Below are 115,343 nucleotides of genomic sequence, written 5' to 3'. Positions count from 1 at the left end.
GCTTAGATATCAAAGTAACCTAAATATCAAAGTAATTTAAATGCTTGGATTCAAATAATAAGTAAACCTATTTTTTAAAAAATAATATTTAACAAAACGACCTAATTGAAAATGAAAATAAATAAACGTTTATTAAGCCTGTCTGAAATGGTGGATAGCCATTATGACCTAGTCTGGGATTGTTGTTGTGACCATGGCTTATTGGGGATTAAAATATTAACCAACAATGTCATCAAAGAAGTTAATTTTGTTGATGTTGTTCCAGATATTATTAATCAATTACACGATAAATTAATAACTTACGGCCATCATTTACCCATGGATGCTAAGTGGCAAACACGTTGCGAAGATGTCGCTCAATTACCATTATTTGATCGTTATAAAGAAAATCAACTTCAAGCTAATCAATTGGTTATTATTAGCGGTGTTGGTGGCGAATTAATGGTTGAAATGTTAACCCGTTTAATGAGTCGTTATGCGGGGTTGAATATCGACTTTCTTTTATGCCCAGTACACCATACTTATAAATTGCGTCGTGCATTGATTGAGTTAAATTTCAAATTAAAGCAAGAGCAGCTAGTGATCGAAAATAAGCGTGGTTATGAGTTAATGTTAATCAATCAAGTAGAAGGTGGGGAACTTACTTTAATAGGGGACCAGTTGTGGCAACTTCATTATGAGCATCAGCAATATCTTGCTAAGTTGATTACACACTATCAACGTATTGTTAGCGCTAATGTAGATGCTGAACCATTAGTTCAATCTGCATTGTCTGACTATCAAGCTTTATATCATAAGTTATTTTAGGAGTGAAATAGGTTAGTTAATTAGCCTAAAATGTGAGTAACTAAAATCTAGTGTGATTCGTTTATTATATTTTCGAAGGCATTTAAAATAATAAAAAAGCCACATAATCAATTATGTGGCTTTTTTATTTTGCATTAAAACTTATTATGACAAATAAATTTTAACGCTTATAGGTTGTCTACATTAACTGTATCGACTAAATACCTAGAGCTTGTCCGCCACCGATTTGAATCGTTTCAGCTGTGATGAATGCAGCGTCTTTACTTACTAAGAAAGAGATAACACCAGAAACGTCTTCAGGTTGACCTAAACGACCCAACATAATGCTGTCTTTCCAAGAAGCGAAAACTTCTGGTTTAGTATCTTTAATTTGTTGGTGGAAAGGTGTATCAATTGTACCTGGAGATACAGCATTTACACGAATACCAGCGGGTGCTAGTTCTTTAGCTAATGCACGAGTTAAAGTATGGACCGCAGCTTTAGATGTACCGTAGATACCAGCACCTGGACCACCAGCATTCCATGCAGCGTTTGAAGTGTAGTTGATTATTGAACCACCTTCAGTTTTCTTCAAGAATGGAATCGCAGCACGTGAAACAAAGAACGCACTGTCAAGGTTAAGCGCCATTACAAAACGGAAGAATTCAGTTGTCATTTCTTCGATTGGACTACGACCACCTAAACCACCAGCGTTATTGATAACAACATCGATTTGACCGTATTTATTACCGATTGCATTAACGTTTTCAGTTACTGCAACATCGTTTGTTACGTCAAAACCGTAGTATTCAGCTTCAATACCTTCCGCTTTAAGTTCAGCAACACGTTGTGCGCCAATTTCATCTTCGATACCGTTTAGAACAACTGTGTAACCATCTTGACCAAGACGTTTAGCAACTGCAAAACCGATTCCACCAGTAGCACCAGTGATTAAAGCAATTTTTTTAGACATGTTTATATTCTCATTGACTAGTTAATAGATAGTTATGCCATGGGCATTAAGGAGGCAGTCAAATATTGCAAAGATAAGCTGACATAAATGTTGGTATTAAAGAAGAAATTGCGATTCTATGTGCACAATGTCTGTCTTGCCATTTTATCAACAAAGGTGACTACCTTTTATTTGATTGATATTCACTGTCATATAGTTCGAATAAATATCAATCTTAGACTCAGTAGTATTGTATTACAAATAATGCATTTGTAAAATTGTATTCTTCTAATCTTCACTACCATTCAGGTAACTTTTTTATAGTTAACTTAATAAAAAAACGGTTGAAAACTAAACAGTAAAGTTGATTTACATTATTGTTAAACGTTTGTTTATTATATTTTATTTATTAATTAAGTTATTGTATTTAAATGATTTATATTGAGTTTTAAAAGTTGTTAATTATAATGTACAAGAGCGAGTATGATGAGTTGTGTCATTTAATTAAAATGCATAATTGCTTGTTTTATAAACAATTAAAATTAGTTAAATGCTTTATTTTCATCTGTGAATTGTGATCTAAGCCTCAAGAATTAAGACTCTATTTGTTCAACATAAAGGCATGTTAAAGGAAATGACAATTATTAATTTGAATTCGATTATTGAGTAAGTGATAGAGAACTTAACATTAATGGTGTTGTTTATTCGTTTATTTATCACTAGATAAATAAAAAGATAACGTGATGGATTAACTCATAAATTATCAAATAGAAAAATAGAAAAATAGAAAAATACATTTGCTGCTTTGCTTAGTCTTTCTTATGGCCTAATGTCTTTAGCTTTTTTGGTAAGCAATTAATCTCATTAACACAACCCTGTTTTATCTATTAGTAATTGCGTAGTATGCGCAGTCTTTTTCCTAAATTGCTTAACGCCATTAACTTGGTAAGCAATTTACTTTATTTAGAGAATGTTATGCGTTTATTAAAACGGGTGGTTCACCCAGCGATTACTGAAATTGATTTAACCCCAGATCATCCTGATAGTTTTACCCGTATTGCTACTCGCGCCATTGTCATTAAAAATAATAGAATTTTGTTAATGTACACTCAGCGTTATAACGACTACTCACTTCCTGGTGGAGGTGTTGATGAAGGGGAGGAGTTGATTGAAGGACTAAAGAGGGAGTTAAGTGAAGAAACTGGGGCGCTTGATATAAACAATATCAATGAGTTTGGGTTATATGAAGAGTATCGCCCACACAAAAGTGACAAACATTATCCTGAATATTCAATGATGCATATGCTTTCTTACTGCTTTACCTGTGAAATTGCTGATCAACTTGGTGATAGTAAGCTAGAAGATTATGAAATCAATAATGGCATGAAGGTTTGTTGGGTAGATATTGATGATGCTATTAATCATAATTTAAATACTATTAAAAATGATACAAAGCAGGGGTTATCCATTAAACGAGAAACATATTTAATGGAGCAGATTAAAGATGCATTGTTATAAGCTTACCTATAAATAATGATAGGAATAAGACACTTTAACAGTTTGAGTGGTTTTTAATGACTTTATTACTGCATTTATTATCTGAACCTATTATCTTAATCTAAGTGTTCTAAATCGATGCTATAAATGCAGTAATAAACAGTTAATAACCTTCTATAAATTATCTAAATTCTCTAATAGTGAACTGGCTTTTTCTCTAATTTCTATTTTTTGATTTGGGTCTAGCTTACCCCAATTACGGATAGGGAAACTCATTCGGTGATTTGAGGCAAGCTGCTCATAATTCTGATCAATAAAATTCCAATACAAACTGTTTAATGGGCAAGCATCTTCGCCTAGTTTTTGTTTGACGTTATAACGACAGCTTTTACAGTAATCACTCATTTTATTGACATAGTTACCGCTTGCCGCATAGGGTTTAGTTGCAATCCAGCCACCATCTGCAAACAGGGCCATACTGCGCGTGTTAGGTAGTTCTACCCACTCGATAGCATCAATATAGATGCCTAAATACCAGTCATCAACTTGGTTAGGGTCTATGCCTGCTAATAAAGCAAAGTTACCCGTGATCATAAGGCGCTGAATGTGGTGCGCATAAGCATGTTCAAGCGACTGTGAAATAGCACTTTTCAAACATTGCATTTTTGTATCTGCATTCCAAAAGAAGGTCGGTAAGTCTCGATTTGCGGATAATGCATTTTGTTGTGCGTAGTTCGGCATGTTCATCCAGTACATACCTCTGACATATTCCCGCCAGCCTAATATCTGTCTGATAAATCCTTCAATCTGGGAAATCGTAATCTTACCCTCTGACGCTTGATAAGCCGTTAAAGCGGATTGAATGACTTCCATGGGATTGATCATTTTACAGTTCAATGAAAAACTGAGACGCGAGTGATATAAGCTCCAAGCGTATGGAGAGGCGACGGTCATTGCATCTTGAAAGTTACCGAAATTAGGCAACTGATATTGGCAAAAATAGTCGAGTAATTGTAAAGATTGTTGACGATTTATTGGGTAATCAACATTGGTTGATTCATATCCTATCGTCTTGATCTTGTGATGCTTAATACGCCGTAAATAGGCTTCAGCGGGGTTAGTGAATATTAATGGTTTAGGGATAACCTTCAGATCTGCTTTTTTAAATGTTTGTCGATTATTTGAATCAAAGTTCCATGCACCGCCAACGGGTTTTGTTCCCTCCATTAAAATAGAGAACTCTTTACGCATAAAACGGTAAAAATTCTCCATTCTGACATGTGTTGCTACTTGAAAATGTTGTGGTAATTGGTCAAAAGGTAACAGGAAGTGTTCACTGTCCGCTTCATAAACCGTTAATCCATCTTGAGCGGGAAGATTGCCTAGTTGTGACCATAAACGATACTCATCAGGTCGTTGAAAAGTAAAACTTTCACATTGGTAGTGAGTGACTAATGACTTTATTAAATGTGGAAGGTCTTGATATTGGCTCGACTCATCTAACGTTAGGTAACAGACACGATGGCCTTTGCTTTCAAGCATTTGAGCAAAATCAGCCATTGCTGCAAAAAATGAAGTTATCTTTTTGATGTGGTGCTTAGTATAACTGGCTTCTTGGTGAAGCTCTGCAATGACATAGATGACATCATCATCGATTTGCTTGAACCAACTGTGCATAGCATTAAGCTGATCACCTAATATCAGTCTGAGGTGTTTGGCTTGCATGGTATTTCCTTATTTTATTACGCTTTAAAACTAGAATGAAGGTCGCATTAATTACCGCTAGGTTCACTGTTTAGCTTATTTTTAGTTTGTTAGGTTTTACGTTACTTAATGTTTTTTTGTTTCTACGACAACGTTCTGAGCAATACAGAACACTATCCCAACATGTTTTCCATTTTTTACGCCAGGAAAAGTCTTTTTCACACGTAACACACGTTTTATGTGGTAGTAATAATTTTTTATGCATTGCATTCGTCTATTTTATTGTTTTGTTTTATGGTTTTACTCTAAGGTCGGTGCTTTATAGTTGTTATTTTAGGTTTTTTTAATGGTTTTCTTTTTACGAACATGTTTTGCAACGATACGCGCACCTTCATTTTTACTATCAGTTCGTTTTTGAAAACCCCACAATAAATCTCGAGCAATTTTACCTGTCTCATCAATATCGACCATGGGTAAAGGGTAGGTTTCATCGAGTTTAAATTGATAGAGTTGTTCTTCCATTGATGTTAACAACCAAGGTGTATGAACAATTTCTTTGGGCAACTCTGATAATTTCGGTAACCATTTTTTGATGAATATCCCGTCTTTATCTTTGTCTAAAGATTGTTTGACAGGGTTATAAACGCGAATAATGTTGGTACCGGTGACGCCTGACTGCATTTGAAACTGCGGATAATGAATGCCCGGTTCAAAATCGAGAAACAGGGCGGCTAGATGGGTTACACCTAAACGCCAGTCAACTAATAAGTGGTGACATAAAAAACTCACTAACATCGCGCGCATACGAAAATTTATATAACCGGTTTTGATTAAACAAAGCATGGAAGCATCGACAAGTGGGTAACCTGTTTGCGCTGCCTTCCATTTGTTTAATCGCGTTTCAATACTTAGACCACAATGATCTTCTGGGTAACTGAAACCTATGTAGGCTCTATTAACTGGACGCCATTGCATTTCATGTTCACTTTCAAATTTCTGTATAAAGTGACAATGCCAATGAAGTCGAGAGGCAAGAGCATCAATTGGTCGTTTCCACCCAGTTTCAGATCTTTTTATTAATATGACCTGATAAAGTTGTCTTAAACTGATATTTCCCCACGCTAAATAAGGCGATAATCGAGAGCAACTTTTTCGACTTGCTTGTGGTTTAGAAATATTAAAATGATAGTTTTTACCTCGATCTTTTAGAAAGGATTGTAATATTTTCTGCGCCCAACGTTCTCCACCTGTCAGCATATGTTGATCTTCTGCGTACCATTCAGCAGGCAATATTGATTGAGGAAGTTGATCTAATGGTTGATGACTAACAAGCGTTGTATCAGATAACTGAGGTTTAGATAAAGCATCTCTCATGATCATGCGCCAATCATTATCCCAGCCTACTCTATTTTCTTTGCCGCGTGTTACGGCGCCGGATTTACTTTCCTTCCATGGAATATGTTGTATTTTACACCATTGTTTAACTGCTTTGTCTCGCTCGAACGTTGACAATAAGCCAGTTTCTTGGTGACTGAATAACCCTGTGATAGTAAATAATTGTTGGATGTGACTGAGGCCATCGATAGCATGACCATGGTGAACATAGACTTGAGAGTTAAATTGATTAAGTTGATCATTGATATCTTGTATTGATTGCAACACAAAACGCCAATGACGTAGATCGTAATGAGGGTCGTTAATTAAAAAAGGTTCAAATACGTAATATAAAATTGTTAAACCAGATTCAATAGAATGATTCAGAGGTTGATGGTCCGTTAATCTGAGATCACGCTTTAACCATACCACGTTGACCGATGGTTTCTTGGCGAGTTGCTCGTCCATTCTATTCATTGTTTCACTAGCGATGTCATTAATAATTTAACGTTGTTTCTGCTAACTGGACTTGCTGTTGTTAAGCTTGCTGCTACTGAGCTTACTGTTGCCGAATCTGAGGAAATAGGCCAATCAGAGGCATCTACAGAGTCTAGTATTTGATCTAAATAAGCTGTGTTACTACTTTTATCTAGCCACTTAGCTTGATAATCACCATTAAGATCATGCGTGTTGGTTTGTTTTTTAATATTAAAATGACGTCCTCCACGTGGATCAACACCAACGCCTGCAATATATTGCCAATTACCCCAATTAATAGCCGCATCATAATCAATTAGATGTTCTTCAAACCATGCTGCACCATATCGCCAATCGATACTGAGTTCGTTAACTAAGCAACTTGCAACAATCTGTCTTCCTCTATTACTCAAATACCCTGAGTGCCTTAGTTCATTCATACAAGCATTAACCAAAGGATATGGTGTTTTACCTAAACACCATTTTTTAAATCGTTCTGGATAAAATGTTGTAAGGGGAGGTGACTTAACAAGTCCTTTAAATTGATACATCTTTTCATTAACTTTAAAGTGAACCCATTGAAAATACTCTCGCCATAATAGTTCAAGGTATAAAGTTTCGGTTGATTTATTACTTTCTACTGTCTGCTCATAGTGCTTAATATGATGCATTATTAGTCGCGTAGAAAGGCAGCCGTGGTTAATCCATGGTGATAATTTACTGCTATTTCCCCAACCCGCTAGGTTATTTCTAACTTCTTTATAAATGCTTGGATTTTCTGATGTAAAGTATTGTTTCAGATGTTTTAATCCTTGCTGTTCACCACCTTTGAAAATATGGCCTTGTTTAGGTCTACCTATTATTGAAGCTGGCGAAGACTCAAGTTCATAAAGTGTCACTGAAGGTGTTGATTGGAACATACAAGGTAATGCGTTCACGGTTGAGCTAGGTTGTTGAATAGTGATATCGGACATAACCTTTCTAAACTTTGAATAACTTGCTGGTAGATTGTTAATTTCAAACGGTAAGGCATTTTCTGTAAACAAAGTGAATTGATCTACTTGGTTAATTGTTAACTCAGGGTTAAGTGTATGGAGTTTAGATAGTAATCTGTTTTCATCGGTACCTGGGACTTTGGTGGTAACGAGATCCGTTATTTGAAATTGTTCACAGACTTTATTCAAATTCGAAAGGGTATCGCCATAAACGATATAAAGTTTTTGTCCGAGTGCTAATAAACGTTGATTAAAGTCATTTAGACTGGCTTGAAGAAACTGCCATCTTTTTTCACCTAAGGGTCTAGATTGAAACTTGTTTATTTGAAACCATTTTTTATCAATGGTGTAAACGCAAATCAACTCATTACTTTGACTAGCCAATTGAAGCGCTGCATTATCAGCGATTCGAAGATCTTGGGTTACCCAATATAATGTACGTTTCATTTTTACAATTCCATTTCAAAAAATTCAAAAAATATCAAAAATAATATGCAATCAAAAATTATACGAATAAAGAATGTGATGAGATCAACCTTAGAGACGGATTGGCATTTTTCAGGTTCTGTTTTGAGGTTCTGTGCTCTAGCGTTAACAATTAAAAAATGACGAAGATTTTATTGAAGAAAATCAATAGTAACTGTTTAAAGTGACTATTGATTGTTAACTATTGTCGGTGTCGTGACAGCTTGAGAGGCTATTACTCATTTATTCTATTATAGAAATGGTACTAATATGATCTGGATAAGTAAATGGTCTGTTTAGGCGTTAAGGAAAATGAATGATAGCAAGGCGTTGATTGCAGTAACTAATTATTCTCATTACAAAATCAACAACGAAGCTAGGATTCATTTTAACAAGCATAAATGACTTGATAATTACTTAGATTGGTAGAAGTTCGCTTGATTGTATGGCTTTATTACGCCCCGTCGTTTTAGCTTGGTATAAAGCGATATCTGCGCGTTTTAATATTTCATCAATTTCTTCATCATAAGCAATGCGTTGTGCTGTACCAATTGATAATGTGATATTAATATCTGCTTTATTATTAACAGAAATAGGGGTGTTCTCCATCACAATACAAATCTTTTGAGAAAGTTTGAATGCTTTTTCAGCACTTAGATCTGACGCTAAGATGACAAATTCTTCACCGCCTAAACGCGCTAAAATAACCTCTTTGGGTAATATCGACCTTAAGGTTGATGCAATCATTTTTAATACGTCATCTCCAACATCATGTCCGTACACATCATTGACTCTTTTAAAGTGATCCGCATCTAGCATTAGTACAGAAATTTCTGTGTCTTTTTTTAAACGTTCATTAGCTTGAAGGAAGAAATGACGACGGTTACTGATACCGGTTAATACATCGGTATTTGCGATATAAGCAAGACGTTCTTCCAGTTTAATTCTATCGGTAATATCAAAAGTAGACGTTCGTGCGATAGCAAAATGCCCTTTTTCAAGTATTGAAGTCGCAGAAGTTGATACAAAGAAGGTATGACCATTTTTACATTGGATTTCAAGTACAACACCTTCGACACTTTTATCATGTTGAAGTTGTGCGAGAAAAGCGTCAAATACCCCTGTACTTTTTGCAGTTAAGAAATCAGAAAAATGTTTACCTATCACCTCTTGGCGAGAATAACCTAACCAATTTAATTCAGTTTGATTGATTTTAAGCACGATACCGTGTTTATCTAAACTATGATAACCACATGGAGAGTTTTCATACAAATCACTTAACTCATTTTTGATCAATAAATCTTGACGTTGTTGACGACGCTTTTGTTCAGATGAAAGTAGTATTAAAAATAAGATCGCAGCAGAACCAAGGAATATAAAAGTAACCGTGAACTGTCCAAAGGTAGTAAAAAAGAATGACTGTTCTCGGATAGTTTCGTTTGGTAAGAAAATAACTAATTTCCAATCATTATTTGCAATTGATTGTTGTGTTACTGACAAATTGATATCTTGCTCAGCTACATATTTACCAATACTGTTTAAACTAAAAGGCTTAATTGAAACGTAGCGAAATATGCCTTTCTTAGACTTTAGGATACCTTCTTCATTACTGTCTATCATTGGCCAAGCAGAAGGGTATAAATTTTCAAATTTTTGGTCGATATCTTCTAAACTACCACCCCATTCATTACTTCTATCATGATTGCTCATCCAGTGTCCATCAGGATCAATAAGCATGCCTTGCCCGCTAATTCGAAGTTCCATTTGATCTCGGAAGTTCTGTAATAACTCAGTGGACAAATAGTTCATCACCATTAAGCCTAACTTCTCCCCTTTATCATTTATTATAGGGGTTACAAAGCGAACAACAGGTTTATAGGGAATTTCTATCTCACCATATTCAACATTTAATTCCATCGGTGAAACATAGACTTGACCTTTAGAAAGTTTGATACCTTCTTGGAAATATTTTGAGTAATGTTTATTTTGTAGATTTTTTGTCGCTACTATATGCGCGTCATCAGTATGGTAATTCATGCGTATTGCTTCGTTACCTTGCATATCGATCAATCTTATTTGGTCATATCGATGAAAAGTAATGGCTAAATTAATGAATAACTTTTCTAACCCTTGTTGACTAGTTGGATCGCCATTTTCCATAAAACTGCTTAATGCTTTTGAACGAGTCACCATTTGCAATATTTTTAATTGGGTTTGCATTTCTTGTTGTAATGCTTGAGTGGTTGAAGAAACAAACGCTTGTTCTTGCGACAGCATTTTATCTTCTAAATTTTGAGTGTATTGCTGATATGCATAGCCAATTATTAATGCTAAAAGAATCGCAGTAATCGCATACATCCAAGCGAAACGTTTAAAAATATTGTCCCAAAAGACTTCTTTTTTAGGCTGAAGTTCGGCAGAGAGTTGTGTTAATGTCATATTTGAGTCTTATTATTTTTATTATGTTATTAACTATAAAGTCATCTATTAATAATATAAACATTATTATTATTATTATTTTTATGGGAATAAACTTTAAACGTAAGATATTGAATTAATTAAGTAGTTCGTTGATCAATAATAAACTCAATGCCATATAGTGAGAGAGCATTCACGCTTACACTATTATATTCCATGGCAATACCTAACCTAATATTTTGCTGACGAGCTTCTTCAATGAAGTCTAATAAATATTGAGAGGGTGTATCGAGTAGCTCTGTTGCCAGTGCCTTACTCAATATTATATCCGAAATAGGTAGAAACATTAACATATCAATGGAGAAATTTTGTGCTTCTTCAACCAACCAGTAAACACGAGATTGGTTTAATCTAGCCATGACAATTAATGAAAACATAGATGAGGGTTTAACAATCGATTGAGGATACTTTAAATACAAATCGATTTGGCTATCACTACAACCTAGTTCATTAATTAATATCAGTGCATGATCGCGATTAAACCCATCTGGAAACCAATCAAATATACTTTGTACATTGATGATCTTTCGTACATGAGCTGCACTTTTCAGGTTTAACATCTGATTTTTATTTAAACCATAAGGGCAAAAAATAGATTTGATGTCTTTTTCATTAATCCCATTAATATTATCCAAAACAAAAAGTGGTTGTTCAGATAAGTTTTCAATTTGTTTTTGAACGAGATGCTTAAGATAAATCTTAGAAAACAATGTGATCAATATATGGCGTAATTGTTGTGTCGTCGGCGTCTTTCTTAAACTTGCTAACACAGGAAAACCGAGACTATTAGTTAAATCATATAAGGCATGGCTTAAGTTGGCCTGTATATCACCGTATAATAATAAAAAGGGGCGTTGATTAAGACTAATTAAATTATTTAATACTTCCATTAAACGTAGTTGAGGTGTGTTTAAATTGATCATTAATAATTGTAAATTACCCATTTCATTAAGTGACTGTTGAGTGCTATAAAAGGTAATATTATTTAAGCCATTTAATTGCTCAGCTTGAAGGCAATAAGGTGTTTCACAGATGAGCCCAACACGATAACTGTTTAACCAGTCTTCAAATAACCTGTTACTGAAAATCTTCCAGTATTCAACACTTTCTATTAACTTTTCATCTTCTTGACAATAATCGAAATGCGGTAAGTCAATTGCCATGCTGGGCAACTCACCTAACCAAAATATATGTATGTCGGCACGCTCTTTCAATAATTGTAATAGGGAGTGACAGTGGGGGCTCTGTTCAATAAGCTCAGTTAAAATGACTCCGCTACCTAATGGACAAGTACTTAATAGCAGCGTGAGCGTTTCAACATCTGGGATAGTATGGTAAGTAATATCAACAAATACAGCGTTTTCAATCATACTATAAAGTGGAAACACAGAACTTTCTTGAGTTTGCTTGTCATTCAACAATAGTTGTAATTCTTGCTCACTCAATAAAGCACTTTGTTGACCTTTAAGCATTTAGATTTCTAATAGCTCAGGTAAAAAGTCACCGTTATTATTTGGATAAATGATGTATTCCCCATGATATTTTACTTTAGATTTGTAATCAGTGACTTTGTATAATAAAAGAGATTGATCAAAAGCGGATTGCAGAGCTTCAGTAACATCCCCACGAATATATAAACTGATTGGTTTAACTAATATACCCTCTTCAAAATGAGACTCAAATTCAGCACTACATATGATCATTGAAGCTTGACCGCCACTATGGCGATTCAACTTTTCACCCACTTCTAAGTCTGTATTAACCATCCATTGTTGTTCAGTTAATTTGTCACAAAGCGCGATAACTTGATCTTTGTTAACGATCTTTGGGGTTAACGCTTCATTAAAAACATGTTCATAGCTTTGTTTAATGGCAGTAAATGTTTCAACTAACGCTGCATTTTTACCTAAGCTACGTGCTTTACGTTGCCATATTGTTAAAGTCGGTACCACATCACTTTCAAAACGTTTTTTCTTAATGGCATTAGTCGTCCAAGCGGCTAGGAAATGCGTTTCACTAAGCGGATTTTTTGGTATTTTACCTTTTAACTGTGCTTCATTTAAGTCTGCTAGTGCACTGGTAACGACGTGATGAATTGATGTTGAAAAACTAGTCATGATGATCCTACTAATGAAAAAATTATAAGGTTAAAAGTATGACAGGGTAACAACATAGGGACAAGTAAAGAAAAGCTAATTACTACTATTTGATGATAAACGGACAGCGATGATCAAAAGAGTACGGAAGATCCGTTAAAATCCAAGCTATATAGGGTATTGCTTTCATTAAAGTCACTTAAAAACTTCATAATAGCGGTAAATTTCTTTAAACTAATTACACTTCATTATTCTAAGGCTTTTTATGCATATCGATATAACGGGAACGACTTCTACGTCTAATAAAAACATATCACTAGTACTGGGTAGTGGAGGTGCTAGAGGCATGGCTCATATCGGTATTATAAGATGGTTAGTAGATAATGATTATCAAATTAAATCTATTTCAGGCTGTTCAATTGGCGCACTTATTGGTGGTGTTTTTGCCGCAGGGAAGTTAGATGAATTCGAACAGTGGGTATGTGGCTTAGATAAACTATCGATTGTTTCATTGTTAGATATTTCGTGGACGTCGAGTGGTTTATTACGTGGTGATAAAATAATTGATACGCTAAGAGAATTATTGGGTGATCAGTTAATAGAAGAATTACCGCTTAAATTCACTGCCGTCGCTGCTGATATTGAAAATGAAAAAGAAGTTTGGATAAACTCAGGTTGTTTATTTGATGCGATTCGAGCTTCTATATCATTACCATTGTTTTTTACACCTGTTTTAAGAAAAGGGGTGCAACTTATTGATGGCGGAGTCTTAAACCCTGTACCTATTGCCCCTACTTTTAGTGATCACACTGACCGTACTATTGCCGTCAATTTAGGTGGTGAAATGAATCATAATTGTCCTGACCCGGACACGCTTAGTGAAGTAATCACCAGTGTTGACGAATTATCTTTTCAGCAGAAGATTGGACATTATATAAAACAGTTGAGTGATAATTTAGGTGGCATAGTGCCTAAACCTTCAAGCTTAGAAGCTTACGATATTGCAGATCAAGCCTTTGATGCAATGCAAAGTACGATTGCACGTTTAAAGCTAGCCGCTTATCCAGCGGATTATAATATTGTTATTGCACGTAATGCTTGTGGCACACTAGAGTTCGACCGAGCAAGAGAGATGATCGACCTTGGCTATAAGAGCGCAGAAAAGATTTTGAATAATAATCAGCAGTTAGTCAGTAAATAAATGTTGTTGATAAGTCTTTCGTTTTAAATAGACAGCATTAAACAAGTTATTAAGTAGTTAAGTAGCTAAGTAAGTTGATAAGTAACTAATTAACTAAGTAAGCAATCTAAAAGCTTGCTGTTAGTAAGAATAAGGGAACATTGTGGACGTAGTAAGTAGTACTCAAGCGTGGGTTAATAAAGTGATTGTGAAATACAATATTTGTCCTTTTGCTAAAAAAGAAGTGGATCGCGGTAGCATTCGTTATTGTGAAGAAAATAGTACTGAAATAGAAGGCGTATTAGAGCGTTTAACAGAAGAGTGTGTTTTTTTGGATAATAATGAACAGACTGAAACTACCTTATTGATTTTGAGTGAAGCCTGTAGCGGTTTTGATAGTTTTCTGGATCTTGTGTATTTATCAAATCATCTGTTACAAATGAGTCACTACGAAGGAGTTTACCAGTTAGCACATTTTCATCCTGATTATTGCTTTGAAGGTGATCCGGAAGAAGCCGCATCAAATTACAGTAACCGTTCACCTTATCCAACTTTACATATTATTCGAGAAAGTAGCATGGAAAAAGCAATTGCAGCGCATCCTGATGTTGATGCTATTCCTGACAGAAATATCGAGTTTCTAAACAAGAAGGGCAGCCCATTTTTTGCTGATTTATTAGCGAGTTGTCTATTGGTTAAAAGTTAATTGTCAACCATTAACATTTTATTTAGTACTGTTTATTATTGAGTCTAGATTCTGGATAACCATCCTATCTCGTTTTACTTATCCGTTATTGAGGTTACTTAGTCCTAATCGTCAACTTACGATGGTATTGAGTTTGATATCAATTAGAATCTAGCTTTATATTTGAATTTATAGTGTTGTTTGTATTTGAGTTTTAAAAGGATTGATTAGATAACCTGCAATTAATCAAATTAACGCAATGTCTGACCGAAAACTGGTCGACAAAATTGATTAAGAACGATAAATTGACGAGTTTTTTGCGTCGAATTTTTATACTGCCAAAACAATGCAGTATTTTTCTCTTTTCTTTCACATATTTTAGTTAACAAGGAACTTCCATGGCACAACAAGCTTATCAATTATTACGTATTATTATTATCGATAGCTTTTGGAAAGGACAAGTTAACGAGTTAGATTTATCTGGTCATACTCAACTTGAAGGGACTAATGGTGCGGGTAAAACGTCCTTAATGCGTTTGTTACCTTTATTCTATGGAATGCGCCCGAGTGATATCGTTAGTAAGGTCGATCAAGCTAAGAATTTTGCCGATTACTATCTTCCAAGAGACTCAAGTATGTTGGTTTATGAATACCAACGTCCGGGTGGTCAGATTTGTATGGCGTTAGCGAGTTCAGATGGACGTGGCGTACAGTTTAAATTTATCGATAGTGGTTTTGATAGTCATCTGTTTATTGGCGATAACCAAGTGCCTCTAACCGTATCTGAAGTAGAAAGAGTTTATCGTAACTTAGGTGTTGAATGTTCAGTTTATTTAGGGGTCGATAAATACCGACAAGTTATTCAAAACCTACGCAGTGGCCGTAAAGTTAAAGAAGTCAGACAACTGCAAAATAGATTCGCTTTCAGTGATTTAGCAACACCACATTTAGATAAAGTGGTTAACGGCACCATCGAAAAGAACCTTGATTTTGATGCGGTAAAACAAATGCTGGTAGCTATTGCTAGTGATCATATCGCAAGGTCAGTAGGTGAAGAAAAAGAACAAATAACCCTTAATAAGCAAGATATAAGCTTGTGGTTAGCGGATATTCAAGCCAGTCGTTCTATTCAAAAAGTAAGTGATAAAATTGCACTTTGGCAAACTGACTTTACGCAGTTAGATAATTTATTAGTGAAATTACAGCATTTACATGCGGAAATGTTAGATCATCAACAAACGATTTCTTCATTACAAACACAGCGTAGTGAGCAAAAGTCTCAATTCAAAGATGAAATCACTACATTGGATAGGCAGTTAAAAGAGCAGAGTAGTTTACTACAAACTGACATCAGTAAACTGGCTGCTAAAATAGAAGCGGATCAAAGTCGTATCGATTTATTAGATGACGATAAATTAAAATTCGACGATAACGATGCCGCAAGTTTCCAACTTCAAGCTGATAACGCACCTCGTTACCAACAACAACTGAACGATGTAAATGAAATCATTGAAGCTTTTGAAGGTAACTTAAATAAAGTCCAATCTAAATTCGAATCATTGTTACAAGCGTTAACCTTACAGAAAGTAAAAGATGAAGCGCGTAATAATGAGCAAGTCGCTAAGGTAAAAGATCAAGCCAGTGTTCAGCTGTCTATTATCTCTGAAACTTACCAAGGTCAGTTAAGTAAATTAAATGAGCAATTAAACGAAAGCTATTTAAAACTTAATATGGATCTGCAGACCTTACAAAACCAGTTAAAAATGCTGGAGATGGAACAACAAAGCATTAAAGTCGATCCTGAGTTACAAACTGAGATTGAGCTTAACCAACGTAATATGTCTGAAGTGAAAGATAACTTAAGCGATCTATTACAAGTACTTAGCAGTGACAACGAACAATTAAATACACTCGATAAACAGCGTCTTTTATTACTAGAACAACATACTAAAAACAATCGCCAACTCGACAGTACTAAAAAATCTCGTCAACAATTACAACTGCAATTATTACCTGAAGTAGATTCACTTCAGCACTTCTTAACCAATGAAAGCCAAGCTGCCGGCTGGAAAGATAATATTGGGCGAGTCTTGTCTGCAGAGCAATTAGCACGCAAAGATTTAACACCTCAATGGTTAGTGCAAGACTCTCCTCTTAGTTTATTTGGATTACAAATCGACTTGGACCAACTACAAGATAATGACTTGCAGCTGAATGAAAACGAGTTACGTGAGAAATTAAATGAAATCGAAGTAAAAATTACCACCTTGAATCAGCAGGGTGAAGCGTTAAGCACACAGTTAAGTGAACTTAATAAACAGATTAATAATCAACAACTGCTGATCAGTGAACGTAAGCAAAGCTTACAAAAAGCAGAATTGAAACGTGAGCAGTTTAAAACGCAACAAGAAAACCTCGACATTAAAAAGCAACGTTATTTAAAACAGGCTGCGTTAGCGTTTGAAGATAATATTAAAAAACTCAATACTAAAATTAAACAACAACAAGTTAAATTAGAAGAGTTTAAAGCGTTACAACAAGAACAACGTTTTGATCTTAACAATCAAATGCTAGATCAACGTATGGTGATTGAGTCGGATCGTGATAGCCAATTAGAACAATTAGAAGAGCAGTTAGCGTCCATTCAAGAGAGTGCTAAAACACGTCAAAAAGATTATAAACAACAACGCGATCAAGCCTTAGACAAGTTAGATCCCGATGGTGAAGTGGATAAACGTATTAAACAACGAGTTGAATTAACTGAACAGCTTGAAGCTTGTGCTGTTTGGGCGCGTAAAGCGCGTGAATACCAACAATTCATGAATGAGCGTTATATTCATCGTGATCAACTGGTTGAACAGAATCAAAACCGTGAAGTGCAAAAGCGTGGTCTTGAAAACAACTTATCTGATGTCACCATTGAAAAAACTCATTTAATTAGCGAAAAGCAGAAGTTACATAAAAAAGTATCACAACAATTAAATGATGATGCTGATTTGTTGCTACAACTTGGTTTAGCACAGCGAGAGTGTGAGCAATATGGTATTGAGGCAATATTATCTGATACTGAACCTCATAATAATGCTGATTTAACCGTCACGTTCTGTGGTGATTGGATCAAACAATTCAAAGTGATCGACAAACGCTTACAAAGCCAAATTACGCAATTTAATACCGCTTTTGGTAAAAACAACGGTAATAGTGAGCTGTATGAAAACTGGGTTAAGCTAGTGGCGGATAACGATATTTATAAAGGGGCGCGTAGCTTATTTAAATACCAACATCCCATTGCAGACTTATTGAGTAGCGCCGTTCAAAAACAGAAAAACACGTATCAATTAGTGACGGTTAACGCCAATATGATCAATGAGTTTTATCAACACATTGAACACTTTGCACGTCGTATTAAAAGCATTGGTAAACAATTATCAAGTAATGTCACCAAACTTGCACATTTTGAAGCATTAGCAGATATCAATGTGAATACCGTCATGAAACAAGAAGAACTTGATTACTGGGGACCGTTACAACAGTTTGCGAAGTTATTTGATAAGTATCGTGATGATTTACGCGAAGGTGTTGGTGAAATTCCGGATGATTTAATCGTTGCGATGCAAAAGCTGTCTGCTTATTTACCAAGTGATGGCTTTGCATTAGCACATCATCAGTTGTTTGATATTGAGTTTACTATCTCTGAGAAAGGGCAGTTAAAGCATGCTCGTAATGCTAGACAGCTTAAAAAAATCAGTTCGACTGGGTTATCTTATTTAGCGATGCTGTCTCTATATGCTGGCATATTAGGTATGTTAAGAGGCGAAAGTGATACACAAACACAAATTATTCTACCTGTAGATGAATTAGGTGAGTTAGCTGCAGAGAATATCGACCTGCTATTAACGATGTTTAATGATAATGCGATTACCATGTTATCTGCTTCTCCTTCAACGGATCGTCATATATTATCGTTATATCAACGCCATTATAAAATTAAAGACAATAAGATTTTCCATGCGCATATTCCAACATCGCGTTTAGATGAATTGCTATTAAAACGTAAGCAAGTATCTGACACATTAAACGCTGAGTCATTAGCTGTTGAATCAGTGGAAAAAGCCTCTTTACACTTGGATGTTGAAGAAAAAAATAATAGTGAAGAAACAAATAATACGACAATGACTACTGAAACAACACAGACGGAGAGCCAAGATGTTTAAACAAACAGTACAACAATTACTGACCGGTGCCGTTATCTGTGAAACAGGATTTGCTGACGAATATTTGTTTTTACAAGCGCAGTCGAATCAAGATCGCGTTACGGATTTTTTATCAAATCTAGACCGTCAATTAACTTACTTAGACAGTGCCGATGCTTTCTATTGCACTTTCAATGAAGTGGATAGTCATAATACCGCTGAACTCAGTGCTTTGTTTACTGATATCAGAGGCATGTTTCGTCCATTAGTGGAATTTCTAGAGTTGATTTTAACAGCTAGCCAAACAGACTTACCTATTCATGCTAAATCTATCATCAACATTAATGATTTATTTGACCCTTTTGAACATGATCAAACCTTACGTGAACAGTTACGTCATTTAACGGCTATAAAACCTTTTAAAACCAATAAACTGGAAAGCCGCGAACAGTTAGTGTTTGTTTTTCATAAATTGGAAGAGTTAGGTTATTTCGTCCGTAAAAATACGGGAAGTAGTCGTTACTTTGCAACGGCTCGTTTTGATTTAGTGTATTTATTAATTGAGTTCTTAAATGATTCTGAACGCATTGAGTTACCAGAAACAGTAGACCAACAACAAGAAGAGTTGTTGTTCTAATGGCCGGTTATGATACGAAAGATGTTGCTGAATTATTACGTCAATTAGGCAGTAATGATCAATTATTAGCAGAAGCTTATGTCTTTGGCTCAGTGCAAGGTGATGGTGACGACGCGCGTAAAATAGCGGCGTTGCATAAAAAATCATTACTTAGACCTGATGATGAGCCGGGTGATTATCGAGTGAGTGCTGAACTTAAGCGCATGCTTAATCGTTTAATGCGTAAACAAAGCAGTTATCGTCAGTTAACCGATATGGGTAAGGTCATTGATGTCTTAGAAGATACAGTGAATGATTACCGATTGTCAGTGATAGGTGATCAGCAAGATGACGCTGAATATTATTTAGATCAGTTAGACGATCTCCTATACGAAGCGAAAGACAATCTTAACGTTAGCCTAGATAACATGCATTATGCGATTTCTAGCCAGTTTGGCTTTGTTTCTACCATCAGTGCTAAAGTCCGTGAAAATGAGCGCGCGTTAACCTACGCACAAAAGTTATTAACGGAATTGCAACAGATAGACCCTGAAACGTGTTACGAGTGGATGAATTGGGCTTGTCCTGTTGAGCTAGCACGAAAAATTAGTGGCTTTATTTACTGGTTTAATCAAACTCTACCAAGATTGCGTTTCATCATTGATAGTATGCGCCTTAGCTTATTCAAATTAAGACGTGATGAAAAACAGGCAAGTTTATTGCGTAATATGGCGCGATACTTAAATAAGCATCCTGAATTTGAAATTAATGACACGATCTTCGAAGACAAAGCCTTGCCTAAATCACTTCGATTTGCAGCGCCTATGCCGATTAAATCTTATATTAACGTTAAAGAAACGGCGCATGAGCAAGCTTTAATAGAAATAGTACAATCATTACGTAAGCTTAATAGTGTCACTAAACCTTCTGCGCGTGAAACCTCTTCCGTTGAAGTTTTAGATAATGTGCCAATGAGTTTTAGTTATGACTATTTTGAAGAGCAAACAGAACGTTTATTCGAATTAGCTATTACCACTAATGAGGCTGTTTCTGCGGTGAGTTTTTGGCAAGAAGCGTTACCAGAATGGCATATTGAAAAGCAGCATATAGAGCCTGTTGCCTGGGTTGAGTTAGTGTTTAGTAGTTACTGTAAGTTAACTAATGCTCAACAAGCGCTTATTGATATAAAGCCTAAAGGAAAACAGTTAGCGGGTATTTCTCATAACTGGTCTTATAGCGATATTGTAGTCAAAGTGAATTAATGATGAACGATCACCTTTTTAATAAAACACAATATAACTTCTTTGCTAAGCATCTTAAAGCTGACCTTGGCAAAGTTAAGACGGCTAAAAGTTGTCAATGGGTGGTTGATACGCATCGAATTGGACGCATTGTTAATGGTTACTGGCTTTATACAGAAAAAGATAGATTAGCCATTATTCAGTTAGTTAAATCACAATGGAATATTGATCTACTATTTGATGCTTATCCACAACAGCAATCTAGAATTGATATTGCCGCCAATGACAATGATGAGAAAAACAATGCACTGGCTGTTAGTAAAGACTTTGTATTAGTTAATTCATTGAACACCTTACAAATTAATTCAAAAATCCTAGATATTAATGCGTTCTCATCATTAGGTATTTATATTAATGCTAATAAAATAGAAACCATAGAGCATAAACAAATAGTGTTGGTTGAAAACTTGGCGGTGATGGCGAATTTGGCTAAATTAGTTCTATTGGACAATGCGAAACACTTAGTGAATGCTTTATGGGTTTATCGGGGTGACGTAAAGCGAGAACAAAGTACGGGTCGTGCTTACGATTTCTTTAGGCGTTTTAAAGTTTCGCATCAATTATTATGTTTTGCAGACTTTGATCCAGAAGGAATGAAGATAGCAATCACCAGTGGTGCTTCTGCCATGTTATCTCCAACCCATAATGCCTTGGTTAATTTCAATGTGGGTGGACATGATATCGATTATTTTAAACAGTCTGCTGCTAAGCAATATCTAACGAATCAAAGCAATCAATGTGACTTTCCATTGGCAATAAACAAGCTGTTCGTTGTGATGTCAGAACAAAGGCAGACGATTAAACAAGAGCATATATTGGCTCATCAAATACCGTTATCGGTATTTACATTAAATTAACTACATCATCAATTAATATTAATATTAATGATTAATAGCTATTAATTAGCAATCAATTATTAACAAAGAATTTTTAACAAAAGTTATCAGTAGCTGACTGTTAACTATTAATTTATAAACTCTTATTAAAAATAAGAATGAACACCCAAAAGGAAAGAAAATGCAAATAGCTAAAAATAGCGTAGTTGAATTTCACTATCGTCTGACTGAAGGAACAGAGTTATTAGAAGATAGTGCAGGTAATAATCCACTTATTTATCTTCACGGCGCTGGTGGTTTATTTGAAAAAATGGAATTAGCATTTGTTGATAAAACAGTGGGTGATAAATTTGAAATTACATTAACGCCGCAAGAATCTTACGGTGAACGTCGTGAAGGTGCTTTACAACGTATTCCGCTTAAGCATTTACAGGGTGCTAAAAAATGGACTGCGGGTATGACGGCTGTGGTTGAATCTAACCAAGGTAAGCAAGAAGTAACGCTTATTAAAGTAGGGCGCTTTAATGCAGATTGCGATTTAAATCATCCTTTTGCAGGTAAAACATTAACATTCAACATTGACGTTATTAGTGTTCGTGCTGCGACTGAAGATGAATTATCTCACGGTCATGCTCATGCTAAAGGTGGCTGCGGTCATTAATAGAGTTAGCTAAGCCATATAGTTAAAATACAGAGCTAAATTATATAGCTAAACTACACAGCTAAATTATATAACTAAAATACATAGTGAGCAGTAAGTTCGTATTAGCTTTCTTATTGTTTACTGTGAATAATGGCTATTACAAGGGGCAGTATTTGTTTTGCCTTTGTAATAGTAAAACCTTTATCTTATTACCTTGTTTGTTATCAGTTACGTTAGGAATTTCTTTATGAAGCGCATTACACTATTTTCTATGGCTAATTGCCCTCATTGCAAAACTGCAAAGCAATATCTTGAACAACAAAAAATAACCTTTAGATTAGTGGATGTGAAAAGTCCTGCTGGCCAAAAAGAATTTGCTAAAACTGGCTATCGTGGAGTGCCTGTATTAAAAATTGGCGATCAACTTTTAAATGGTTTTAGTGTTAAAGGGTTTAATAGCTTATATAAAGACTAAGTTTTAGCGTAAATTTAATGGTACGACTTTGAAATAAAAATTTTTCATAACCTTTATTTCTATGTCTTATCTCTTGGTGTTGCATCTTAGTGGTGCCACTAAGTTTTATTTCGTTTTCATTCAAAAAATAAAATGATTGTTGACATATAGAGCTTTGTTTATAAAGTATTATTCGTTAAATAAGTTTAAATTAATGCTATATGTTTTACTGTGGCCTTTAACTGCTACCATTATCTTTACCGTATTGTCTGTGTTATTTTTCTAGTGCTGTAGATAAAATTATTTCTAATGCTCTGCTCCACTTAACCATAGAATCTCCCATTAACTTTATTTTGTCTTTTTCCTCTAAATAATTTATTCATTTTAACCTTATGGATTGGTCTTGAGGTTTCTTAAGGTCATGGGTTAAAAAATCCATTTTTTTCTACTCATTTTTATCTAAATTTATGTTGCTAGATTTATATTTAATGCTTACTCTCAAGGTAATGTTTATAAACTAATTTTTTTATTTTTTTATTATTTTAAAGATTGATTAGCCCATTTAAATATAATTGGTATAACATTCGAATGAGTAATAAAACGGTGTTACTTTTAGATTAAATTGTAGTGTGTGATTGTTAATGGAGTAATTATGAAACCACCTGACACAGGACTTATCCGTCCAGTTGAAGTTATTACTTTGCCCAATGAAGTACAGCAGCACGACCACGATCATCATCAATTAGTCATTGCATTAAAAGGTTATTCAGAATTTAGCATTGAGGGAATGCAAAGCCTTATTATTCCAGGACAAGGTTGTATTGTCACCGCCTCATCTGATCATGCTTTTAATGGTTTAGGTGAATCTGAAATATTAACCTTAAACCTACCAAACCAGACCCGCTTAGATAAATATACAAACGAACGGTTAGAGCCTATCTTCAATAATAACCATTATTTTAAAATAGATAGTCAGTTTCAATGTTTGTTACAGTTACTCGTAAAAGAAATTCGTCAATCTCCCGATGACTTATTGGTTACTGATGCCTGTAAGAATACTATTATTGCTTTACTACAACGTCACGTACGAACCGATTTTTCCCAGAAATTAATGCAAAGAAATAGAATCAATATGTCTATTATTGATAATTATATCATTCAACAAATTGCCACTAAAATTACGGTTGCTCAGTTAGCTGGCTGTGTGTTTTTAGGTGAAAGCCAATTTCATCTTCTTTTTAAGCAACAAGTTGGTATTACACCGCACCAATATATTTTACAAATGCGCTTTAAATTTGCTAAAGAACTATTAGAAGATAACTCGTTAACATTGGCTTCTATCGCAAGTGCTAGTGGCTTTGCAAATCAAAGCAGTTTCACGCATAGCTTTACCAAATTACAAGGCACTTCTCCTTCAAAATATCGCCATTAAACTTTATGTGATCTTGATCACATAAAAAATCTCATCGTACTTTTAGACATATCAATCGTAGCTTTTGATAAGAAATTCTATTCAATTAGAAATACTATCGAAAATTAGTCATATTTATTTAACATTTAACATAGCCTTAATCATTGCTATGACTTTTAGGAGAATTGCTTATGTCATCATTTATTGCTGTAGATACTCTGCGTGAAGATTTTATAGAGTCTGACTTAGCATCGTTATGGTCTTTGATATCACCATTGTATATGGTGGATGAGTCACTTTGGTTACAACAGCTATTGCCATTAGCAACACCTTCTAAGGATGAATTTAATTTAATTAATAATCATGCCGCTGATTTAATTAAACGAGTGCGTAAAGATAAAAATGCAGTCCATATGATTGATGCTTTATTAGTTGAATACAGCTTAGATACCAAAGAAGGTATTTTACTGATGTGTTTAGCTGAAGCATTGATGCGTGTACCCGATAAGGAAACGGCTGATGCGCTTATTAAAGATAAATTAAGTGTTGCTGATTGGAAGTCACATCTTAAAAAATCCGACTCTGTATTTGTTAATGCTTCTACATGGGGTTTATTGTTAACAGGTAAAATTGTCAATATAGAGAAAACGGCCAAAAAGAGTGTAAGTGGTGTGCTTAGTAATCTTGTTAATAAATTGTCTGAACCTGTGATCCGCCAAGCAATGAACCAAGCAATGAAAATAATGGGCCATCAGTTTGTACTGGGGCGTAGTATTGAAGAAGCACAAAAGAATGGCCAACCATTCATTGAGCAAGGCAGTAGTTATTCATTTGATATGCTAGGTGAGTCAGCCTTGACGGCAAGTGACGCGAATAAATATTTTAATGACTATATGACCGCGATTGAGTCAGTAGGACATCAGTCGTTAAACCAATCAGATCAAACTAACGCAGCAACCGTCTCTATCAAGCTTTCTGCATTACATCCTCGTTATGAAGTTGCTAATAGAGAACGCGTCATGACAGAGATGTTTGATACGGTATTGTTATTAATTGAGAAAGCACGTGAATTAAAAGTAGGATTAACGATTGATGCAGAAGAAGCTGACCGTTTAGAGCTCTCATTACATCTATTTGAAAAGTTATATCGTCATCCAACAACACAAGGTTGGGGAAAGTTAGGCGTTGTTATTCAAACATACAGTAAACGAGCATTACCTGTATTGGTATGGTTAGCAGCTTTAGCTAAAGATCAGGGAGATGTTATCCCTCTACGCTTAGTGAAAGGTGCTTACTGGGATACTGAAATTAAATTATCTCAACAAAATGGATATGCTGATTACCCTGTTTACACTCGAAAAGAAGCCACTGATGTTTCTTATCTTGCTTGTGCTCGCTTTTTATTAGGAGCGCACATTGAAGGACTTATTTATCCTCAATTTGCCACTCACAATGCTCATACAGTTGCTGCTATTACCACTATAGCCCAACATCAGTCTTATGAGTTTCAACGCTTACATGGCATGGGAGACGCTTTATATCATCATGTGATGGAGATGTTTAACAGTAAAGTACGTATTTATGCCCCTGTTGGTAACCATAAAGATCTTTTACCGTATTTAGTAAGACGTTTATTAGAAAATGGTGCAAATAGTTCATTTGTTCATAGATTAGTAGACGTAAACTGTCCTATTGAAGAATTAACGGAGCATCCAGTAGATACGTTGTTAAGACGTCCAACCTTACATAATAGTTTGATTGTTTTACCGCCGTCTATTTTTACTGATAGAAAAAACTCTTCTAGCGTTAATATTGATATTGAAAGTGAATTAGCACCATTAGAAAAAGCAATTCAAGTTTTTGATGGCCATTATTGGCAAGCTGGCCCTATTGTCGACGGTGTTATGCATACCGATGCCGTACATGATGCAACTTTACAGCGTTGTACTGCACCTTATGATCGTAGTATTGATGTGGGTTCAGTTTTGTTCTCAACCCCTGAGATGATTGAAACAGCATTAGCAAGTGCACATAGTTATTACGAATACTGGAATAATACCGAAGTCGATCAACGTGCTCAGTGTTTATATAACTTAGCTGACCTACTTGAAGAGAATATGCCTGAATTGATTGCGTTATGTCACCAAGAAGCAGGCAAAACAATTCATGATTGTATTGATGAAGTGCGTGAGGCAGTGGACTTCTGTCGTTATTATGGTCAACAAGCTATTTACAGTCTTTCATTCAGTGAAGCGAATGTGAGCTTTGATAACATCATTCAAGAAGTTCGTCGTAAAGGTAAGGGCGTATTTGTTTGTATTAGCCCATGGAATTTCCCATTAGCTATTTTCCTTGGCCAAATTAGTGCTGCGTTAGTCACTGGTAATACTGTGATTGCAAAACCTGCTGAACAAACCTCATTAATTGCAGCGCGCGCTGTATCATTAATGTTAGAAGCGGGTTTCCCAGAGCAAGCGATCCATTTATTAACGGGTAACGGTGCTGAAATTGGTTCTGCTTTAACCTCTGACACACGTATTGCGGGTGTTGTGTTTACAGGTTCAACAAATACTGCTCAGGCGATTAACCGCAATTTAGCAAAAAGGGAAGCGCTCCCAGCTACTTTTGTTGCTGAAACAGGCGGTCAAAATGCCATGATTGTTGATAGTACTGCATTACCAGAGCAAGTTGTTCGTGACGTTGTTCGTTCTGCGTTCGCATCAGCAGGTCAGCGTTGTTCTGCATTACGTGTGTTGTTTATTCAAGAAGATATTGCTGAACGTGTGATTGAATTAATCAAAGGCGCGATGAAAGAACTATCAGTTGGTTTACCTTATTTACATAGTACGGATGTCGGTCCAGTGATTGATAAAACGGCTAAAGATAAATTGACTGAACATATAGAAAAGATGGCAAAACAACATACGTTATTAGCGCAGGTTGAACTCAACGAAAGTTGCAGTAAAGGTGATTTTATTGCGCCAACGGCCATTGAAATCGATCATCTAGGGCAACTAACGGAAGAGCAGTTCGGTCCTATTTTGCATATTATTCGTTTTAAATCATCTGAATTAGAGCAAGTTGTTGAGCAAATTAATAATACGGGTTTTGGTTTAACCATGGGTATTCATAGCCGTAATGAAACAACTTATACGCAAATTGCTAATTCAAGTCGTGTTGGTAACTGTTATATTAATCGTGACCAAGTTGGTGCAGTGGTTGGTGTACAACCATTTGGTGGGCAGGGTTTATCTGGTACAGGCCCTAAAGCTGGTGGACCACGTTATATTCATCGCTTTACTAAGCAAGTATTAAATTCGGTTGTGATGGATACTGATAAAACAGATCCTATCAATTTTGAAACAGTATAAAGGAGTTAATCATGTCTAAATCAATTCAAGATACAAATGACCAACAATCAACATCAGTCATTAAAAAAGCAACATCAGCATGGTTAACTTGGAATGCGATTGAAATTGAACAACGCATTACATTGATCAGTCAGTGGAGTGAGCTATTAAAACTTCAACACAGTTTAGGTTTATTACCTGGGCAAATGGTTGATTTTCATAGTTTACATGCTGTACCCCTTATTTCTTCAGGTGAAGAGATGCCTGGGCCTACTGGTGAAAGTAATGTACTTAGTACGGCTGGACGTGGTCCTTTTGTGATCATGGCGAAACAAGACGCACCTATCGAAGCATTTATTGCGCTGGTAAGTTGTGCGCTTGTAGCAGGTAACAGTGTCGTAATGGCTGCACTACCTGAACATGAAGATATAATCAGTACGCTTGAGCAAGTGTGTACTTTTTCTGATATTGAAATGCCGATTGTTGCTGTTAAAGATAATAGTGAACTTGAAAATGTTATTATTAACCCTGCTATTGCTGGTGTCGGTTACGTAGGCAGTGAAGCAGAAGCTATTCGTTTAAATCGAGTGTTAGCAGAGCGTGACGGACAAATTGCATTATTAATTGTTGAAACGGATTTAGAGGGGCTAGAAATGGTACGAGACCAAAGCTTAGTGTTACGTTTTATTACTGAAAAAACCTTAACAACCAACGTAACCGCCGTCGGAGGAAATGCCACTTTATTAGCATTAGGCTGTGGTGAGTAAGAGTCGATATCATTCATTACTCGTTATATTGTCGAAAGCTTTAGCCATAAGGCTTTCGTAATGAGATGTTGAAAATAAAGTACTAGTAATAAAAAAGCCACGTTATTAAAACGTGGCTTTTAGTTATCTTTAACACTATTAACACTATTTAGCACTCATCATTAATAGTCATTAATAATAGATAATCAGTCGATAAACCTACTCAGGTAGAATCCCATTATGATATACATTTTGTACATCATCGCATTCGTCTAACATTTCTAAGAATTTTTCAAACTTCTCAACATGTTCTTCAGTGACTTCAGTATCAGATTGTGGCACATAGGTGATTTCTTCAACTTCAAGCTCTGTTTCTGGGTAAATAGCATGTAATGCGACTTTTGCATTGTTAAATTCAGTATGAGGGCAGAATACAGATATTTTCCCGTCTTCAGCGACGACATCTACCACATCAACATCGGCCATCATTAGCTCTTCAAGCACAGCTTCGTCATCTTCACCATCAAATACAAATACAGCTTGATGTTCGAACATGTGTGCCACGGTTCCTGGAGAACCTATTTTTGCACCTGTTTTATTGAAACAGTTGCGAACATCAGTCCAAGTACGGTTACCATTATCAGTTAAACAGTCAACGATCACAGAGCATCCACCAGGCCCAAAACCTTCGTAGCTTGCACGTACATAATCTTCGCCACCGCCACCTTTTGCTTTATCAATCGCTCGGTCAATAACATGCGCAGGTACTTGGTCTTTTTTAGCTTTATCAATTAAACGACGAAGTGTTAGGTTACCGTCTGGATCAAATCCACCATTTTTTGCACAAACATATATTTCTTTACCGTATTTTGAGTAAACTTTAGTTTTAGCGCCAGCCGTTTTTGCCATGTCTAATTTTTTGTTTTGATATGCTCTTCCCATCTGAATGCTCTCTTGTGTTAAATGGATTGTCTGGAAAAAATAATGGTCAGAATTTTAGCCTGTAATGGCTTCTGGTGCTAGAGCCTGTCAGTGATTTTAACGATTAAGTTGATATATTTTTATCTTAATCAATGAATTAACTGAATATTAGTCGCAAATCTATGTTGGGGAATAGATCCGACACTATCAGTTTACTGTGCTTGGTAGGGTGTTATTTGTAATTGATTATTAACAATTGAAACGGTACTTGCGCCAAATTCTTGGGTACTTGACCAAATTTTCCCATCAAGGTTAACTATGGTATCACTGTATAGCTTATTGGTTGCTGTTAAATAAGTATTTTGATAAGACTGTTCTAATGTGATTTTGATAGCCGCTAGTTTTGCTTGAACTCGATCGCTTTGATCTCGATATTGCTGTTTTTCGATAAATAATTGTTTTTTGGTTTTTTTGCGTATGGCGATATCTTGAATGGTATCTGCTTTATTTTCTGCTTTCTTAAATTGGCCTATCATTTTATCAAATAGCTGTATTTCTGTTATACATTTATCTTTTGCAAGCTCTAACTCTTTAGCGCTACTGATTAAATTTATAATTGTTTTAGTGCTGCCAGATGTGCCAACGGTTACCGCTTTAACACCTTTGTGACTTGTTGTTGTACCTCCGATAATACTGCCTTGGCTTAATGCGTTATTATGGACAGCAACATCACCATTACAGACTGTTTCACAATGTATTAATTGGTTCGTTAAAGTTAAATTCTTAGCGACATTTAAACTTGCATACTGTGCAATGGTCCCTGTTAAATTACCCCCACACTTTATTTTACAGCTAAACTCTTCATCTGATTTACTGAGATGGCCAATAATGGGCATTTCGACGGTTAAATCACCACCAGAAATAACTTCGGCAGATTCAATTAAACCCATGACAGTAATATCACCGCTTGCCTTTACTTTCATATTTTCATGTATGTCTGCAGTGATAACAACGGTTCCATCGTAGATGACATTACCTGATCTATTATCGACATTTTCTAACAGTAAAACATCATCAATTTTTATAAAGTTTCCTTTGTCGATAGGAATACCATAAGTCGCAGCGAGAAGTTGTAAAGGGTTGTTAGGATCAATCTCAACATTTTTTTCAATAACAAAAGAGGCATCAATTGACTTTTTAGGCTCAATAATTTCAGCGGTAACCGTTTTACCGGGCTTGCCTACTATCATTGGTATTTTTTTCATTAATACCGTCCCCGCTTTTACCGTTATTGATTGACCTAAGTCAAGCATATCAACCTTGCCATTTTCTAATAGCTTAGGTTTAGGCTTGCGATGACTTTCTGTACTCACTAACTTTTCGAATCTAGCGTTAACACCGTCAATAGCAGGGACGCCATTCGCTATGTTTATTTTAAAAACTTTACCTGGTTGGGCACTTTTACAAACATTCAATAAACTAAATATGTTTTTTGTTATTAAGCCAAATTTCAAACCTAATTGATCACATTTGTTTTTGATGTCATTCAAGGTTATCGGGGAACCACCGTGTGCAGTTGTAATAGTTGTACACGCGCTCATCAGGTTATCTGAAATAATGATGTCTAAAGTGGCATCTTGCTTATCAGCAACCGCGATAGGAGTAAACGCTTTTACATCATCATTGGTTTCGTCATATAAAGCTGCAAAGGCAGCTACGGCGTTATCTATTCCTTCAAGGTTTAATTTAAATCGAGGCAAAGAAGGGGTGTTTAATAAGTCAATAATATCGTCTGCACTTATTTCAGCATAAACAGGTGTTATTTTTAATAATAGCTGTGAGCTATCTGAACTTAACACGATTTGTTGAAGTGGCAGGCTAGTTTGAGTCATAAATACCTATTTAGTAGTGTTCTTGTGGTTATAATAAACTAATTATCGAGAGTTCATATTATAATTTCTCTATTTAAAGTCAATTAGATATCACAACATGAACTTGTTCACAAGATTATGACTCACAAGTGTAATAATTAGCCTATGAACTACATGATAGTGCAGAACAGCCGAATTTATTGGTTGCCCAATCAGGACGTTTGACTTCGAATTGTTTATATTTTTCTTGCTGTGTGTAAGGCGTTGTTAACAATTCAGACAATACCGATACTCTTGAATAATCACCTTTTTCAGCTAACTCAATGGCCTCTTGAACTTGGAAGTTACGTAAAATATAACAAGGGTTAACCTTATCCATATTTACTTTACGATCTTCATCGCTTATTGGTGTTAATAACAATCTTGATTGGTACTTAATTAACCATTCAATGAGTATAGACAAATAACCTTCAGTTACTTCTTCCATATTATAAAAACATTCAGAAAAGTGAGTGATTAATAAATCTTTGTTTTGAAGATCAAGGTGACTGCTTAAGTCAGCAAGGAGTCTATAAAATAAAGTCATATCGGTATTCACACGAGATAATAACTGTTCTAACTCTTTACTTAACAATAAATCTGATTCGATTAACGCTGCGTTTTCTTGGCTTTGCTCAACTTCAATGCCCAGTTTATTGCGCATCATACCTAACCATTTACCTTGGTAAATTCGAGTATAGCTGGTAATTATATCTTGTAGTGGTTCTGCTTCATTGATCAATGGGTAAATAGCATTGGCAAGTTGAAACAGATTCCATTGTCCAATGTAACCTTGTTGGCCAAAACGATAACGTTTTTCACCTGCATCAGAAGTGTTTGGTGTCCAGTCAAGGTCAAAGTTATCAATCCAACCGTAAGGGCCAAAGTCGATCGTTTCACCAATCAGTGACATGTTATCGGTATTAAGCACGCCATGTACAAAACCAACGCGCATCCATTCTACAACTAAGTGTGCAGTACGTTCGCAAACTTCAGTAAACCATTGTAAATAGACTGACTTATCGATCACGCCTGACTCAGGTATTAATTCTGGGTAATCATGCGTAATACTGTATTCAAGTGTTTGTTTTAATAAATCTAAATCACCGCGAGAAGCGGGTAATTGGATTGAACCAAAACGTAAAAATGAAGGAGAGACTCGAGAGACAATTGCACAGGGCTCATAAGCGGCTCTACCGTCATAAAGTTTATCTCTAATAACTTCTTCACCGGTTAGTGTTAAGGTTAATGCGCGCGTTGTAGGGATGCCTAAATGATACATAGCTTCAGAACATAAATATTCACGAATGGAAGAACGTAAAACAGCCATGCCGTCTGCTCTTCGAGAATAAGGGGTTTGACCTGCTCCTTTTAATTGCAAAGTTACATATCCATTACTTTTTTCTTTGTTTTTAGTCATTGAATAGTTTTCATTTTTAGCAATGGAATACTGGCCTAAATTAATAGCTCGCCCATCACCTAACTGTCCTGCCCATTGACCAAATTGATGCCCCCCATAATTCATTGCATAGGGTTGCAAGTTAGCGTCAAGATTATTACCACTGATTAAATCAGCAAAGTCAGTTGAAGTTAAAGCTTCTTCAGAAAAACCTAACTTTTTGGCTAATTCATCGTTACAACAAATGATCTTAGAATATTTTGTCGGCGTCGGTGTCACAAATGAGTAGGCAGCATGTTCAACACTACGGGATGTATTAGTTAAATTTGAATCCGCAGGCAGTGAAGAGACAAATACGGGGTGTAATGGAGGTAATAAATTACTCATTGATTTTCCTAACGGTCGGGATGGGGATAGGGTGTCGGCTTAATAACAGCTATTGCTAAATAAAATAGTTCAATTGAGTCGTAACATTGAACTAGACTAGTTAAATAGATTACTTAAATAGACCAGTTAAATGCAATAGCTGTTAATAGCGAAGTGGTTAATCGAATGGTGGTTTTATTAACTATTTAACAGCAGCAATAACCGAAATTTCAACTAATAACACATCTCTTGCCATACTTGCTTCTACACATGCACGAGCAGGGGCAAAGCCTTCAGGAACCCATGCATCCCATACTTCATTCATGCCAGCAAAATGTAATGCCATATCTTTAACATAAACAGTCGCTGATAACATATGCTCACGAGAACTACCTGATTCAATCAAAAGCTTATCTACTTTGTCTAACATAGTTTGTGTTTGTTCTTTGATGTCTTTAGTCGCATCAGCACAGACTTGACCACATAAATAAACAGTACCGTTATGCTTAACTACTCGGCTCATACGTTGTTTGGTTTGTTGACGTTCAATCATTTTCACTCTCTATCGTTAATATTTTAAAAGGTTAAATAATTGTAACGTCTCAGTGTGAAAAGGCGAGCAATTTAACTTATCAATGCTAGATTTTCATAAGTCGGTTGATTGAATCACTTCCATTCAATCATTAGCATGACAGATTTTGTATTGAGCACTTTTTAAAATAGTGAAATTAAATAGGGTGTACATTGCTAAAATAATATTACAATCCCGCCATCTCTCTTAAGACCAAGCAAGGAAACCCTTTTTATGGAACTGAAGGAACATGTCTACTTAATGGCAGACTATAACCAGTGGATGAATCAAAAAATATACGAAGCAGTGAATACAATGACACCAGAAAAATACCATGAAGATAAAGGCGCGTATTTTGGTTCTGTTTTTGCCTCGTTAAATCATATTTGTGTTGCTGATACCTTGTGGTTAAAACGATGCTCAGTTGTTTTACAAACATATGACGCTTATGCGCCTATTGCCGCATTACCAATGCCTGAATCACTGGATGTGTTTCTCGCCAATAACTTTAATGACCTTAAAGATCGTCGCGTATTGTTAGATGAAGCATTACTCGAATTAACAAGTTTATTAACCGATGAAGCATTGTTACAGCCAATTAATTACCAAAATAGTAAAGGTGTTACCGCTAATAAAACGCTTTTTAATCTGTTGATGCACTTGTTTAACCATCAAACACATCATAGAGGCCAAATCACCACGCTTCTCAGTCAATCAGGTATTGATATTGGTATTACAGATTTAGTGTTTATACAGCCAAATGTGAATTAAATTTATAAAACCACCGCCTCTTTTAAGCTGTTTTGGAGAGGCTTTTGATACAAAGACTTAAGTCGGAAAGGGCACAAAGCAATTTAGTGATTTCACTTATCACTTGAATTCAAGAGATGTTATTCATTATTAAAGTCAATATAAGGTTATTATGCAACTTAAACCTGCCCAATAAAAATAAGTCCTAATAGATTTTTCAGCATAGAATTTAACCCATATTCCTTAGCTCATATACTTTCCGCTACAGCGTTTAAAAATGGAGAGTTCATTTATTTCTCTCCTTTAATCCTTTAACTATTTTTATATACAGCGTCGTTGGTATTCGATGTTTCTATTGTTAATACGGACTTTTTCCATCTGTCCACATGACAGTAATTTGATTAAAAATATTAATTGTTTGATTTTATGCACGATAAATGCATTTTTATGTTAATTTTAACAAATTAAACTATTCCGAATTTCCACCTTAAATATGGAATTTTTCGGTTTGATAAACTGTTATATACGAGTGAATATGCATAACATTGTTGAGATTACCTTTGGAATCGCTTTTTTTTTACAAAATTTAAATTTGATATGTTGGGTTTTATTTAATCGTATTTTCGTCCTTGCTCTCCCTCATAAACCAAGTAAAGATATGTCTGTCTTCCAATTAAAAATGCAAAGCAGTAAGACATATTCATTAGGCCATTGGTTTTATAAAGGTGAAAAAGGTTATGCTTTTGCCATATTTTTCAATGTGTTTGTATACGGTATGTTTTTATATATCATACTCTAAAAACGTATATAATCGGGTAGCCGGAGGTCTCTAACCTCAAGCCCCCACACCACCCTGCATGCGGCTCCGAACAGGGCGGTTCATCTTATGATGAATAGTCAATATTAATCCACAAATCCTTTAATGATATCAAACCTTGTCTGGCTAAAAACTCATTACTGATCGCACTATTGATCCCTTTGGTTTGTGAATTATGCAAGGGAATTTACTTATACTTTTATAAATCCACAGGCACAAGAAGTGACTAAACCATCACCGACACCGAGTTTGATCAATGTTCTCACCTTCGATCGTTTTTCCGTTGCCGCCAGTTTTATTGACGGGAAAGGCATACGAAGTCAACGGCAGATCAAATTCAATCATCAATTGGTAGCCTTTGACTTTGAGGCGCTGACTTTAGTCTGCACTCTTTGCATGTGTGTGTTTTCCTTTCTTTAAATGTCCCTCATGGGAATATAAAGCTTTTAACTTTGAATGTACTTTTCAACTTTCTTTAAAGTAAAACTCGATAATATTACGGTGAATAAAGTCACTGTGCGCGGCCAAGATAAAGCCAACTCTTAAAAAATCATCAATGGGAAATGTATTGTCTTGTTCATTTTTTTCCTGAGCAGCGAGAAGTTAAGGAATAATTTACATTAAAGCAATGGCTAAGCCCTTAACTCAATAAATCCCGCATGTTTAGCCCTTTAATCTCATTTATGACTCAATTTAATCAATTAGTTAATAAAAATAAAATAATCTATTTAATCTCAAGTAAATGTAAGCTACTGTGATTTTTATTTAAAATAAACAGGCTGAAAATGAAAAATTCTACAGCCTCGTTATTTTTTACACGGAGAGTTAATGCAAGATTCACTTAAAATATTAGAAACTGTAAATAATTTCTACTCACAATCATTCGGTCATCTAATTACCATAACTGTCGCTGTGCTAGCATTTTCAGGAATTATCCTCCCAATTTTGGTTACAATTTATCAAAAGCGTTTATTTAAGTTGGAACATGAAGTAATTGAAAATTCCCTAATTGAGAAAATGAAAGCTGAATTAGAAATAGCCGTCAAAGAAATAAAAGCCGAATATGACGAAAAAGAAAAAATTCTTAAATCTAAACTATCTGAAATGGAAGATGAACTTAATAGAAAGTTTGATAATGCCAAAGGAGGGATTTGTCATGTTCAAGGCTGCAGTAATTTTGATCAACAGAGGTGGTTTAGTGCTTTTGAAAGTTTTGTAAATGCATCTATTTTTTTCATTAAAGGAAAAGATAATTTAAATCTCCGTCGTGTAACAAACATGATTAACGAAAATTGTTTACCGAACCTTAACGCAAATGATATTGAGCATAATATTGATACATTTAATTGTTTTGAAAAGTTCCTTGAAGACTTTGCTACATATGATTCAGATGATGTTTTTACAGACCAAATAAATTCGCTAAGATATCAATTTTATCAATGTAAAAATAGAAATATCAAAGCTAATGGTACAAAGTAAAACATAACGAGGCATGAGGAGTTAATTTGATCCGATTTACAAATACTTATCAAATAGATCGTAACAATGAAGTTCTCACTGTAACTCCTAAAGATTTAGAAGCTTTATCCGTATTTTTTATTAGAGATGAAAATATAAGAGCAAGGTGTAGTGAACGTTTTCTATTAGATCTCTACTTATATGCCAATACTGTAGGCTTAAACCCCTCAATGATATTTGAAGAACTCCGAGCTTTAGAGTGTACAGTTACGGAAAGCCGTACTAAACAAGAAACTAAATTTTCTAAATTACCTTTGAAGGGGCTTTGGCATAAGCACTTTTTTTCTTCTCAGTTTATTGCTAAAAATATGCAAATTGCTAATAGCCGAGGAAATATAGAATCTGTTATTAAAAAGGCATTTGAAAAATATGAAGGTTTAGATAGCACTGTTGAAAACTGTAAAGCACTAGCTAGAGATATTAGTTTAGGTAACCATGAGCTCTTTGAAAAGAGATCCGAGCGCAACCAATTAACTAGAGAGTGGATTGTTTTTGCTAAAGTCAACTCTGAAAATTATTATATGTGCATAGAATTTCATGAAACAGATGATCAAATTATTTACGACAAAGTAATTAAATCGTGTAAAGAAAACTTTGAACATCTTGTTCCAATCATTGAATCATATGCCTAATCGGGTAGCAGGAGTTATCTAACCTCAAGCCTCCACACTACCCTGCATACGGCACCGCGCAGTTCATCTTATGATGAATAGTGAATATTAATCCACAAATCTTTTAATGACATCAAACCTTGTCTGGCTAAAACTAATTACTGATCGCACTATTGAATCCTTTTTTTGTGAATTATGACAAGGTAATTTACTTATACTTTTATAAATCCACAGGCACAAAAAGTGGCTAAACCATCACAGACACCGAGTTTGATCAATGCTCTCACTTTCGCCAGTTTTATTGACGGGAAAGACATACGCAGTCAACGGCAGATCCAATGATCAAATTCAATCGTCAATTGGTAGCCTTTGAATTTGGGGCGCTGACTTTAGTCTGCATTCTTTGCATCTGTGTTCCTTTCTTCAAATACCCTTCGTGGAAAGGTAAAGTAATAGACCTCCATAAACTTTCACGATTAATAGTGGGGGAAGTGGTAACCATATATGTCCAAAATTATTGAAAAATCAATAATCTATTTGAATTTCAAGTAAATATAAAATACTGTGTTTTTACAGTTAAAATTCGGGCTGAGAATCAGAAATTCTACAGCCTCGTTAGATTTATAGGTAAACAATGAATAACGTAGTTGTATTAATAACTGGTGCTAATAGAGGCATCGGTTTCGAATTAACAAGACAATACTTGATAAATGGATGGACAGTCATTGCTACCTGTAGAAATCTAGAATCGGCGGTTGATCTAGTTTCATTGAAAGGTCAGTTTCCTGATAAATTGTTTCTTGAATTAATGGATATCACTTGTCCTGAAAATATTAAGACGTTGGCAGGTAAACTTAGCGAGGAAAATATCAAGTTAGATTTAATAGTAAATAATGCGGGATATTTGGATCGAGAAAATACAAGTATCCATAGTATTGATTATGCTAATGCTGAAATGTGTTTTAAAGTGAATTCACTTGGGCCACTATATTTAACTCATTGCTTTTTACCTCTAATGAATAAAAAAAGCTTATGTAAGATAGCGGTTATTTCTTCTGCTATGGGATCTTTGTCGCTAGAACAAAGTGTGGATTGGTATGGTTATCGAATGTCTAAAGCAGCAGCTAATATGCTAGTAGTGAATTTATCAAAAGAACTTGTTAATGATAATGTTGCTGTGGTGGCTGTTCATCCCGGTTGGGTTCAAACAGATATGGGCGGATCTACAGCAAGTGAAAATGTTGTTGATTCGGCACTCGGCATTATGAAAGTTATTCGGAATTTATCGATTGATAATACGGGAAGCCTTTATAGTTTTAATGGTGAGCAGTTACCGTTTTAATAAAGCTAATAGGGTAGCTTGAGGTGCCTAACTTCCAGCTACCACACCAACCTAAATGCAGCTCCACACGGGGGGCATCCTGTTATGAATAGTGAATGTTAATCCTCATCTCCTTTTAATGATTGCCAACCTTACCCAACTAAAAACATATTACTGATTCCATTATTGATCATTTTTTGTGAACGATGATATTAGCAACCTAGTAAAACAAGCTTTAACTTTGGGGCGCTGACTTTAGTCTGCATTCTTTGCATGTGTGTGTTTTCTTTCCTTTCCATCAATACCCCAAGCTGGAATACAGAGCTTTTAACTTTTAATATGCTTTTTAAAGTTAAATTTACCAGACAAAAAAGGCGGCAAAAGACTGATACCGATCGTTTCCCAATCCAGTTCAAGCTTCTTCATTTTTTCTTGTTTGCTTTTTACTCATCCTTTTGCAGTGCTTTGCGTTAAGTTAATGCTAGCGAAAGCGTTATATGAAATTTTATATAACGCTTCAGGCAAAACAGGACATCAACTCACGTTTTGGTTTGATTGGTATTGGTTATCTCTTGTTTTTGAATAATGTGAATGTGAAAATTTATTCTTTGAAAGGTTAAAAGGTGATATTTGCGTCTATTTTATCTTCTATTTTACCAATATCTTTATGCTATTTTCCCCGTTCAATAACACATCAAAATTTGACCCTTTAGGATTCTAATTGAATATTTATCGAGTGTTTCAGGAATGATCATTCTGGTATGAGTTTAAGGCGTATTGATATTAGCTAAAGAGATATTGGTAAAAATTAGGGGAAAAAACGACTCATAATACGAATTTTATGACTTTTTTAAAAAATAATTTCTAATACATAATTTTCTTCATTCTACGAAAAATCACTGTTTTTCGTTAATTTCACCGTAAATTCTTGGTAAAAACGCCTCATAATATTGCAAAAAATATTTTTATCGCACCTATCTAGTGCACTTTTTTGTTCATAGTTTTTTCCTTGTTAGTTGTAATAAATAACATGCTATACACTTGGAAGTGTAGCTCTTAGACTATTTTTAGCAATTGTTTAGTCGTTAACAATTCTTATTATAAAACCGACTAAGGAATGTCTTTATAACACTACAGGAGTACTACTATGAAAAAGCTTGTTAATAACACTTTTGCTTTAACGATGTCTGCAATCTGTTTACTTTCCACCTCTCTTTCCGTTACTGCCGCGCCTAACAAAGTTGATATTTTAATCTCTCCTTCAGGCTCTGGTCCTTATCTTGCTTGGGCAACCATGCAAAATTATGCTAGTGATTATACCGATAAAATAGCCCCTACAGCGGTAGAAACCCCAGGCTTTACCTACAATGTTAGGTATTTGGCCTCTTCTCCTCAACTTTGGAAAAACACCATTATTGGCTCAGGACAAGTGGTTGAATGGGCAGCCAAAAAAGGTATCTCTCCTTTTTTCCCTAAACCGATGGAAGCTGTAAACGACTTTCGTGCATTAGGAGTAATGAGCCGAACCAGTAATATGTTTGTTACTTTAGATCCTTCTATTAAAAGTAAAGATGATTTTATTGGTAAGCGTGTTGCTGTTGGTTTGTTAACTCAAAATGAATGGGGTATGCATCAACGCATGATGCTTGATGGTTGGGGGATAACGAAACAATTGAAATCATTTGATGCGCTAGGTCCTGCTCAAAATATCAATGCCGTCTTAGATGGTAAAGCCGATATCGGGACCCTTGTGACTCATAGTAATCGTGATTTCAGTGTTACTTTGCAAGCGGGTCCATTTAAAACATTAGAAAGCTCGGGTAGAGATTATACGTTTATCGATATTAATAAAGAAGACATCCAGTCTTATATCGATAAAACAGGGGCTCCTTTTAGTATTCAAGTATTACCTGCTAATACTGTTGCGAATCAACCTAAACCCGTTACTAGCTTTGGTAACTATACCTTGTTATCAGTACATAAATCTTTCCCAGAGGAAGATGCTTATGAGATGACTAAGTTATGGTTACAGTCAGGGATTGAATTAGGTAAATATAGCGCAGTTGCAAAAATATGGGATAAACAAACTCTTGCAACAATTGCCAAAATTGGACTTGAGAATATTCACCCAGGTGCATTACGAGCTTATAAAGAATTAGGCCTTATAGATTAAGTTTTTCTTGAATAGTTTCAATCGTTTATCACTTATTGTTTGTCGTTTAATTGCTAACTAAAGGTCTAGGTATGTTAGAAAACAAATCAAAAATAATGACATTAAGTCATTGGGCTTTATGGTTGGTAGGGGGAAGCCTGCTCACCTACCACATGGTCACTCTCTGGGTCAGTGTGCATGGCGCAATGAAACATTACACGATGCATTTAACGGCGGTACTCATTATTGGTGCGCTGTTGATTTTGGGGAGTCGCGCTGCAGATAAGTCATCATTGTCTAGAGTGATCGATATTGTGACCTCTCTTGTCAGTTTAGTGCTGGCAGCAGGGGCAGGTGTCTTTCTTTATGCAAATGCAGAAACACTAGAAATTACGCAGCCTTTTGTTGAGAATGATGCATTGATTGCGGGGGCGTCCCTTATTGCTTCTGTTATTTTAATCACATGGCGGATGTGGGGGGCAACGATTGCCCTTGTTTGTCTTATAGGCGCTGCTTATATGACATTTGGGCATTTGTTACCCGAGCCTTTAACATCACGTCAACAACCATTAAATGTAGCCATTAGTTTTCTTGGTGGTATCGGTGGTCCTCGAGGTGTACTTAATTATATGCCGCTGTCTGCAGATATGATTTTCTTGTTACTTGTTTACGGTGGTTTACTTCATGGTACTCGTGTTATTGATACCTTTGGTGAGTTAGGGCAAGCGATTGGTTTACTTGTTAAGGGCGGAGTAGCTTATTCGGCTGTTGTTGCGAGTACATTGATAGGAATGGTGACAGGCCAAGCAATTAGTAATATTGCTCTGTCTGGTGTGATGACGATTCCTACGATGAAGAAAAATGGGTTTACTGCTGATGAAGCCGGAGCCATTGAAGTTATGTCTTCAACGGGTAGCCAGTTATTACCGCCTATTATGGGGTTAGGCGCCTTTTTAATGGCCGTAATATTGGGTGTTTCTTACATCGAAGTCGTGATTGCAGGGATTATCCCAGGTTTGCTTTATATGTTTGCAATCAGTATTGCCCTTTATAGTTTAGTAGGTCATAAGCCACGCAATATTTCACAAAAATATAAAATTAATTGGCGAAAGATTAAATGGACACTGCCGTCATTTATTTTATCTTTTAGCGTTTTAATTGTGTTGCTAGTGATGCGTTACTCGCCTGCTATGGCTGGTTTTTGGGGTGGGTTACTGGTTGTTTTACTATCGTTTGCTCGTCCTGCTGAGTTCCGTCCAAATATCAAAGAGTTAATGAAAGGCTGTTTAACAGGTTTAGAAACAGCGGTGCAATTAACGGTTGTGCTTGCTGCTATTGGGCTGGTTGTGCAAACCTTAACAACAACAGGACTTGGCGTTTCTGCGGGTCATCTCATCTCGGCTTACACTGACGGTAATATTGTTATTGCTCTTATGATTGGTATGGGCGTTTCCCTGATCGTCGGTATGGGTTTACCTACTCCAGCGGCTTATGCGTTGATTGCCATCATTGTTGTCCCAGGATTAATTGATGCAGGGTTATCACCTATTGCTGCGAACATGTATGGCTTTTATTTTGCGATCTTCTCTGCTCTTACACCGCCTGTTGCTGTTGGTATTTTAGTTGCGGTTAGAATCTCTGGAGGTAGCTTTATACGTAGTGCCATTGAAGCTGCGAAGCTTGGAAGTTGCGCTTTACTTGTGCCTTTTGTCTTTGTTTCTATTCCTAGTATTTTGGATCCTACGAATATTACTGCACAAGCAGTGTTTGGACTTGTGGTGTTCTTATGTGCGTCTATTTTAACGGCTGGGGTTGTTTACGGTGCAATTGGGCGAAAACTAAGTTCACGTGAACGTTTAGTTTATGCGTTTGCAGGGCCGTTGTCTTTAATCGCTTATTTGTTAACTCATAGTGTGTGGATAGGGTTAGTACCGATCCTGACAATGATTATCCGAATGGCCTTAACGTATCGTAACAAGGTTAAACATCAAACGACATCTGAGTCAGATATTACTAATGATGACCAAGCTGTTCTTCAAAATTGAATCATCAATGTAATAACTGCATTGAATAGATCACATATTGAATTCAAATTATTTAATTTAAAATATTTAAGAATATGAAAGGAAAAGTCCTATGACTTCAAGTACTAAACAAAATAATCCCGTTCGAGTGGCTGCCGCGCATGTTTCTTCAGAGTTTTTTGATCCTGAGGGAGGCGTAAAGAAAGCCATTAAATATTTAACTGAAGCTGCTAAAGCGGGTGTTGAACTTATTGTATTTCCAGAGAGTTTTATTCCAGGGTTCCCAATTTGGAATGCGTTATCAAGCCCAATTAAGGGGCATGAAAACTTTGTTAAATTTGCCGCTTCATCGTTACGTGTTGATGGACCGGAAATTAAAGCTATTGCAAGTGCGGCTGCACAACAGAAAATAGCCGTATCTCTAGGCTTTTCAGAAGTTGCTTCATATTCAGCAGGGTGTTTGTGGAACTCAATGATATTGATTAATGCACAAGGTATTATCGTCAATCATCACCGTAAACTAGTACCGACTTTTTATGAAAAATTAACGTGGAATCGCGGTGATGGTGCTGGGTTGTCTGTTGTTGATATGCCGTTTGGACGAGTAGGTGGTTTGATTTGTGGGGAAAATGGTAACCCTTTGTCGCGCTATGCACTGATGGCACAAGGTGAGGAAATTCATTGTGCTAATTATCCTCCTATTTGGCCATTTAAAGATCCTCGTGATTCAGAACCTTATGATTTGGCAGATGCAATTCGAGTGCGTGCAGCAGCACATTGTTTTGAAGCTAAAGTGTTTTCGGTTGTATCCGCAGGTTTTATAACAGATGAAAATATAGCTTTATTATGTGATGACGATGAAGCTAGAGCCATTTTAGAAGCTTCTCCAAGATCCGCCTCTATGATTGTCACGCCTAATGGCACCACGTTGGGTGAAACTTTATCTGACCGAGAGGGGCTTGTTATCGCTGATTTAGATATTAGTAGTCTTGTGGAATTAAAACAACATCATGATATGGCCGGTTATTATAATAGACATGATGTGTTTCATGTTTCGATTAATCGCTGTCGACAAAAGCCATTACATGATTTAGTTAGCCACGGTGCTAATAGCTCAGTACCGATTGCTAATACAACCTTAGAAGAGAGCTTAGATCTGATTAATTATACTTAATATGCCTTGAATTTTTGAAGCAGCTTATGACGCTGCTTCAAAAAAAGATTCGATATGAGCGGAAAATATATCTGCAATGCGTCGTGGCTCTAGTCGACTGTAATGTATAAGCACAATATTAAGAGGATCGACTTTATCTTTGATCGGTTTAATCACCACTTTGTTACCATTATAGGTGACCGTAGATTTGGGTTTTAAGTTTAATACGGAGACACCTAAACCACTGGCAACAAAGGTTCTTACGGTTTCAAATGATGTGGTGCGGTAACGAATATTGGGGGATAATTTCTTTTTTGCGAATAGCGAGATGAAATAATCATTTGTATAAGGCAAGTCCATTAAAATAAAAGGGCGTTGCACAAGTTCTTTGAGTTGTACTTCATCTTGTTGTGCGAGTGGATCATCAATTGGTAATAGGGCATAGGGTTCTCTTGAAGCAATATATTTTGTTTTCATTGATTTAGGGATATTTAAATCAAAAGTTAATGCTAGCTCTACTTTACCGCTACTGAGCGCATCAAAAATGGCGGCTTGATCTAAGTCGTGGATGTGGACATTGATATCAGGGTATTTTTCTTTAAATGTTCTAATAATTTCTGATAAATAATTGGAGCCTAAATTCATAAAGAAAGCGATAGAAATATTGCCGACAAGCTGTGATTTAACCGCGCTTGTTGCTGCGCGAAATGACTCAGCATGTCTTATCAGTATTCTGGCTTCTTCTAACACTTTAATGCCTTGTGTCGTTAATCGAATACCTTTAGAGGGATAGCGTACAAATAATTGTAGATCGAGTGTTTTCTCTATTTCAATAATAGCAGCTGAAATACTGGGTTGTGAGATATGAAGTTTGTTAGCGGCCTCAGATAGGCTGCCACACTCTGCAGCTGCAATAAAATAACGAATAGGTCGTAGTTTTATATCCATGCTTTTTATCCTAATTATTTGAGTTCGATATAGTTAAATCCTATATGAAATACTATTGGGGTTAAACAACAATTAATGGGTATTCACTCAGGTTTAGTTATTTTGTGATTTTTAGTCAGGAATGTGGACGTGATAAAGTTTGATGGTGACCTAATACTTTATTTAACACTTTACTTAAATAAAGTTTAGTACAATAAGCATGTGGGTTTTCGCCTGTTAACGCTATGTTTTTCTGTGTGGTTGTCGAAGGTTTAATAGGCCATAATAAACCATTTTATTCATGATTTTTTAGTTGAGATTTGTATGCATGATATTTCTATATGGCTTCTTTTCGTATTTGTTGTCGGAAGCTACGTTCAAAGTATAACTGGGTTTGCGTTTGGTTTGATTGTGATGAGTGTCGCTGCGTTATTTTCTCTCGTGCCATTAGAAGTTGCCGCCTTTTCTGTAAGTGTGTTGAGTATGGTGAATGCAGCAACAAGTTTATATGGTGGCGTATGGAAGCAAGTTAATGCAAAGAATTTCATTGTTTACTTCATTGCCTCAACCCCAATGATTGCAGTTGGGGTTTATTTATTGAATTTTTTCGGAAGCAACGCTTTGCACTGGCTACAACTCTTATTGGGCATAAGCATCATTCTGGCTTGTTTAATGAGCCTAGTGAAGCCTAAGAAAGACATCAAACCTTCACGACCTTGGGTGTATTTTGTGTTTGGTGGTATTTCAGGGGTATTTGGAGGCTTGTTTTCGACATCTGGACCACCTATTTCTTATTTAATGTATCGTCAACCTATTGCTTTGAGTGTCATTCGTGCAACATTACTCAGCGTTTTCTTTCTTTCTTGCCTACTACGAATTGTAATTATGGGAGTGGGTGGTCAAATTACTGAGTCAATGCTTTGGGTGAGTTTAGCGGGTTTACCTTGTGTATTTATTGTCGCAGTATTGAGTAAACGTTATCCTCCTAAAATATCACCTCAAGTGATTAAACGTATCGCGGTTGTTCTATTACTATTATCCGGCGTCAGTTTGTCTTTAAAAGCTTTACTTTAATCCCATTTTTTAAAAGCAAAAAGGGGGGTTAGATTTGTAAAGGTAAGCGTCAAAGTTAATGGCTTAACTATAGCTGCTCGATATAAATAAACTTATGCAATTAACTGCTGACATTTACCATTACTTTAAATAAACAAGTCGAGTTACTTGCTCGTTATTAGCGAGGTAAGCAATAAAAACCGCTACTTCTTCATGATTAAGGTTTTTATTATTATTTTCAACTTTCTTTAAAACGAGTTTAGCTAATGCATAAGCAATAAGTACGTTATAATTTCATTCATTATTTTTATTAAGATTTAATTATGTCTAGATCATTAAAGCAACCAACATCACTTAAGTACCTTTCTGCGTATTCTCCCCAGGTACAGTCACAAATACAAACAATGCTAGATCAAGATAAGTTGGGCGCATTCTTACTTACAAAGTACCCAGAGCAGCATACTATTAATAATGATAAGTTATTACGTGATTATGTAATGGAGTTGAAAAATCGTTATTTACGTAAGTCATCACCGCTAAGTAAAATTACTTATGATAAGAAGATTCATGTTGTTAATAATGCATTAGGTCTACATACTTTTGTTTCTAGAGTGCAAGGCAGCAAGTTAAAAAGTAAGAATGAAATTCGGATTAGTGAGCTATTCAAGACTGCTCCTGAAGCCTTTTTAGAGATGATAGTTGTACATGAGTTGAGCCATATACGTGAGAAAAATCACGATAAAGCCTTTTATAAATTGTGTGAACATATGTTGCCCGATTACCATCAAATGGAGTTTGAAATGCGTTTGTATTTAACTCAGTTAGAGCTTAAAGGCAGCATTTATTAGGCCGCTCTTATGAAGTCGTTGTATTAGGCAGTATCGTTCAATAAACTTATGATGTGGTTACTATTAAGAAAACCGAGCTATGAGTCCGCTAGGTTATTATTTTGAGTATTAATCACGGTCCTCCATTTTATAAATTACTTTAGCACTATAAATCTTATTCTTGTAAGCGAGTGTCACCACTACGCGTAAATCCAATGGTGTTAATATTGGCTACACATAGGAAGTGAACTAATACCAAAAGTATTAATAAGGTGATCATTTTTGCTGGTTAAAATCACCTCTAACTGCGTTGTGAGTTTTGAAGTGAGAACAACTATCTCCTACAACTCACGCCTTATTAGTGTTAATTTTTCCTGCGCAATCCTTGATCACTTATTTAATTCCATTGGTATAAGTCTATTCGTAAAAAGCGTAATTTATATTACGTTATCAGCATATTTTTGTTTTATTGTTAAAATCTCTTTTTGTACTGAGAAAAAGGCATCAACAACAGTTGGGTCAAAGTGAGTACCGCTTCCTTCTTTAATGATGGAGAATGTTTTTTCTTCCGAAAATGGTTTTTTGTAGGGCCTTTCAGAGGAAAGAGCATCAAATACATCCGCAATGGCAACAATACGTGCCGCAATTGGAATATCGTTGCCTTTTAAACCATCGGGATAACCACTACCGTCCCATCGTTCATGATGAGAACGGGCAATTATTTCGCCTAATTGAATCACTTCGGAATCCGATCCCATTAGAATTTTTGCGCCTACAACAGTATGTTGTTTCATGACTTCCCACTCAGCGGCATCTAATTTCCCGGGCTTTAACAATATATTATCGGGTGTCGATATTTTACCAAGATCATGCATACAGGCTGAAAATAATATATTTTCAATGGTCGTTTCATCAAGCCCATAACTTCGAGCAACCGCTTCAGAATATAAACTCATGCGTTGTATGTGTGCACCGGTTTCTTCGTCTTTGTATTCTGCTGCTCTGGTTAATCTATTAATGGTTTCTAATGAAGCAGTTTTTAGGCTGAGCATTGCTTTTTCTAGAGATTCAGTTCTTGTTGCCACTTCAAGCTCTAATTTTTGTTGATAATTATCTTTTAGATCGTTGTAATCTTTTATTTTAAGTAAAGATTTTACCCTAGAGCATAGTTCATTTTTATCTACTGGTTTAGTAATAAAGTCATCACATCCTGCATCAATACCTTCTACTCGCTCTTTTTTTTCACTTAACGCAGTGATCAGAATAATAGGAATATATTTTGAAAATTTGTCGCTTCTTATTTTTCGCGTGACTTCAAAACCACTAATGCCTGGCATCATTACATCCAGTAAAATTAAGTCAATTGATTGATTGTCTAATATATCTAGTGCTTCTTGGCCTCTGGTCGCTGTTATTATTTTATATCCTTTAGGCTCAAGATAAGCTTCCATTAACTCAATATTCATTGGGTTATCATCAACAACTAAAATAACGGAACTGTTATTCATTTATTTCTCCATGTGTGTATTAATACCAATCACACTAATTAAGTTATCTATTTTACTTGTTAAAAATAACTTATTTCTTCGTTGTGAATTTCGTAAAGGAAACAACCATTAATGAATTAACATGTTTTAGTTAATTCACCGATAGACGATTAACGAAGTTAATCTTCGAAAGGCCTTAATTTTCGCCTTGAACTCACTCATTTTTCCTGCGCAAAATTTAGATCACTTATTTAATGTAATCGGTATAAATAAACGTGTTTAGTGTCATTTAATACATTGGCTCACTTCTTTAGAAAATGTTCGCGTATTTATTGGTTTAGAAATATATGCGCTATCGGATATGCAAAGTAAATGGTCTATGTCCGATTGCAATACAGATGCGGTTACAAAAACAATCGGAGTAGAAACCGTATCTTCACTTGATCTTAATATACGAGCCAATTCAGAGCCTGAAATATCAGGCAGTTGAACGTCTAATACAATAACTTGAGGTTTTACCTCTTTAATTAATTGCATTGCATCGGTTGCGTTGACTGCGGTATAGACTTCAAATCCAGCTACGATTAGAAGATCTTTTTCGAGTAGCAAGTTATTTGCGTTATCATCGACTATGACTATTTTTGTTTTCATCACGAATTACCGTTGTTGTATGTTTAATAGGTAATGTTATTTGAACGGATGTGCCTTTTTCATTGCCTTCCGATTCAACTTTTAATTTACCCCCATGAAGTTCAACTAAATTTTTTGCTATGGGTAGCCCTAATCCTGTTCCCTCTGTTACACGAGAATAGGGGGTTTCTATTCTAAAAAAACCTTCAAATATCTTTTCGATATTTTCTAGTGCAATGCCAATTCCTGTATCCCATATTACAATCTGAGTTTCAGTGTCTGTTTGCGTTGCTTTAATGCCAATTTCACCTCCATCGGGTGTGAATTTGATGGCATTAGAAAGTAGGTTGTAGAGAACTTGTTTAATTTTTAACGAATCAGCTTGAATATTCTTTAATTCTTTCGAAATATCTATGATCATTTTAAGATTTTTTTTATTCGCTGCATCTTTTATTAAACCAGATATCTCATATAAAATTTCTCGTATTGGTAGTTCAGAAATAGAAAGGGTCATTTTTCCGGCTTCAACCTTGGCCATGTCTAATATTTCGTTTATTAATAGTAAAAGATGGTTACCGCTTACTAATACATTTTTAACATATTGCTTTTGTTTGTCATTTAATGGACCAAAGGTTTCATCATAAAGCACCTCTGAAAAACCATTAATAGAATTAAGAGGAGTTCTTAATTCATGTGACATATTTGCTAAAAATTCTGATTTAACTTGAGCTGCTCTTCCTAAATCTTTCGTTAGTATTTCTAGTTCTTTGTTGGCTTTAACTAGTCCCTCTTGAATTGCATTTCTTTCAGTAATATCTTCAATAGACAGTAAAATTATGTGATCTTTTGATTGCGAATGTTCAATTTGTCTCGCATTGAGTAACATAGTACGCCAACCGATAGTGGTAAAATCATGTTCTACCTTGTATCCGTCAAAACTGGTTTTTTGTGGCAGAATTGTTTCTAGTAAATCCCTTAATTTTGGTATATTCCATTGATTATTACCTAAGTTATAAATTAACTTTCCAATCGTATCTTTCGGTTCAGCTCTAAAAAAATCATAGAATGATCGGCTAGCCGTTATTACTCTTAAATGTTGATCCATCACGATTAATGGTTCTCTAACCGTGTTAACAATACTTTCTGAATATTCTGGCAATTCTGTTTTGGTACTTGTTTTTTCCACTTTGAAATCCTTTGTACCATAAGGTTTGCTGCTGTTTATGAAGTAATGTTACTTTAAATAAAGAAGCTAGAATGATTAACTATTGTACGATTTTATTTTGTGCAACTTTTTATAAAAAACAATAGAGCTCCACTTTTAATAAGTATTTTAATGAAGAATTTTTGATGTTTATGCTGTATGACAGTAGATAGTAACTATACACTAATAGCAAGGAATTGATTTTTTAAAAGTTTTAAGATTGATAAAGTGTCCAGTTCAATTAGACCAGGATATGCTTACATTTTTAAAGCGTAAATCTAATACCAATCACACTAATTAAGTGATCTATTTTACTTGTTAAAATAACTTATGTATTCGTTGTAAATTTCGTAAAGGAAACTGCCATTAATGAATTAACATGTTTTAGTTAATTCACCGACAGACGATTAACGAAGTGAATCTTCGAAAGGCCTCAATTTACACCTTAAACTAAGTCATTTTTCCTGCGCAAAATTTAGAATACTTATTTAATGTAATCGGTATAACGAATTGGCTCATTTATATCTTAAAGCGCACGACAAACCATTTATCAATTGTACGAACACATGTTGTTAGTTTATTAGCACTTTGAATTTTAAATGCTTATTCCCTAAGGAGTTAGACTCAAAAGGGGCAATTTATTGAGTGACTAAGTATTGTTTTAATTGTTTCATCCCTTCATCAATAGTCACTAATGCTTGGTAATCAAAGTCTTGTTTTGCGGCACTTATATCGAAGTAGTGGCTGGTTGATAACTGCCTTGCTACAAAACGTGTCATGATAGGTTCATTCTGATTGCCTGTTCTTAAATACCACCATTCTAATAGCGTGCCAACAAAATAAGCAATGCCGCTAGGAACTCTTGCTGTGACGTTAGGTAAGTTAGCAACTGTTAAAATATTGTTTAGCATGTCAGCCATGAGAATAGGCTGTCCATTACTGATAAAGTACGCTTTGCCTGCACAACGAGGTGTGGGTTTATTTAACTCAAGTGCTGCCAATAAATGTGCGTAAACAGCATTATCGATATAAGTAGTATCAACTAACTTATCTACTTTCCCGACTAATTTTAACTTTCCTGCTCTAGCCCGTTCGATCACTCTTGGGACTAAATGAGGATCGCCTGGACCCCAGATTAAATGTGGCCTTAAGGAAACCGTGTTAAGTTGGGCTGAATTACTCTCTATTACAGTTTGTTCTGCGATTGCTTTAGAGAGGCCATAAAAATTTAGGAATTGCTTTGCGTAGGGTTGTGATTCATCAATGTTATTTTCATCTTCACCACTGAATGTTACGCTGGGTGTACTGGTATAAACAAGATGTTTTATGTTGTGTTTGTGACAGCCCGCTATAATGTTTTCTGTACCAGTGACATTCGGTCCAAAGTAACTGGCTTTATCACCCCAAACTCCCGCTTTTGAAGCCACATGGAAAACAAGTTCACAACCTTGCATTGCCTTGATAACCGATTGTTTGTTTTGTAAATTACCTTGAATTAATGTCACACCCATTGCGTTTAAATGAGGGTATTCTCCACGCGCAAAGCCAACCACTTTTATGTCTGCGGCTCGGAGAAATCGACATAGCGCAGTGCCTAAAAATCCACCGGCACCGGTAATAAACACACTGCTGACTTGTGTCTTTAATGTATTCAAAATAAGTTGATGTTGTGGTAGTAGTTCAGATAGGAGAGGGCGGTTGTCTGTCATTGTGTTTCTCTTTGTTGATTTTTTTTGTGAGACTGACTAATACCAAAAGAATTAATAAGGTGACCATTCTTGCTGGTTAAAATAACCCCTAACTGCGTTGTGAGTTTTGAAGTGAGAACAACTATCTCCTACAACTCACGCCTTATTAGTGTTAATTTTTCCTGCATAATCTCTGATCACTTATTTAATTCCATTGGTATAAGTATGTTGAGTCTAACACTTTAATTTGAGTATTTACTTTTCACTTATTTTTATTGAATTGTTTTATTTCATTCTCAATGTTTAGACTTGTGTTTGAGCCCATACTGCTAATTTCTCTCTAAATATTTTGGCGTTGTGACGAATATCCATCGGGAATTTCTTATGGATATAAAAAAGCGCTATACCTTGAGTTTGTTGATGTTGGTTTGCTATGTCGAGTAATTCATCAAACAATTTTTGTTGGCCTACCTTTTTACTTTTTTCTATCTCAATACAAAGTGCTGGAGTTGTTTTACCATTAATATTGACGCTCACTAATGCACTTCGTTTAAGCATTTTATGAGTGTTAAATATTCGTTCACAGGGAATAGAGTAATAGGGTTTATCAACGTTAAGATGATTAGATTGAACTTGATGTGCTTTGCGCCCACACATCCACAGTTTGCCTTTATCATCTAAATAGCCAAGATCGCCCATTCGATGACGGACACTGTTACCCTCTTTTATCTTAGCTTGTGCGGTTGCTTGATCTCGATGATAGTAACTCGCACTGACTTGAGGGCCTTTGACTACAATTTCACCAATCTCAAAAGCGGGTAATAATAAATCATCATGCCAATGCTTGATGTCTTGCTCTGTAATGTGAATGATTGATATATCTATGTTTTTAATCGCTGAACCCACACAAATACCGCCGCCTTGATCGGTAATATTTGTCGTATTAAGTAACTGTTGGCTGCCTATTTTACTAATAGGTAATGACTCGGTCGCACCGTATGAGTTAATAACTTCAGCGGTACCCGTCAACATCTTACTAAAGCGATTAATAGAACTAAGTGTCGCCGGGGCGCCTGCTGAAATAACGCGTTTTAAGCTAGGCAACGTGTGTTTCTCTTTTTGGCCTGCTTGTCCGAGTACGTCAAGTAACGCAGGGTTTGCAAATAGATTAGTACATTGATATTTGTTAATGGCAGCAAAAATATAACGTGGATTTGCCTTTATAGGCTGACTTGCATCCATTTCTGGCACAATTGAAGCCATGCCTAATGCAGGACCAAATAATGAGAATAAAGGAAAAGTTGCTAAATCAGCTTCCCCCATTTGAATGCCATAATCATTTTTTAATACATTTATCTGCGCTTCAAACATGCTATGGCTATAAACAACCCCTTTAGGCGTGCCTGTACTGCCGCTTGTAAACAAGATGGCGGCTAATTGGTGCGGGCTTAGTTGTTGTATTAGATATGGCTTAGTGCGTGGATATTTTTTTAATAAGCGAGATAACTGTTGGCCACCAAATAAAGCAGGACCGTTTACATTGATGATATGCTTGATGGTTTTTTTACCCCAAGCAAATAGCAGTCTAGCTAAGTGTGCTTTGGGAATACCTATAAATGCATCTGGCTGTGATTCTTCAAAACATTGTTTGAGGTTTTTAACGCCCATACCTGGGTCGACTAAAATCGGTACAATCCCTGCTTTAAATAATGCAAAAGTGAGATTAAAAAAAGCGATACTTGGCGTGACCATTAGTACCGCTTTATCGCCAGCTTTAATACCAAGTTGGTTTAAAGCATAAGCGATATCATCACTTTGTTGGTGCAGTTCTGCAAAGGTTAACTCTTTGTAAGTTAATCCTTTAAGCTTTTTTTTCTGCACACTAACTGCAAGGCTATTTGGAAAATTTTTAGATGCTGCCACTAAGTGGCGGCACAAATTTCCTTTATTGCTTTTTGTTTTACTTTTAGTACTGGTTCTATTGTACTTTTTTAATTTACTCGGGTTGGACATCTATGGGTTTTTATCCATAAATTTTTGCACAATATTGATCACTTCATTGCTGGCATCTTCAAGAATATAGTGACCACAATCAGCAAATTCATGCACATCAGCATGTGGCATTTTTTGCTTCCACATTGTTAAAAAGTGTTTATCAAAAACAAAGTCCTGTAGTCCCCAGCAAATAACCGTGGGGATAGTTTGAAAATGTTTCAAGCTACTGTCTATATTCTCAACTAACTGGTAATTACGATCTTCTGGTGACAATGGAATATCTTGAACAAATCGTAGGGTAGAAATACGGTTCTTCCAAGAGTTGAAAGGGGCGACGTAAGCTTTACGAATGGTTGAGGGCATTGCTTTACGCTTAACACCAACATATGAAGCTATTGATGAAAATGCATTGAAACCACGTACTAGCGCTGTGCCTAAATAGGTGTTTCTACAAATCCACAGTGGAATAGGAAACTTCTTTGTTTTAGGTAAGTTGAATGCAGCTGTATTTAAAATGACTAAACGTTTTATACGGTCTGGATAACGTGCAGCGAAACCCATACCAATCATTCCACCCCAATCATGCACAACCAAAGTGATATTTTGTTTTATATCTAGGTGGTCTAATAGCTTTTCAAGGTCGTTAATACGTTGATTTAATGTGTAATCATAATCCGCGTCTGAAGGTTTGTCAGAGAGGCCACAACCAATATGATCTGGCACGATACATTGATATTGATGACTTAACTCGGTTACTAAATTACGGTAGTAAAAAGACCAGCTAGGATTACCATGCACCATTACAACTGGTTCGCCTGAACCTTCATTTAAGTAATGATATTTCTGACCATTTAAGTCTAGAAAGTTTCGTCTGAAAGGAAATAAACTATCAAAATTCATACTACCACTCCAATCCAAGCATCATACAATTCAAACCGCTGCCTATTCCTAAAAAGCTGACATTATTGCCTTTTTGTAGGAAACCTTGTTCATCTGCCAATGCCGCTGTTACAGGTAACGAGACTGTGCCCATATTGCCTAAATATTGAAACGTTGGATATTCTTTTTCAGTGGGAATACCTAATGCTGCTAGCACTTGTTTTTGGTTAGCAGAACCAACTTGATGACATATTACTTTATCAACACTGCCAATCGTCCATTGTTGTTGTGTTAAAAAGTTTTTCCATGTATCTAAAGCTAAGGCAACACCTTCTTTAAGCAAAGGTACCGCATTAGTACGCATGAATTCACGATGTAATTTGAGTCCTACTTCTTGTAAGCCCCATTTACATAAATCATGATGTTCTGGTGCTGAAAGGTGGCTTGCACCTAAAAGTTTATGCTGACGATCATTTTTAAGTGGTAATGAGCCATCGGTCAATAACACTGCAACAGCACCAGAGCCACCAGTTAAAGTCGCAAGTGATTGAGAGAAATTTTGAATGCTAGGATTTGACAGCATATTATCAATGGTAATATCGACAATATGACGAGCAGATTCACATGAAACTACTAAACCAGCTTTAATTTGGCCTAATTCAATGCGATTTGCGATGTCTAATATACCTGATAACACACCTAAACATGCGTTACTAATATCATAAATGGCAGTGCTTCTATTAACACCTAATTCTGCAGCAATTCGACAAGCGGTAGCAGGCTCGTGTTGATCACGACAAACGCCAGTGTAGACAACTGCACCAATATCATCGACATTGATGCCTGTTTCATCTAATGATTTTTTAGCCGCTTCTATTGCACCGTCGGATAAACGGTGATCACTTGGCCACCATCTTCTTTCTTCAATTCCAGTTAATGCGGCTAGCTGGCCAGCAGGAATTCGTAGTTTTTGATACAAAGGTGCCAGGCGAGATTCTAAATCTTTACTTGTAACCACTTCTGGGGCTAGTTGATAAGCCATGCTATTAATATAAACGCGGGAATATTTCATTAAGCTGCAATTTTTCTCTTTAATTTTTTAAAAAGGACCATTTTATTCAACCCTTAAACCGGAGCAGTAGATTACCGTAAATTGTGCTTTTAACAAAGTCCAATCCTGAGCTCACTTCTAATTACTACTAATTTATGTATAAACAGCCTACTTTTTAATCTTTTAAGGGTTTGTTTTTACGTATATAGTTTATCCATTGTCGTGGAATTTGCACCTTTTTATATATATTTTTATCTACAGGCAAACTTTCATTATTAATTTCGCTAGCTAATAATTCTGCTAATAAAGGTGCACTGCACAATCCGCGCGATCCTAATCCTGTTAATAAAAAAACGTCTGATAATGTTTTTATGTTTTCGGTAGTTGTCTTACCAAGTTGATAATCGTGTTTCAGTTGATCGTAATCAGTTAATGCCCCGACGTAAGGGAAATGATCTCTTGTTGTACAGCGTACACCTATATGAGCTTGGTCATTAACAATAATGGAGTCTACCCAAGGTTTATTTGCAATACACTTTTTGAGTTTCTGATGATTGTCTGTTTGTTCTGACTCTCGATATTTAATATCTTGATCATGACGTTTAAAGGTCGCGCCCATACAATGCTCGCCGTTAATATCAGGCGTCAAATAACCTTCATGGCAAAGCGTTCGTTTTAATGGGGACAGTGCAGAGTTGGTCTTAATATGACTTACTTGACCGCGCGCAGCTGATAACGGCACAGCTCGGCATTGCTCAAACTTTAAAGTATCAAATCCAGCTGCAATCACTAACGTGTTATGTTTATATTCTTTTAATTCATTATTTGAATTTAATGTATTAGTTACTTCTGCTTCTAACATCCATTCAGTTGCACTAGATGGGGGCTCGTTTAAACTTGGTTGTTCAGTAAATGTGTTAATTTGATGGTGATAGTGAATCGTTATATTACTAAATTCATTTAGTTTTTTATGCAAAGCAATAATAAGTTGTCTCGGACTTAACCACCCACCTGTAGGATAAAACAAAGCAGGGTGGCCAATACTTAATCCAGCAAGTTGATCTGTTTGTTCAGGAGTTGTCCAACGAAGTAGTTGCTCAGGTAAATTAGCATTATGTATTTTGTGTAACTTATTGGTTGAGCTTTGATCGTAGGCTAATTGGATCACGCCATTAAATTGATGGGCGAAAGGGTATTGATGATGAATATCTTTATAAAAATTAAGTGCAAATAAATAAGCATTCGTAAATAACTGACCTAATTCATCATGCTGTTGGTTTAATAAAGGATAGAGAGCACCTTGTAAATTACCCGATGCGCCAGACCCTAATGCACTGTCTTTTGTGTAGATAGTGACTTTATTGCCTCGTTTTGCCAAAGACAATGCAGTGCATAAGGCTGAAATGCCACCGCCAATAATAGCTATGTCTTTAATAGAGACGTTTAATTGCGTTGAATTATTTTTAGAGGGATCAATATCAATACAACCTAATAATATTGCGTTTGTGTGTTGATATCCTTTACTGGTTTTTATATTGAATCCTGTATTGATTAAATATGTTTTGACCATTTCTGTTGGTGTAGATACTGCTAATGTGGCCTGTTGCTTCGAGTGTTTATATATATTCTCAAAGAATGTTTTATGTTCGGTGGTTGAATCATTATTTAAATAAAGCTTATCTAGAAACCAAGCGTCAGCTATTCCACCATGACATTTATTTATCTTATCGAGTTGCTGATTAGTATCCCCAAACCATAAGTCTAATAATATTTGTCCGTTATTAAAGGATAAACGATGACAACCTATTAGTTGCATTGGGTACTGAGAAATAAGTGACTTTATCAAATTATCAAACTGTGGAAAAAATTGTAGTATTTTTTCAAGTTCCTCAATACTAAAAGGATATTGTTCAAAACTTATGTAATGTAAGCGCTTCAGTTCTGCAGTTGAATGATTATGAGTAAAAGTTAAAAACTGTTGGGCAGTATTAATAAAATTAAAAGCACTACCAAAACCCATTTCAACAATACAGAATTGCTCGCTCGTAAACGATTTCCACCTTTGAGGTAATAAATTACCTTCACAAAATACATATTGAGATATGTTAATTGCTTCATCTTTGTTAAAATAAGCGCTATCAAATTGGTTTGAATGTGCTTCTAACTGATCTGACCAGTAAAGTTGTGATTGCTTAATTATATTGTTTTTAGCTTGAGACAAGTTATATTCCTCTATATATGCGATCATATTCTATAAAGTCAGGTTGATTTAAGAAAATTGGTTCACACTTGATGATCATATAATTAGTCCCTCAAGCAATAAAGGCTTAATAATGAAAAGAGCAGTAATTACAGGTATCGGTATTGTTTCTAGTATTGGTAACAATAAAGAAGAAGTTTTAGCATCACTTAAAAGTGGCCAGTCAGGCATTACATTTTCTGAGCAATTCAAAGAAGTGGGAATGCGTAGCCAAGTTTGGGGTGATTTAAAGATCAATCCTTCTGAGCATATTGACCGTAAAGTAATGCGTTTCATGGGTGATGCAGCTGCATACACTTATTTGTCAATGCAACAAGCAGTTGCTGATGCTAATTTACCAGAAGACATGGTTTCAAATGTGCGTACTGGTTTAGTAGCCGGCTCTGGTGGTGGTTCTTCAAAAAACCAAGTTGATGCATGCCAAATCATGAAAGATAAAGGCGTACGTCGTGTTGGCCCTTATATGGTTCCTCGTACTATGGCGAGTACTACCTCTGCTTGCGTAGCTACACCATTTAAAATTAAAGGTATCAACTACTCAATGAGCTCTGCTTGTGCAACGAGTTCACATTGTATTGGTCACGCTCTTGAGCAAATCCAACTTGGCAAACAAGATATTGTTTTCGCCGGTGGTGGTGAAGAGTTAGATTGGACAATGGCTTGTGAGTTTGATGCGATGGGCGCACTTTCAAGTAAATATAATGAAACGCCTGATAAAGCATCTCGTACTTATGATACAAAACGTGATGGTTTTGTAATCTCAGGCGGCGGCGGCATGGTTGTTGTTGAAGAACTTGAGCATGCACTTGCTCGTGGTGCTAAAATTTACGGTGAAATCGTAGGTTATGGTGCAACTTCTGACGGCTACGACATGGTTGCTCCATCTGGTGAAGGCGCGGTACGTTGTATGCAACAAGCACTTTCAACAGTTGAAGGTAAAGTTGATTACTTAAACACTCATGGTACATCAACACCGGTTGGTGATGTTAAAGAGTTAGAAGCGATTAACATTGTATTCGCTGATGGTGCCCCAAAGATTAGCTCTACTAAATCTCAAACTGGCCATTCATTAGGTGCGGCTGGTGTTCATGAAGCTATTTACAGTTTATTAATGATGGAAAATGATTTTATTTCTGCTTCATGTAATATCGATGAAGTTGATGAAAAAGCAGTTAATCTTCCAATTGTTAAAAACAAACCTGAAGCAGCTAAATTAGATATCGTTATGTCTAATAGTTTTGGTTTTGGTGGAACAAATGCAACATTAGTATTTAAACGTTTCAAATAAGATGTCGTTTAATGCATAAAAAAGGAGCCTTGGCTCCTTTTTTTCGTTTGGTTATAAGTCAGGATAAATAATGAAAATTTACATTGATGAAAATGTTCCTTACGGTAAAGATTTCTTTGGATCTTTTGGAGAAATAATTACTTTTTCTGGACGTAATGTAACGCCTGAACAAGTAAAAGATGCAGATATATTATTAGTTCGGTCGATCACAAAAGTTGATCAAACGCTATTAAGCCTAAATGAAAACATTAAGTTTGTTGGTACCGCTACGATTGGTACTGATCATATTGATTTAGATTACTTAACTAAACGCAACATTGCATTTAGCAGTGCACCTGGCTGTAATAAAATATCAGTCGGTGAATATGTATTAAGCGCTTTATTAGTATTAGCTGAAAGTAAACAATTTGAGTTAATCAATAAAACCGTTGCTATTGTTGGTGCAGGCAACACAGGTAGTGCTGTTTATCAATGTTTAACAGGGCTTGGTGTTAGTTGCAAATTATACGATCCTCCTTTACAAGTATCAGGAGACAGCAGAGAGTTCTGTGACTTTTCTGAGGTTTTACAATCAGATATTATCTCGTTGCATGTGCCTAAAACAATGCAAGGCCCATTTAAAACGTTTCATCTATTCAATGAAACAGTATTGCAGCAACTTAACCCACAACAAATATTGATTAATGCTTGTCGTGGTGAGGTGATAGATAACCAAGCGTTATTGAAGTTAGCAATAGAACGCAAAGCCCCTACATTAGTGTTAGATGTGTGGGAAAATGAACCCAATATTGAGCAAGCTTTATTGCCGTTCGTCGCATTAGCGACGCCACATATTGCTGGTTATAGTTTAGATGGACGAGTGCGTGGTACAGAAATGCTCTATCAAGCGCTATCTAAACAATTAAAAACTGAAGCCATTTTAACTAGCACTGACTTTATGGTCAAAGCTAAGATTAGCCAAACTGATATTCAATCACCTTTAACCTCAGAATTATTAAAATCTTTAGTACATTTGATATATGATGTGCGAAGAGATGATGCCTTATTCAGAAGTAAAGTTAATCAAATAAATGGTTTTGATCAAATGCGTAAAAATTATCCTGAACGAAGAGAGCTTTCTACACTTTCGCTTAATTTTACTGATCCTACCCATCAGAATTCTCAAATAATCAATTTGAACAAAATTGGTTTTACCGTTAAAAATAAATAAAAGGTCAACATGAACAAAGAATATAATATTGCACTTATTGGTGAAATTGATGGTTGTATTGAAACGACTTTAGAAGTGTTATTAAAACGTGATTTTGCCATTAATAACATTTTTCCTTTAAGTATTGGAGAGTCAGAAACTACTTCTCTTATGTATTCAGGTAAACCAGTTGATGTATTAGAAATTGACTCATTTGATTGGCAACAAGTTGATATCGCATTATTTCTTGCTGATCGAGATGTTGCACAGCAATGGATTCCGATTGCAAAAGAGCATTGTGTTGTTATCGATATCAGTGGCTATTATTTAGAAGATGCTGCGGTACCTTTAGTACAAATGGGTATTAACGATGATAATATTGCGCGTTACAGTGAATCAAATATTATCGCTATTCCAAGCCCTGAAACAGCACAACTGACATTGGCTATTAAACAAATACATCAAGAAGTTGGTATTAAACGTGTGACTGTTGCAGGTTATCAATCAGTATCATGTATTGGCAAAGTCGGTGTTAGTGCTTTAGCGAGTGAAACTGCACTTTTATTGAATGCTAAAGGTATCGAACAAAAAAGATTTAAACAACAAATCGCTTTCAATATTGTTCCGCAGATTGATGAATTTAACGAAGATGGTATTACTTTTTCTGAACTACGTTTAGCTGCTGAAACAAGACGTTTATTAAACGACCCTGAAATGGTGGTTTCAACTACACAGGTGGTTGTTCCAATGTTTTATGGTTGTTCACAAGCCGTCCATATTGTTACACATTATCCAGTAGAGCTTGAAGAAGTGGCTAATGCATTACATCATAGTGACAATATTGTATTGGCTGAATCTGTTGGCGATTATGCAAATATGATCGATGATGTTGTTGGTAATGTTGAAGTACATGTTGGACGTTTACGTAAAGATACGTGTGATGCAGCAGGTATTAATATGTGGGTCTGTGCAGACAATGTTCATTATGGTATTGCAACAAATGCAGTGTTAGTAATGGAAAAGTTAGCCTATACTTACTTATAAGTAGTATTTTGATGGGCTAGATCTCAAATCTAGCCTTTTCACTTGTTTTAAAAGATCTTCTATTGATTGTCCTAGTTTATTATATACATAATATTGTTTTGCTTTTCCCTCACAAGGATCGTTTATGAATCGCATTTTACTTGGTCTTGTTTGTTGTTCACCGTTATTTTTTAGTGTGCCTGTACAAAGCGTTGAGTTAATTGGACCTAATGATGAAATTCAATCACCACAACAACAAACAGTTGAAGCAATCCCTGCCTCTACGGCTTCCTCTGTTACACAAATAAATACGCCAACTAAATATGGACCAATCAAAAGTTCTGAAACATTATGGTCAATTGCAACTAAGCTCCGTCCTAATAATAATGTATCTGTTTATCAAACCTTAGCGGCTATTTACAAATCTAATCCTTCTGCTTTTCGTCAGGGTGATATCAATAAAATAATTGAGTCATCAGTAATCAATATACCCAGTCCAGCACTTATTGCACAACAATCAAATACTGAAGCTTATGCACTATTAAAACCGACACCTAAAGTAAGTCAAATAACTAAGCCCGAACCTAAACCTCGCGTAATTACGACAGTTCAGCCAGTACAGGTTGATGTTTCTAAAAAAGTAGAGACGTCGTTTGTTCCTATTGATGAGCCAAATACTGATCTATTGAAAAAAGATTTAGAAGATAAACAGCTGACTTTAATTCGAAATGAATTACAAGTGGCAGATCAAGAAAAAGAACTTGAATTACTTAATGAACAGTTGATTGTTGCAACTGAAGCGAACCAACGTTTAAAACTAAAATTACAACCTTTAAGTGACCAAATTACATCACTTTCAGAACAAGTAGCAAAAGATGTAAAGGTACAGAAAGAGCTACAAGCAATTATTGATCAATATAAAGCTCAAATTGATGCTATTGAAGAGCCCCCATTCAGTGGTCCTGGCATTTTAAATACAATTTTACGTGTCATTAGCTCATCAACTTCCATGTTGAGTTTTGCCATTTTATTTCCATTGTTATTATTAACAGGCATATTCCTACTTATTTTACGCCTAAAATCTAAACGTGAACTAGCGTTACGCCAACAAGAGCTGGCTGAATCTACAGCAATTTTAAGTGAAGAAAAAAGCGAGTTTGATACGTTATTAGATGATGATTTAGATATACAGCCTTTATCTGAAGAGCAAGAAGACAGTGACTTTATAGTAGATGTTTCAACGGATGAACCTGAAACTACATTAATGGATGGTAGCAACGCTGAAGATAATGGTATTGAACAAAGTATCGTTGAAGAAAACACAGGCGAACAAATAAATGAAGTCGAAGAGGTAATCGATACTGAATTAATCGATCAAGGTACTTCAGAGAATGAGCTTGAAGAAATTAATACAAATGATTTAGACTTTGACCTTGATGCCATGATTGATGGTTCAGATGATGTCATTGATTTATCAGAAGCTGATTTAAATTTAGAAGGTACTGACCAAAAAGACTTAGATTTAGCAGCACAATGGGAGTCTGAACTTGCACAAGCAGAGCTTGAAGAAAATAATGGTGTTGAACAAGAAATAACAACAGAATCTTCTGCCGACGAAATAGAAGAGGTAGATCCTACTTTCTCTGAGAGCGAACAGGAACCTATTGAGCTTGATATACCAGAAGAAAGTGACGAAGTTACACCAGATTTAGACGCTGACGTTGAAACGGTATCTGAAACCGTTGAAGACGTTGCAACAGATTTAGAAACCGATGTTGAAGCAATAACTGAAACAGTTGAAGAAGTTACATCAGATATAGATGCTGACGTTGAAGCGGTAACTGAAACAGTTGAAGAAGTTGCAACAGATTTAGACGCTGAAGTTGAAGCGGTATCGGAAACAGTTGAAGAAGTTGCACCAGATTTAGACGCTGAAGTTGAAGCGGTATCGGAAACAGTTGAAGAAGTCACATCAGATATAGATGCTGACGTTGAAGCGGTAACTGAAACAGTTGAAGACGTTGCACCAAATTTAGACGCTGAAGTTGAAGCGGTAACTGAAACAGTTGAAGACATTGCACCAGATTTAGACGCTGAAGTTGAAGCGGTAACTGAAACAGTTGAAGACATTGCAACAGATTTAGAAACCGATGTTGAAGCATTATCTGAAACTGCTGATAAAGATATTACATCTGATATTGAAACAGACGTTGAAGCGTTATCTGATGATGTTGAAGAAGTTGACGCTGATACATTAGCAAAGCAGTTGAGTAGTGGTGCATTTAATGAAGATGTTGCATTACCAAGTTTCGACAAAAATGATGATAAAGGCTTCATAGATATTGATACCTTACTAACAGGTGATGAAGCAAGCGATGTTACTGAAGAAGACTTTAATCTAGAATTCGGATTAGATGAGTTTCCTGACGTAGTCGATTCATTTGCTGAATTTGATACCGATGCTGATGGTGTTGCTGCGCAGTTGGATTTAGCGCACGCTTATTTAGAAATAGATGAAAAAGAAGGTGCAAAGGATATATTAACTAAACTTTTAGAAAGCGCGCCAGAAGATAAACTTAAAGAAGTAAAAAAATTACTTGCTAGAATTAGTTGATGTAATTTGTTTTAATTTAATTAAAACGTAACACAAAAACTTAGAATAATACGTTGAATAAATTTACTTCCAAAGCCAGCATTGCTGGCTTTTTAAATCAAATGGAAAAATTATGCGCCCAATCATTTTGGATGTAGAAGGTTATCAATTAACAGCAACAGAACAAGAGTATTTAGCGCATCCTTTAGTGGCGGGCGTTATTTTATTTACTCGCAATTACGATAATATTTTACAGTTAAAAGAATTAGTACAACAAATTCGGTTATATGCAAAAAAAGACATTATTATTTCTGTCGATCATGAAGGAGGTCGCGTACAACGCTTCCGTGAAGGGTTTACTGAGTTACCATCTTGTGGCTCCTTAGTTGCTCATTCATCATCAATGCAAGAAGCCTTAGCTCTAGCAAAGGCAAGTGCATTTGTAATGGCGAGTGAGTTACTTGCATGTGATATAGATTTAAGTTTTGCACCTGTGTTAGATATTAATGGCATATCCGATGTTATTAAAGAACGTTCATTTAGTGAAGATAAAGCACAAGTGTCTCAACTTGCTTCTGCTTATATAGAGGGTATGAAACAAGCTGGTATGTCCAGTACAGGTAAGCATTTTCCGGGACATGGTAGTGTAAAAGCAGATTCTCATATTGCTTTACCGGTTGATAACCGAAGTTTTGAACAAATATTTGATCATGATATGCAACCCTTTAGTGAATTAATTAAAGCAAATAAATTAGATGCGATAATGCCATCGCATGTTGTTTATTCGCAATGTGACTCATTACCTTGTGGTTTTTCTGAGTATTGGTTACAGAAAATATTGAAACAGCAACTTGGATTTACGGGAGCTATCATCAGTGATGATATTTCAATGCATGGAGCAAGTTTTGTTGGAAATCACTTGTCGAGAGCAAAAGAGGCAATTCATGCAGGTTGTGATCTGATACTTGCTTGTAATGATACTCCAGCTGCAATGAGTATTTTAGAGGGGTTGCAAGTCTCGAATAAGTGTAATGAAGATCTGATATCATCTTTATTCGCTGATAAAAGTAAACTTTCATTACCTTTACAAGCAAATAAAGTTTGGATTGACAATAGACGTTTATTACTCGATTTTAATGAGAGCCTCTAAATAGTATTATGCAATACTTGCACTATTAGTGAGTTTATTTAGACTGATAAGATAAATACTTATTATTAGTGTGACAATGTTAATAAGTTAGGCGTTTAAGTAGTATCACGCAATGGCAATATAAGGCGGAATTTAATACATGATCATCTATCTACACGGTTTTGATGCAACAAGTCCTGGTAATCACGAAAAAGTGATGCAATTGAAGTCTATCGATCAAGATGTACGTTCTGTTCATTACAGTACTATTCACCCTAAACAAGATATGAGCCATATTTTGAAAGAGGTGCATCAACATATTAAAAGTACAGACGATAGCTCACCCCTAATCTGCGGTGTTGGCCTAGGCGGTTATTGGAGTGAAAGAATAGGTTTTTTATGTGGTATTAAACAAGTCATATTTAATCCTAACTTACACCCTGAAGACAATATGGTCGGCAGAATTGAATGGCCTGAAGAGTATTTTGATATAGATACAAAATGCGTTAGTGATTTTAGGCGTGAAAATGAAAGCAAGTGTTTATGTATTTTGTCTACTGTCGATGATGTACTTGACAGTGAAGTGAGTAACCATGAGTTAGCTAATTACTACCCAATTATTTTCGATCAAAATCAAGGACATAAATTTACCGATATAGCGGTTCATCTAACAACTATTAGCAAGTTTAAAACAGATAAATAATCATTAAGCAAAAGAGTTTAGATGCTCATTAAATTTGTTTCTATTAATAGACCTGCCTTGTGCAGGTTTAACTTCAAATCAAAAACTATCCTATAATTTTACTTAAATCAGTTCAAATGCGACTTCATTCGCAATCAAACATAAAATAAGGTGACTTAGCGCTCATTTTTTTATAACCTTACTTTTTGTAAAACACGATGTAGATCAACTTTTTTTATAAAACATATTTTTATCAATAAAAATAAGAGTGTTATTTGTAAAAAATTTAATTTTATTGAGGTCGTTATGAAGAAAATTGTAATAGTAGGTGGCGGTGCTGGCGGTTTAGAGTTAGCTACGAAGTTAGGTAATAAGCTTGGTCGGAAACAAAAAGCACATATTACTTTAGTTGATAAAAACAGTACTCACCTCTGGAAACCATTGTTACATGAAGTAGCCGCTGGTTCTTTAGATGATGGTATCGATGCTGTAAGTTATAGAGCACATGCAACAAATCACTCATTTAACTTTAAATTAGGTGCGATGCGTAACCTAGATCGTGTGAATAAAACGATTTCAATTGATGCTTTATTTGATGAAGAAGGCTGTCAAATTTTACCTGAAAGTCATCTTGAGTATGATATTTTGGTCATGGCCTTAGGCAGTGTCAGTAATGATTTTAATACAAAAGGTGTTGGTGAGCATTGTATCTTTTTAGATAGCCCACAGCAGGCGAAAAAATTCCATCACCGTATGTTAAATAAGTATTTACAATTAGGTGTTAAAGAAACAAATTCAGTTAACGTTTCAATTATTGGTGCTGGCGCAACGGGGGTAGAGTTATCTGCTGAGCTATATAATTCACTCAAACAAGTTTCTAGCTATGGCTTCTCACATATTAAAAGCGCTGATTTACGCGTTAGCTTAATTGAAGCTGGCGATAGTATTTTACCGGCTTTACCTAAACGTATTTCAGCCTCTGCTCATCGTGAACTACTTAAGTTAGGTGTTGATGTAAGAACTAACACAATGGTGACTGAAGCGAATGAAGAAGGTTTATTAACTAAATCGGGTGAATTAATTAAAGCTGATTTAATTGTATGGGCGGCGGGTATTAAAGCGCCTGATTATTTGAAAGATTTAGCTGGGCTAGAAACTAATAGAATTAATCAATTGATTGTTAAGCCAACATTACAGACTACTCTAGATAATAATATTTATGCAATTGGTGATTGTGCAAGTTGTGCATTACCTAATGGTGGTTTCGTGCCTCCTCGTGCACAGTCAGCCCATCAAATGGCTTCATTAGTAGGTAAGAACATTTTGGCTACACTTAAAGATAAGCCATTAAGTGATTATAAATATACTGATTACGGGTCACTTGTTTCATTAAGTAACTACAGCACTGTAGGTAGTTTAATGGGAAGTTTGATGCAAGGTTCAATGATGATTGAAGGCCGTTTAGCTAAAGTTGTTTATATTTCTTTGTATCGTATGCATCAAGTGGCCTTGCATGGTTATATCCGTACTGGATTGATGACTATTGTTGAAAAAATTAATCGAGTGTTACGTCCACGTTTAAAGCTACATTAATTTTTAGTTTGCATACCATTTTATAAAAAATGCCTCACATTGTTGAGGCATTTTTATTCATGACTATTAATCATAATTAGTTTTTCTGATAGGGAATTTTGTTCTCCATTTTAATAATCTATTATTAAAACACTTATCATTAAAAGAAATAAATGGTCTACCTAAAGCAATCTCTTAATTGTTTGCTTTTAATAATATAAATACAACTCCATGCAACGACGACTAATTGTATTGAGGCAGCAACTGAATATGTAAAGTGTTGCATATATAAATAATAAACCTGTAAACCTAAGTCTCCTAATACACTCGCTATAAGTAAGTAGAAGCAAAATGGCCAACACTTTAATGCCCAACCATCTTGTGCATGACGTCTGCCAGAGACTAAAAATATAATTAGTGGAAATAAGCCAATGATCAAACCAAGATAAAAATGCACTTTATCGGGGTAAAAAATTTGTAATAACTTATTTCCTGTTTGTTGGGAAGCAACAGATATGACAAGTAACATCAAAGTTCTAGATAAAAATAATAAAATATACAGTAACACTGGTGGCGCTTTTAAATCACCAGATTCAGTATAGTGTTGTAATGCGTAGAGACGTTGTTTCATTATTTACTCGATATATTTAATACATTATTAACGAAAATCACCATCCTCACTATTTTGAATATCCCTATAAATAAATTTTCTTATTAAATAATGGGGACTAATAACTGATTTAACAAGTGTGTTGTTTATAAGTCTTTATTTTAAACACTTATAAACAATATAGGCAGGGCAGAATCTAGGTTTAAATAACTAATAATAATTTAAGTCATTATCTAGTGATGTATGCTTGTTAAAATGAATGCTAGCTTCGTTGTTAATTTCGTAAAGGGAATAACCATTTAGCTCACTTATTTAATGTAATCGGTATAACTAATACACTTAAACAGAAAGGGAGGAATTTTATCCATACTAATATAGATGAAACCTTCTGGTTTAATGACTGATGGGCTTATTGAGTGCTTGAGATAATAGTCGATAGGTCAAGGCGAGCATTTATAATACTAACGTTAATATTAAAAGGGCAAAGTGGTTTATACACTCATTTTTTAATTTATGTTTTTTAACAAAGATTATTTAATATTATTTTCCAACTTTTATTAAAGTGACTCCCCAACTTTTACTAAAGTCCTTGGGGAGTAATATTTGCAGAAGTATTGTTTATTTAATGTAGCATTGTGTGCAGTAGACATAACGACTTTGAGGATCATTAAGTCTAGTGACAAAGTTTGCTTGTTGCTCTAGATCTGAAAATAAAGAAACCCAAGATGGCTGTTTAATCACGGCATTAGGTAAAAAGCTGACTGAACTTATTAATAATTGATTAAAGAAAGCTTGTTTAGAAGAAACCTTGGGCTCGATAGAGATAATATCAAAATCATCTAAGCTCGCTAAGTTTGCTGCACTGTTAATGGCAGTTTGTAAGTTGCCTAGTTGATCAACCAAACCATTTTCAAGGCCATCTATACCAGTCCAAACACGGCCTTGAGCTACTTTATCAACTGCTTGTACTGTCATATCACGTCCTTCTGATACCACTTTTAAGAAATTAGCATAGCCGCTTTCAATTCCAATTTGAAATATCTCAGCAAGTTCAGGACTTAGGGGCTGTGTTATTCCAAATCCAGAAAGAGGGCTAGTTGAAACCCCATCTTGATTTATGCCTATTTCCTTAAGTGATTTATCGATAGTTGCAAACATGCCAAATATTCCAATAGAGCCAGTTAACGTCGTCGGTGATGCAATAATTTGATCGGCAGCAGAAGCTATCCAATATCCACCAGAAGCTGTCACAGACCCCATTGAAACAACTACTTTTTTATCTGCGGCTTTTAGTGCAAGTACTTGTTGTCTAATATTCTCAGAGGCAAAAGCGCTACCCCCTGGTGTATCTAAACGAATAACAACGGCTTTAATGCGACTATCATTACGAGCCTGTTTTAATAAACTATTGAAGCTTTTATCCGCAATTGTTGTTCCATCAGTGACTCCAGATATTATTTCACCAGAACCGTGTATTACTGCGATTCTATTAGTCGCACCTGTGGTTTTATATAAAGGAGACAACGTTGACCTATAACGGTTGTAGTCGATGATATCAATAGCTTTACTTTCATTGTTAGTAGGGTGCGTTAAGGTGGTTATGAAATTATCATAAAATTTTAATTCATCGACTAACCCGACAGAAAGTGCATATTCACTTGTGTCACCAGAAACTGCCTGTAATTGTTTTTTAAGAGATTTTAAGTCAGGGCTTATGGAATTAGCGGTTAATAGTTTATTAGCTTTACGTTGCTCTAATACTCGTTGAATGTAACTTTCCCATAGCTGATCTAACCAATGTTGATTCGCTTCTTTGCTATATTGCGACATTTCAGTTTCAGTAAAGGGTTCAACAAATGATTTGTAAGTTCCCACTTTAAAGATATGTGGTGTTACTAATAATTTATCTAATAAATCTTTAAAATATAATCTATTGACTGAATAACCTTGCAAAAGAACAAAACCATTTGGCGGTAGTGTAATGTGGTCGGCATAAGCGGCTAGATAGTATTGGGTTTGCGTATAATTATCCGCATAAGCAAATACAGGCTTACCTTCAGTTTTAAATAGATTAATCGCCTCACCTATATCTGTAAGTTGATCGAGACTGGCTGACTGTAAACCGCTTAACTCTAGCACCAATCCTGTTATTTTTGGATCATGTTGTGCATTTCGAATGGTTTTAATTAACTCTTGTGTTTCAAATTCTTGTGGTATTTCTTGATCTAATCCAGTTAATTGTTTTGATATCTCTTGTGAAATATTAACTGGGTGTTTCTTTTCTACGATAAACCCATTTAAATTTAAACGAAGATAGGAATTATCAGCCACTTTTATTTGTTCATCTTGTGTTTCAAAAGAAACAAAAATGACTAGTACAATAATTAAGAACAACACATTAAGTATTAATAAACGGATTAAATTAAGTAATTTAAACCCTTTAATAAATAGTTGTTTAATAAAACGAAATAAGAAAGCCATAAACGGTCCTTGTGACACAATAAGATGTTAATAATAGTAATACCAATCACACTAATTAACTGATCTATTTTACTGATTAAAATAACTGATTTCTTCGGTGTAAATTTCGTAAAGAAAACAACCATTAATGAATTAACATGTTGTAGTTAATTCACCGACAGACGATTAGTGAAGTTAATCTTCGAAAGGCCTCAATTTACGCCTTAAGCTAAGTCATTTTTCCTGGTCAAAATTTAGATCACTTATTTAATGTAATCGGCATAAGCTGAATACATGGGTAATTTAGCTGATTAAAACGGTTAATCTATTACTGATTTAAGATCTGAACTATGAGTGATGATTTAGCCTATTCACAAGTTTAGCAGGGCTGTGTCAACACTCTAAAGAAATATTAGATAAAAAAAAGCACCGATTACAAACATAATCAGTGCTTTAAAGATAATAATCAATCATTCAATTTAAAAGCTTGAAGTATCCACAAATAAACCAACTTTCAAATCTTCAGCTGCATAGATAACTTTACCATCTACTTCTACGACACCATCAGCAATACCCATAACCAATTTACGCATAATTAAGCGTTTCATTGTTATACGGTATGTTACTTTCTTCGCTGTTGGTAAAACTTGGCCTGTAAATTTAACATTACCTACGCCTAAAGCACGTCCTTTACCAGGACCGCCACTCCAACCTAGGAAGAAACCAACTAGTTGCCACATTGCATCAAGACCTAAACAACCAGGCATAACGGGATCATTTGGGAAATGACATTGGAAGAACCATAATGCTTTATCGATATCTAGTTCAGCAATTAATTCGCCTTTACCGTGTTCTCCGCCATCTTCAGTAATGCTGATAATACGGTCTAGCATAAGCATCTTGTCGATAGGTAATTGACAGTTGCCTTCACCAAATAGCTCACCTTGACCACATTTGATTAATTCTTCTTTATTGTAAGAGTTTTTACCCAACTCTTTTTGGGATACGATTTTAGTCATAATCACTTTTCTTAAAATAATTGATAAGGTGAGGTATTAAAACAAACATAAAACTTAATACCACGAAATAATGAGCGCTATACTGTATATGAGCCCATGAAAACAATCAAGAATAATCAATTTTCTGAGTGTTTTTTTGTTAGTATAAACTAATGAAATATAGAATCTTTTATTCTAGAAAACAAACTACTAGTGTTATCTTCCATCTCTTCTTTAGCTGCAATATCTATTCGTAAGTTAATTGCTTTGATCACTTGCTCAAAGGTTTTATCTAATAATAAAGGATAAGCTTGATGACAATGAGAAACTGTATGAATCATCATTTTACCGGATTCAATTAATGCCAACGTTTTCAAATTGAGGGTTAAATTAATTTGGTTAGCTTTAGGCATTACAATTAAAACGGGCTCTGTAATTAAACCTAAGTCAAACAAACGGGTTACTGATTCAATTTTTTGATTAATGCCTCCAATGGCTAATACATTACCATGTTGATCAAGAGAACCTGTCACAAATATGTTTTGTTTAACAGGGAATTGTGAGTAACAAGAGCTTGCTGCAATTAAAATAGCCAATGAAGCACTGTCTCCATCACTTTCTTGATAAGATTGCTCAAAAACTAAATTACAAGAATAAGGAAAGGCGGTGACATGACTGAAAAAGTGATTTAAGTAGCCTTGTACAATTAACGTACTTTTAGCATGGATATTACCCGCTAGTTCGACTTTTCTTTCTACATCTATAATCTCACCATCGCCGATCATATCACTCGCTGAAATCCTAAATACTTCACCAAACTCACAGGGGTAACCTAATAATTCAACAACGGATAAACCATTGATTTGGCCTATATTCTCACCTGTTAATTGTAGGTTTACTTGTCCTTCAAGGAGCGATTGTTCACTGTATTTTCGTGCTAATGATTGTGCTTGATCTATTTCATTAAAATAGGCAATTAAATCTTGTTGGTTGATTTTATTATTATCATTAAATAAGTTTGCATACTGTAAAGCTTGTTGAATCGATTCTGGTGCAAACGATAGCAGTTTTTGGTGCTGACATTGAGTTGCTAGGAAATGTAAAAGTGTTGATAAAGTGTCGTTATCTAATTTTTCTATTGCTAGCTGTTCTGTTAAGTTGTGACAATAAGTAACAATCGCATTAATAGATTCTTGAGATACGGGTACTTGACTCGCTAATTCACAAAATAAAGAAGAAACTTGTGAGTATTCTGGATCAATCTGAATTAATTCTTCGAGCTGAAATCTACTCGCTACTAAAATTATTTTTGTATTAATAGTTTGCTGAGTTAAATCGGGTAATGCTTGTTTTATTTTTTCAGCATTAACGGCATCACTTGCTTGTAAGTGACCTCGTTGTAAAACAGACTTTAATTTAAACCATAAATTGGGTTCAACTAATAGCGGACTAATGTTAAGGACTAAAATGCCTTGATCATATTTACTTAAGTGGCCATCGGAAAAATTTAATTGTCCATCATTTCCTAAAGATAAGCGTCCAAATAAACTTTCTTGATTATAACTTAGTAAATAACTTGTTGGTAAAGTTGGTGCAATCGTTTGTTCAAGCAATTGTTTCGCACTTAACCAGTGGCGGCTATTAATTAAAAGTAGTTGAGTTGGTAGTTTCAAATAACGAGAAACAACAGACACAGCATCAGGAAACAAAAGTGATAACTCTGCTTTTTCAGGCTTTTGATATTGAGTTAAATATTGATCAAAATGTGTTGTACATTGTTGTACTGTTAAAGGAATAGTTTTCTCAATAATAGGATCAGTAGCACTAGAGGCATCGCTTGAAATTAAAGGGGAAATATTATCGGTCAAAATGTCTGCTCTAGTTAAAGTTAAAGGAGGGCAATTTATCACATACCTCCCTATAAAGTTAACAACAAAATGCGCTTTATAATTTATAACCCTTTACTTTTTGTTGTTGGTATTTTATTTCGCAAGCTGTGCACCGTTGTTTGGTAGGACATTCAAATAATTCTTCCACTTCTATTTCTACTTCACAATCTGAACATAAACCATATAAACCAAGCTCAATACCTTGTAATGCAGCATCAATACTTTGGATTTGTGTTTTATAAAGATTCAATGAATGGCTTTCACTATGTACTAAGCTATCAATCAAAGCATCAGCATTCATGGTGTCGACATCTTTAACTAAATCATTTAAGTATTGTTTAGAAGAAGCTGTTAGTCTGACTTTTACTTTCTCTTTCAACTGCGTAAATTCAGCTAATAAGTTTTGTTGCAAAAGTTGTTGTTGTTCGAATGTGATTTGATGCATAACAGTCGCCTCAATAATTTATAATAATTTATAATAAGGGAGGCGATATTAAAGTTATTGATTTGTATCAAGTTTGATTGTTTTGTTAAGATAAATATTTATCAAATAGGGTAGTTACTACCATTTTTGTTTGTCACCAAATAGCATTTCTATATCTTTTTGCTTAGAGTTTTCTTTCATTAAACGTTTTTTCTCATGATTATCCCCATTTGAAGAGGAACCCATGTCGGTTAAATGTAAATTTACTTCATTATTGTGATTAACAAGAAGCTGTTGTTTTTGTAGTAGGTCGTTATCTTTATCTGGAATTGATTCTAATATTTTCAATAATTTGTCGATCATTTGTTTTGCGTTGCTATATTCTTTTATTGATTTAGCTTGAATAATACGTTTAATGCTTGTATCTAAATTTATTTTTAATTGCATTATTTCTAAGTTTCGATTTTCAGCAACAAATATATTAGTGTTAATTTTTCCTTTAGCATGTTCTGAACGTAAAACTGCCCGTATTTTTTTGGTGACTTTAATTAAATTAACCGCTTCTTTATCATCATTAGGAATTTGAAAAGTATTTGAGGTTGGTTCTATATAATTTTCTTTTATCTGCTTAATTTGTGCTTCAGTATCAGCAAAGTGTTCTTTATAACTGGCAGTACTAGGCGACATATTCATCATAATGAATAAAGCATTACGTATTCTATTTTTTAATATAAGCAGTAAAATTTTGGTGAATGGAATTTTAGTTGCAAACAATAAAAGTTCATCAACTTCAGAGATTACCGCGTGTTGTTTTGCAACAGAAATACGACGTTCTGTTTCTACTTTTTGCTTATATTGTTGAATGATATTGTAACCAATCATGACAATAAGCAGTAAAGCGACTAAAGAAATTATTAATGGGTACAAGATATAAACTCTTTATGTAAATAATAGAAAAAGTACATTGTATTAATACTTATACGAATTTTATGATACTAAGGTAACTGTAAAGTGAATATACTACCACTATTATCTGGTTTATTAATTAAACAAATATTGCCTTTAAGTTGTTTTAATTGATGCGCTTCAGCAATTTTTTTAGCAAATAAAAGCCCTAAACCACTGCGTCCTTTGTTAGCATTAAAAGTAGAGCCTTCATTTTTATCATTCACATTCATCATATAATGCGGATAACCTTCTCCATCATCTTCTATTTTGAATATCAAATAGGGAGCCTGGTAATAAGCTGAGATGGTGACAATACTTTTTGCATGGCGTAGTGCATTAATAAAGATATCGCTGAGTAAATAACTGACCAAATCAACATCATAATAGCCACGTAAGTTTTTTTCAACATCAACGGTGACCTTGATATGATGACTGTTTAAATATAAACGATTACGTTCCAATATATCGGTTAATAGTTCATTAACTGAGTTTTCTTCTATAAAGATAGGTAGTTGTTTTTTTTCATCTCGGTATAACGCTAATAACTGCATTAATGTGCTGTTAATGCGTGAAGTTTGATAATGTAAATTTGAAACCGATTTATGTTGTTGAGCAGTAAGGTTGTCAGCTAAATCGAGATCTTCGATAGATTGTAGAACCATCGCCAACGAATTTTTCATATCATGTATGCTTGTCGCTAATATAGTGCTGAAATCAAGCTGCTCGTTATTTATGTTTTTCATAACTCCATCGACCTATATAGGATAATTACAATTAATTATCCTCAATAAAATATCTTGTTCATGTTTATTAAGTAAAGGTTTATCTACTATAAATTTGTTGCATAGCAAGTTATACCCTTATTATTATAGATATAATAATACACAATACAAAAGTAGGGCTTTGTAAATAGTAGAAGTCTGATAGAATTAAATGGAATAAGCACTAACTAAACATGAGCTGATAACATTATGAAATTGCAACAATTGCGCTATATTGTCGAAGTATTAAATCATAACTTAAATGTATCAGCGACTGCTGAAAATTTATTTACCTCACAACCCGGTATTAGTAAACAAGTTCGTATGCTAGAAGACGAACTCGGCATTCAAATCTTTGAACGCAGTGGTAAACACCTCACTAAGGTAACACCTGCAGGACAAGAGATCATACGTTATTCAACTGAAATATTAGGTAAAGTTGAAAGTATTAAAGCGGTAGCTAATCAATATACTATGCCAGATCAAGGCAAGTTAAATATTGCCACAACGCATACACAAGCTCGTTATGCATTGCCTGAAGTCATAAAAGGGTTTATTAAACGCTATCCAAAAGTGTCATTACATATGCACCAAGGTACGCCAACACAAATTAGTGAATCAGTTGTTAAGGGCAAAACAGATTTTGCTATTGCAACCGAAGCGTTGCACCTTTATCAAGATCTTATTATGTTGCCTTGTTATCATTGGAATCGTTCGGTGATTGTGCCAAAAGATCATCCTTTAGCTAATATTAAGAAACTCACTATTGATGATATTGCACAACATCCTATTGTCACTTATATTTTTGGTTTTACCGGACGCTCAGAATTAGACGAAGCATTTAATGCTGCTGGCTATAAACCAAATGTGGTATTCACCGCAACGGATGCTGACGTTATAAAAACCTATGTTCGGTTAGGTTTAGGCGTGGGTGTTATTGCTACGATGGCAATTAACGAAGATGATGATTTCTGTGTACTCGATGCAAGCCATATCTTTAAATCTAGTTTAACCAGTATCGGCTTCAGAAAGGGGTCTTTTCTCCGTGATTATATGTATGATTTCATGGTTAGATTTGCTCCACATTTAACGAGACCGTTAGTTGAAAAAGCAATCCAATTAAAATATACAGCGGAAGTTAATAAGTTATTTGAAGATATCGAGCTACCAATAAGATAATCTTTACACTAATAATGACTAATTAATACAAGCAATTATTTGAGCCCACTTATGTGGGCTTTTTTATATTTATAAACAAGTAATACCAATCACACTAATTAAGTTATCTATTTTACTTGTTAAAATAACTTATTTCTTCATTGTGAATTTCGTAAAGGAAACAACCATTAATGAATTAACATGTTTTAGTTAATTCACCGATAGACGATTAACGAAGTTAATCTTCGAACGGCCTTAATTTTCGCCTTGAACTAACTCATTTTTCCTGCGCAAAATTTAGAACATATTATTTAATGTAATCGGTATAAAAATAGATCGGTTAATGACTGTAATCAGTATTATAAGGGTTGGTATTGTATTTGTTTATAAATTTTCCTAATTATAATTTGCTTAATATTGGAAGAATTTTACTTACTTTATCAAAACATTCTTTATATTCACTTTCTACGTTAGAGTCAGCTACAATGCCTCCACCTGCCCAACAATAGATTTTGTTGTTTTGACACACTAATGTTCTAATCGTGATACTACTATCCATGTCACCGTTACCATTTATATAAGCAATACTGCCGCAGTAAATTTCACGTTCAAATTTTTCAAGTTCAGAAATAATTTCCATTGATCGAATTTTAGGTGCGCCAGTAATTGATCCACCAGGAAAACATGCTCTAAGTAAATCTTCACAAGAATATTGAGCACCGAGTTGTCCTGTTACTGTACTGACTAAGTGGTGCACAGCAGGAAAGCTTTCAATATTAAATAAACTTGGGACTTTAACGGTTCCTGGTTTACAAACACGTCCAATATCATTTCGTAACAAGTCAACAATCATAAGGTTCTCTGCCTGATCTTTTTCAGAGTTTAATAGTTGTTGTATGTTGGCTAGATCTTGCTGTGCATCTTGGCTACGTGGCATAGTACCTTTAATAGGCTTAGTTTGTACTTGATGACCTTTTAATTGCAAAAATCGCTCTGGCGATACTGATATAATGACTTGTTCAGGCAACCGTATGAATGCGGCAAAGGGGGCTTTGTTTTCTTTTAATAAAGCCAAATAGGCTTGGTATTCATTACCATTATAGTTAGCTTGGAAGCGTTGAGCTAAGTTAACCTGGTAACAATCACCGCTTAAAATATAATTTTGAATCTTATTAAACGATTGTTTGTATTCTTCTTCACTGTAATTAGGTATCCATTCTTCAGATAAACTAAATGATTCAACATCATTAAGGGCTTTTTTTGATAAATTTTCAAGCCATTGATAACGTTTTTGCCATAAAGAAGTTACATCTTGTTCAATATTCTTAGTGCTTTGTTGCAGCAAATAATATTGTTTCTGTTTAAGGTTATATAAAATAGCCCAATCATAAAAACCACAATGGTAGGGGCCTAAGTTTAGGCCTACGTTTTGTTGGTCTTTATTGACACGTTCAAACAGTTCTCCCATTTCATAATGGTAGGCAGCAATCACACCACCAGTAAATGGAAAATCATTGGTTGTTTCTTCATGAAATAACTGCTGTCGAATTTGTAATTGAGCAGCGAGCGGGTCTGTTCCCATCTCAATTTTTGCATTAGTTGTTAAGTCATGAAATAAAGCATTGTTATTTGATTCCGTTAACGTTGCGATCGGTTCAGCGCTAAAAATAGACCAATTACTATCTATATGTTCCGAACTTGCGGATTCCAAAAATACAGTCCAATTCAAACAGGATAATTCTTGTTTAATGATAGTGATTATCTTTTCAGAGAAAAACAATGGTTTTATGAGTGTGTTAGCTGATTTATAAGTCATTTTTTCGTATTTAGGCAACATTTTTGTAACAAAAAATTAGGCGGATAAGGCCAATAATATTAACATTGTTTTACAAAAACTGTTTACTATTTACTGGGAGCGACTGATGACAGTCATTAAAGAACTGGATTTTATTAATAGCGTTAAGAACTCACTGCAATTTATTTCATATTATCACCCGCTGGATTTTATCCAAGCAATGGATAAAGCATATCAAGCAGAACAAAATCCTGCGGCAAAAGACGCCATTGCCCAAATATTAATTAATTCACGCATGTCTGCTGAGGGCAAACGCCCAATTTGTCAAGATACTGGTATTGTGACGGTATTCGTTAAAATCGGGATGAAAGTCAGTTTTGATTCAGAATTAACAGTACAAGAGTTAGTTGATGAAGGTGTGCGTCAAGCTTATAACGACCAGTCTAACCCATTACGTGCTTCGATCGTTGCTGATCCAGCGGGAGCACGCAAAAATACTAAAGACAATACCCCATCTGTTGTGCATGTTGAAATGGTTAAAGGTAATAAAGTAGAAGTGATGGTTGCAGCAAAAGGTGGCGGTTCAGAAAATAAATCTAAAATGGCGATGTTAAATCCATCTGATTCAATTGAAGATTGGATAGAAAAAACAGTCCCATCAATGGGGGCAGGTTGGTGCCCACCTGGTATGTTAGGAATAGGAATCGGTGGCACAGCAGAAAAAGCGGCAGTAATGGCGAAAGAGTCATTAATGGAACCTGTTGATATTTTTGATCTACAAGCTAAAGCAAAAGTAGACCCAGATTCATTGGATACCGATGAAAAGTTACGTTTAGAGATCTTTAAGCGAGTGAATAACTTAGGTATTGGAGCGCAAGGCTTAGGTGGTTTAACAACCGTATTAGACATTAAAATAAAAAGTTGTCCAACTCATGCGGCATCGAAACCTGTTGTTATGATCCCTAACTGTGCAGCAACACGCCATGCACATTTCACTTTAGATGGTTCAGGTGAAGCTGTCTTAACACCCCCATCACTAGACCAATGGCCAGAAATTACTCGTGAAGTAGGCGAAAACGTTAGGCGCGTTAATGTAAATGACTTGTCTAAAGCTGATATGAGCGAATGGAAAAGTGGCGATACTATTTTACTTTCAGGAAAAATATTAACGGGTCGTGATGCTGCTCATAAACGAATTCAAGAATTAATCACAAGTGGTAAAGGTTTACCTGAAGGCGTCGATTTTAAAGGTAGATTTATTTATTACGTAGGACCTGTTGATGCAGTCCGTGATGAAGTAGTGGGTCCTGCTGGCCCAACAACGGCAACACGTATGGATAAATTTACAGACTTCATGCTAGAAGAAACGGGTTTATTAGGCATGATTGGTAAATCTGAACGTGGACAAAACACAGTTGATTCTATTGCTAAACATAAATCAGTGTATTTAATGGCCGTAGGTGGTGCTGCATATCTTGTTGCTAAAGCAATTAAAAAATCACGAGTGGTTGCCTTTGCAGACTTAGGAATGGAAGCTATTTATGAATTTGATGTCGAAGATATGCCGGTTACAGTTGCTGTTGATAGTCAAGGAAATAACGTTCATGAGCAAGGTCCGGCTATTTGGAAAGCTAAAATAGCTGAATTAGACAGCAAATTGTCAGAATAGTTACTAAATTGATTGCTTGAAATAGTAAGGATGGTATAAAAGCATCAACGTAAGTATTTTTCATTATTCATAAAGGAATAAGTATGTTTGAACAAGTAAGTATGGCACCTGCAGATCCAATCCTTGGTTTAACAGATGCATTTAAAAAAGACGTCCGCACAGATAAAATCAACCTTGGCGTTGGTATTTATAAAAATGAAATGGGACAAACACCAATTTTAGCAACTGTTAAAGAAGCTGAAAAACGTCTACTTGCTGAAGAAACAACCAAAAGCTACCTAACCATTGAAGGTATTGCGGCTTATGGTGACGCTGTTCAAACATTACTATTTGGTGCTAATGCTGAAATTATCACTTCTAAACGTGCTCGCACAGCGCAAGTACCTGGTGGTACTGGAGCATTACGTACGGGGGCTGATTTTGCAGTCACTAAACTAGGCATTAAAAAGATTTGGGTAAGTAACCCAACTTGGGCTAACCACGGTAACGTTTTCAAAACATCTGGCCTAGAAGTTGTTACTTATGATTATTATAATGCAGAGACTAAAGATTTAGATTTTGATGCAATGGTTGCTTCGCTACAATCTGTTGAAGCAGGCGATATGGTATTGTTCCACGGTTGTTGTCATAACCCTACAGGTATTGATCCAACACAAGCACAGTGGGAAATACTAGCAAAACTAATTGCTGAACTAGGTGCAATTCCATTCTTTGATTTTGCATACCAAGGTTTTGGTCATGGTGTTGAAGAAGATGCGCAAGGTTTACGTACTTTTGCAAAATATAACAAAGAACTATTGATTGCTAACTCATTCTCTAAAAACTTTGGCTTATACAACGAACGTGTTGGTGGTATTACTCTTGTAGCTGAAGACAGTGATATTGCAGACAGTGCATTCAGTCAAGTTAAAGCGGGTATCCGTTCTAATTACTCAAACCCTCCATGTCACGGTGCAGCGATTGTAACAACTATCTTAAATGACGCTGAGCTTTATAAACAATGGGTTGAAGAAGTTGCCGAAATGCGTAATCGTATTCAAGAAATGCGTGATTTATTTGTAGCGACGTTAAAAGAAAAAGGCGTTAAAGGTGATTTTAGCTTCATTAGTCGTCAACTTGGAATGTTCTCTTTTTCTGGTTTAACAGTTGAACAAGTAAACCGATTAAAAGAAGAGTTTGCAGTTTATATTGTTGGTTCTGGTCGTATTTCAGTAGCCGGAATGACTAAAAACAACATGCAGCCTTTATGTGATGCATTAGCTAAAGTTATTTAATTAACTTTTGATTGTTAAATCATTAAGCCTCAACAATTTATACTGAGGTTTAATGATACCAAACCCACTATTTGATCTCGCTATTTATAGTCATCAATATAAATGTTAGCGTAGCTTTCAGCTTTGTAACTAGAACGTTAGTTACCGTATCAATGCTCTACTTTATAGCGTAGCTTGTATCTGAATGGAGTATTTAATAGTGAAATTGGTAAAATATGATAGAGATTTATGAGTAAAAAAATTAATCAAAACCTTTCATTTTTAACAAAATTGAAAAAGCTCCCATTATCTGCAGACAATGTACGATGCTTATTAACCACTAAAGCATTTAAAACAGAGTTATTTCAGCAGATAAATTCCGCAACTAAACGTATCTATATTGCCGCTTTATATTTAGAAGCGGATGATGCAGGTGAGGAAGTCCTAAATGCTTTATATCAAGCAAAAAACAATTATCCGTCCATGGATATTACTGTTTGTATTGACTTTCATCGAGCACAACGAGGTTTAATTGGGGCTGAAAAGGGAGGGGATACGAATACAACCTGGTATCAAAAAGTTGCTGAGTTAAAAGGCCGCGGCGTTAAAATAATCGGTTTGCCTGTGAAACGAAAAGAACTTTTTGGTGTACAACATTTAAAAGGTTTTATTTTCGATAATGTTGTTTTTTACAGTGGCGCAAGTATTAATAATATTTACCTCCATCAGCAAGAACGTTATCGATTTGATCGTTATTGGTTAATCACAGACAACGCATTAGCAGACTCTATGGTTGATTATATTCAACAGGTGATTATCAATAGTGAAGCGGTTGTTCAACTTAATGCACCTGTTGTGCCTAAGTTTAATGAATTTAAAAAAGAACATAAAAACTTAAGTCGTAACTTAAAACTGTCTGGCTATCGGTTCGATCCAATTGAATGTAATGGTCTAGCTGTCAGACCTCTCACTGGGATTGGTACAAAGAAAAACTTATTAAATAAAGTCATTAGAGCTATCTTTCACTCTACCGAAAAAGAATTAATTTTATTTACACCTTACTTCAATTTACCGACTGCTCTATCTCGTGATATTTCAGCATTATTAAAACGTAAAGTTAATATTACTATTGTTGTTGGCGATAAAACCGCAAATGACTTTTATATTCCTGAAGATAAACCCTTTAAAACGATTGCTGCTTTACCTTATCTTTATGAAGTAAACCTACGCAATTTTGCTAAGAAGCATCATACTTCTATTTTGCAAGGGCACTTAAAATTACATTTATGGAAACATGATTCCAATAGTTTTCATTTAAAAGGTATTTATTCAGATCAACGTTTTTCATTATTAACAGGCCATAACCTCAATCCAAGGGCTTGGCGTTTGGATCTTGAAAATGGTTTATTAATTGATGACCCGGAACAACAATTAAGCACACAGTTTAATGAAGAGCTATCCAATATTCTTTCTCATACGCGTTTGATTGAAAGTTATCGAGATATTGATGATATGGCGACGTATCCAGATAAAGTTAAACAATTAATATCTCGCTTAAAGAGAGTTAAAGCAGATCGAATTATAAAAGGTATTATTTAGTGTTTACTTTGACACTTATTTATTATTTCTAATCGCATACAAAGTTAAAATTATTAATTGATGTACTTAGTTAAAGAAGAGGACTTCGCTTCCTCTCTTTTTTCAATCATTGCCCCATCTTTAATAAGGTTAACACTTTTCTTCCTGAACAGAGATTAATTACAAACTAGCGTGATTAATTTCGTTTCTTTTGTTCAACGCTTATTAAATTAACAAATTAATAGTGTCGTAATTCAGTACATTTTCGAATTTGTAAATTAAAAAAATAAGTTTAGCGACTTTATTTATTAACTTTAATTTGAGCCGTATTAAAAGAAATCATATTTATAAAGTTGAAAAAAGCCTGGATTGCACCGTTTTAATTACTATTTTTAACCATACTAAATATTATTTGCTAAAAGTGCTGACTATTTAATCGCTTAGACTCATTATACTCATTTATCTATTGAATTATGATTCTGCTTACGTATAATTCCTCGCATCAAGTGTTAAGGCTTGATGCAGTGACAATGGTAGGCCTCTTGGTTTCTCGCATTGATAACTTATTAACCTGGTCAGAGCCGGAAGGCAGCAGCCATAGTAGGTGATTCAAGTGCCGAGAGTTTGCTGGGAGGTCTACCACCCACCCAAATATCTCTATATAATCTAATCACTCTTAGTTTCTAAAGGTCTAAATATGACCCAATATAATTCTCGTTTTGATACTTCACTTAAAGCAAAGCATTTCCTTCCAAAATACTGGGGAACTTGGCTACTATTAGCTTTATTATTTATTTGCAGTTACATACCTGCCTCTTCAAAAGATAAGTTTGCAGCATGGCTTGCGGATAAACTCTATAGTGCTAATTTTTTAAAAAAACGTAAAAGAATTGCATTTATCAATCTTGGATTGTGTTTTCCTGAATATACCGAATTAGAAAAAGATGCGCTCATGCGAGAAAATTTTCGTTCAGTTGCTCAAATAGCGCTTTCACTAGGTGAAATAGCTTTTCGTAGTAAAAGTTTTTTACGTAAACGTATTAACTTTGTTGGTGAACACTTTGTAAAAGAAGCTGAAGCGGCTGAACAAGCTATCATTTTTTTAGCCCCACATTGTTATGGTGTTGATTTTGCGGGTGTTGCTGCGATTTCAGCTCGTGGTTATCCTTTATCTAGTATGTTTAATGATTATAACAATCCTATTTTCGATTGGTTTGTTACCAACTATCGAACTCGTTTTAGTAGATTGAATGATAAAGGAACACTTTATCACCGTAGTGAAGGTTTAAAACCTTGTATTAAAAGCTTACGAGATAAAGCACATTTTTACTATCTGCCAGATGAAGATCATGGACGTGACAACAGTCTTTTTTCCTCATTTTATGCAACCCAAAAAGCAACACTGCCAGTCATTGGACGCTTGGCTAAATTAGGGCGTGCCGTGGTTATTCCTACTTATACATCTTATAACGCTAAAACAGGCAAAATAGATGTTATTTGTCACGCGCCTTTAAATACAATTCCAAGTGGAAATGAACAACAAGATACTGATTTAATGAATGCCGCTATTGAAAAAGTGATCAATGAAAATAAAGCTCAATATATGTGGACGCTAAAACTATTTAAAACAAGACCTGAAGAAGGGTTAAAAATATATAAAGAATAGTTATACCAATCACAATAAATAGCTTATCTGAATTGAACTGTTTTTCCATCGCAAAATTTAGATAACATACTTAATGTAATAGGTATTAATACACAAGTTTTGCTTAGGTTTTAATTTAATTAAAATCATTTAATGAAAAACTAGTTAACAAAAAGGCAGCCTAGCTGCCTTTTTATTTATCTATCAGAAGGTAATTGCGCAGAAGGTAATTGCGCTTATTACTTTATAATAAAGAAAGGGTGAGGGCGACTAGAGTACTGAGTTAGGCTGTTATAGCATTACTGAGCGTTGAATCGTTGTCCTGTAACTTGGATGCTATCATCGCCTAATAAGTACAAATAAACGGCTAAAATTTCTTCTGGTGTTTTAAGTAAACTGACATCTTCAGCAGGGTAGGCACTGGCACGCATTGCAGTCTTAGTTGCACCCGGGTTAATCGCATTAAAGCGCAGAGAGCTGTTTTCGTATTCATCGGCAACTACTTGCATCATGCCTTCTGTTGCGAACTTAGAAACGCTATAAGGACCCCAATATGCTCTACCTTTAAGACCAACACTTGACGTTGTAAATATTGTACTAGCATTTTGTGCCTTTTCTAATACTGGAATTAAATATTTAGTCATTAAAAATCCAGCATTGAGATTAGTTTGCATTACCTGATCCCACATTGTATTTTCAATTTGTGTGAAAGGACTTAATACGCCTAAATGACTAGCATTATGAACAAGCCCATCTAATTTACCATATTCACGTAATACCGTATCAGCCATATCACGATAATGCTCTTCAGTGGCACCATTTAGGTCTACAGGTAAAATAGCGGCAGATTTTTTATTTAACGCTTCAATCTGATCATAAACTGCTTCTAACTTTTTAACTGTTTTTCCTAATAGAATCACATTAGCGCCAAGTTCAGCACATTTAATGGCTAACGCTTTACCTATACCAGCACCAGCGCCAGTGATTAGGATAGTTTTATCTGCTAATAAATTATCAGGTGCGATGTAATCCATTTAATAGTCTCTTATTAGTAAAAAGTGACATGATAACTTTTTTTTAAAAAAAACACTCAAACTCTTTTGTAGGTTGGGACATTTTTTGTCATGATAAGCGCATATATTATATAAAGAGGATTTATTTTGGATTATTTATTACAGTACGGGTTATTTTTAGCCAAAGCTATCACATTTTTAATCACTATCGTTGCTATTTTAATTGCAATTATAGCCTTAACGAGTAAACAAAAAGCCAAAAAAGGTGAGTTAGAAATAACGGATCTGTCTGAAAAAATTAACGAAACAAAAAAGTCTATATCAGAACAATTATTAACTTCTGCTCAACTAAAAGCACAACATAAAGAAGATAAAAAAGCACTTAAAATAAAACAAAAAGAAGAAAAGAAATTAGCAAGTAAAACGTCACAGCCAGAAAACTCTCCACAGCTTTATGTGATTGATTTTAAAGGAAGCATTGATGCAAAGGAAGTGTCTTCATTGCGTGAAGAAATCACCGCTATTATAAGCGTAGCATCTGAAAAAGATGAAGTGTTTGTACGTTTAGAAAGTGGCGGCGGTATGGTACATGGTTATGGACTTGCAGCTTCACAATTACAACGTTTAAAAGATAAGAATATTTCACTGACGATCTCTGTTGATAAAGTGGCTGCGAGCGGTGGTTACATGATGGCTTGTGTTGCAGATAAAGTAATAGCAGCTCCTTTTTCTATTATTGGTTCAATCGGTGTTATTGCACAAATTCCTAATTTTAATAAATTGCTCAAAAAACATGATGTTGAATTTGAACAACTTACTGCAGGCCAATACAAACGAACATTGACTATGTTTGGCGAAAACGATGACCTGGGTCGTGAGAAGTTCAAACAAGAATTAGAAGAAACACATCAATTATTTAAACATTTTGTGAGTGAGCATCGCCCACAATTAAATATTGATAAAATCGCCACTGGTGAGCATTGGTATGGTTCGCAAGCCCTTGATCTTGAATTGGTTGATAAAATCCAAACAAGCGATGATTACTTGTTAGAACAACTCGATTCTAGACATATTGTTCAAGTCCGTTATCAAAAAAGTAAAAAATTAGCTGAAAAAATAGGAAAAAGTGTCGCTTCATCTGTAGAATCCAGTTTTTTAACTATAATGCAAACTAATGTATCAAGAATGTTTAAATAACTTTATGCATTAAAATATGTTAAAAAGCCGACGATTAACAAGTCGGCTTTTTATTTGTATCTTCCAAAAATATAAAAAATAGGTTGCTATTAGTTAAAACTTTGGATTATATAAAAAAGAGAAATTCATTGGACGAGTTAACATTCTTTCTGAAACAAGACTATTTATTAGGTATTAAAGCAATATGAGCAAATCTCTGGTTATCGTAGAATCACCTGCCAAAGCAAAAACAATCAATAAATATTTAGGCAAAGATTTTATTGTAAAATCAAGTGTTGGGCACGTGCGTGATTTACCAACAAGTGGTAGTGCTAAAAAATCTATTGATGCTAAAAAGAAAAAATCTTTAGCTGGTTTAACTCCCGCCCAAAAAGCAAAAGAAACAGCAAAAAGAACACAAGCTGCATTAGTTACTCGAATGGGGATTGACCCAAAAAATAACTGGGCTGCAAATTATGAAATCTTACCCGGCAAAGAAAAAGTAGTTGATGAATTATTAAAACTTGCTGAAGATGCTCCCACTATCTATCTCGCAACCGATTTGGATAGGGAAGGGGAAGCGATTGCTTGGCACCTTAGAGAAATTTTAGGGGGCGATCACAGTAAGTATCAACGTGTTGTTTTTAATGAAATTACAGAATCAGCGATTCAAGAAGCCTTTAAACATCCAACTGAATTAAATGTTGATGGTGTAAATGCTCAACAAACGCGTCGTTTCTTGGACCGATTAGTTGGTTTTATGGTTTCACCGTTACTTTGGAAAAAAGTAGCACGAGGCTTATCTGCAGGCCGAGTTCAATCTGTTGCTGTTAAATTATTGGTCGAACGTGAACGTTTAATCAAAGCATTTAACCCTGTTGAGTTCTGGGACCTTCATGCTCAAACTATTTCTCAAGACAACACCTCTTTACGTTTAGAAGTTTATAAACAAAATGATAAAACTTTTGCACCTGTTAATGAACAAGAAACAGCCGTTGCTGTAGACGCATTAAAAGATGCGACTTACACACTACATTCTCGTGAAGATAAGCCAACAACCAGTAAAGCAAGTGCACCATTTATCACTTCAACTTTACAACAAGCAGCGAGTACGCGTTTGGGTTTCGGTGTTAAGAAAACCATGATGCTTGCTCAACGTTTGTATGAAGCAGGTTACATTACTTATATGCGTACCGATTCAACAAACTTAAGTAAAGATGCTGTTGCATCTGCTCGTGAGTTTATTGAAAAAGAATTTGGTAGTAATTATTTACCAGAAAATGCAGTGTCATACAGCAGTAAAGCAGGGGCGCAAGAAGCCCATGAAGCAATCCGTCCTTCGGATGTTGTACAACGTGCCGAATTGATTGATGTAACAGACAAAGATGCAAAACGTTTATATGAGCTTATTTGGCGTCAATTTTTAGCGTGTCAAATGCTACCCGCATTATACGATTCATCAACGTTGGTTATTCAAGCTGGCGATTATAAATTACGTGCAAAAGGTCGTACGTTACGTTTTGCAGGTTGGACGAAAGCACAACCAGTAACAAAAAGTAAAGCTGATGAAATTCATCTACCAGATTTAAAAGTGGGTGAAGAGTTAACCTTAGTTGAACTAGAGCCACTACAACACTTTACTAAACCACCTGCACGTTTCTCTGAAGCGGCATTGGTTAAAGAATTAGAAAAGCAAGGTATTGGCCGACCATCAACTTACGCAAGCATTATCTCAACCATTCAAGATCGTGGTTATGTGAAAGTCGACAAACGTCGTTTCTTTGCGGTCAAAATGGGTGAAATTGTTACCGATCGTTTAACTGAAAACTTTACTGACTTAATGAGCTACGACTTCACAAAAGCAATGGAAGAAAAGTTAGATGCTATAGCAGAAGGTAATGCGGATTGGCATAAAGAGTTAGATAGATTTTATAAAAACCTAACAACTCAACTTGATAAAGCCGAATTACCTGTTGAAGAAGGTGGAATGCGTCTTAATGATCCGGTTATTATTGATGAAGTTTCTTGCCCAACTTGTGACCGTCCAATGGGTATTCGTACTGCGAGTACAGGTGTTTTTCTTGGTTGTTCTGGTTATGCATTACCACCAAAAGAACGTTGTAAAACCACGATCAATTTAGTTGATGGTGAAGAAGTTGAAGATATATTAAGTTCTGAAGACCTTGAAACAGCAGCTTTAATGGCAAAACATCGTTGTCCTAAGTGTGATACAGCAATGGATAGTTACTTAATCGACGAAACACGTAAACTACATGTTTGTGGCAATAATCCACTTTGTGATGGTCATACCGTCGAATTTGGTGAGTTTAAAATCAAAGGTTATGACGGCCCAATTGTTGAGTGTGATAAGTGTGGTACCGATATGCAGCTTAAAGATGGCCGCTTTGGTAAATACATGGATTGTACTAACGAAGAATGTAAAAATACACGTAAGATATTACGTAGTGGTGAAGTGGCTCCACCCAAAGAAGATGCAGTGCATTTACCTGAATTAGAATGTGAGCAAAGTGATGCTTATTTCATTCTTCGTGATGGCGCTGCAGGTATCTTCTTAGCGGCAAGTACATTCCCTCGCTCTCGGGAAACACGTGCGCCTAAAGTGGTTGAGTTAGCTAAATTCCGCGATAGAATTTCTGAGAAGTTTTATTACCTAGCGGATGCGCCTCAAAAAGATCCCGAAGGCAATCTAGCTGTTGTTCGTTATAGCCGTAAAAATAAAGAACAATATGTGATGACAGAAATAGATAAAAAAGCAACAGGCTGGACGGCTAAGTATATTGATAATAAATGGGTAGAAGAAATTCCTAAAAAGAAAGTGGCTAAAAAAGCGAAAGCTAAAAAATAGCGTTTTAAACTTTCTTTAAATGGCAGCCTTGGCTGCCATTTTTATATCTGTATTTTGTTGATTGATTTTTCGTCAGTTAATGAAGTTGTTCATCGCTAACTGCTTGTTGTTGGTTTAAATTTTTAAACATTTGTATATACTAGCGTTTTTTCAAAGGATGGTTTCGAATGCGCATAGCTTTAGGTATTGAATACGATGGTGCTAATTATTTTGGTTGGCAAAGACAAAAAGAAGTTAATTCGGTTCAAGAAGAGCTAGAAAAAGCATTATCAAATATTGCAAACCATCCCGTAACAGTCAATTGTGCAGGACGAACTGATGCCGGTGTTCATGGTACTGGACAAGTTGTTCATTTTGAAACCAATTCAGACCGACAAGTGAGTGCTTGGACATTAGGTGTGAATGCTAAATTACCCGGCGATATAGCAGTACGCTGGGTTAAAGAAGTTGATGAGTCATTTCATGCACGATTTAGTGCAACGGCACGTCGTTACCGTTACATTATTTATAATGGTGTTTACCGTCCGGGTATTTTAAGTAAAGGTTTAAGCCATTATCACTGTGATTTAGATGCAGATATAATGCAGCAAGCAGGACAGTTTATAGTTGGTGAACATGACTTTACTTCTTTTAGAGCATTACATTGCCAGGCAAATAGCCCTGTGCGTAGCATTGAGTCTTTAAATATTACACGTCGTAGTGATTTTATTATTATTGATATTAAAGCCAATGCATTTTTACACCACATGGTGCGCAATATTGCTGGAAGTTTAATTGAAGTAGGGCAAGGCAAACAACCTGTTGATTGGTTAGGTACTTTGCTTAGTTATAAAGACAGATCAAAAGCGGCAGCAACAGCTAAACCCGGTGGTTTATATCTTGTTGAAGTGGATTACCCAGAAAAATTTGATTTACCAAGACCTGCTTGCGGTCCTTTATTTTTAGACATTTAATGCGACAAAACTCTATGACAACTAAAATTGAAAATGCGTCTTTTTCTGCTAATGATTTAGCGACTTGGTTAAAACATTTAGAACAACTACACCCAAATGTCATTGAATTAGGTCTAAAGCGAATTACTGAAGTGGGTAAACGTTTAAATCTAATCAATTTTGATGCAAAAGTAATTACCGTTGCAGGTACTAATGGTAAAGGAACGACTTGCGCTTATTTAGAAAAAATACTGATTGATGCAGGTTTCAAAGTCGGTGTCTACAGTTCTCCTCATATCCACCGTTATAATGAACGTCTTCGTATTAATTCTGTTGAACTTGATGATCAACAGCATTGTGAAGCATTTGCTGTTATTGAAAAAGCACGTCTTGATATATCACTTAGTTACTTTGAATATGCAACATTAGCGTGTTTATATCTTTTACAACAACAGCAATGTGATTATATCCTGTTAGAAGTAGGGCTAGGTGGGCGTTTAGATGCAACCAATATGGTTGAGTCAGATATTAGTGTGGTGACTACGATAGGGATAGATCATATTGATTGGCTTGGTAGTGATCGAGAAGTCATTGGTTTTGAAAAAGCAGGCGTATTCAGAGCAAATAAACCAGCTATTTGCGGAGAGCTCGATGTGCCACAATCAATTATTGACCATGCAGCTGCTATTTCATCACAATTAAAATTGGCTTCCCGAGATTTCTCTTTTGAAGTACTTGATGACAATACTTGGGCATGGAATGGTAAACAAACATTATCGCCCATTAAGCAAACATTAATGCCAATGCAAAATGCCTCAACAGCGCTTGCGGTAATTGAAGCCTTAGCGCTTAATATTAAACCTGAACAATTGATTACTTCCATTGAAAGTGCATCATTGATTGGTCGGCTACAAGCCTTGACCGGTTACGATTGTGACCTGTATATCGATGTTGCCCATAACCCTCAATCTGCAGAATATTTAGCATCTCAATTAAAACGTTTAAAAGAGACTAAAGGGGGGAACTGTAAAGTACATGGAATTGTTGGCATGTTGTCAGATAAAGACATGATTACAACCTTGTCTGCAATCAATTTACAAATTTCAGATTATAGTTTTGTCGACTTAAATTGTTATAGAGGGGCTTCAGCAGAGACTCTTTTAGAGGCTTACAAAAAAAGCTTAAACAATGATCATATTGTGACCTGTTATAAAAATGTTGTCAGTGCTGTTGATAAGGTAGTTAAGAATGTTGGCGCATCTGATATAGTGATTGTATTCGGTTCTTTTCACACCGTTTCAGATATTTTAACCAATTAGCAAGGTATAGAGCGTGGAATCTCAGTTTAAAAACCGTTTGGTAGGCGTCATCATTTTAGTTGCACTTGTTGTTATCTTTTTACCCTCATTAATTGACGGGAAAAAAACAACCTATCAACAAGAATTTGTTGCAACACCTATTAAACCTGAATTAAAAGAACATTCTAAAACTTTCCCTGAAACAACTGCCGTTAATGACGAACAACTCGTTATTGAAAATGAACCGACTGATCAACAACAAATTGACACAGTAAATACTTCTGATTGGCAAGTTGAAGAAGTGGCTCCAACGGTTGTTATTGAAGATAAAAAAGTACCTGTGGTTGAAACGCCAACTCCTAAACCAGTGGTGGTTAAAGCGCCTGTCTTTGATGATCCTGCTTGGACTATTCAATTGGGGGCTTTTCAAAATAAAGCAAATATTAACACATTGCTTAAAAAACTGAGCAAAGCTGGCTTCCAAGCTCATACCGTCCCTAAAGAAGTCATTGATGGACAGTTAACTCGTGTGTTTGTTGGTCCAGACGTTTCAAAACAAAAGTTAGAAGAAAAGCTACCAAGATTAAAAAGTTTAACGAGTTTAAATGGCAAGTTAGTTCCATTTAATCCAATTGCACCTTAGTTTTTGAAGCCTTTTAAAACATTCTCTGATAGAATGCGCGCGTCAAAGACTCACTACAATATTTAGGGATAGTATGAATTGGTTTGATTTCGCCATACTCGGTGTAATTGGTTTATCATCATTAATTAGTTTGATTCGCGGCTTCACAAAAGAAGCTGTCTCTCTCGTCACTTGGTTTGCTGCATTTTTTGTCGCCAGCAATTTTTATCCCGAAATGGCTCAATTCATCACCGGTATTGAAGATATTAAAATACGTAATAGTGCCGCTATTGCGATTCTCTTCATCGCTACATTATTGATTGGCGCTCTCGTCAATTACATTATTAACCGTCTTGTTGCAGTCACAGGTTTATCAGGTACCGATAGGTTACTTGGTGTTATCTTTGGTGCAATACGTGGTATTTTGATTGTTAGTGCATTATTGTTTTTCGCTGACTACATAACCTCATTCGAAGAAACGCTATGGTGGAAAGAGGCTCAATTACCTCCTCACTTTGCTATTGTTATTACATGGTTTTTCGAACATTTAGAAAGCTCATCAAGCTTTCTAAAAAATATACAATCAACCAAAATTTAATCGTTGATTAGCAAAAATTAGTCCTCAATTAAAAAGCACATTGGTTTGTGCTTTTTTGTGAACTCTCTTAAAAATAGAAAGGCTTTAATTTATGTGTGGAATAGTAGGTATAGTTGGTTCAACTCCTGTCAATCAAAGTATTTATGATGCGTTGACCGTGTTGCAACACCGTGGGCAAGACGCTGCTGGTATTGTGACAACTTACAATGGTAACTTTAAACAACGTAAAGCAAACGGTTTAGTAAAAGATGTTTTTGAAACTAAACACATGCAACGTTTAAAAGGTAACAGTGGTATTGGCCATGTTCGTTATCCTACTGCAGGTAGCTCTAGTGCTGCTGAAGCTCAACCATTCTATGTTAATTCACCTTGGGGTATCTCATTAGCGCATAACGGTAACTTAACTAATGCAAAAGACCTACGTGCCGCATTAATTAAATCTCGTCGCCATATTAATACTACTTCAGACTCTGAGTTGTTATTAAATACATTGGCTGCTGAATTAGATAAAACAAAAATGGATCACTTATCACCAGACGATATTTTTAATGCTATCTCTGAAGTGCATAAACAAATTAGCGGCGCTTACGCAGTAACTGCATTGATTATTGATCATGGTTTAATTGCTTTTCGTGATCCAGATGGTATTCGACCTTTAGTGCTTGGGTCTCGCCAAACTGATGAGGGTGATATAGAGTATATCGTTGCCTCTGAAAGTGTTGGACTTGATACTATTGGTTTTAGATTTCTACGTGATGTTGAACCGGGTGAAGCGGTATACATTACAGAAAACAGAAAATTATTTACTCAACAATGTGCTGAAAAAACATCATTAACGCCTTGTATCTTCGAGTACGTTTACTTTGCTCGTCCTGATTCAACATTAAATGGTATTTCGGTATATGAAGCACGATTAGAAATGGGCCGTAAATTAGGTGCTAAAATTAAACGTGAATGGTCAGATTTAGAAATTGATGCGGTTATCCCTATTCCAGAAACGTCAAATGATATTGCATTAGAAATTTCTGTTGAATTAGGCCTTCCTTATCGTCAAGGTTTTGTAAAAAATCGTTACATCGGTCGTACTTTTATCATGCCAGGGCAAACTCAACGTCGTAAATCAGTACGTCGTAAATTGAACCCTATCTCAGCTGAATTTAAAGGTAAAAATGTACTGTTAGTAGATGATTCAATTGTTCGTGGTACAACATCGGAACAGATTATTGAAATGGTAAGAGAAGCAGGCGCTAAGAAAGTTTATTTAGCATCAGCGGCACCTGAAGTTCGTTATCCAAATGTGTATGGTATTGATATGCCTACACCGGAAGAGTTGATTGCACATGGTCGCAACGCTGAACAAATCAGTGATTGTATCGGTACAGATAAATTAATCTTCCAAGACTTACAAGATTTAAAAGATGCAGTTGGTAAACAAAATCCTGCAATCAAAGAATTTGAATGTTCGGTTTTCGACGGTAAATACGTCACGCCAGGTATTAACAAAGAATACTTTGATTATTTAGCAAGTTTACGTAGCGAAGATGCTAAAAAAGTACAAACTCAAAAAGAAGAAATTGCTAATTTAGAGATGTATAACGAATCTTAATTTAGTCTTTTATTTTATGAAAAGCACAGCTCAGGCTGTGCTTTTTTGTATCTGTCATTTAATACCAAAAGAATTAATAAGGTGAACATTCTTGCTGGTTAAAATTACCCCTAACTGCGTTGTGAGTTTTGAAGTGAGAACAACTATCTCCTACAACTCATGCCTTATAAGTGTTAATTTTTCCTGCGCAATCTCCGATCACTTATTTAATTCCATTGGTATAATCAATTGTCGGTGTAATACTAATCACAATAAATAGCTTCTCTATTTTACTTGTTAAAACAGCCCACTTCTTCCTTGTAAATTTTGTAAAGGGAACAGCCATTAAAGCATTAACCTCTTTTGGATAATTCTCCGATAGACGATTAACGAAGTTAATCTTCGAAAGGCTTAATTTACGCCTTGAATTGAACTGTTTTTCCAGCGCAAAATTTAGATAACATATTTAATGTAATCGGTATAAAACATTAAAAACTATAGTAAAAAAGAAACATAAAAAAACCAGCGTGAAGCTGGTTTTTTTGATTGCTAAATTTAAAAATATAAGCTGTTTAATAATCGAGCATCAAGCTAATAATTTCATGAACAAATCAATAAGCCATCTTTAATCTGCAATTTTTAGAATTCAGCCGTACCTGGTGCACGAGGGAATGCAATTACGTCACGGATGTTTTGTACACCTGTTACGTAAGAAACCAGACGCTCAAAACCAAGGCCAAACCCAGCATGAGGTACGGTTCCGTATTTACGTAAATCACGGTACCAGCTGTAATCTTCTTTATCTAAGCCCATTTCTTCAAGACGTTTATCTAATGCGACTAAGTCTTCTTCACGTTGACTACCACCGATGATTTCACCGATACCTGGCGCTAATACATCCATTGCCGCTACTGTTTTACCATCTGCATTTAGTTTCATGTAGAAAGCTTTAATATCTTTAGGGTAGTTTTGTAGGATAATGGGTGCGCCAACATGTTCTTCAGCTAGGTAACGTTCATGCTCAGACTGTAAATCTACGCCCCATTCAACAGGGTATTCAAATGTTTTGTCACATTTTTGTAGAATATCAATGGCATCAGTGTAATCCATGCGGACAAACTCAGAGTTAACCATGTTTTGTAATCGTGTAATTGCTTCTTTATCGACACGTTCTGCAAAGAAGGCCATGTCGTCAGCACGTTCTGTTAATACGGCGTTAAATACATATTTCAGCATATCTTCTGCTAGTTGCGCTGCATCAGACAAATCAGCAAAAGCAATTTCAGGTTCAACCATCCAGAATTCAGCTAAGTGACGTGTTGTATTTGAATTTTCTGCACGGAATGTAGGACCAAATGTGTAAACATTACTTAATGCACAAGCATACGTTTCAGCATTTAATTGTCCAGAAACCGTTAAGAATGTTTCTTTACCGAAGAAGTCTTTTTTGTAATCCACTTTACCTTCAGCGTTGAGCGGCAAGTTTTCCATATCTAATGTACTAACTTGGAACATTTCACCAGCACCTTCACAGTCACTACCTGTAATGATAGGTGTGCTGATCCAGTTAAATCCACGCTCATAAAAGAAGTTATGAATAGCATGTGATAAACAGTTACGGACACGTGTTACTGCACCAAACATGTTAGTACGAGGACGAAGATGAGCATGTTCACGCATGTATTCAATACTATGTCGCTTAGCTGACATTGGGTAAGTATCTGGGTCTTGTACAAAACCATGCACTACTACTGATGTTGCTTGTAGCTCAAACTGTTGGCCTTTTCCTGGGCTTTCAACTAATTCACCAGTAACGGCAACGCTACAGCCCGCTGATAAATTTAATACATCAGCAGTATAATTTTCTAATTCTGAAGGGACAACAGCTTGAATAGGATCGAAGCATGAACCGTCATAAATATTTAGAAAAGAGATGCCAGCTTTTGAATCACGTCGAGTGCGGATCCAACCTTTTACTGTTACTTGGCTGCCTAATGCAAATTTGCTGTTGAAAATATCAACAATGAGTGTTTTTGACATCTTAAATAGTGCTCCATAATCACAGTCTTAACTGTTTTATACTAAAAATATTGATAGCTGCATATATTACCTCGGCCAGATTTAGATACAAGCCTCTCACTCTATATTAATGGCACTATTGACCTTTAATCGCGCATATAATCTTAAGCTTTCGCCGGTGTAGTGGGTAACACTGATTTTACCACTGTATTTTACGATTCAAACGTCACTTAAAATATAGGATTGGAGTGGTTAGTCCATCGTTTTGCACACTTGGAAAATGGCATCACATAATTTATTTATTTGTTGTTCTGATGCAATGTAAGGTGGCATCAAATATATTAACTTACCGAAAGGGCGGATCCATACCCCTAAGTCTACAAACTGTTTTTGTATCTCCACCATATTCACGGCTTGATTTAATTCAATAACGCCAATCGCACCTAACACTCTGACTGAACTTACACTAGGCAATGTTTTGCAGCGACTAAGTTGGTTCTGCAATTGATCTGATAGGGTAGAGACTAATTGTTGCCAATTTATTGTTAACAACATTTTTAAATTCGCATTTGCGACTGCACAAGCCAGCGCATTACCCATGAAAGTAGGGCCGTGCATAAAAACACCTGCTTTGCCTTCACTAATGGTTGTTGCTACATGTGTTGTGGCGAGTGTTGCTGCAAAACTCATATAACCACCGGTTATTGCCTTACCTAAACATAAAATATCTGGGCTAATATTGGCGTGTTCACAGGCAAATAATTTACCCGTTCTTCCAAATCCTGTGGCTATTTCATCGGCGATCAATAACACTCCGTATTCATCACATAATTTGCGAGCTGCTTTTAGATAACGAGGGTGATAAAAATACATTCCCCCTGCACCTTGAACAATTGGCTCTAATATTAATGCGGCTATTTGGGTATGATGTTGTCTTAATAGTTGTGTTAAATCGTCCATTGCATTGTCATGCCAAGGTTGATCAAATGTTATGTTAGGTTGTTCAGTAAAAAAATTTTTGGCAACAAAATCTTGGTAAAGCTCATGCATTGACCCTTCTGGATCAGTGACACTCATAGCAGCAAAAGTATCACCGTGATAACCTTTCTTTAGGGCTATAAATTTTGTTTTTGATTTACCTAAAGATTGCCAATATTGAAGCGCCATCTTCATTGCTACTTCTACAGCGACACTTCCCGAGTCACTAAAGAAGACTTTATCTAATCCTCTCGGTGTTATTTCTACTAATGTTTTAGCAAGGTCGACTGCAGGTTGATGTGTTAACCCTCCGAACATAATATGTGACATTTTAGATAACTGATCAGTTGCTGCTTCATTAAGTTCTTTTACATTATAACCAAATAAACAAGCCCACCAAGATGACATACCATCTATTAATGTTTCACCAGATTGTAAAGATATTAGGCATCCATCAGCGCTTTCCACAGGATAACAAGGAATAGGTGCCGTCATTGATGTATAAGGGTGCCAAATGTGTTGCTTATCGTAGGACAAATCGATTTTAGTACTTAATATACTTTTATTGTTCATTTTATAATCGCATGTAAAGTTAATTGGTTGTTTTAAGTTGACAGTGTATCTTTCAACATTAAACTAACCAAATACTTTTCAAGCTAGGTTATTAGATAATGTTAAATACGATGCAAAAGACAACAACAAGCACTACGTCAAATGTAATGGCAAGTACTATGCCTGAGAGCATAGTTAATAACTCGCAAGTTAGACGTGATTGGACGGTGACAGAGGTGAATGCCTTATTTGCGTTACCGTTTATGGATCTAATGTTTCAAGCACAAACGGTACATCGTGCGAATTTTCCTAATAATCAAGTACAAGTCAGCACATTGTTATCTATAAAAACCGGTGCTTGCCCAGAAGACTGTAAATATTGTCCACAAAGTGCACGTTATGATACAGGCCTTGAAAAAGAAACATTAATGGAAGTTGAAAAGGTAATTAAAGCAGCTAAAGATGCCAAAGCAACTGGTTCAACTCGTTTCTGTATGGGCGCGGCTTGGAAGAATCCAAAACAAAGAGATATGCCTTATCTAGTTGAAATGATTAAAGAGGTAAAATCACTAGGGTTAGAGTCATGCATGACATTAGGCTCTCTTGATGATCATCAAGCTCAGCAATTATCTAATGCTGGTTTAGATTATTACAATCATAATTTAGATACATCACCTGAATATTATGGTGAAATTATTACTACCCGTTCGTATCAAGAAAGACTGGATACTTTAGATAATGTTCGCAGTGCCGGTATGAAAGTCTGTAGTGGGGGTATTGTAGGATTAGGTGAAGAAGGGAAAGATCGATCTGGTTTATTAGTGCAATTAGCGAATATGCCCGTGCAACCTGAAAGTGTGCCTATTAACAAATTAGTTAAGGTAAAAGGGACTCCTTTAGAAAATGTAGATGATCTAGATGACTTCGAATTTATTAAAACTATCGCTATAGCACGTATTTTAATGCCTAAATCACATGTTCGATTATCAGCTGGTCGTGAAGATATGTCTGAGCAAACACAGGCTTTATGTTTTATGGCTGGCGCAAATTCTATTTTTTACGGTTGTAAATTATTAACCACAGCAAATCCTGATGAAAATTCAGATATGCGTTTGTTTAATAAACTAGGTATTAACAAAGAAGAAATTAATTTTTCGCCTTATGAAACAGAAAAGAAAGTAGATGCAGCGATTGTACGCCATGCAGAAAAAGACGAACTCTTTTACGATGCAACAAGTCAGCTCTAGTTTTCTCACTTATTACAATTATAAATGATATGAAAGATAAGAGAGAATACATGCCAATTAAACCTTTCGCTTTTATTAATGAACAACTTGAACAGCGAAAGTCACAACATTTATATCGTTCTTCTGTTCCTATTAGTGGTAAACAATCACGTTATATTGGCGTTAATGGAAAGCAATATCTTAATTTTTCAAGTAATGATTATCTTGGATTAGCATCAGATCCTGCTTTAGTTAATGCATGGAAAAAAGGGGCAGATTTATTTGGTATTGGTAGTGGTGGTTCATACCTAGTCACTGGATACAATCAGGTTCACCACGACGTCACTCAACAATTACAAGAATGGTTAGGTGTTGAGTCTATCGCTTTGTTCAGTTCTGGTTATTCAGCTAATCAAGCAATAATAAAATTATTACTGTCTAAAAATGATTTATTAATTCAAGACAAGTTAAATCATGCATCTTTATTGGAAGCTGGCGCGAATAGCCCTGTGAAAATGCAACGTTTTAAACATAACAATATGCAGCATTTACAGACTATTTTAAGCGCTAATGTTGAGAACGACAATAAACTGATCATTTCAGAGGGCGTGTTTAGTATGGATGGTGATTGTGCTCCAATCCATTCATTACAACAACAATGTCAATCTCATCAGGCATGGTTAATGATTGATGATGCGCATGGCTTAGGTGTTTTAGGGAAAGACGGCAAAGGCAGCGCGGTAGAACAAAATATTAATAATAACGATATAGATATTTATATGTCGACCTTTGGTAAAGCATTAGGTGTTGGCGGTGCTTTTGTTTCAGGCTCTAGTCAGTTGATAGATTATATTACTAACTTTTCAAAACCTTATATTTACACCACAGGATTACCACCTGCTATGGTTTATTGTATTGGAGAGTCAGCTCGGTTAGTACAAACACAACAATGGCGACGAGATCACTTATTTGAATTGATTGCCTATTTTAAGTTATTAGCTGTGCAGTTTGAACTTCCATTAATGCCTTCAAACACAGCTATTCAACCAGTTTTGATAGGGTTAAGTGATATTGCTATTACGGTGAGCCAAACGCTCAAAAAATCAGGTATTTGGACAACGGCTATTCGTCCTCCTACTGTGCCTAATAATACTGCTCGGCTAAGAGTGACATTAACAGCAAACCATCAAAAACAAGATATTGAATATTTAGTTAAACAGATAAAACAGGCCATTAATGCAAACCTCGATCAGTAATAAATGGATTAATCCAAAGCAAATTGACAAAAAAATTAATAAAAAAGCAGTTCAAGCTTCTTTCTCAAAAGCGGCTGCACATTATGATCAATTTGCTGATTTACAAAGAGAGGTCGGGCATCATCTAATGGGGTTGATAGGTGAGCCAATAATACAAGTAAATACAATCTTAGATCTTGGTTGCGGTACTGGTTATTTTTCAGCTTTATTTAATGAAGTAAATAAAGCAGCTCAGTTAACTTGTTTTGATTTGTCTGCAGAAATGTTAAAGCAAACAACCGAAAGAGGAGTCACTCGTTGTCAATGTGTACAAGGAGATATTGATGTACTCCCGTTCATGACTAGACAATTTGATCTGATTTTTTCTAACTTAGTTTTACAATGGAGTGAACATCTCACAAACTGTTTAATACAAACTAAAAAAGCATTAAATGAGAAAGGACAGTTATGTTTTTCGACTTTGTTAAATGGTTCGTTAATAGAGTTACAACAAGCTTGGAAAACAGTAGACACTAATAAACATATTAATCACTTTTTAACTCAAGAAAAAATTCAAGAAGCATTACAATTATCAGGTTTTAACCGTGTCCGTATTACGACTGAAACCCATGTAAAAAAATATACTAATGTCATTGAAGTGATGAAAGCGTTAAAAGGTATTGGTGCAAATCATGTCCACGATGGTCAAAAAAATAGAACCATGGGCAGACAATTAATAAAGCAATTAGAAAAAGGTTATCAACCCTTTATCGATAATGACGGCTTATATAACTTAAGCTATCAAGTATGTTATGTCATAGCTGACGCGAAAAGTTAATAGAACAGAGAATAAAAAATGACTGAATTACAATCATTAACAAATTTAAAATCAGGCACTTATTTTATTACAGGTACGGATACCGATGTGGGTAAAACAGTCTGTACTAAAGCGTTATTACAAGCAGCAAGTAAACAACATAAAAGTACGTTAGCCTATAAACCCATTTCAGCAGGATGTGAAGAAACACATTTAGGATTGCGTAATGAAGATGCTTTAATACTACAACAAAATAGTACGCTTAAAGTAGGTTACGATGAAGTGAATCCCATTGCTTACAAACAACCTATTGCTCCCCATATTGCGGCAATAGAAAATGAACAGCCTATATGCCTAACATTAATCAATCAAGGTTTAGATTTTTTACAACAGCAGCAAGCACAGTTTTTATTTGTAGAAGGGGCAGGTGGTTGGCACTTACCTATTAATAATCAACAACTTTTCTCTGAGTGGGTGATAGAAAGACAACTACCAGTGATAGTGATTATAGGTTTAAAGTTAGGATGTTTAAATCATGCCTTATTAACAGTAAAAACTATCGAACAAAGTGGATTAACTATAGCGGGATGGGTTGCTAATCACCTACAGCATGATATGCCTTATGTTGAGCAAAATATTAATACGTTAAAAGAGTTCATTGATGCACCTTTATTAGGAACTATTCCATTTTTAGGCAACATAAATGAACAGGATTTAAGCTTATATATTGATGTTAATTTTAATGGTTAACTATCAATACATACTTAGCAATATATAACTAGGAATGAACAGATAGGCCTCTAACATCTTCCTTTTTTAGCTTGGCCAGGCGGACAAAAGGTCCCCTTACTTTTAGTCTCTTTAACATGGATAACTTCATCATGTTGTGAATCATTAACAATGACCTTTGGGCCTGTTACTTTTACTGAGGGGCCTAATACTTCACAGCCGGTTAGTGACATTAAAAATATAAAGGGTAAAAACTTAATAACTTTCATTTTTGGTCCTTTGTTATGTTTATTTTCCTCTGTTTCTAATTCATCAATTCATCAATAGAAAGGTAAATAATCTCATTAAAAAAATTAACATGAAAGTACGTTATTAAATGATAAAAAGCAATCTATCGACTTAATGAAAGTTCATCATTAGACAATTGTTTTTATTAAGCGTTTTAGCTTGTTACCTTTTAACTTTAGTTAACCATTTTTTCCAAGGAAGTGGCATCATTGGAATAACAATTAGTAGTATACCTAGCCCCGTTAATAAGTCTGGTATTTCATCAAACCACATTATCCCGAACAGCGTTACAAACGCTAATCCAGAATATTCAGCTAATGCAATATTACTTACATCGGCCTTTTTATAAGCAATAACGACTAGCCCGTGATAACCCAATACAAATATATTGATAGCCACGATCCATAATATATTCGTGATCGATATTTCATTCCATTCGAATAATGCGAGAAATAAAGCCAGTGGTAAAGTCATTACCGTCGTCCAAAATAAAGTTGATATTAGATGTTGTCCTGCGGGTAGGCGGCGAATAAACACATTACAAAAAGCCATTGTTAATGCGCTACCTAAGGCAACAATAGCTGCCCAATGGAACTGATCGGGTCGTAATACAATCAAAACGCCAATAAAACCAATACCCGTCGCAATATATTTACTAAGTGGGGGCGTTTCTTTGAGAAGAAAAATAGACATCGGTAGCATCATTAGTGGAGCAACATAAAACATGGCATTTGCTGTGGCTAATGTTAAATGCGTAATAGCAATCATTGCACAGGCACTTCCACCAACAATAAATTGTGCTCGCCAAAAGGTGATCATATCAAAACCATCTTTATATTTTATTGTTGACAGTCTTATCCAAAATGGAAAAATAAAAAGTAAACTGATCATTTGTCGAATAAACACATATTGAAAAGTCGGTACTTCACCATTCAATACTTTTAGTGAAACATCAGACAAAGAAGCCAGTAAATTTGCTAGCACTAACAGTAAAATAGCTTGTGTGGTTGATTTATGTTGCATGTATATTCCGAGAAATTAACTAAAAGTATCAATAAAATGAGTAATTCATAAGGACAAAAAATAGGGCGAGGCATTATATACAAAAGTCTATTTGGATATAGTTTTATTTGTATTACTTAATCATGTGTAGCAATGGTAAATGCTTCTTTTACGTTAATAGTTTGTTTCGTAGGTTGATTTTGTAGTGTCAATTTAGAGGTGCTTTATTTGAAGGAGATAATCATATCAATCACACTCATTAACTGATCTATTTTACTTGTTAAAATAACTTATTTCTTCGTTGTAAATTTCGTAAAGGGGACAACCATTAAAGCATTAGCATCCTTTGGTTAATGCTCCGATAGACGATTAACGAAGTTAATCTTCGAAAGGCTCAATTTACGCCTTAAACTAAGTCATTTTTCCTGCGCAAAATTTAGATCACTTATTTAATGTGATCGGTATTATATGAAAGAGTTTTCGATGTGAAAGTAAAATGGTTGCTATTGTTACCGTGGCATACTGTTTATTTGTAATTAAAGCTTATTTGAAATTAAACCTATCTGAAATTAAACCTATATTAAATAACTATATATAAAATAACTCGATGTAGCGTTGAATAATGAAATGCAGCTTTATACTATTAAAGCTGCATTTAAATCAGTTAATACAACAAGCTATAAAGCTTACGGCGATATTCAGAAACTAATGCGGCGTCATCAATGGTGGCTAAAATATCTAACATTGTTTTTTTAGCATCGCCATTTTCATAACCAAGATCTTTGCTTAACAAGTTATATAGCAAATTAAGTGCCTCTTGATAGCGTTTAACATGATGGTATTGGATAGACAGTTGATATTGGATAGGCAATTTATCTTGTGCATTTAATAAGTCAGCTTCTAATGCCGTTATTTCAGGTGTTTGTGAAGATTGCTCTGCTAACTCTAATTCAGAGATTAAACTATGATAAATCATATTTTGATCTGCCATTGGGATCTCTGCAAGAATAGGTTTGGCATTTTCAAATTCACCTAACGCTAAATATATTTGCGCCAATGCGAGTTTTATTTGATTATCTGTCTCATTTAGCTTTTGTGCTTGAAGAATTGTTGACTTCGCTTCATCAAGGTTGCCTTGAGCGAATAACGTTTGTGCATCACCTAGCAGTGCCATTGCAGGATCGGGTAGATGTTTATTAATAAAATCATTAATAAATGCCGATGTCTGTTCACCTGCAAATCCATCAACACCTTGTCCATTTACAAACATATACACAGTTGGAACACTTTTTATTTCAAAGTGTTGTACAATTTGATGCTCGGTATCACAATTAATTCTTGCTAATGTAAAACCGTTTGCATGTTCTCTTTGTAATTGCTCAAGTAAAGGCAATAAAGATTGACAGATAGTGCATTGGCTAGACCAAAAAACCGCCAACACAGGTTTATTGACTGAACCTTGGGCAATAACTGTTTGAAAATCTTGCACGGTTACATCAAAAATATCTGCTTGCATTTTAACCTCTTTTTCATTTAAAAAATTTTTAATCATGATACGTGAAGATTGAAAGCCATCAAAGCCTATAGTCGGTGTATATTCAAGCAATTAGCTTACAAAAAGGTGAGTATAAGCAAGAATGTCGTAAATATTCGCTAAGAGTGTTAATCAGTTCATTTTTCTTCTTGTTTTTAAAGCCTTGCAAAAGTAACATTGGACGCTCAATAAAAGGAGCATTTACATGTTAACAGGTAGTATTGTAGCACTCGTGACCCCAATGGATCAGACTGGCGAAATTGATTATATTGCATTAAAAGAACTCGTTGAGTTTCATATTAAATCAAAGACAGCTGCTATTGTAGCCGTTGGGACTTCTGGTGAATCAGCAACATTTAGTGTTGATGATCATGTAAAAGTGGTTGAGCGAACTATTGCGTATGCTGCAGGTCGAATACCTGTTATTGCTGGTAATGGTGCTAATTCAACATCAGAAGCCATTGCATTAAGTAAATTATTTACTAATAGTGGTATCGTTGCTGGTTTAAATGTAACTCCTTATTACAACAAGCCAACACAAGAAGGTTTATACCTTCATTACAAAGCAATTGCAGAATCTTGTGAATTGCCACAAATTTTATATAACGTACCAGGCCGTACTGCTGTTGATATGTTGCCAGAAACGGTTGCACGTTTAGCTAAAATTCCAAATATCATTGGTATTAAAGAAGCAACAGGTGATTTAGAACGTTTAGCTGAATTAAAAGCAATTTTACCTGCTGATTTCTTACTTTACAGTGGCGATGATTCAACAGGTTGTGATTTTATGCTACAAGGTGGGCATGGTGTTATTTCAGTAACGACTAATATTGCACCTGTCGAAATGGCACAGATGTGTGAGTTTGCACTGAATGGCGAAGTCGATAAAGCACTTGAAATCAATAATCAGTTAATGCCTGTACATACAAATTTATACCATGAAGCGAATCCAATCCCAGTGAAATGGGCTTGTGCGGAGTTGGGTTTAATTCCTACTCCTACATTACGTTTACCATTAACGACATTATCTGAACAATATCAAGGCATTGTTCGTAATGCATTAATTGAAGCAAAATTACTTTCATGAAAAAAAATAAAGCGTTAACCCAAATTGCTACACTAGTCATTCTTACTTCTGCAGTGACTGGTTGTGCCCGTTTCCAAGACAGAGCAAAAGCACAAGGTGATTTTGATTATCAAGAAGTCACCTTAATTGATAAATATGATAGCGGTACTTTTTCAACAGTAGAAAATCGATCATCTTTTGAAATTCCCACATTAACAGAGCAACAGAACCAATTTGGTCTAATGGGGGCTGATGTTGATGTGCGACCTCCAAGTCAGTTAATGCCGGTTTTAGATGGTGTGTTGTTAGATTCTGATTTATCTGAAACTAAAGTCTGGTTTAATGCTTTTAAACAACAAGTCGATACACAATTAACAGTATGGGATTTGGCGCTTGAATATTTAGCTTATAAAAATTCAACACCCGTTAATAGTAATATTGATACTTTAACAATCGATACTGGCCCTGTGATCACAGAGAGATCTTATGGTTCTATTAGTACTAATACCTATCACGAAGAAGGTGTGTATAAATTACAAATAGAGAAAGGTACAGATGACCGTAGTGTTTCGCTAGTGGTTGATGCTAAACGTTATGAAGCACTAAATGATGGTGAAGAAATAAAACATATTTTAAAAGGGCGTACTAAACGCAATATAGAAATTCGTTTTATAAATGAAATGCTACAATTTGCCTACGTCAAACAGCAATCTGAAGCGTTACAAGCAGCAAACGATAAACCATTACCTATTAAACTCGGCTTTGATGATAACCATCAAACAGCTTGGATTATTGATTCAGAGTTTATTGATGTCTGGAATAAGTTACCTTCACTACTTAGCTTAATGAGTTTTAAACCAGTTGATAATGATAAGAACTTAGGCTATTTCTTAGTTAGATTTGTATCTCAAGACGAAGATTATTGGTCTGAAAGAAACTTAAACCCAATTGATTTAGAAGAAGGTGAGTACTTTGTTCAACTTGGAGATTTAACCGGCGACGATACATCACTAACGTGGTTAGACTCAGATAAGAAACCATTATCTGGCCAACAAGTGACTGAACTTTACTTAAGTATTACAGATAATATTCGTAGTGTTATTTTAGAGAATGATCAACAAACTAAACCTTTGTAAATTAAATTTAAAAAGGTTTATTTGACGACTATAAGTTTGAAACAGTTTAAATAAATGGTTTTAAATCTTGTAGACAATAAACATCAAGCCTGATTAATTCTTTAATCAGGCTTTTTTTGTGCCTTTTTTTCTTGTTCAAGTTGCTCTCGTGCCTCTCTGTCTTTCTTTTCTTGCATCGCTTTTACTACACTGTCTGGAATTTTCATGTTGGCACTTTTTTTTAATAACAAGATGTTGCTTAATATAATGCCTAACGCTAACACAATGATGAAGATAACCCATCCCATTGACATAATAATTCTCCTAAATTAAAAACAGCAGATACAAAAAAGCAGGACAATGTCCTGCTTAATAATAGCGTTAATTAACTTAAATAACCTTGTTTATAAACTCTTTTATTAACAAGGCATTAACGGCCAGCCTTAATCTATTAAATTATATTGTTCACGAAGGATATCAATAATTTCTTGTTTAGGGTTGTCGGATAATTCAATTTTCTTACCAACCACTTTTTCAGCAATATTTGTATAAGTTTTAGAAATTTGCATCAATACAGCTTCTGGTAAAGCATTATCTTTTGCTAATGCAAAACGCTCCTGCATACGATCCTTGTTTAGCAGAATATCTGGGTCTGGGAAGTGTTTGAGTAATAACTGTCGAAAATCTTCTTTAGAATTTTCAACTATTTTACCTTCGCGGTAAGCTGAACCATCCCAAATACGTGAAGAATCAGGTGTACCGACTTCATCCATATAGATAAGTTTTTCATTACCTGCTTTATCTGTCACGTAACCAAATTCAAATTTTGTATCAACAAATATTTGGTCTAATTTAGCTAGCTCGGCACTGATCACATCAAACCCTTCTTTTAATAGTTTTTCGTAATCATTGATATGAGAAGGAGATGTAAAGTTAAAGGCAGCAAAGTTGTCTTCAATATTTTGACGAGTAATATTGACATCATCGACTTCTTGAACGCCGGGAACACCTTTTAAAATGCCTTTAGTTGAAGGCGTAATCAACAATTCAGGTAGTTTAGTGTTATTTTGTAAACCTTCATCAATTGAGATCCCACAAAATTCGCGCTCACCTTTTTCATAAGCGCGCCACATTGAACCTGTAATGTATTGACGCGCAATGGCTTCAATCATAACCGGACGTGCTTTTTGAACAATCCAAACAAAAGGGTGTGGGATATCTAAAATGTGGCTGTCAGCTAAGCCTTGCTCTTTAAATAGTTTGAACCAGTGATTTGATATTGCATTTAGTGCTGCTCCTTTACCTGGAACACCATTCATACCACCTTCACCATGCCAGATACAATCAAACGCAGAAATACGATCACTGATTACCATAATGGCTAATGGCGCATCATTTGGTACGTTGTAACCTTTTTCTTCAATTAAGCGTTTGCTATCTTTAGCTGTTAACCAATAAACTGAACGCACTTTACCACTGTGGACTGGCTGATCTGTACGAATTGGTAAATCGTTGTTTACAGCTAATACTTTGTCGGCAAGACTCATAAAAATATCCTATAAAAAGCCAAAGTGAGCAGAAAATTCTGCAGGGAATTAAAGACAGAATGATATCAGATTGTAACTGACTAATCATGCCAAAAAGAATTAGGGCGGTTATAATAAATATTTAGGGTTTTTATTAATTATATTTTTAATATTTAACTTATTTGATCCAGCGATTATAAACAATAAGGCAAAAAACGAAGATGGCTAAAGATTTTACTTTCAAACAATTTCACATTACTGCTGCACAGTGTGGAATGCCGGTCAGTACTGATGCTATTTTGCTAGGCGCATGGGCAAGAGTAGACAAAGCTAAAACTATTTTGGACATTGGATGTGGAACAGGGCTTTTAGCCATTATGTGCGCACAGCGAAATCAATCCGCACATATTAGTGCGATAGAAATAGAAGAAAATGCTTTTAAAGCCGCAATAGATAATTGTATCAATAGCCCCTGGTCATCGAGGTTAGCGGTAATTTATTGCCCATTACAAGAGTTTGCTAAAGCCAATAAAACCTTTGACTCTATTATTTGTAATCCACCGTATTTTAATTCGGGTGAAGAATCTAAAATGACCCAACGTGCAGTGGCTCGACATACTTCAATGCTTTCACATCAAACCTTAATTACCTGTTGCCAAAAGTTATTAAATAATGATGGATTAGCAAGTTTTGTATTACCAAAACAAGAAGGAGAGGCCTTTATTAGATTATTGGACGATGCTTCAAATGAGAAAAATTCGCTACAAATATCAAAGCTTACCTATGTTAAAACCACAATAAATAAACCCGCTACACGTGTGCTAATAGAGTTAATAAAATCTGGTTATCCAGTGATAGCCAAGCAAAGCGAACTAACAATTCATGATGGGTTAGATTACTCTTCTCCTTATATTAGTTTAACTAAAGACTTTTATTTAAAAATGTAAAGTGTATTTACACGTGAAATTGTAGATAACCTATATTCTAGATAACCGTTATTCTAGATAATGGGATCAAATATTAATATGCTACGTTCTCATGTCATCCAGTGTCGTTAGTTTTTTGTAATTCATAGCAAATCACCATAGCAATAATGAGTTACTCGGGGCAGATTTAATACAGAATAGGTAAAATTAACAGTACAGTATCAATTTGCTTATCTTGGGTTGATATTAGATACGTAAAATTATTAATGGTTACTAATAATTAAAGAATTGACGGTGGTCTTTACCTGAACTAAAACTACTGACTTTGTTTTTATGTTTATAAGCTTTCCAGTTTGCAACTTGTGAACCCTGATTCAGGTGCGGAAATAATTGCCCATCTTGGTAAGGTAAGGATAAAAACAAACATAATTTATAAAAGCTATCCTGCTCGCTTAAGTTAATTATTAGTAGATTTTCACGTCCCTTGAAATAACTCTGTACTTGCTTTTTGTGTTTTAAATAACAATTTTTTAAATGCAGATCACTCAATAAATTGTCATCATGAGTAGCAAAGGTGTCATTAAATGACCTTTTCAATACAGGGCTAAAGCTGCCTGTTTTAGGTTTAAGGTCCGGCGCCATTTTATTTAACAAACGTTGCATGGACGGTAACCAATGCTGAAGCTCTCTATCTAAATAAATAAACTTGGAGCCAGGAAATAGTTGATCTAATTGTTTAAAGTCCGAAAAACAAGGGGCATCAGATACTACATTAGCGAGTCTAAAAGCCTCCTTAGTAAAGGCGGTATGAGCAACTTTAAAACCTGCCTCTAACATTGCAACGCTAATACTTGTTGTTCCTGTGCGCGGAAGCCCAATAACAAATATTTTACTTTCTTCATTCATATTACTCATTTTCATTTATGGTTGGTACTCATAATAAAAGTTGCACGTTAGCAAAATACATTCTAATCAATATGGTTAAATTGCTATAGAACGGTGATAAATATACTCAATTTTCACATAAAAATATAAGTTATCAGTAATATAATCGGTTAATTACAAGACGAAACTCACAGTACTGAACTTCAATTTTTCACACTTATTTTAGTGAATTAAATAATAAAAAATAATATTTTTTATGTGATTTAAATGTAAGCTGTTGTTTGTAAATAAAATTTATCTAGTGATTCAACGGTTTCATCTATATAATCTCCTCCCCCAAAAAGCTATATAAGCTTTAAAGACCTTTATCTTTGTGAGATCAAAGCATTGCCTGAATTTACTTTAGTGGTAATCTTTTGTGCAACAAAGCTTTAACAAATACATCATAGTTTATCTGTTAAAACAGGAATCTGTATCACTTAATACAAAAAGTTATTTTATTAAATATATCACTAAATCGCATCACTTAAATGTGTTGTTAAACAATAAGAAGGATTACTTATGAAACATATTTTCAAAAATGGAATCATTGGGCTTGCGTGCCTATTTTCTTTTAATGCAATGGCAGAAAACTACACGATTGGAACCGGTAGCCAAAGTGGCACCTATTATCCTCTAGGTGGCATTTTAGCTAAAATCTGGAGTGAAAATATAGAAGACTTTGACATGCGAGCAGAAGTTACAGCTGCATCAGTAGAGAATACCATCAAAGTTTCATCTAACAGACAGCTTGCTGGTATTGCCATGGGTAATGTTGTATTACAAGCTCATCAAGGTATTAAACCTTTTCCTCGTAAAATGGACGTATCTGTTTTATTTGCTTTATATCCAAATGTAGTGCAATTCATTGTACCTGCAGACTCAGATATTAAATCAATTAAAGATTTGAAAGGTAAACGTATATCTTTAGGTGCTCCAGGATCTGGTACGCGTGTAAGTGCCACTAACATCCTTGCTTCTCTAGGTATTACAGATAAAGATATCGATGCTCAATCTTTAAATTACACTGCAACAACAAATGCTATTTCAGCAGGACAAATTGATGCTGGTGTTATTGTTGGAAGTGTTGGTGTGGGTGCTATTACCGAATTAGCCTTTACACATAAGATTCGAATTTTATCATTTACAGCAGATGAACTTAAAAAAGTGTCTGAAGATAATGCATCTTACCAAGCAATTGAAGTACCAGCGGAAAGCTACAAAAATGTTAGCGCATTTAATGCTCCAGCAGTTTGGAATATCCTGATTGTAAATAAAAACATGGATACTGATCTTGCTTACCAAATGACTAAAGTTGCTTTTGAAAATATGAGCAAAATTAATCAAGTTATTAGCGTAACTAAATTCACAACGCTTGAAAACATGAACAAATTAAATGGAATCGACTTACATCCTGGTTCATTAAAATACTTAAAAGAACAGATGTAAATCCTGTCAATTCTTGGTTTCCTTTCTCTTAAATCTAAAAATGAGAAAGGGAACTTAGATGATGATTTAAAAATTAAATTATTATTTTGATTGCATCTGTAAAGTCGTTTTAAATCCCTTTATAAAATCTACTGTAATCAAATACAAGCCTTCATACGAAGCCACAATAATAACAATAATGAGTGAGAAGGTGGTTTCCATACTGCCTTCGGAGAGTCAAATGAGTGAATCAACAACAAGTAAATGGGTCTCGGACAAAATGGTATTAATTGCTGCTCTTGCTGCAATTTCGTTATCTGTATTTCAAATTTGGCAAGGCATCACCGCAGACTTATCAGCCCCTGTATTTAGACCTGTTCATTTAAGCTGGGCGTTAATATTAGTTTTTTTTACAATCCCTTTAATTAAATCTCAACAATCGACCCTGCTTTATCTTGCCGGACGTTTAATCGATGTAGTATTTATTGCCGCGATTGCTTGGGCTTCTTATCATATTATTTATTTCGATTATGATGACATCTCATTTTTAATGGACGGGTTAACATTTCTTGACCAATTATCAGGTTTAATCATTCTAGTGTTATTACTTGAAGCAACCCGTCGTACTGTTGGGACTGTTATGGTTTTGATTGCTGCATTATTTTTAGCCTATGCCATTTTTGGTAATTACTTACCTGCTTCTGTTGCTAGTAAGGGATTTTCAATAGAAGAAATTGTTAGATTTCATATCTATTCAACTAATGGAGTATATGGTGCACCACTTGCTATTGCTGCTGGGGTTGTTTTCATCTTTGTCTTATTTGGAGCATTTCTCCAAGTCACTGGAGCTGGAAAGTTCTTTATTGATGCTTCATTTTCTATTGCAGGTAAATATCGAGGTGGACCAGCTAAAGCCAGTGTTATTGCTTCAGCAGCTTTAGGGTCAATATCAGGATCTGCTATTGCTAATACGGTAACAACAGGTGCTTTAACCATTCCAATGATGAAAAAGCTTGGTTATAAACCAGAGCAAGCTGCAGGGATTGAAGCTGCTGCATCAACGGGGGGACAAATCATGCCGCCAGTAATGGGAGCGGGTGCTTTTGTAATGGCACAATTTACAGGTATTCCTTATAGTGAAATCTTATTAGTTTCTATCGCGCCCGCTATTCTATATTTTGCTTGTACCTTACTTTACGTTCATTTAATGGCATGTAAATTAGGGTTAGAAGGCATGGAAATTACTGAAAAAATATCTGTCGTTTTGAAAAATGGCTGGCATTTTTTAGTGCCATTAATTTTAATAACGAGTCTATTGTTAATGAGCTACTCACCAATTTTGGTTGGTATTGCTGGTTGTGTTGCTATTTTAGTTGCTGCAATGTGTCGTAAGCATAGTCGTATCACTATCCCCGTATTCTTTGAAGGTCTGAAAGAAGGTGCGTTACTTGCGTTGCCTATTTCAGTTGCTTGTGGTACCGCTGGTATTGTTGTGGGGGTAGTAGGACAAACAGGTATTGGTTTGCAATTTACACAGTTCTTAATGGCGTTGTCAGGAGGCTATCTGTGGTCCGTATTAGGTCTTATTGCCATAGCAGCGGTTATTTTAGGGATGGGCTTACCAGTAACGGCAGCTTATATCGTATTATCGATTATGGCTGTTCCAAGCTTGACTGAGTTAGGCGTTGGGTTATTAGCTGCCCATATGATTGTATTTTGGCTATCACAAACATCTAATGTTACCCCTCCTATCGCATTAGCGGCATTTGCTGCAGCAGGGATTGCTAATACATCTCCTATGAAGTCTGCTATTCAAGCCTTTAAACTCGCACAGGGCTTCTTTATCATTCCGATTATGATGGCTTTTTCAGGTCTTATTTGGATGGAAGGGAAGAATGTAGATTTCATTATTGCAATTATTTTAACCGTTGGTTTGATTATTGCTTTTGCAGGAACGATCGAAGGGCGTTTAGCGACGAAATTATCGTTACCAGCCCGTACAATGTTACTCGTGTCAGGTTTTACAATGTTAGTACCTTACCTTTATATCAATCTTGCCGGTATTGTAGTGATTGTGGTGGTAACGTTGATCAATTATCGTTTATCAAAAAATGAAGTTATCGAACAAGCTGCAGTAAATTCTTAACCTTCCATTAACCAAGTAACCATTACGCTATTGAGTGACCACCATTCAATAGCGTTTTATACATTGTGTTTAACTTGTCAAGTTGAACTTATCAAGTTGAACTTATTTTGTATTTGACTCGTTAAAAAAACTTATTTCTTCGTTGTAATTTTTGCAAAAAGAAACAACCATTAAAGAATTAACATCTTTTGGTTAACTCTCCGATAGACGATAAACGAAGTTATACCGATTACATTAAATAAGTGATCTAAATTTTACGCAGGAAAAATGTCTTAGTTTAAGGCGTAAATTGAGCTAAATGGTTGTTCCCTTTACGAAATTTACAACAAAGAAATAAGTTATTTTAACCAGTAAAATAAATCAGTTAATTAGTGTGATTGATATTAATCTTCGAAAGGCTAAATTTTAGCCTTAGAGCAAATCCTTCTTCCTGCATAAAGTTTAGATAACTTAATTAGTGTGATTGGTATTATTGCTTCATCTTTCTCTACGTATGCTTCAGCACTTAAAGTTAAACTATCCGATAGTGTGGGATGGTGTAAAAATCCCCGTTGAACAGCAATGTGATAAATTTGGTGGGGAAAGCACGGCAATGCCTAATTTGCATGTAATGGATTTTCCATCAGGTTCTGATTCAATTGTTTTAGAATATAGTGACCGTGACTCTAAAAAAATGGATAACGGAGGACATGGTCGTATGAGTTATAGTATTGATGCAATGTCTAAAGTAGTAGATATTCCATCAGTACCAGGACATTCATTTTACTTACCTATAAAATTCACCATCATTGAAGCTCATCGCGGCGCAGGATGGGATAAAGAAGGGGCATACATGCCACCTTGTTCAGGCGGTAATAATCATGCTTATTATGTGACAATAAAAACAATAAAAACAATAAAAACAATGAAAGGCAATATGGTTACTGCTAAAACCGTTTTAGCGATAGGAAAATTTTAAGCTTATTAATCAAAATTTTTTGACCTGTTTATAAGCTCTGTCATTTATGTTGATTAGGCTTTTAAGTTTAGTCTTTTTACCAAAAGTTTAAATTTGTTATACCTATCATCATAAATTGATTTGTCATAGATTGAAAAAATAATGCTGTTCTTGTTGAAGTTCCGCTTCAGCTTCCAATAAATCTTGTAGGAAAAACTGTATCTTGGTGCCAGGCGTCGCTTGTGCCAGTAAGTTGAGATCTCTATTACAAACGCAACCTATTTTTGGATAACCACCAATGGACTGTCTATCTCGCATTAATACGATTGGTTGCCCATTGGCTGGAATTTGAATCGAGCCCGGTACAATGCCTTCAGAAATAAAATGT

90 protein-coding genes and 1 other RNA gene (1 of these 91 cut by a window edge) are annotated in these 115,343 nt (G+C 35.3%); 52 read left to right on the top strand and 39 right to left on the bottom strand.

Annotated features, from left to right (window positions below):
• The first annotated feature begins 111 nt into the window (after window positions 1-111).
• Window positions 112-807, top strand: a complete 696-nt coding sequence (locus GQR59_RS09295) for a tRNA (adenine(22)-N(1))-methyltransferase (protein ID WP_160061870.1) — start codon at window positions 112-114, stop codon at window positions 805-807.
• A gap of 196 nt (window positions 808-1,003) precedes the next feature.
• Here the strand turns inward: GQR59_RS09295 and GQR59_RS09290 are convergent, their stop codons facing one another.
• On the bottom strand, window positions 1,004-1,759 hold the full coding sequence (locus tag GQR59_RS09290) for an SDR family NAD(P)-dependent oxidoreductase (protein ID WP_160061868.1): 756 nt from the start codon (window positions 1,757-1,759) through the stop codon (window positions 1,004-1,006).
• A 954-nt stretch (window positions 1,760-2,713) separates the two neighbouring features.
• Here GQR59_RS09290 and GQR59_RS09285 point away from each other — a divergent pair.
• On the top strand, window positions 2,714-3,256 hold the full coding sequence (locus tag GQR59_RS09285) for an NUDIX hydrolase (protein WP_160061866.1): 543 nt from the start codon (window positions 2,714-2,716) through the stop codon (window positions 3,254-3,256).
• Between the two features lie 153 nt (window positions 3,257-3,409).
• Here the strand turns inward: GQR59_RS09285 and GQR59_RS09280 are convergent, their stop codons facing one another.
• The 7 genes from GQR59_RS09280 to GQR59_RS09250 all read right to left on the bottom strand — a co-directional run bounded on the left by GQR59_RS09280 (window position 3,410) and on the right by GQR59_RS09250 (window position 12,845).
• Window positions 3,410-4,960, bottom strand: coding sequence for a cryptochrome/photolyase family protein (locus GQR59_RS09280; RefSeq protein WP_160061864.1), 1,551 nt, complete (start codon window positions 4,958-4,960; stop codon window positions 3,410-3,412).
• A gap of 70 nt (window positions 4,961-5,030) precedes the next feature.
• Window positions 5,031-5,204 (bottom strand): DUF2256 domain-containing protein, encoded by a 174-nt coding sequence (locus tag GQR59_RS09275; protein WP_160061862.1) that lies wholly within the window; start codon window positions 5,202-5,204, stop codon window positions 5,031-5,033.
• Between the two features lie 68 nt (window positions 5,205-5,272).
• The gene (locus tag GQR59_RS09270) at window positions 5,273-6,781 is read right to left on the bottom strand and encodes a cryptochrome/deoxyribodipyrimidine photo-lyase family protein (RefSeq protein ID WP_236546702.1); all 1,509 of its coding nucleotides are present in this window, start codon (window positions 6,779-6,781) and stop codon (window positions 5,273-5,275) included.
• Between the two features lie 5 nt (window positions 6,782-6,786).
• Complete coding sequence (locus GQR59_RS09265) at window positions 6,787-8,232, bottom strand: DASH family cryptochrome (RefSeq protein WP_160061858.1); 1,446 nt, start codon at window positions 8,230-8,232, stop codon at window positions 6,787-6,789.
• Between the two features lie 435 nt (window positions 8,233-8,667).
• Window positions 8,668-10,689, bottom strand: a complete 2,022-nt coding sequence (locus tag GQR59_RS09260) for a sensor domain-containing diguanylate cyclase (protein WP_160061856.1) — start codon at window positions 10,687-10,689, stop codon at window positions 8,668-8,670.
• A gap of 119 nt (window positions 10,690-10,808) precedes the next feature.
• Window positions 10,809-12,200, bottom strand: coding sequence for a hypothetical protein (locus tag GQR59_RS09255; protein WP_160061854.1), 1,392 nt, complete (start codon window positions 12,198-12,200; stop codon window positions 10,809-10,811).
• Window positions 12,201-12,845 carry a DUF2913 family protein gene (locus GQR59_RS09250; protein WP_160061852.1) on the bottom strand — a complete coding sequence of 215 codons (645 nt, stop codon included), beginning with the start codon at window positions 12,843-12,845 and terminating at the stop codon, window positions 12,201-12,203.
• A gap of 244 nt (window positions 12,846-13,089) precedes the next feature.
• Here GQR59_RS09250 and GQR59_RS09245 point away from each other — a divergent pair, with 244 nt between their 5' ends.
• The 11 genes from GQR59_RS09245 (at window position 13,090) to GQR59_RS09195 (ending at window position 28,260) form a co-directional block, all read left to right on the top strand.
• A complete protein-coding gene (locus GQR59_RS09245) occupies window positions 13,090-14,025 on the top strand; it encodes a patatin-like phospholipase family protein (protein WP_160061850.1) in 936 nt (311 codons plus the stop codon).
• 142 nt (window positions 14,026-14,167) lie between these two features.
• Window positions 14,168-14,710 (top strand): DUF1415 domain-containing protein, encoded by a 543-nt coding sequence (locus GQR59_RS09240; protein WP_236546701.1) that lies wholly within the window; start codon window positions 14,168-14,170, stop codon window positions 14,708-14,710.
• 377 nt (window positions 14,711-15,087) lie between these two features.
• Window positions 15,088-18,903, top strand: a complete 3,816-nt coding sequence (locus GQR59_RS09235) for an ATP-binding protein (protein WP_160061848.1) — start codon at window positions 15,088-15,090, stop codon at window positions 18,901-18,903.
• Entirely contained in the window at window positions 18,896-19,519 is a 624-nt protein-coding gene (locus tag GQR59_RS09230) for a hypothetical protein (protein WP_160061846.1), read from the top strand. The genes GQR59_RS09235 and GQR59_RS09230 overlap by 8 nt, the downstream gene beginning before the upstream one ends.
• Window positions 19,519-20,760, top strand: coding sequence for a hypothetical protein (locus tag GQR59_RS09225; RefSeq protein WP_160061844.1), 1,242 nt, complete (start codon window positions 19,519-19,521; stop codon window positions 20,758-20,760). The genes GQR59_RS09230 and GQR59_RS09225 overlap by 1 nt, the downstream gene beginning before the upstream one ends.
• Window positions 20,760-21,656, top strand: coding sequence for a DUF7281 domain-containing protein (locus GQR59_RS09220; RefSeq protein ID WP_160061842.1), 897 nt, complete (start codon window positions 20,760-20,762; stop codon window positions 21,654-21,656). Before GQR59_RS09225 ends, GQR59_RS09220 begins: the two co-directional genes overlap by 1 nt.
• Before the next feature lie 160 nt (window positions 21,657-21,816).
• Window positions 21,817-22,296: an FKBP-type peptidyl-prolyl cis-trans isomerase gene (locus GQR59_RS09215; RefSeq protein WP_160061840.1), complete on the top strand. Its 480-nt coding sequence runs from the start codon at window positions 21,817-21,819 to the stop codon at window positions 22,294-22,296.
• Between the two features lie 229 nt (window positions 22,297-22,525).
• Window positions 22,526-22,753 carry a glutaredoxin family protein gene (locus tag GQR59_RS09210; protein ID WP_160061838.1) on the top strand — a complete coding sequence of 76 codons (228 nt, stop codon included), beginning with the start codon at window positions 22,526-22,528 and terminating at the stop codon, window positions 22,751-22,753.
• Between the two features lie 631 nt (window positions 22,754-23,384).
• Window positions 23,385-24,164, top strand: a complete 780-nt coding sequence (locus tag GQR59_RS09205; RefSeq protein WP_160061836.1) for an AraC family transcriptional regulator — start codon at window positions 23,385-23,387, stop codon at window positions 24,162-24,164.
• 170 nt (window positions 24,165-24,334) lie between these two features.
• Complete coding sequence (gene putA / locus GQR59_RS09200; RefSeq protein WP_160061834.1) at window positions 24,335-27,514, top strand: bifunctional proline dehydrogenase/L-glutamate gamma-semialdehyde dehydrogenase PutA; 3,180 nt, start codon at window positions 24,335-24,337, stop codon at window positions 27,512-27,514.
• Window positions 27,515-27,525: 11 nt separating this feature from the next.
• Window positions 27,526-28,260, top strand: coding sequence for a hypothetical protein (locus GQR59_RS09195; protein WP_160061832.1), 735 nt, complete (start codon window positions 27,526-27,528; stop codon window positions 28,258-28,260).
• Window positions 28,261-28,458: 198 nt separating this feature from the next.
• Here GQR59_RS09195 and GQR59_RS09190 read toward each other — a convergent pair whose 3' ends face one another.
• From GQR59_RS09190 to GQR59_RS09175, 4 genes are all read right to left on the bottom strand, one after another.
• Window positions 28,459-29,181 carry a YebC/PmpR family DNA-binding transcriptional regulator gene (locus GQR59_RS09190; protein ID WP_160061830.1) on the bottom strand — a complete coding sequence of 241 codons (723 nt, stop codon included), beginning with the start codon at window positions 29,179-29,181 and terminating at the stop codon, window positions 28,459-28,461.
• Between the two features lie 191 nt (window positions 29,182-29,372).
• The gene (locus GQR59_RS09185) at window positions 29,373-31,052 is read right to left on the bottom strand and encodes a DUF342 domain-containing protein (RefSeq protein ID WP_160061828.1); all 1,680 of its coding nucleotides are present in this window, start codon (window positions 31,050-31,052) and stop codon (window positions 29,373-29,375) included.
• 142 nt (window positions 31,053-31,194) lie between these two features.
• Window positions 31,195-32,856 carry a protein adenylyltransferase SelO gene (locus GQR59_RS09180; protein WP_160061826.1) on the bottom strand — a complete coding sequence of 554 codons (1,662 nt, stop codon included), beginning with the start codon at window positions 32,854-32,856 and terminating at the stop codon, window positions 31,195-31,197.
• 181 nt (window positions 32,857-33,037) lie between these two features.
• Window positions 33,038-33,388 (bottom strand): RidA family protein, encoded by a 351-nt coding sequence (locus tag GQR59_RS09175; protein WP_160061824.1) that lies wholly within the window; start codon window positions 33,386-33,388, stop codon window positions 33,038-33,040.
• 252 nt (window positions 33,389-33,640) lie between these two features.
• Between GQR59_RS09175 and GQR59_RS09170 the strand changes: the two genes are divergently transcribed.
• The 7 genes from GQR59_RS09170 to GQR59_RS09140 all read left to right on the top strand — a co-directional run bounded on the left by GQR59_RS09170 (window position 33,641) and on the right by GQR59_RS09140 (window position 43,773).
• Window positions 33,641-34,177, top strand: coding sequence for a DinB family protein (locus tag GQR59_RS09170; RefSeq protein WP_160061822.1), 537 nt, complete (start codon window positions 33,641-33,643; stop codon window positions 34,175-34,177).
• Between the two features lie 1,624 nt (window positions 34,178-35,801).
• Window positions 35,802-36,452 (top strand): hypothetical protein, encoded by a 651-nt coding sequence (locus tag GQR59_RS09165; RefSeq protein ID WP_160061820.1) that lies wholly within the window; start codon window positions 35,802-35,804, stop codon window positions 36,450-36,452.
• 26 nt (window positions 36,453-36,478) lie between these two features.
• Window positions 36,479-37,123: a hypothetical protein gene (locus GQR59_RS09160; protein ID WP_160061818.1), complete on the top strand. Its 645-nt coding sequence runs from the start codon at window positions 36,479-36,481 to the stop codon at window positions 37,121-37,123.
• A 613-nt stretch (window positions 37,124-37,736) separates the two neighbouring features.
• Window positions 37,737-38,444 carry an SDR family oxidoreductase gene (locus GQR59_RS09155; RefSeq protein ID WP_160061816.1) on the top strand — a complete coding sequence of 236 codons (708 nt, stop codon included), beginning with the start codon at window positions 37,737-37,739 and terminating at the stop codon, window positions 38,442-38,444.
• Window positions 38,445-39,570: 1,126 nt separating this feature from the next.
• On the top strand, window positions 39,571-40,596 hold the full coding sequence (locus GQR59_RS09150) for a TAXI family TRAP transporter solute-binding subunit (protein WP_160061814.1): 1,026 nt from the start codon (window positions 39,571-39,573) through the stop codon (window positions 40,594-40,596).
• A gap of 71 nt (window positions 40,597-40,667) precedes the next feature.
• Entirely contained in the window at window positions 40,668-42,620 is a 1,953-nt protein-coding gene (locus GQR59_RS09145) for a TRAP transporter permease (protein ID WP_025563925.1), read from the top strand.
• 91 nt (window positions 42,621-42,711) lie between these two features.
• Window positions 42,712-43,773, top strand: coding sequence for a carbon-nitrogen hydrolase family protein (locus GQR59_RS09140; RefSeq protein WP_160061812.1), 1,062 nt, complete (start codon window positions 42,712-42,714; stop codon window positions 43,771-43,773).
• 24 nt (window positions 43,774-43,797) lie between these two features.
• Here the strand turns inward: GQR59_RS09140 and GQR59_RS09135 are convergent, their stop codons facing one another.
• Window positions 43,798-44,700, bottom strand: coding sequence for a LysR family transcriptional regulator (locus GQR59_RS09135; RefSeq protein ID WP_025563921.1), 903 nt, complete (start codon window positions 44,698-44,700; stop codon window positions 43,798-43,800).
• Window positions 44,701-45,003: 303 nt separating this feature from the next.
• On the opposite strand from GQR59_RS09135, the gene GQR59_RS09130 reads away from it, so the two are divergent.
• Both GQR59_RS09130 and GQR59_RS09125 read left to right on the top strand, forming a co-directional pair.
• The gene (locus GQR59_RS09130; protein WP_160061810.1) at window positions 45,004-45,753 is read left to right on the top strand and encodes a sulfite exporter TauE/SafE family protein; all 750 of its coding nucleotides are present in this window, start codon (window positions 45,004-45,006) and stop codon (window positions 45,751-45,753) included.
• Window positions 45,754-46,055: 302 nt separating this feature from the next.
• Complete coding sequence (locus GQR59_RS09125) at window positions 46,056-46,580, top strand: M48 family metallopeptidase (RefSeq protein WP_236546700.1); 525 nt, start codon at window positions 46,056-46,058, stop codon at window positions 46,578-46,580.
• Between the two features lie 416 nt (window positions 46,581-46,996).
• On the opposite strand, the gene GQR59_RS09120 is transcribed toward GQR59_RS09125, so the two are convergent.
• The 8 genes from GQR59_RS09120 to mnmC form a co-directional block, all read right to left on the bottom strand.
• A complete protein-coding gene (locus tag GQR59_RS09120; RefSeq protein ID WP_160061808.1) occupies window positions 46,997-48,067 on the bottom strand; it encodes a response regulator in 1,071 nt (356 codons plus the stop codon).
• Window positions 48,068-48,331: 264 nt separating this feature from the next.
• Complete coding sequence (locus GQR59_RS09115) at window positions 48,332-48,697, bottom strand: response regulator (RefSeq protein ID WP_160061806.1); 366 nt, start codon at window positions 48,695-48,697, stop codon at window positions 48,332-48,334.
• Window positions 48,669-49,862: a sensor histidine kinase gene (locus GQR59_RS09110; protein ID WP_160061804.1), complete on the bottom strand. Its 1,194-nt coding sequence runs from the start codon at window positions 49,860-49,862 to the stop codon at window positions 48,669-48,671. The genes GQR59_RS09115 and GQR59_RS09110 overlap by 29 nt, the downstream gene beginning before the upstream one ends.
• Before the next feature lie 656 nt (window positions 49,863-50,518).
• Complete coding sequence (oleD, locus tag GQR59_RS09105) at window positions 50,519-51,589, bottom strand: 2-alkyl-3-oxoalkanoate reductase (RefSeq protein WP_160061802.1); 1,071 nt, start codon at window positions 51,587-51,589, stop codon at window positions 50,519-50,521.
• A 282-nt stretch (window positions 51,590-51,871) separates the two neighbouring features.
• A complete protein-coding gene (oleC, locus tag GQR59_RS09100; RefSeq protein ID WP_160061800.1) occupies window positions 51,872-53,581 on the bottom strand; it encodes an olefin beta-lactone synthetase in 1,710 nt (569 codons plus the stop codon).
• Window positions 53,582-54,463 carry an alpha/beta fold hydrolase gene (locus tag GQR59_RS09095; RefSeq protein ID WP_160061798.1) on the bottom strand — a complete coding sequence of 294 codons (882 nt, stop codon included), beginning with the start codon at window positions 54,461-54,463 and terminating at the stop codon, window positions 53,582-53,584.
• 1 nt (window position 54,464) lies between these two features.
• Complete coding sequence (locus GQR59_RS09090) at window positions 54,465-55,514, bottom strand: 3-oxoacyl-ACP synthase III (RefSeq protein ID WP_160061796.1); 1,050 nt, start codon at window positions 55,512-55,514, stop codon at window positions 54,465-54,467.
• A gap of 154 nt (window positions 55,515-55,668) precedes the next feature.
• On the bottom strand, window positions 55,669-57,714 hold the full coding sequence (gene mnmC, locus GQR59_RS09085; protein WP_160061794.1) for an FAD-dependent 5-carboxymethylaminomethyl-2-thiouridine(34) oxidoreductase MnmC: 2,046 nt from the start codon (window positions 57,712-57,714) through the stop codon (window positions 55,669-55,671).
• 112 nt (window positions 57,715-57,826) lie between these two features.
• On the opposite strand from mnmC, the gene fabB reads away from it, so the two are divergent.
• From fabB to GQR59_RS09050, 7 genes are all read left to right on the top strand, one after another.
• Window positions 57,827-59,041: a beta-ketoacyl-ACP synthase I gene (fabB, locus tag GQR59_RS09080; RefSeq protein WP_160061792.1), complete on the top strand. Its 1,215-nt coding sequence runs from the start codon at window positions 57,827-57,829 to the stop codon at window positions 59,039-59,041.
• A 70-nt stretch (window positions 59,042-59,111) separates the two neighbouring features.
• Window positions 59,112-60,251, top strand: a complete 1,140-nt coding sequence (locus tag GQR59_RS09075; protein ID WP_160061791.1) for a 4-phosphoerythronate dehydrogenase — start codon at window positions 59,112-59,114, stop codon at window positions 60,249-60,251.
• 9 nt (window positions 60,252-60,260) lie between these two features.
• The gene (locus GQR59_RS09070) at window positions 60,261-61,274 is read left to right on the top strand and encodes an aspartate-semialdehyde dehydrogenase (RefSeq protein WP_160061790.1); all 1,014 of its coding nucleotides are present in this window, start codon (window positions 60,261-60,263) and stop codon (window positions 61,272-61,274) included.
• Between the two features lie 124 nt (window positions 61,275-61,398).
• Entirely contained in the window at window positions 61,399-63,867 is a 2,469-nt protein-coding gene (locus GQR59_RS09065) for a FimV/HubP family polar landmark protein (protein WP_160061789.1), read from the top strand.
• Window positions 63,868-63,979: 112 nt separating this feature from the next.
• Window positions 63,980-64,996: a beta-N-acetylhexosaminidase gene (gene nagZ / locus GQR59_RS09060; protein WP_160061788.1), complete on the top strand. Its 1,017-nt coding sequence runs from the start codon at window positions 63,980-63,982 to the stop codon at window positions 64,994-64,996.
• 139 nt (window positions 64,997-65,135) lie between these two features.
• Window positions 65,136-65,678 carry an alpha/beta hydrolase YcfP gene (ycfP, locus tag GQR59_RS09055; RefSeq protein WP_160061787.1) on the top strand — a complete coding sequence of 181 codons (543 nt, stop codon included), beginning with the start codon at window positions 65,136-65,138 and terminating at the stop codon, window positions 65,676-65,678.
• Between the two features lie 285 nt (window positions 65,679-65,963).
• Window positions 65,964-67,250, top strand: coding sequence for an NAD(P)/FAD-dependent oxidoreductase (locus GQR59_RS09050; RefSeq protein ID WP_160061786.1), 1,287 nt, complete (start codon window positions 65,964-65,966; stop codon window positions 67,248-67,250).
• A 157-nt stretch (window positions 67,251-67,407) separates the two neighbouring features.
• Here the strand turns inward: GQR59_RS09050 and GQR59_RS09045 are convergent, their stop codons facing one another.
• The 7 genes from GQR59_RS09045 to GQR59_RS09015 form a co-directional block, all read right to left on the bottom strand.
• The gene (locus GQR59_RS09045; protein WP_160061785.1) at window positions 67,408-67,860 is read right to left on the bottom strand and encodes a DUF2919 domain-containing protein; all 453 of its coding nucleotides are present in this window, start codon (window positions 67,858-67,860) and stop codon (window positions 67,408-67,410) included.
• Between the two features lie 597 nt (window positions 67,861-68,457).
• Entirely contained in the window at window positions 68,458-70,320 is a 1,863-nt protein-coding gene (gene sppA, locus GQR59_RS09040; RefSeq protein ID WP_160061784.1) for a signal peptide peptidase SppA, read from the bottom strand.
• Window positions 70,321-70,778: 458 nt separating this feature from the next.
• Window positions 70,779-71,318, bottom strand: coding sequence for a bifunctional 3-hydroxydecanoyl-ACP dehydratase/trans-2-decenoyl-ACP isomerase (gene fabA, locus GQR59_RS09035; protein WP_160061783.1), 540 nt, complete (start codon window positions 71,316-71,318; stop codon window positions 70,779-70,781).
• A gap of 149 nt (window positions 71,319-71,467) precedes the next feature.
• Window positions 71,468-73,165, bottom strand: a complete 1,698-nt coding sequence (locus GQR59_RS09030) for an AAA family ATPase (RefSeq protein WP_160061782.1) — start codon at window positions 73,163-73,165, stop codon at window positions 71,468-71,470.
• A 76-nt stretch (window positions 73,166-73,241) separates the two neighbouring features.
• A complete protein-coding gene (locus GQR59_RS09025; protein WP_160061781.1) occupies window positions 73,242-73,631 on the bottom strand; it encodes a TraR/DksA C4-type zinc finger protein in 390 nt (129 codons plus the stop codon).
• 117 nt (window positions 73,632-73,748) lie between these two features.
• A complete protein-coding gene (locus GQR59_RS09020; protein ID WP_236546699.1) occupies window positions 73,749-74,537 on the bottom strand; it encodes a DNA repair ATPase in 789 nt (262 codons plus the stop codon).
• A 68-nt stretch (window positions 74,538-74,605) separates the two neighbouring features.
• The gene (locus GQR59_RS09015; protein ID WP_160061780.1) at window positions 74,606-75,301 is read right to left on the bottom strand and encodes a sensor histidine kinase; all 696 of its coding nucleotides are present in this window, start codon (window positions 75,299-75,301) and stop codon (window positions 74,606-74,608) included.
• Between the two features lie 228 nt (window positions 75,302-75,529).
• Here GQR59_RS09015 and cysB point away from each other — a divergent pair, with 228 nt between their 5' ends.
• Window positions 75,530-76,498: an HTH-type transcriptional regulator CysB gene (gene cysB, locus GQR59_RS09010; protein WP_160061779.1), complete on the top strand. Its 969-nt coding sequence runs from the start codon at window positions 75,530-75,532 to the stop codon at window positions 76,496-76,498.
• A 379-nt stretch (window positions 76,499-76,877) separates the two neighbouring features.
• Here the strand turns inward: cysB and pabB are convergent, their stop codons facing one another.
• Window positions 76,878-78,314, bottom strand: coding sequence for an aminodeoxychorismate synthase component I (pabB, locus tag GQR59_RS09005; protein ID WP_236546698.1), 1,437 nt, complete (start codon window positions 78,312-78,314; stop codon window positions 76,878-76,880).
• Window positions 78,315-78,399: 85 nt separating this feature from the next.
• On the opposite strand from pabB, the gene GQR59_RS09000 reads away from it, so the two are divergent.
• From GQR59_RS09000 to GQR59_RS08980, 5 genes are all read left to right on the top strand, one after another.
• Window positions 78,400-79,941: a fumarate hydratase gene (locus tag GQR59_RS09000; RefSeq protein WP_160061777.1), complete on the top strand. Its 1,542-nt coding sequence runs from the start codon at window positions 78,400-78,402 to the stop codon at window positions 79,939-79,941.
• An 83-nt stretch (window positions 79,942-80,024) separates the two neighbouring features.
• Window positions 80,025-81,215, top strand: coding sequence for an amino acid aminotransferase (locus GQR59_RS08995; RefSeq protein ID WP_160061776.1), 1,191 nt, complete (start codon window positions 80,025-80,027; stop codon window positions 81,213-81,215).
• A gap of 228 nt (window positions 81,216-81,443) precedes the next feature.
• Entirely contained in the window at window positions 81,444-82,793 is a 1,350-nt protein-coding gene (pssA, locus tag GQR59_RS08990; RefSeq protein ID WP_160061775.1) for a CDP-diacylglycerol--serine O-phosphatidyltransferase, read from the top strand.
• A gap of 519 nt (window positions 82,794-83,312) precedes the next feature.
• Window positions 83,313-83,408, top strand: an RNA gene (ffs, locus tag GQR59_RS08985) — signal recognition particle sRNA small type.
• Window positions 83,409-83,469: 61 nt separating this feature from the next.
• A complete protein-coding gene (locus GQR59_RS08980) occupies window positions 83,470-84,438 on the top strand; it encodes an LpxL/LpxP family acyltransferase (protein ID WP_160061773.1) in 969 nt (322 codons plus the stop codon).
• A 278-nt stretch (window positions 84,439-84,716) separates the two neighbouring features.
• On the opposite strand, the gene GQR59_RS08975 is transcribed toward GQR59_RS08980, so the two are convergent.
• Window positions 84,717-85,451 (bottom strand): YciK family oxidoreductase, encoded by a 735-nt coding sequence (locus GQR59_RS08975; protein WP_160061771.1) that lies wholly within the window; start codon window positions 85,449-85,451, stop codon window positions 84,717-84,719.
• 126 nt (window positions 85,452-85,577) lie between these two features.
• Between GQR59_RS08975 and sohB the strand changes: the two genes are divergently transcribed.
• The 7 genes from sohB to purF all read left to right on the top strand — a co-directional run bounded on the left by sohB (window position 85,578) and on the right by purF (window position 94,528).
• Complete coding sequence (sohB, locus tag GQR59_RS08970; protein WP_160061769.1) at window positions 85,578-86,627, top strand: protease SohB; 1,050 nt, start codon at window positions 85,578-85,580, stop codon at window positions 86,625-86,627.
• A gap of 184 nt (window positions 86,628-86,811) precedes the next feature.
• On the top strand, window positions 86,812-89,472 hold the full coding sequence (gene topA / locus GQR59_RS08965; RefSeq protein WP_160061767.1) for a type I DNA topoisomerase: 2,661 nt from the start codon (window positions 86,812-86,814) through the stop codon (window positions 89,470-89,472).
• Window positions 89,473-89,639: 167 nt separating this feature from the next.
• Window positions 89,640-90,425 carry a tRNA pseudouridine(38-40) synthase TruA gene (gene truA / locus GQR59_RS08960; RefSeq protein WP_160061765.1) on the top strand — a complete coding sequence of 262 codons (786 nt, stop codon included), beginning with the start codon at window positions 89,640-89,642 and terminating at the stop codon, window positions 90,423-90,425.
• A gap of 14 nt (window positions 90,426-90,439) precedes the next feature.
• Window positions 90,440-91,723: a bifunctional tetrahydrofolate synthase/dihydrofolate synthase gene (gene folC / locus GQR59_RS08955; protein ID WP_160062530.1), complete on the top strand. Its 1,284-nt coding sequence runs from the start codon at window positions 90,440-90,442 to the stop codon at window positions 91,721-91,723.
• A 13-nt stretch (window positions 91,724-91,736) separates the two neighbouring features.
• The gene (locus GQR59_RS08950) at window positions 91,737-92,345 is read left to right on the top strand and encodes an SPOR domain-containing protein (RefSeq protein WP_160061763.1); all 609 of its coding nucleotides are present in this window, start codon (window positions 91,737-91,739) and stop codon (window positions 92,343-92,345) included.
• Window positions 92,346-92,418: 73 nt separating this feature from the next.
• Window positions 92,419-92,922: a CvpA family protein gene (locus GQR59_RS08945; protein WP_160061761.1), complete on the top strand. Its 504-nt coding sequence runs from the start codon at window positions 92,419-92,421 to the stop codon at window positions 92,920-92,922.
• Window positions 92,923-93,013: 91 nt separating this feature from the next.
• A complete protein-coding gene (gene purF, locus GQR59_RS08940; protein ID WP_160061759.1) occupies window positions 93,014-94,528 on the top strand; it encodes an amidophosphoribosyltransferase in 1,515 nt (504 codons plus the stop codon).
• 618 nt (window positions 94,529-95,146) lie between these two features.
• Here the strand turns inward: purF and asnS are convergent.
• Both asnS and bioA read right to left on the bottom strand, forming a co-directional pair.
• Window positions 95,147-96,547 carry an asparagine--tRNA ligase gene (gene asnS / locus GQR59_RS08935; protein WP_025566021.1) on the bottom strand — a complete coding sequence of 467 codons (1,401 nt, stop codon included), beginning with the start codon at window positions 96,545-96,547 and terminating at the stop codon, window positions 95,147-95,149.
• Window positions 96,548-96,778: 231 nt separating this feature from the next.
• Window positions 96,779-98,077, bottom strand: coding sequence for an adenosylmethionine--8-amino-7-oxononanoate transaminase (gene bioA / locus GQR59_RS08930; RefSeq protein WP_160061757.1), 1,299 nt, complete (start codon window positions 98,075-98,077; stop codon window positions 96,779-96,781).
• 158 nt (window positions 98,078-98,235) lie between these two features.
• On the opposite strand from bioA, the gene bioB reads away from it, so the two are divergent.
• The 4 genes from bioB to bioD are packed head-to-tail and all read left to right on the top strand — an operon-like array spanning window position 98,236 to window position 102,084.
• Window positions 98,236-99,303 (top strand): biotin synthase BioB, encoded by a 1,068-nt coding sequence (bioB, locus tag GQR59_RS08925; protein ID WP_160062528.1) that lies wholly within the window; start codon window positions 98,236-98,238, stop codon window positions 99,301-99,303.
• A gap of 50 nt (window positions 99,304-99,353) precedes the next feature.
• Complete coding sequence (gene bioF / locus GQR59_RS08920) at window positions 99,354-100,538, top strand: 8-amino-7-oxononanoate synthase (protein ID WP_160061755.1); 1,185 nt, start codon at window positions 99,354-99,356, stop codon at window positions 100,536-100,538.
• The gene (bioC, locus tag GQR59_RS08915) at window positions 100,519-101,355 is read left to right on the top strand and encodes a malonyl-ACP O-methyltransferase BioC (RefSeq protein WP_201288042.1); all 837 of its coding nucleotides are present in this window, start codon (window positions 100,519-100,521) and stop codon (window positions 101,353-101,355) included. Before bioF ends, bioC begins: the two co-directional genes overlap by 20 nt.
• An 18-nt stretch (window positions 101,356-101,373) precedes the next feature.
• Window positions 101,374-102,084, top strand: coding sequence for a dethiobiotin synthase (bioD, locus tag GQR59_RS08910; protein ID WP_160061753.1), 711 nt, complete (start codon window positions 101,374-101,376; stop codon window positions 102,082-102,084).
• Window positions 102,085-102,134: 50 nt separating this feature from the next.
• On the opposite strand, the gene GQR59_RS08905 is transcribed toward bioD, so the two are convergent.
• From GQR59_RS08905 to GQR59_RS08895, 3 genes are all read right to left on the bottom strand, one after another.
• Window positions 102,135-102,332, bottom strand: coding sequence for a hypothetical protein (locus GQR59_RS08905; RefSeq protein ID WP_160061751.1), 198 nt, complete (start codon window positions 102,330-102,332; stop codon window positions 102,135-102,137).
• Window positions 102,333-102,513: 181 nt separating this feature from the next.
• Window positions 102,514-103,374, bottom strand: a complete 861-nt coding sequence (locus GQR59_RS08900; RefSeq protein WP_160061749.1) for a DMT family transporter — start codon at window positions 103,372-103,374, stop codon at window positions 102,514-102,516.
• Window positions 103,375-104,017: 643 nt separating this feature from the next.
• Window positions 104,018-104,869 carry a tetratricopeptide repeat protein gene (locus GQR59_RS08895; RefSeq protein WP_160061747.1) on the bottom strand — a complete coding sequence of 284 codons (852 nt, stop codon included), beginning with the start codon at window positions 104,867-104,869 and terminating at the stop codon, window positions 104,018-104,020.
• 223 nt (window positions 104,870-105,092) lie between these two features.
• Between GQR59_RS08895 and dapA the strand changes: the two genes are divergently transcribed.
• Complete coding sequence (dapA, locus tag GQR59_RS08890; RefSeq protein ID WP_160061745.1) at window positions 105,093-105,974, top strand: 4-hydroxy-tetrahydrodipicolinate synthase; 882 nt, start codon at window positions 105,093-105,095, stop codon at window positions 105,972-105,974.
• Entirely contained in the window at window positions 105,971-107,089 is a 1,119-nt protein-coding gene (bamC, locus tag GQR59_RS08885) for an outer membrane protein assembly factor BamC (RefSeq protein ID WP_160061743.1), read from the top strand. The genes dapA and bamC overlap by 4 nt, the downstream gene beginning before the upstream one ends.
• 101 nt (window positions 107,090-107,190) lie before the next feature.
• Here the strand turns inward: bamC and GQR59_RS08880 are convergent, their stop codons facing one another.
• Both GQR59_RS08880 and GQR59_RS08875 read right to left on the bottom strand, forming a co-directional pair.
• The gene (locus GQR59_RS08880; RefSeq protein WP_160061741.1) at window positions 107,191-107,382 is read right to left on the bottom strand and encodes a DUF2897 family protein; all 192 of its coding nucleotides are present in this window, start codon (window positions 107,380-107,382) and stop codon (window positions 107,191-107,193) included.
• 129 nt (window positions 107,383-107,511) lie between these two features.
• Window positions 107,512-108,615 (bottom strand): phosphoribosylaminoimidazolesuccinocarboxamide synthase, encoded by a 1,104-nt coding sequence (locus GQR59_RS08875; RefSeq protein WP_160061739.1) that lies wholly within the window; start codon window positions 108,613-108,615, stop codon window positions 107,512-107,514.
• Window positions 108,616-108,815: 200 nt separating this feature from the next.
• Between GQR59_RS08875 and GQR59_RS08870 the strand changes: the two genes are divergently transcribed.
• On the top strand, window positions 108,816-109,541 hold the full coding sequence (locus GQR59_RS08870; protein ID WP_160061737.1) for a tRNA1(Val) (adenine(37)-N6)-methyltransferase: 726 nt from the start codon (window positions 108,816-108,818) through the stop codon (window positions 109,539-109,541).
• 252 nt (window positions 109,542-109,793) lie between these two features.
• Here GQR59_RS08870 and GQR59_RS08865 read toward each other — a convergent pair whose 3' ends face one another.
• A complete protein-coding gene (locus GQR59_RS08865; protein WP_160061735.1) occupies window positions 109,794-110,426 on the bottom strand; it encodes a sulfotransferase in 633 nt (210 codons plus the stop codon).
• 540 nt (window positions 110,427-110,966) lie between these two features.
• Here GQR59_RS08865 and GQR59_RS08860 point away from each other — a divergent pair.
• The 3 genes from GQR59_RS08860 (at window position 110,967) to GQR59_RS08850 (ending at window position 114,976) form a co-directional block, all read left to right on the top strand.
• A complete protein-coding gene (locus GQR59_RS08860) occupies window positions 110,967-111,893 on the top strand; it encodes a TAXI family TRAP transporter solute-binding subunit (RefSeq protein WP_160061733.1) in 927 nt (308 codons plus the stop codon).
• A 220-nt stretch (window positions 111,894-112,113) separates the two neighbouring features.
• Entirely contained in the window at window positions 112,114-114,018 is a 1,905-nt protein-coding gene (locus GQR59_RS08855; protein WP_160061731.1) for a TRAP transporter permease, read from the top strand.
• A gap of 472 nt (window positions 114,019-114,490) precedes the next feature.
• The gene (locus GQR59_RS08850) at window positions 114,491-114,976 is read left to right on the top strand and encodes a hypothetical protein (protein ID WP_236546697.1); all 486 of its coding nucleotides are present in this window, start codon (window positions 114,491-114,493) and stop codon (window positions 114,974-114,976) included.
• A 123-nt stretch (window positions 114,977-115,099) separates the two neighbouring features.
• Here the strand turns inward: GQR59_RS08850 and GQR59_RS08845 are convergent, their stop codons facing one another.
• Window positions 115,100-115,343, bottom strand: partial view of a biotin-dependent carboxyltransferase family protein gene (locus GQR59_RS08845; RefSeq protein WP_160061729.1) — the final stretch only. The gene runs 680 nt beyond the window's last position; only the last 244 of its 924 coding nucleotides appear in the window; its start codon lies off the right edge, out of view — the gene reads right to left on this strand; the stop codon is at window positions 115,100-115,102.

The sequence above is a fragment of the Psychromonas sp. L1A2 genome (genome assembly GCF_009828855.1).
In the GTDB taxonomy this organism is placed as follows: domain Bacteria; phylum Pseudomonadota; class Gammaproteobacteria; order Enterobacterales; family Psychromonadaceae; genus Psychromonas.
The sequence above is the reverse complement of the archived record's forward strand: the minus strand, read 5'-3'. Positions and strand labels throughout refer to the sequence as shown.

Coding starts and splice junctions, on each gene's coding strand:
- GQR59_RS09295 (WP_160061870.1), top strand. CDS start 112: ATGAAAATAAATAAACGTTTATTAAGCCTGTCTGAAATGGTGGATAGC.
- GQR59_RS09290 (WP_160061868.1), bottom strand. CDS start 1,759: ATGTCTAAAAAAATTGCTTTAATCACTGGTGCTACTGGTGGAATCGGT.
- GQR59_RS09285 (WP_160061866.1), top strand. CDS start 2,714: ATGCGTTTATTAAAACGGGTGGTTCACCCAGCGATTACTGAAATTGAT.
- GQR59_RS09280 (WP_160061864.1), bottom strand. CDS start 4,960: ATGCAAGCCAAACACCTCAGACTGATATTAGGTGATCAGCTTAATGCT.
- GQR59_RS09275 (WP_160061862.1), bottom strand. CDS start 5,204: ATGCATAAAAAATTATTACTACCACATAAAACGTGTGTTACGTGTGAA.
- GQR59_RS09270 (WP_236546702.1), bottom strand. CDS start 6,781: ATGGACGAGCAACTCGCCAAGAAACCATCGGTCAACGTGGTATGGTTA.
- GQR59_RS09265 (WP_160061858.1), bottom strand. CDS start 8,232: ATGAAACGTACATTATATTGGGTAACCCAAGATCTTCGAATCGCTGAT.
- GQR59_RS09260 (WP_160061856.1), bottom strand. CDS start 10,689: ATGACATTAACACAACTCTCTGCCGAACTTCAGCCTAAAAAAGAAGTC.
- GQR59_RS09255 (WP_160061854.1), bottom strand. CDS start 12,200: ATGCTTAAAGGTCAACAAAGTGCTTTATTGAGTGAGCAAGAATTACAA.
- GQR59_RS09250 (WP_160061852.1), bottom strand. CDS start 12,845: ATGACTAGTTTTTCAACATCAATTCATCACGTCGTTACCAGTGCACTA.
- GQR59_RS09245 (WP_160061850.1), top strand. CDS start 13,090: ATGCATATCGATATAACGGGAACGACTTCTACGTCTAATAAAAACATA.
- GQR59_RS09235 (WP_160061848.1), top strand. CDS start 15,088: ATGGCACAACAAGCTTATCAATTATTACGTATTATTATTATCGATAGC.
- GQR59_RS09230 (WP_160061846.1), top strand. CDS start 18,896: ATGTTTAAACAAACAGTACAACAATTACTGACCGGTGCCGTTATCTGT.
- GQR59_RS09225 (WP_160061844.1), top strand. CDS start 19,519: ATGGCCGGTTATGATACGAAAGATGTTGCTGAATTATTACGTCAATTA.
- GQR59_RS09220 (WP_160061842.1), top strand. CDS start 20,760: ATGATGAACGATCACCTTTTTAATAAAACACAATATAACTTCTTTGCT.
- GQR59_RS09215 (WP_160061840.1), top strand. CDS start 21,817: ATGCAAATAGCTAAAAATAGCGTAGTTGAATTTCACTATCGTCTGACT.
- GQR59_RS09210 (WP_160061838.1), top strand. CDS start 22,526: ATGAAGCGCATTACACTATTTTCTATGGCTAATTGCCCTCATTGCAAA.
- GQR59_RS09205 (WP_160061836.1), top strand. CDS start 23,385: ATGAAACCACCTGACACAGGACTTATCCGTCCAGTTGAAGTTATTACT.
- putA (WP_160061834.1), top strand. CDS start 24,335: ATGTCATCATTTATTGCTGTAGATACTCTGCGTGAAGATTTTATAGAG.
- GQR59_RS09195 (WP_160061832.1), top strand. CDS start 27,526: ATGTCTAAATCAATTCAAGATACAAATGACCAACAATCAACATCAGTC.
- GQR59_RS09190 (WP_160061830.1), bottom strand. CDS start 29,181: ATGGGAAGAGCATATCAAAACAAAAAATTAGACATGGCAAAAACGGCT.
- GQR59_RS09185 (WP_160061828.1), bottom strand. CDS start 31,052: ATGACTCAAACTAGCCTGCCACTTCAACAAATCGTGTTAAGTTCAGAT.
- GQR59_RS09180 (WP_160061826.1), bottom strand. CDS start 32,856: ATGAGTAATTTATTACCTCCATTACACCCCGTATTTGTCTCTTCACTG.
- GQR59_RS09175 (WP_160061824.1), bottom strand. CDS start 33,388: ATGATTGAACGTCAACAAACCAAACAACGTATGAGCCGAGTAGTTAAG.
- GQR59_RS09170 (WP_160061822.1), top strand. CDS start 33,641: ATGGAACTGAAGGAACATGTCTACTTAATGGCAGACTATAACCAGTGG.
- GQR59_RS09165 (WP_160061820.1), top strand. CDS start 35,802: ATGCAAGATTCACTTAAAATATTAGAAACTGTAAATAATTTCTACTCA.
- GQR59_RS09155 (WP_160061816.1), top strand. CDS start 37,737: ATGAATAACGTAGTTGTATTAATAACTGGTGCTAATAGAGGCATCGGT.
- GQR59_RS09150 (WP_160061814.1), top strand. CDS start 39,571: ATGAAAAAGCTTGTTAATAACACTTTTGCTTTAACGATGTCTGCAATC.
- GQR59_RS09145 (WP_025563925.1), top strand. CDS start 40,668: ATGTTAGAAAACAAATCAAAAATAATGACATTAAGTCATTGGGCTTTA.
- GQR59_RS09140 (WP_160061812.1), top strand. CDS start 42,712: ATGACTTCAAGTACTAAACAAAATAATCCCGTTCGAGTGGCTGCCGCG.
- GQR59_RS09135 (WP_025563921.1), bottom strand. CDS start 44,700: ATGGATATAAAACTACGACCTATTCGTTATTTTATTGCAGCTGCAGAG.
- GQR59_RS09130 (WP_160061810.1), top strand. CDS start 45,004: ATGCATGATATTTCTATATGGCTTCTTTTCGTATTTGTTGTCGGAAGC.
- GQR59_RS09125 (WP_236546700.1), top strand. CDS start 46,056: ATGTCTAGATCATTAAAGCAACCAACATCACTTAAGTACCTTTCTGCG.
- GQR59_RS09120 (WP_160061808.1), bottom strand. CDS start 48,067: ATGAATAACAGTTCCGTTATTTTAGTTGTTGATGATAACCCAATGAAT.
- GQR59_RS09115 (WP_160061806.1), bottom strand. CDS start 48,697: ATGAAAACAAAAATAGTCATAGTCGATGATAACGCAAATAACTTGCTA.
- oleD (WP_160061802.1), bottom strand. CDS start 51,589: ATGACAGACAACCGCCCTCTCCTATCTGAACTACTACCACAACATCAA.
- oleC (WP_160061800.1), bottom strand. CDS start 53,581: ATGTCCAACCCGAGTAAATTAAAAAAGTACAATAGAACCAGTACTAAA.
- GQR59_RS09095 (WP_160061798.1), bottom strand. CDS start 54,463: ATGAATTTTGATAGTTTATTTCCTTTCAGACGAAACTTTCTAGACTTA.
- GQR59_RS09090 (WP_160061796.1), bottom strand. CDS start 55,514: ATGAAATATTCCCGCGTTTATATTAATAGCATGGCTTATCAACTAGCC.
- fabB (WP_160061792.1), top strand. CDS start 57,827: ATGAAAAGAGCAGTAATTACAGGTATCGGTATTGTTTCTAGTATTGGT.
- GQR59_RS09075 (WP_160061791.1), top strand. CDS start 59,112: ATGAAAATTTACATTGATGAAAATGTTCCTTACGGTAAAGATTTCTTT.
- GQR59_RS09070 (WP_160061790.1), top strand. CDS start 60,261: ATGAACAAAGAATATAATATTGCACTTATTGGTGAAATTGATGGTTGT.
- GQR59_RS09065 (WP_160061789.1), top strand. CDS start 61,399: ATGAATCGCATTTTACTTGGTCTTGTTTGTTGTTCACCGTTATTTTTT.
- nagZ (WP_160061788.1), top strand. CDS start 63,980: ATGCGCCCAATCATTTTGGATGTAGAAGGTTATCAATTAACAGCAACA.
- ycfP (WP_160061787.1), top strand. CDS start 65,136: ATGATCATCTATCTACACGGTTTTGATGCAACAAGTCCTGGTAATCAC.
- GQR59_RS09050 (WP_160061786.1), top strand. CDS start 65,964: ATGAAGAAAATTGTAATAGTAGGTGGCGGTGCTGGCGGTTTAGAGTTA.
- GQR59_RS09045 (WP_160061785.1), bottom strand. CDS start 67,860: ATGAAACAACGTCTCTACGCATTACAACACTATACTGAATCTGGTGAT.
- sppA (WP_160061784.1), bottom strand. CDS start 70,320: ATGGCTTTCTTATTTCGTTTTATTAAACAACTATTTATTAAAGGGTTT.
- fabA (WP_160061783.1), bottom strand. CDS start 71,318: ATGACTAAAATCGTATCCCAAAAAGAGTTGGGTAAAAACTCTTACAAT.
- GQR59_RS09025 (WP_160061781.1), bottom strand. CDS start 73,631: ATGCATCAAATCACATTCGAACAACAACAACTTTTGCAACAAAACTTA.
- GQR59_RS09015 (WP_160061780.1), bottom strand. CDS start 75,301: ATGAAAAACATAAATAACGAGCAGCTTGATTTCAGCACTATATTAGCG.
- cysB (WP_160061779.1), top strand. CDS start 75,530: ATGAAATTGCAACAATTGCGCTATATTGTCGAAGTATTAAATCATAAC.
- pabB (WP_236546698.1), bottom strand. CDS start 78,314: ATGTTGCCTAAATACGAAAAAATGACTTATAAATCAGCTAACACACTC.
- GQR59_RS09000 (WP_160061777.1), top strand. CDS start 78,400: ATGACAGTCATTAAAGAACTGGATTTTATTAATAGCGTTAAGAACTCA.
- GQR59_RS08995 (WP_160061776.1), top strand. CDS start 80,025: ATGTTTGAACAAGTAAGTATGGCACCTGCAGATCCAATCCTTGGTTTA.
- pssA (WP_160061775.1), top strand. CDS start 81,444: ATGAGTAAAAAAATTAATCAAAACCTTTCATTTTTAACAAAATTGAAA.
- GQR59_RS08980 (WP_160061773.1), top strand. CDS start 83,470: ATGACCCAATATAATTCTCGTTTTGATACTTCACTTAAAGCAAAGCAT.
- GQR59_RS08975 (WP_160061771.1), bottom strand. CDS start 85,451: ATGGATTACATCGCACCTGATAATTTATTAGCAGATAAAACTATCCTA.
- topA (WP_160061767.1), top strand. CDS start 86,812: ATGAGCAAATCTCTGGTTATCGTAGAATCACCTGCCAAAGCAAAAACA.
- truA (WP_160061765.1), top strand. CDS start 89,640: ATGCGCATAGCTTTAGGTATTGAATACGATGGTGCTAATTATTTTGGT.
- folC (WP_160062530.1), top strand. CDS start 90,440: ATGACAACTAAAATTGAAAATGCGTCTTTTTCTGCTAATGATTTAGCG.
- GQR59_RS08945 (WP_160061761.1), top strand. CDS start 92,419: ATGAATTGGTTTGATTTCGCCATACTCGGTGTAATTGGTTTATCATCA.
- purF (WP_160061759.1), top strand. CDS start 93,014: ATGTGTGGAATAGTAGGTATAGTTGGTTCAACTCCTGTCAATCAAAGT.
- asnS (WP_025566021.1), bottom strand. CDS start 96,547: ATGTCAAAAACACTCATTGTTGATATTTTCAACAGCAAATTTGCATTA.
- bioA (WP_160061757.1), bottom strand. CDS start 98,077: ATGAACAATAAAAGTATATTAAGTACTAAAATCGATTTGTCCTACGAT.
- bioB (WP_160062528.1), top strand. CDS start 98,236: ATGCCTGAGAGCATAGTTAATAACTCGCAAGTTAGACGTGATTGGACG.
- bioF (WP_160061755.1), top strand. CDS start 99,354: ATGCCAATTAAACCTTTCGCTTTTATTAATGAACAACTTGAACAGCGA.
- bioC (WP_201288042.1), top strand. CDS start 100,519: ATGCAAACCTCGATCAGTAATAAATGGATTAATCCAAAGCAAATTGAC.
- bioD (WP_160061753.1), top strand. CDS start 101,374: ATGACTGAATTACAATCATTAACAAATTTAAAATCAGGCACTTATTTT.
- GQR59_RS08905 (WP_160061751.1), bottom strand. CDS start 102,332: ATGAAAGTTATTAAGTTTTTACCCTTTATATTTTTAATGTCACTAACC.
- GQR59_RS08900 (WP_160061749.1), bottom strand. CDS start 103,374: ATGCAACATAAATCAACCACACAAGCTATTTTACTGTTAGTGCTAGCA.
- GQR59_RS08895 (WP_160061747.1), bottom strand. CDS start 104,869: ATGCAAGCAGATATTTTTGATGTAACCGTGCAAGATTTTCAAACAGTT.
- dapA (WP_160061745.1), top strand. CDS start 105,093: ATGTTAACAGGTAGTATTGTAGCACTCGTGACCCCAATGGATCAGACT.
- bamC (WP_160061743.1), top strand. CDS start 105,971: ATGAAAAAAAATAAAGCGTTAACCCAAATTGCTACACTAGTCATTCTT.
- GQR59_RS08880 (WP_160061741.1), bottom strand. CDS start 107,382: ATGTCAATGGGATGGGTTATCTTCATCATTGTGTTAGCGTTAGGCATT.
- GQR59_RS08875 (WP_160061739.1), bottom strand. CDS start 108,615: ATGAGTCTTGCCGACAAAGTATTAGCTGTAAACAACGATTTACCAATT.
- GQR59_RS08870 (WP_160061737.1), top strand. CDS start 108,816: ATGGCTAAAGATTTTACTTTCAAACAATTTCACATTACTGCTGCACAG.
- GQR59_RS08865 (WP_160061735.1), bottom strand. CDS start 110,426: ATGAATGAAGAAAGTAAAATATTTGTTATTGGGCTTCCGCGCACAGGA.
- GQR59_RS08860 (WP_160061733.1), top strand. CDS start 110,967: ATGAAACATATTTTCAAAAATGGAATCATTGGGCTTGCGTGCCTATTT.
- GQR59_RS08855 (WP_160061731.1), top strand. CDS start 112,114: ATGAGTGAATCAACAACAAGTAAATGGGTCTCGGACAAAATGGTATTA.